This window comes from Rhodoferax sp. GW821-FHT07F03 (assembly GCF_059418745.1).
Genome location: NZ_JBWKQM010000012.1, coordinates 1 through 113,344, shown reverse-complemented (window position 1 = coordinate 113,344; position 113,344 = coordinate 1). Strand labels below are relative to the sequence as shown.

Genomic DNA, 113,344 nt, shown 5'->3' with positions numbered 1-113,344 from the left:
CCGCCGGGGCCGTGCTGGGGCAGGTGGCCCATAGCGCGCGAGGTCTTTGGCGATGCGCCCAGGGCGATCACTTCATCATCTGTCCACAGCGTGCCATCGACCAGCACGCAGTCTGCTGCCTGCATGGCCGCCCAGACATGCGGCTCCATGCAACCCAGGCCCGGGGCGTAGAACAGCTGCCTGCCGGAGCGGGTGTCGGCGATCGTGACCCCGACGTTGTCGCCCGGCTGCGGCTGGTCTCGGTGGGGCGAGTAGGGTGGCGCGTTGCTGATCAGGGGGAGCGCGCTGAAGCGCAGGCCCGGCACGCCATCCATGGCAAAGCCGCTGTGCGCCAGGGGCACGTCGTGCCAGTGCACGCCGCAATAGTGTTCCAGCACCTTGAGCAGCGGGTTGCCGGTCAACAGGTCCTCGCGCACCAGGGCGTGGCACCACAGCTCCAGCGGCTGGCGGTGTTCGCGCAGCATGTAGAGCCCGGTGGTGTGGTCGATCTGGGCGTCGATCAGAAACACGGCGCGGATGGCGGTGTCGCGCAGCTGGCGCGCCGGCTGCAGCTGCGGAAAGCTGCGTATCTGCTGGAGTATGTCTGGCGAGGCGTTGAACAGCACCCAGTTGTCTTCGTCTGCGCTGACCGCAATCGACGACTGGGTCCTTGCTACCAAGTTTGTACTGCCCTGGCGGTACGCCGCGCAGTTCGGGCAGTTGCAGTTCCATTGCGGAAAACCGCCACCGGCTGCTGAACCCAGGACATAGACTTTCAAGTGGAATCCCTCGTGAGCGCTGAGCGCCAGCCTGCCGGGTAAGCCGGCAGGCTGGCCCGGGTCAGCGGTTGGCGATGTACATCGTGATTTCAAAGCCAAAGCGCATATCGCTGGCGGTTGGTGTTTCCCATTTCATGTTCGGTCTCCTGTGTGTTTGCTCCGCACGTCGCGGAAGGAAGTACTTTCAGCCCATCTGCGAGTACCGAGGAGAAGTGTGCGCGGCCTTGTGGCATTGCGGCATCGCGCATCCATGGATTCGGCTCTCATGATTTTCATGAGCCGGGCATAAATGCTGGCACGGGCTGTGCGATCAGACCGGGCAGGCATTCCTCCCGGACAGAATTTTTTACCGAGCCGACATCCCATGAGCCTACGACTGCAACTCAATCTGATCATCACCGCCATGCTGGGCATATTTGCCTCGATGCTCATCGGCCTGCAGATCGACAACACCCGGCGCAGCGTGCATGAGGAGGTGCAGGGGGCCAACGTGGTGGCGGCCCAGCTGCTGTCGCGCATGCAGTGGGTGTATGGGGCCAGCGGCCTGGATGGAATGGCCGGCTATCTGGCGCAGGTCGGGCGCATACGGGCGAACGAGGTCGAGTTGCGGGACGACCACGACACGCTGATCTACCAGTCGCCGGCGCCCGTCTACAAGGCCGGACGCGAGTCGCCCAAGTGGTACAGCGACATCGTCGCGCCGCCGCTGCCGCAAAAGGAAATCAAGCTGCCCAATGGCCGCATCGTGCTGCGGGCCGACCCATCACGCGCGATTCTGGATGGCTGGGACGACCTGAGCCCCATGCTGTGGCTGGTGCTGGCAGGGTTTGTGCTGAGTAATGTGCTGGTATACGCCCTGGTGGGCCAGGTGCTGAAGCCTTTGCACCGGGTGGTGCAGGGCTTGCGCAGCGTCGCCGAGGGGGACTACGGCACCCGGCTGCTCGGCCTGTCGGGCCGCGAGGGGCGTTCTATCAGCCTGGCGTTCAACCATATGGCGCAGTCGGTGCAGGACAGCATCGAGGCCAAGCGGCAGGCCAGGGAGGCCACGCAGGCCTTGGCCGAGAACCGCGAACTCACCCAGACCATCCAGGCGCGGATTGAGCTGGAGCGCGGCGCCATCGCCCGCGAACTGCATGACGAGCTGGGCCAGCAGGTAACGGCGATCAAGAGCGTGGGGTTGGCGATTGCCCGCCGGGCCGCCGGCAAAGATGGTTTTACCGAGGAATCGGCGCGCCTGGTGATGGGTTGCGCCGACCAGATCCATGTCAGCGTGCACCGCCTGATCTCCACCTTGCGCCCGCTGGCGCTGGACCGCTTCGGCCTGCACGATGCGCTGCGCGACATGTTGGCCGACTTCCAGCTGCACCACCCCGAGGTGGTGTTGAACTTCGACATGTCCGATGCCCTGGACGGGCTGGACGACGCGGTCGTCACAGCGGTCTACCGCATCATCCAGGAAGCGGTGAACAACGCCTTGCGCCATGCGCAGGCGCAGCGCATCGATGTGCGCGTGCATGTGTCCGGCGAATCCCTGGGTATGGATGTTGCTGATGACGGGACAGGTCGGGTCGGTTTGTTCCAGGCGACTGGGCGCTACGGCCTGTCCGGCATGCGTGAGCGGGCGCAGGCCTTGGGTGGCAGTTTTGAACTCGACCAGATGGAGCCCGCCGGTGTGCGGGTGCGGGTGAGTTTGCCCTTGAAAAACAAGCAATAGGATTTGCGCAGCGCCCCATGTGCCGCCCTTTGGGTGGGCAAGGGTCTTGCGGAAGTCCGGAATAGGTGGACAGAGTGAAAGTCATGCTGGTCGACGATCACGCCGTGGTGCGCATGGGCTTCAAGCTCCTGCTGCAGGCGTCGGAGGACATTCGGGTGGTGGCCGAAGCCGATAGCGGCGAGGCCGCCTGCCAGGCGTACTGCGTGGCCATGCCGGACGTGGTGGTGATGGACATTGCGATGGCCGGCATGGGCGGCATAGAGGCGATCAAGCGCCTGGTCGCCAAGGACAGCCGCGTGCGGATACTCGCACTGTCCGCGCATGAGGACATCAGCCATCCGACGCGCGCGCTACAGGCCGGCGCCATGGGCTATCTGTCCAAGCGCAGCGCGCCCGAGGTGCTGATCGATGCCCTGCGGGCGGTGGCCAAGGGCCAGCGCTATGTGGATGCGCAGATTGCGCAGCGCATTGCGGTGCAGGCCATCAGCGGCGGCAAGGGGCCGATCGAGAAGCTGTCGGGCCGGGAGTTCGAGGTATTTGCGCAGCTCGCGCGCGGGCAGTCGGTGGTGCAGATATCCGAGACGCTCAGGCTGTCCAGCTCGACCGTGGGATCGCATCTGTACAACATCAAGCAAAAGCTGGGTTTGATCAACCAGGCCGAGATCACCCTGCTGGCGGTGCGGCACGGTGTGATCGACGTAACGGCCGAGTGCTAGGAGCCTAGAGCTGTGTCACTGTCCTGTTGCTTTGTAGGACAGGTGTTCAATATTGGCACAGTCTGCAAAGGACCGGTAGCCTCCTGCTCGGTGTGCAACACAGCGTTTCCCCAATGAAATCAATATTTGCAGACCGCTTGTCCGCCCTGGCACGGGACTTGTAGAGGTATGGGGGCCCGCAAGGGAAACATTCCAACCCAACTACCTTTCCAGGAGACAAACGTGCTCTACGCAAACCCAGGTACCGCCGGTGCCAAAGTCGCTTACAAAGCGCAATACGACAACTTCATTGGTGGCAAGTGGGTGGCACCCACCAAAGGTGAATACTTCAATGTCATCACCCCCGTCACGGGCAAGGCCTACACCATGGCCGCACGCTCCACCGCCGAAGACGTGGAGCTGGCGCTGGACGCCGCCCACGCCGCGGCCGACGCCTGGGGCCGCACCTCTGCGGCAGAGCGCTCGAACATCCTGCTGCAGATTGCCGACCGCCTGCAGGCCAATCTGGAAATGCTGGCCTATGCCGAGACGGTGGACAACGGCAAGCCGATTCGCGAAACGCTGAACGCGGACATTCCGCTGGCGGTGGACCATTTCCGCTACTTTGCCGGTTGCGTGCGTTCGCAGGAAGGCGGACTGAGCAATATCGACGAAAACACCGTGGCATACCACTTCCAGGAGCCTCTGGGCGTGGTCGGCCAGATCATTCCCTGGAACTTCCCGATCCTGATGGCGGCCTGGAAGCTGGCTCCCGCCATTGGCGCCGGCAACTGCGTGGTGCTCAAGCCCGCGGAGTCCACTCCGATCAGCATCTTGATCGTGGCCGAGTTGATTGCCGATTTGCTGCCACCCGGCGTGCTCAACATCGTCAATGGCTATGGCCGCGAAGCCGGCATGCCGCTGGCCACCAGCAAGCGCATCGCGAAGATCGCCTTCACCGGCTCCACCACCACCGGACGGGTGATTGCGCAGGCCGCCGCCAACAACCTGATTCCGGCCACGCTGGAACTGGGCGGCAAGTCGCCCAATGTGTTCTTTGCCGACATCATGGATAAGGACGATGGCTTCCTCGACAAAGCCATCGAGGGCCTGGTGCTGTTCGCCTTCAACCAGGGCGAAGTCTGCACCTGCCCATCGCGGGCCCTGATCCAGGAATCCATCTACGACAAGTTCATGGAGCGCGTGCTGAAGCGCGTGGCCGCCATCGTGCAAGGCAGCCCGCTGGATACCGACACCATGATGGGCGCGCAGGCTTCCAAGGAGCAGCTCACCAAGATCCTGTCCTACCTCGATCTGGGCAAGCAGGAGGGCGCGCAGGTGCTGATCGGCGGCAACCAGGCGCATTTGAGCGGCGATCTGGCCGGCGGCTACTATGTGCAGCCCACGCTGTTCAAGGGCCACAACAAGATGCGGATCTTCCAGGAGGAAATCTTCGGCCCGGTGCTGGCGGTCACTACTTTCAAGGATGAAGCGGAAGCATTGGAAATTGCAAACGACACGTTATATGGTCTGGGTGCCGGTGTGTGGAGTCGTAACGGCAATGTGGCTTACCGCATGGGTCGCGCCATCAAGGCAGGTCGTGTATGGACTAACTGTTACCACGCGTACCCTGCACATGCTGCATTCGGTGGTTACAAGGAATCGGGCATTGGCCGTGAAACCCACAAAGTGATGCTGGACCACTACCAGCAAACCAAGAACCTGCTGGTCAGCTACAGCGAACAAAAGCTCGGCTTCTTCTGATCTTCAACCCAAGGTAGCTAGACACAAGGGGCCGGCAACGGCCCCTTTATTCCATGGAGAGCGAAATGGTTGACAAAGTGATTGCCACCCCGGCCGCGCTGGAGCTGGTGGAGTTCCTGAAGAAGAAGCACGGCGCAATGATGTTCCACCAGTCGGGCGGATGCTGCGACAACAGCGCCGCCAACTGCTATCTGCCGGGTGAAATCACCATGGGCGCCGGCGATGTCTACCTGGGCGATATTGGCGGCTGCCCTTTCTACATCGGCCGCGCCCAGTATGCGTACTGGAAGCACACCCAGCTCATCATTGACGTGATCGAGGGCCACGGCGGAACCTTCTCGCTGGAAGGGCCGGAGGGCAAGGCTTTTCACACCCGCTCCAGGGTGTTTACGGAGGCTGAAATGGCCGAGCTGTTCGGATCGCCCGACGCTGCCTGAAGCCTGCTCAGGCGCCCATGGTAGAGGGGCAGAGCCGTAGAAACGCCTGCTCCAGATGGGTCGCCCCGGACTGTTCGATCAAACCCTGGGGCAGCCCGTCAAACACCACGCGGCCCTTGTCCAGCACGACGACTCGGTCGGCATTGCGCACCTCGTCCACCAGATGGGTGGCCCACAGGATGGCCACGCCTTCGGTGCGTGCCAGGCGCTCCACGGCCCATATCAGGTCCTGGCGGGATGCGGGGTCCAGCCCGACCGTGGCCTCGTCCATCAGCAGGATTCTCGGCTGGTGCAAGAGTGCGCGAATGAGTTCCACCTTGCGCCGGTTGCCCCCCGACAGCGCCCGCACCGCCAGTTTCGCCTGGGCGGCCAGCCCATGCAGTTCCAGTCCGGCAGCGATGCGCTGGCGCGCAGTCTTGCGCGCCATGCCGTGCAGGTCGGTGTGAAAGTACAGATTGGCCTGGACACTCAGATCCAGATCCAGCGACGACTGCTGAAACACCATGCCCAGGCCTGCCAGTGCCCGGCTGGCCTGTGTCTGCATGTCGTATTCCAGGATCGACAGCTGGCCGGTATCGGCAACGAACAGGCCGCTCAGGATTTGCATCAGCGTGGATTTGCCCGCGCCATTGGGTCCCAGCAGGGCCACGAACTGCCCGGGCTGCAGATGCAGGTGCACGGCCGTCAATGCGGCTTTCGCCCCATAGGACTTGCAGATGTTGCTGGCCTGCAGTACGACCAGGGCGGCGGTGTTGGGTGGGGTAGTGCTCATGCTTGTTGTTCTTGCTTTGCGGTTCAAAGCAATTGCCGTTCCTGCTTTGGGAGCAGTGGCACTTATCTTGCGGTTCTCTTCGAGCTTGCCGCATTTCGTGGCACCAACTTTGATGTACTTGGGGGCAGAGCACCCCGAGTCATGAAAGTTGTTTCACTTTTAAAAAGAGAAGCTATGCAGACACATGGTCTGATTCGATGCCGGTGGTGGCATGGCGTTTGGGCGCTGGCGCTTTTCGTCTGCCAGTCCTGCCAGTGGGCAAGCGCTGCGCCATGGACGGTCGCGCTGGTGGGCCTGGAGGACGACGCCCGCTACCAGGCACGCCAGCTGGAGCAAGCCTATCCCGGCCATCCCGCGGGCCGGCCAGGCGATGCCGCCAGCGTCGCGCTGGAGGAGTCCGCGTCGGAGCTGGAGGCTGCCGGCCACCGCTTGCAGATCAAGCCGTTCATGGCCAGCAATGCCGCGGATCTGCCGCGCGTGATGGCGCAGATCCAGGCGGCCAGAATTCCCTATGTGCTGCTGGATCTGCCCGATGCCGAGCTGCAGCACATCGCCAGCGCGGGCGTATCGGGAGCCGCTGCGTCCATACTGTTCAATATCGGCTCGGCATCGGACGAAATGCGCGGCGCGGCGTGTTCCGCCTCCATGCTGCACACTTATCCCAGCGGCCATATGTTGAACGATGCCTTGGTCCAGTACCTGGCTGCGCGGTCCTGGACGCAGGCCCTGGTGCTGTATGGCCCGCAGGCGCAGGACAAGGTGCAGTTAGACTCCTTTCTGCGGTCGGCCAAGCGCTATGGCCTGCGGGCGCAAAAGACTTCTGCGTTCAAGGTGTCCGGCGATCCGCGCGAGCGCGATCTGAGCAATACGCGCTTGCTCACCAACGACAAAGGCTATGACGTGGTGGCGGTGCTGGACAGCGAAGGTGAATTCGCCCGTGCACTGCCTTACAACACGCAGTGGCCCAGGCCGGTGGTGGGGGCGAACGGCCTGGTGGCCATGGCTTGGCATCCGCACTGGGACCGCAACGGCGCGCCGCAACTGTCGCGCCGGTTTGCCCGGGCTGCGCACCGGCCCATGACGGCGCACGACTGGGCCGCGTGGATCGCCGTGAAGGCGATTGTTGCGGTCCTGTCGGAGCAACCCAAGGCCACGCTGCCCGAGCAGCTCAGGCTGCTGCGCAGCGGCAAGATCTATGTGGACGGATTCAAGGGACAGCGCCTGTCGTTCCGTCCCTGGGACGGGCAGCTGCGTCAGCCCATATTTCTGGCCCACGCCGATGGCGTGGTGGCTGCCGCACCGATGGACGGCGTTCTGCATCCCACCGAAGTGCTGGACACCTTGGGTGTCGACGAGAAGGAAAGCACATGCAGCAAGCACCCCTGATGTCCCATCTGGCCCGCGCCCTGCGCGCGGTGGTTGGCCGGGAGCTGCTGAAGTTCATGCGCCAGCCCGCGCGCCTGGCGTCGTCGCTGGTGCGGCCGCTGCTGTGGTTTGTGGTGTTCTCCGCCGGCTTCCATAACGTGTTTGGCATTGCGATCATTCCGCCGTACGAGACCTATGTCGAATACAAGGTGTACATGCTGCCCGGCCTGCTGGGCATGATCGCGTTGTTCAATGGCATGCAGAGTTCCTTGTCTATGGTGTACGACCGCGAGATGGGCGTGATGCGCCTGCTCTTGACGGCGCCGCTGGCGCGCGGCTGGTTGCTGGCCTTCAAGCTCGGTGCCGCAACCACCTTGTCGGTTCTGCAGATGCTGGTCTTCCTCGGCATTGCCTGGGCTTTTGGCGTGGACGCGGAGGGCTGGAACTGGCTCTTCGCCGTGCCGTGGATGGCGCTGGGCGCCACCATGCTCGCCGCCTTCGGGCTGATGCTGTCGGTGTATGTGAAACAGCTGGAGAATTTTGCGGGGGCGATGAACTTTGTCATCTTTCCGATGTTCTTCATCAGCCCGGCCTTGTACCCGCTATGGAAGCTGCAGGAGTCGGGCGCGCAGTGGCTGTTTGAGCTGGCCCGTTTAAACCCGTTCACGCATGTGGTGGAGCTGATCCGCTTTGCCATGCAGGGGCAGTTCAACGCCCAATCCTGCGCCGTTGTGGCGGTAGGCGGCATCGTCTTTTTCACGCTGGCCTTGCGTGGCTACGACCCGCAGCGCGGCTGGATCCGGCAGCGCGGATAAGCGCTGTTGCAACACTGAGCCGCAGTGACATTGCTACCGAGCGGAACACTGTTGTACCAGGCAGTGGTTCATATTGGAACAGTCTTGTGTCACAGGGCTGAAAAACTGAATCGGCATCGCACACATCTGCGCATTCAAGTGGCTTTTTCCCGGGGCAGATAGCCCTGAAATACCACGCAATCGACTGGCATGCATATTGCGCAAAGCATGGTGGTTGATTGCTTTGCACCAGGCAAAGAGTGATCCGATGCCACTGCTTTTGCCAAGGCAGTGTTTTGAGCCAGCACTTAAACAGGAGACATGATTGTGAAAAGAAAAATACTCGGCTTACTCATTGCCGCGGGTACCGCGCACGTGGGGGCACAAGTGACCGATGCCATGATTGCCAACGACGCGACGGATACGGAATCCGTGCTGAGCTGGGGGCTGGGAACGCAAGGCCAGCGCTTCTCGCCGCTCACCACCATCAACACCGGCAACGTCAGCCGCCTGGTGCCGGCGTGGTCCATGTCGTTCGGCGGTGAAAAGCAGCGCGGCCAGGAATCGCAGCCGCTGGTCTACAAAGGCAAGATGTTTGTCACAGCCTCGTATTCGCGCATTTTTGCCATCGACGTCAAGACCGGCGAAAAGCTGTGGAAGTACGAGCACCGTCTGCCCGAAGGCATCATGCCCTGCTGCGACGTGGTGAACCGGGGCGCTGCGCTCTATGACAACCTGGTGATCTTCGGCACGCTGGATGCGCAGCTGGTGGCCTTGGACCAGAGCACAGGCAAGGTGGTGTGGCGCGAAAAGATCGACGATTACTCTGCCGGCTACAGCTACACCGCAGCGCCGTTGATTGCCGATGGCCTGCTGTTGACCGGCGTATCCGGCGGTGAGTTTGGCGTCGTCGGGCGGGTTGAAGCGCGTGACCCCAAGACCGGAAAAATGGTCTGGAGCCGCCCGGTGGTGGAGGGTCATATGGGCTACCTCAACGGCAAGGAAAACGGCATCAGCGGCACCACGAATGCCAGCTGGCCCGGCGAAACCTGGAAGACCGGTGGGGCAGCCACCTGGCTGGGCGGCACCTACGATGCGAAGACCGGCCTGGCTTATTTCGGTACCGGCAATCCCGGCCCGTGGAACAGCCACGTGCGCAAGGGCGACAACCTGTACTCCGCCTCCACGGTGGCGATTGATGTCAAGACCGGCAAGATCGTGTGGCACTACCAGGGCACGCCGAACGACGCCTGGGACTTCGATGGCGTGAACGAGTTCGTGACCTTCGACATGGATGGCAAACGGGTGGGCGGCAAGGCCGACCGCAATGGCTTCTTCTATGTGATAGACGCCACCGGCGGCAAGCTGCTGAATGCGTTTCCGTTTGTGAAGAAGACCACCTGGGCCAGCAGCATCGACCTGGAAACGGGCCGTCCCAATTTTGACGCGGCCAACCGCCCGGGGGACCCCAGCGCAGCGGGCGGCGACGGTAAAAAAGGTGCATCCGTCTTTTCAGCACCGGGCTTTCTCGGTGGCAAGAACCAGATGCCCATGGCCTACAGCCCGAAGACAAAACTGTTCTATGTACCCACCAACGAATGGGGCATGGAGATATGGAACGAACCCATCAGCTACAAGAAGGGCGGCGCCTATCTGGGGGCGGGCTTCACCATCAAGCCGCTGTTCGAGGACCATATCGGCTCCCTGCGCGCCATCGATCCCAAGACCGGCAACGTGGCTTGGGAGGTCAAGAACAACGCGCCTCTGTGGGGCGGCGTGCTGACCACCGCGGGTGACCTGGTGTTCTGGGGCACGCCCGAGGGCTACCTGAAAGCCGCAGACGCCAAGACCGGCAAGGTGCTGTGGCAGTTTCAAACCGGCTCCGGCGTGGTGGCTCCTCCCATCACTTGGAATGACGGCGCAGACCAGTACGTGAGCGTGGTGTCTGGCTGGGGCGGTGCCGTGCCGCTGTGGGGCGGCGAGGTGGCCAAGAAGGTCAACTTCCTGGAGCAGGGCGGTTCGGTCTGGACATTCAAGCTGGCGTCAAAGTAGGTCGGACGCTGGCTGCTATGGGATGGCTCTGGTCCGCTGGATTGGCTGCGGCCAGAGCCTATTTTTAACTTTTGCAGGACTTGCGCAAGATCTCCTGTTCGCCCAAAGGGCGGCATAGAAGGCGCTACGCAAGTCCTATTTTGAAATCGATTGATCATGCGCATCCTCCTCGCCCCCCTCTTGTTGTTATCGGGTGCGCTCCATGCGGCGCAGCCCATGAGCGCCGCCGACGTCAAGGCAGCGATGGAACTGGCAAAGAACAGCGGCTGTTTCACCTGCCATTCCGCCTCTGAGAAAATCGTGGGCCCCTCGTATGCCAGCGTTGCCGCCAAGTACAGCGCCGACAAGGACGCTGTGGCATCCCTGGTGCAATCCATTCAATACGGATCCAAGGGCAAGTGGGGACGTATTCCCATGCCGCCCCATGCCTCGCTCAGTCCGGACGAGTTGAACACGCTAGCGCGCTGGGTCATGACTATCGACAAATAGGGGACTGGCAACACAACGTCTCGCCAGATCCGCCGCGGCTGTCGCGTCAACCCCAGACGTCGTCGGGCAGCTGCGCCTTCTTGCGATAGATGGTGTTGCGGGACACGCCCAGCAGCTTCGCGGCGACCGAGACATTGCCGCCGGTAGCGCGCAGCGCCCGGGCCATGGCTTCCAGGGCCACGTCCTCCAGGCTACTGGTCTCCTTGGCCGTGGAGGGGGCGAGTACCAAGCCGGCCGGCGTTTCGACCCTGATCTGCAGTCCCGGCGCAGGGGCCTTAGGCTGTGCTGAACTCACGTAGTTCATCTCGTCCAGAAAGTCCTCCGGCAGGTGGCAGATCTCGATTTCTTCGGCGCATCCCGCCATCACCACGGCCGTGCGCAGCAGGTTGAACAGCTGGCGGAAGTTGCCGGGCCAAGGGTATTGGTGGAACATCGCCATAACTTCGCTGGAGATGCCTACGGGCACCGCCGCCTGGCACACGCTGGCCAGGATTTTGCGCGTCACCACATCCAGGTCCTGGCGCTCGCGCAAGGCCGGTAGGCGCACGACCAGTCCATTCAGGCGGTAGTACAAGTCCTCGCGGAACTCGCCCCGGGCGATCATTTCCTTGAGGTTCTTATTGGTGGCGCAGATCACGGCCACATCCACCTCCACCTCTTTGCCTGCGCCCAGCGGGCTGACCTTGCGTTCCTGGAGCACGCGCAACAGCCGCGCCTGCAGATGCTTGGGCATGTCGCCAATTTCGTCCAGAAACAGCGTTCCACCATTGGCGAACTGCACCTTGCCCATGGCGCCCTTGCGCTTGGCTCCGGTAAATGCGCCTTCCTCGTAGCCGAAGAGTTCCGACTCGATCAGGGTCTCCGGAATGGAGGCGCAATTCACCGAAACAAAATTGTTGTTGGCGCGTGGCGAGTCGTTGTGGATGGCCTGCGCAAGCAAGTCCTTTCCGGTTCCGGTTTCGCCCAGGATCATGATCGGAATGTCGCGACCGCGTACCAGCTGCAATTTTTCAATCACGGCCGCAACCTGTTGATCGCCCGTATCCAGGTAGCGCAGGCTGGACAGCGCGGCTTTTTTATGCGCTCTGCTGTCCAGATGTGGCGACTTGCCCTCACTCTTGGCCGGCATCGCGGGCGCTGCCGTGTCGCTGCCCGAGAAGTCAATGGCATCGAACGCGCGTTGGCTTTTGATTTCTGCACGGCAGCAGATGGTGACGCCGTTGTGCAGGCAGAGCGAAGCCACATGCCCTTTCGCGGCTCGGACACGATCGTGAAATTGCGATGTGGAGATGCCGAAAAGAGAATAGAAAGTGTGGGCGCTCAGGGCCGTGGCGGACATGCCAAACTGGAACTGAGCGCTGCGATTGGCGGTGATGAAGCGCCCGTCCTGGTTGAAGACCGCAATGCCCTCCATCAGCGTCCCGAGGAACTCGGCGCGGGTGTGGAAGCGCACGAGGATTTCTGTGGGAAACACATCGGCAAACATGTGGTTCTCGATCATCTGCGCGGACATGCGTGCCAGCGCCATGGTGTGCTGGTGGTAGCTGCGGTAGTCGCCCGTGACGTCCAGCGCGCCGATGACTTTTCCGTGCGGGTCGAAGATGGGCGTGCACGAACAGGTGAGAAACCGGTTGGCCTGCAGGTAGTGCTGGTCGCCATGGACCACGATGGGCTTCTCCTCAGCCAGCGCGGTGCCGATGGCATTCGTGCCTTTGCCTTTTTCCGACCAGTCCACGCCTGGCTGCAAGGCCACCTTCGAAGCCTTCTGCAAAAAGTCTGCATCGCCCAGCGAATGCAGGATCATTCCGCTGCGTGTGGTGAGCAGAATCATGCTTTGCGTATTGGCGATCTGCTCGTACAGCGTTTCCATGACGGGCGCCGCATGCTGGTACAGAAAGCGGTTCTCTTCCAGCGCCTGGTTCATCAGGCCGCGTGCCGCGGCGGAAAGATCGGGGTTATCGAACTCTTCCAGTCCATATGCCTTGGAGCGCAGCTTGGAGGAACCAATCAGCGCAGAATACTCGGCGCCGATGAGCTGCGGTCCCGTGGCGGGATTGGATGTGGCTTCACCAACGACCAAATGGCTCTGTTGAATCATGTTGTCTCCGGGCGGCTCTCCTATCCGTTCCGGCTTTCAGCCCAAGGCAACAGGGTGCAGGTTGAAGCAAAAGCGGTGAACGGACGGAAGCGCTGGTTATTGTGTGCTGGGCGCATTTTGCTCCGTTTCGATACAGCACTCAACGTACAGGGACAGGCTTGCCGCGCCTGGAGTTTGATGTGCGTCAAATTGGCACAAACGATCCGTGTTTTGTACCGTGCATCCGGCAAATTGAGCCGCGGATGCCAGTGTTTTCACTGGCCCGGTATTTGCTGCCTTGCAAGACATCATGAACACAATATTGGAGGCAAAAGTATGAAACCGTTCTTCTCACACCGCGGCACCTGGGCGGCTGCTGGTTTGGCAGCTTGCTTGTCACTGGGCAGTTTGATGGCGATGGCGCATGGCGATGTGGTTCCGCAGTCGGTGGATACCAGCACCCTGCCGCAGCTCGGCAGCAAATGGCTGGATACCAACCCTTACTCGGCAGGCGATGGCCACAAGGAAGCGCTACGCATCGGCACTTCTGCCTACAACCAGAACTGCGCGCGCTGCCACGGGCTGGAGGCGATCTCGGGCGGCATCTCGCCCGATCTGCGCAAACTGGACGCCGATTGCACGGGGCTCGGGGACGAGGCCAAGAAACTGGCTTGCTTCAAGGAAATGGATGACTACTTCATCTCCACCGTGCGGCGCGGGCGTGCGCGCGACGGCCGGGTCTACATGCCGCCGTTCGAGGGCATCCTGACCCAGGAGGCCATTTGGTCGATCAAAACCTACCTGGAAACGCGCCGCGAGCCTTGAATCGTCAGGTGCCCATACACAACCGGAGACACACTTGAGCAACAAGCCATACACGCCGGCCACCAGCCGGTTGACGCGCAGAAGAATGCTGTGGGCCATGCCGCTTCTGGCCGGAGTGGTTCCCTCCGCCTGGACGCAGGAGCGCACGCCGATGGAGAGAATCAGGGCCAGCGGAATTCTTAAGGTCGCGCTCTACAAAGACAACGCTCCGTACTCGGACGGCTCCTCGGCCGGCATGACCGGCCTGGATGTCGGCCTGGCCCAGGCTTTAGCCAGGCAGCTGCAGCTCAATCTGTCGCTGCTGCCATTTGACGCCGGTGAAAACATGAACGATGACCTGCGTAATATGGTGTGGCGTGGTCACTATCTGGGATATGGACCCGCAGACGTGATGCTGCATGTACCGCTGGACAAATACTTCATGGACGAGAACCGGCAGGTGTTCATTTTTGGCCCCTATGCGCGTGAGCACCTGGTGGTCCTGCACAACCCGCGGGCTCTGCCACAGGTCTATAACCCGGAGGACCTGGTGCAGCAGAAGATCGCGGTGGAGCAAGGCAGCGGCGCGGCCAGTGCGCTCATGGGCTACAAGGGCGGCTTGCTGCGTGAGCAGGTCGCCATTTTCAAGACCGGCGTGGATGCCGCGAAAGCCATGCTGACCCAGCGTGCCAGCGCTGCCTTCGTCACATTGGCCCAGGCCGAGGCGGCTGTTTTCGAGCTCCGCCTGGATAAAAAGGACTGGGCTTTTTCCAGGCTGATGCTGCCCGGCATTTCCCCCAATGGCTGGCCGCTGGGCATGGCCGTCAAGGCCGGCAGCAAGGAGCTGGCAACCGTGCTGGACCAGGCCTTGGATGCGCTACGCCAAGGAGGCGAACTGTTGAAGATTTTTCAGTCGCAGGGCTTGACCTTGGCCGCACCGTAAATTTGCCGGTGCGGGCCCGGCGGGCTGTGTGGCCCGCGGCTTTCAGTTGGTCAGGATGGTGTGCGGTACCCGGCCTACCGGCACCGTTTTCAGTGCCTTGCCGCTGGCAGTGTCAATGATGCTCATGTCGTCCGACATGCCATTGGCCACATACAGGCGGGCGTTGTCCTTGCTCAGCGCCAGGCCCCAGGCTCTTTTTCCTACCAGCACCAGGCGGCGCACGGTGCGCGCCGCCACGTCCACTTCCGCGACATGGTTGGCGCGGCCCAATGCCACCCATACGGTTTTGCCGTCGGCCGTCATCAGTATGCCGACCGGCGTGATGTCGGCTGCGCGTATGCCGGTCAGCTGGAAGGGCAGGGTCTGCTTTACCTTCATGCTGGCGGTATCGATGATGCTGACGCTGGCACCGAGTTCGTTGCTCACCCACAGTTCGCTGCCGTCGGGCGCCATGGCAAAGCGCCTCGGGCGCATGCCGACCCTGGCCTGGCCGCTTACCTTGCGTGTGGCCACGTCCACGGCATACACCGCATTCGCCACCTCCGAAGTTACGTAGACAAACTTCCCATCGGCCGAGGCCAGTACACCTTCGGGCTCGGCTCCGGTCTTGACGGAGAACAAGGGTTTCTTGCTGGCCACGTCGTAGGCGGCCATCTGGCTGTCGTCCTCAATCGAAACATAGGCCGACTTGCCGTCGGGCGAGAGCGCGAATATCTCCGGGCTCTCGCCGGTGGGGATGGTGTCGATCTGCTTGCCGGTCTGGATGTCCACGACGCTGAGCTGATTGCCGTCGCCGCACGCAACCAGGATGTGCTGCCCGCCATGGGTCCACGCCATATGCCGTGGGCGTTTGCAGGCGGGAATGCTTTTGATGACCTTACCGTCGCCATCCATCTGCAAAATCTGGTTGTCTTTCTCGCTGCTCACAAATACGTCGGCGTATGCCGACGCGCTGAACAGCACACACAGGGACGCCAGCGGCGTGAGCAGGAATCGGTTCGAAAGCATGGGCATGGGTTTGTCTCCAAAGAATTTTTGTGGTCTATCTACGGTGTCGCCAGGGGCTAAACAGCCTTACGCACCGGTATATCAAAGCAAGCTAAGTGCCACTTGTGCTGACTCTGGCCGCGGGCGCACGGCAAGGGCCAAACGCAGCCCGGATAATCCACCCATGTTGAAAATTGAATTCCCCGCTTCGCTACCCGTCTCAGAACGGCGCGAAGAGATCGAAGCCGCCATTGCCGCCCACCAGGTGGTCATCATCTGCGGCGAAACCGGCTCCGGCAAAACCACCCAGCTACCCAAGATCGCCCTGGCCATGGGCCGCGGCAAACTGAACTACCCCGAAGGCCAACGCGGCAAGCTGATCGGCCACACCCAGCCGCGGCGCATTGCCGCCAGCTCGGTGGCGAAACGGATTGCCGAAGAGCTGAAGACGCCGCTAGGCGATGTGGTCGGCTTCAAGGTGCGCTTCCAGGACCGCCTGGGGCGCGACGCCTCGGTGAAGCTGATGACCGACGGCATCTTGCTGGCCGAGACGCAGACCGACCCGCTGCTGAACGCCTACGACACCATCATCATCGACGAGGCGCACGAGCGCAGCCTGAACATCGACTTCTTGCTCGGCTATCTGCGCCAGATCCTGCCGCGCCGCCCGGATTTGAAGATCATCGTCACCTCGGCAACCATCGACGCCGACCGCTTCGCCAAGCATTTCGAGTCCAAGAAAGGCCCGGCCCCGGTCATCATGGTGTCCGGCCGCATGTTCCCGGTGGAGCAGCGCTACCGGCCGTTCGAGGAAAGCCGCGACTACGGACTGAACGAGGCCATCGCCGACGCGGTGGACGAGCTCTGGCGCGACCCGCACAACGCCGGCGACATCCTGATCTTCCTGCCCGGCGAGCGCGAAATCCGCGAAGCCGCCGACCATTTGCGCAAGCATGTGAGCCACCAGCCGGTGTTCCGCAGTGCCGAGGTGCTGCCGCTGTTTGCGCGCCTGAGCCCGGCCGAGCAGGACCGGATTTTCGACAACCACGCCGGCGGCCGGCGCATCGTGCTGGCTACTAACGTGGCCGAGACTTCGCTCACGGTACCAGGCATCCGGTACGTGATTGACGCAGGTACGGCGCGCGTGAAGCGCTATTCTTTCCGTAGCAAGGTGGAGCAGCTGCTGGTCGAGCCTATCAGCCAAAGCTCCGCCAACCAGCGCGCCGGCCGCTGCGGCCGGGTCGCCAACGGTATCTGCATACGCCTGTACGACGAGCAAGACTTCAACGGCCGCCCGCGCTTTACCGACCCCGAAATCCTGCGCAGCTCGCTGGCCGGCGTGATCTTGCGCATGAAGTCGCTGCACCTGGGCATCGTCGAAGACTTTCCGTTTTTAGAGAAACCCCAGGGCCGCGCGATTGCCGACGGCTACCAGCTGCTGGCCGAACTGGGCGCAGTGGACGACGCAAACGAGCTGACCGGCACCGGCAAGGAGCTCGCCAAGCTGCCACTCGACCCGCGCGTCGGCCGCATGATTCTGGAGGCCCGCGACCGCAGCGCGCTCGACGAGGTGCTGGTGATTGCATCGGCCCTGAGCGTGCAGGACGTGCGCGACCGGCCCATGGACCTGCAGACCCAGGCCGACCAGGCACATGCCAAGTTTGACGACGACCGCAGCGAGTTCAGCGGCTACCTGAACCTGTGGAAGTGGATCAACGACGCCCGCGGTGGGGAGGGCGCACACAAGCTCAGCAACCGCCAGTACGAGCAGCTGCTGCGCCAGAACTTCATCAACATCCGCCGCGTGCGCGAGTGGCGCGACATCTACAGCCAGCTGCACACCGTGGTGGCCGAGCACAAATGGCGGCTCAACGCTGCGCCAGCCAGCTACGAGCAGATCCATCTGTCGATGCTGTCCGGCCTGCTGGGCAATATCGGCTGGAAGACCGAGGGCGACGAGGTCGCGCAGACCGAATACCTGGGCGCGCGCGGCATCAAGTTCCACCGCCATCCGGGCGCGCATCTGCGCAAGAAGCCGGGCCGCTGGATCGTGGTAGCCGAGCTGGTGGAAACCACGCGCCTGTTCGGCCGCGGCATTGCCGCCATCGAGCCGCAGTGGGTCGAGCAGGTGGCCGGCCATTTGCTGAAGAAGCAGCTGCTGGACCCGCACTGGGAAAAGAAGGCCAGCGAGGTCACCGCGCTGGAGCGGGCCACGCTATACGGCATCGTCATCTACAGCGGACGCCGCGCCAATTTCGGCCGGGTCGACCCGGTGGGTGCGCGGGAAATCTTCATCCGCGAAGCGCTGGTGCAGGGCCAATGGGACTGCAAGTTCCCGTTCCTGGCGGCCAACCTCAAGCTGATCAAGCAGGTGGAAGACCTGGAGCACAAGGCGCGCCGGCAGGACGTGCTGGTGGACGACGAACTGATCTACGCCTTCTACGACCAGCAGTTGCCCGCCGACGTATATGGCGGCGCCAGCTTCGAGCGCTGGTACCGTGACGCGCAGCAGATCAACCCCAAGCTGCTGATGCTGACCCGCGAAGAGCTGATGCGCCATGAGGCCGCCGGCATCACCACCCAGTCCTTCCCCAAGACCATCCGCCTCGGCGGCGTGGACTGCCTGGCGACCTATCTGCACGAACCCGGCGACGCCAAGGACGGCCTGACCGTCACCGTGCCGCTGTTCGTTCTGAACCAGGTGAACGACGAGCGCTGCGAATGGCTGGTGCCGGGCATGCTGAAAGACAAGATCCAGGCCTTGATCAAAACCCTGCACCAGCGCCCGCGCTCCCGCCTGGTGCCGCTGCCCGACACTGCCGCCAAGATGGCCGAGACGCTGAACGCGCCCGCGCTGTTCGGCCACGGCACCCTTGTCGATGCGGTGCTGAAGCTGGTGCGCGCCGCCACTTCGCTGGACGTGGTGCGGGCCGACATCAAGGCCGACATGCTCAGCCCGCACATGTTCATGAACTTCCGCGTGGTGGATGAGCATGGCCGTCAGCTGGGCACGGGCCGCAACCTGGGCGCGTTGAAATCCGAGCTGGGGGCGCAGGCGCGCGGAGCCTTCCAGGCGCTGGCCGGTTTGAAGATGGCGAGTAACGCCGCCGCTCAACCAGTTTCTAAGGAAAATCAGCCTGCAGCGCAGACAGTACCTTCGCAAGCAGCTACAAAAACCGCAGCAAAGCCGGCCACGCCAGCGAACCAGCGCTACACCGCCTGGACCTTTGGCGAGCTGCCAGAGCTGCTGGAAATCCAGAAGGGTGGCCAGACGCTGATCGGCTACCCCGGCCTGATCGACGCGGGCGATGCGGTGACCATCGAGGTCTTCGACGAGCCCGAGGTGGCTGCCGCCAAGCACCGCGCCGGCCTGCGCCGCCTGTTCTCGCTGCAGATCAAGGACGCGCTGAAGTACCTGGAAAAGAACATCCCCGACCTGCAGAAAATGGCCGTGGTCTTCATGCAGGTCGGCAAGAACGCCGATGGCTCCGGCGGCGGCACGATAGAAGAATTGCGTGCGCAGATCATCGACGTGGCGCTGGACCGGGCCTTTCTGCTCGACCCGCTGCCCACCGACGAATTCGACTTCAAGCGCCGCATCGACGAAGGCCGGGGCCGCCTGACCCTGATCGCCAACGAGGTGGCGCGGCTGGCGCTGACCATCCTGACGGAATACGCCACGGCCGCCCGCAAGATCAAGGACACCAAGAACGCACCCGACGCCACCGCCGACGCCGCCCAGCAGCTGGCGCGTTTGATGCCCAAGCGCTTCCTGGCGAACACGCCCTGGGGCCCGCTGCAGCACTACGCCCGCTACCTGAAGGCCATCACCGCGCGGCTGGACAAGTACCGCGCCGACCCAGCCCGCGACGCCGCCCGCCTAGCCGAGCTGCGCCCGCAGGAGCAGCGCTACTGGCGCCTGGTGGCCGAGCGCAAGGGCGTGGCGGATGCGCGCATGCAGGAGTTCCGCTGGCTGCTGGAGGAGCTGCGCGTCAGCTTCTTCGCGCAAGAACTGAAGACCCCGCAGCCGGTGAGCGCCAAGCGGCTGGATAAAGCCTGGGCGCAGCTGGGGGCTTGAGAGGCCGTTTTAGTCCTGGGCCATGGCCTGCAGCGCATCGCCTGTGACGCGGCAGGTGCGCCAGTCGGGCAGCACGCTGGCACCCAGCTTTTCATAGAACTGGATGGCTGCGGTGTTCCAGTCCAGCACGCTCCATTCGAAACGTGCGCACTGGCGCTCGCAGGCCAGCTTGGCCAGGTGCTTCAGCAGGGCCTTGCCCACGCCCAGGCTGCGCGCGTCGGCCTTGACGTACAGGTCTTCCAGGTACAGACCTCGGCGCGTCAGAAAGGTGGAGTAGTTGTGGAAAAACAGGGCGTAGCCTACGGGCTGCGCGTCTACCGTGGCGACTGCGCATTCGGCGGCTGGCTGGGGGCCGAACAGGTCGTTCTTCAATTGCTCTTCAGACGCATTCAGCAGATGTGTCAGATGCTCGAATTCCGCCATCTCGTGGATCATTGCGAGGATGTGGGGAACGTCGCAGGCCTGTGCGGCTCGAATGGTCAGCTTGGAAGAGTACATGGTTTTCAGTGTGTGGCGGGTGATGGCCCAGGCGCGAGGTTCGCCTCAGATATCCCGCAGGCCAGGTGGCGAGTCTCCTGCGAGAGCGTGCCGGCAATTCCGCAGCTCGGCGGTTTGAATTCGCCGGCGGCATTACTGGGGGTGGGGGCATCAATGGTACCGTCACTGCTTTGCCTGTAGCTCCGACGGTGCTGCAGCTGCAGGCCGGGCGGATACCCCCAGGAAGTACCGCGGTGTACCGAGGGGCTCGCCAGCCAGCCCATAAATTTATGAAATTCATAGCAGACAAACCAATATCCATGAGCGCAAGAGGCCAATTTTTCTTCAAGGTTTTTGCCAGCATGCTGCTATGCCTGGTCTGTGTTGGCGTGCCGGCCTGGGCGCAGCCGGGGGCGCTGGACGACTCGCTGGACAAGCTGCGCCAGCAGATCGAGACCATGCAGAAGAATCTGCCCGATGCGGATGCCGAGACCGATCTGATGGCCTGGCGCAGCACCGCCATAGCAGCCGAGGCGCAAGCGCAAAAAGCCGCAGACGAACTGGCGCCGCAGCTGGACAGCGTGCAGGCCCGGCTGAGCGAGCTGGGCGCCGCGCCGGCCGACAAAAAAGAGGCCAGCGACATCAGCTCCATGCGTAGCGAGCTGGACAAGAGTCGCAATGCGCTGGATGCGCAGCTCAAGCTGGCGCGCCTGCTGGTGGTGGAGAGCGAGCAACTGGCGTCGCAGATTTCCGCGCAGCGGCGCGCGCAGTTCCAGGCCCAGCTGGGTCAGCGCACGGCGTCCATCCTGGCGCCGCCGTTCTGGAACGAGCTGCGTGACAACTTCGTGGCCGATGCGGGCCGCTCTGCCGACCTGGTGGGCGAACTGGTGAAGGCCTTGCGGGCTGCCACCGTGGGCGTGTGGCTGGGCATGGCAGCGGCCTTGGCCGTGCTGGCGCTGGTGCGAAATCGGCTGGAGGTAGCGGTGCTGTACCTGGTCAGCCACAAGGTGCCGGGTGGGCGCTTGCGTCGCTCGCTGTATGCCGTGCTGCGGGTGCTGCTGTCGGTGCTGTCCTGGGGGCTGGTGGCCCTGGTGGTACGCACCGGGCTGGAGTGGAATAGCGATCTGTCCGAGCTGCCCCATGCCTTGCTGGTGCGCAGCGTGGGCCTGGCCTGTTTTGGCGGCTACGTGGCAGGCCTGGGCCAGGCCTTGCTGTCGCCCAATCGGCCCACCTGGCGCTTGTCGGCCATGCCGGATACGGTGGCGGTTGGCCTGCGCCGGTTTCCGTTGGTGCTGGCGCTGGTGACCACGGCGGGCTGGCTGGCCGAGCAGCTCTACAGCCTGGTGAATGCCAGCCTGGCCACCGCCGTCGCCCTGAACTGCATTCTGGCCCTGGCCTTGGGCCTGAGCATGGTGATGGCGGTGATGCGTGGCGAGCGGCTGCGCCGCCAGCTCGAAGGACCGGGCGCCGACCAGGTGCCGGCCCGGCCGCTGTGGCTGAGCAGCTTGGCATTTCTGCTCTGGCTGGTGCTGGCGGCCAGCGTGGTGGGCTTGCTGCTGGGCTATGTGGCGCTGGGCAGCTTTGTATTGCGCCAGGTAGCCTGGTGCACCATCGTCTCGGGCACGGCCTATTTGCTGATGATGTTGGTGGACGATATGTGCATGGGCTGGCTGGCATCGGCCCCGGTGGAAACACCCGAGCCCGAAGTCTGGCGCCTGCGCGACCAGGCGGCCGTGCTGCTGTCTGGCGTGGTGCGTGCCACGGTGGCGCTGGTGGCCTTGCTGCTGGTGCTGTCGCCGTTTGGTGATGGGCCGCCCGAGTTGATGCACCGCGCCTCGGCGCTGGGCGACGGCCTGGCGATTGGTGAAATCCAGCTGCGGCCTACGGCGGTGCTGCTGGCCCTGGCGGTCGTGGTGGGCGGGCTGTTGGGCGTGCGTACGCTCAAGCGCTGGCTGAAAGACCATTTCCTGCCCACCACCACGCTGGACGCGGGCATGCAGATGTCGGCCAGCACCCTGTTTGGCTATGCCGGCAGCGTGACGGTGGTGGCCATGGCCATGTCGGCCGTGGGCATTGGCCTGGAGCGGGTGGCCTGGGTGGCCAGTGCCTTGTCGGTAGGTATCGGTTTTGGCCTGCAGGCGGTGGTGCAGAACTTTGTCTCCGGCCTGATCCTGCTGGCCGAGCGGCCGGTGAAGGTGGGTGACTGGGTGGTGCTGGGCACGGTGGAGGGCGATATCCGCCGCATCAATGTGCGCGCCACCGAGATCCAGATGAGCGACCGCTCCACGGTGATCGTGCCGAACTCGGAGTTCATCACCAAGACGGTACGCAACATCACCCACGCCAGCCCGCTGGGTCTGGTGCAGATCAAGCTGCCCATGCCGCTGGACACCGATGTGCAGCGCGTGCAGGACGTGTTGTTGGCGGCTTTCACCAACCACCCCGAGGTGCAGCCCACGCCTGCGCCCAGCGTGGCGCTGGAGGGCATAGACAGCAATGGCAAGCTGATGTTTAACGCCACAGCCTATGTGCCGTCGCCCCGGCGTTCATACAGCGTGCGCAGCGACGTGTTGCTGGTGGTGCTGAAGGAGCTGCGCGCAGCCGGGCTGCCGTTGTCCAACCCGTCGACCATGGTGTTGCGTGATGTGCCCATGCAGTCGATCCAGCCGACCCATCCGGTCGTGCCGGTTGAAAAGCCCGCGTAAGCCGGGTTTGCAATTTTTTACCCGGGTATAAATTGCCTAGGTATTCAATCCGGGTAGAATCCGCGGATTGATTAAATCCGGGTAAAAATATGGCTTGGTTGGATACTTCTTGCACCGCCTTCGAAGGCGGCAACTGCATTGCAGCGGGGGCGCTGCGCGATGTGGCCATGCGCGCCAAGATGGCGGTGGACGCCGGCGCTGACAGTGCCACCCCTGCGTCGGTTTGGGTGTTTGACGACGCCACCAGCGAAGTGCTGGAGCTGGACTGGCGTGGCACGGTGGAGGAGTTCGCGGTGCAGTTGGTGCAGCAGGCACAGGCGGTGGATGCCATGGCCGAGCCTGCGCCGCTGCCGGCGGAAGACAGTGCCTCCGGCCGGGCGCCGCGCGGGCCGGGTCGACCCAAGCTGGGCGTGGTGGCGCGCGAGGTGACCCTGCTGCCCCGCCATTGGGAATGGTTGGCTACCCAGCCCGGTGGAGCCTCGGTGGCGCTGCGCAAGCTGGTGGAAGTGGCGCGGCTTGCGTCCGAGCGCAAGGACGAGGTGACCCGCTGCAGCGCCGTGGGCTACAAGTTCATGTCCACCATCGCGGGCGATGCCCCCGGGTTTGAAGAAGCCAGTCGGGCCCTGTTCGCCGCGGACGCGCAAGCGTTTGAAGCACAGATAGCCAGCTGGCCGGCCGATGTGCAGGCCCATCTGCAAAAGATCGTGGCCAACGCCTTCGAACCCCAAGAAATCGTGAATACGTTTTAAAGGACAGATATGGATGCAAGTCGTAGTGCGGCCGTGCCTGCGGGCGTCGCCATGCCCGGGCCGCCGGCCCAGCCCAGGGTTTTGTGGCGGGTGTACCTGGCGTTTCTGGCGCCGATGATTGTCAGCAATATCCTGCAGGCGCTGTCGGGCACGGTGAACAATATCTACCTGGGCCAGATGCTGGGCGTGGGCGCGATGGCGGCGGTGTCGGCATTCTTTCCGGTGCTGTTCTTTCTGATCGCCTTCATGATTGGCCTGGGCTCGGGCGCTGCCGTGCTCATAGGCCAGGCCTGGGGCGCGAAGGAGCCCGAGCGGGTGAAGGCGATTGCCGGCACCACGCTGATGGTGGGCTTGTACGCCGGTGTGGTGGTGGCCCTGTTTGGCGGTATGTTCACCGACGGCTTGCTGCGCTCCCTGGGCACGCCGGCCGACATTCTGGGCGACGCCACGGCCTATGCGCGGGTGATGCTGGTGGCCTCGCCGGCGGTGTTTCTATTCCTGCTGGTCACCTCCATGATGCGCGGCGTGGGCGATACCAAGACGCCGCTGAAAACCCTGCTGATCTCCACCGCTGTGAGCCTGTTGGCCACGCCGGCGCTGATACGCGGCTGGGGCGGCCTGCCGCAGCTGGGCGTGGTCAGTGGCGCCTACGCGGCTGGGCTGGGTTTTGCGGTGGCCATGGCCTGGACGGCCTGGCACCTGCTGCGCGTGCGCCATGTGCTGGCACCAGACGCCACCTTCCGGCCGCATCTGCGGATAGACCGGCAGATTCTGGCCAAGGTGCTGCGCATAGGCCTGCCCACGGGCCTGTCCATGATCACCATCTCGCTGGCCGAGATCGCCGTGCTGTTCCTGGTGAACCGTTTTGGTTCGCAGGCCACAGCGGCCTATGGCGCGGTGAACCAGATCGTGTCCTATGTGCAGTTCCCGGCGTTTTCGATTGCCATCACCGCCTCCATCCTGGGTGCGCAGGCGATTGGCGCTGGGCGGGGCGACACGCTGGGCAAGATCGCCCGCACCGGCATCTGGATGAATCTGCTGCTGACCGGGGCGCTGGTGCTGCTGGCCTACCTGTTTTCGCGCCGTATCCTGGGCCTGTTCATCACCGACCCGGCGGTGGTCGAGCTGGCCCAGACCCTGCTGCACACCATGCTGTGGGGCATCATCATCATGGGCATGTCCATGGTCTTGTCGGGGCTGATGCGCGCCAGCGGCACGGTGCTGGTGCCCACGGCGCTGACCATGCTGGCGATTGGCGGGGTGGAGGTGCCGGTGGCCTGGGTGCTGAGCCAGTACTACGGCTTGAATGGTATTTGGGCCGCCTACCCGGTGGCGTTTCTGGCCATGTTGGCCATGCAAACCACTTACTACCGCCTGGTGTGGGTCAAGAAGCCGGTCCGGCGTTTATAAGCAAATAAGCCACTGGCGCAGATAGCACCTGCGCAGGCAGCTACTATTTCAATAGCGCTTCAGTGTTGCAGCCACTGCTCGGCCCATAGCGCGTCCAGGCGCGTCTGCACCATCGGCGGTGGTTCGCCCAGCTGGGTGCTGCTGCCCAGCTGGAAGACCTTGCCGTAGAGCAGGTTCTGCTGGGGAGCGTAGAGCAGGGCAGCGTTGTAGTTGGTGCAGAAATGCGGCTTGCACACCGCAATCACCACGTATTCGGTGCCGGCGATGTGCTCGCGCCGCATCGGCGGGCGCGGGCCTTCCAGCCGCGCCAGCCAGCGGTCGCGCACCAGCGGGCCCAGCGCCCGGGTGTAGGTGGCCTTGAACTGGGGGTTGAGCAGCATCTTCTCGATATCGCTCATGGGCTCGGGCAGGGTGGCCTGGCTGCCGTCATGCGTTTCGTCGGCGGCTTCCTCGCCCTTGTTGCCTGGCTTGTCGTTGCTGCAGCGGTGGTACTTGGCCGCCAGAATGGTCTTGCCCAGTGCCTGTTGTAGCTTGGGATCGGCCTGCAGCGTAATGTTGACGATGGACTTTTCTTCCAGCACCACAAAGTCCAGCTTGGCGCCAGACCGCAGCGTGCTGGTCAGCGCCACCTGGAAATGTGGCAGCTGTGCGGCGGCGCCGTAGTAACGGGTATCGGCCTGCACATTGCGGCCCACGATGCGCTTGTCGCCGTGCTCTACCACCAGCGCATCCCAGGCCACGCGCAGCCTGGGGCCGCTGGGGTTGCCGCAGCTGCTGGCGTACACGCCGCCAAAATTGCGCATGACATCCGACTTGAAGCGTGCCTGCGACCAGGCGGGGGCCGCCGCCCACAGGCAAAGGCCGAGCAGGGTCAGACCCTGCATATAACTTTGGGTCCGAGGCTTATGAGATGAATAAGTAATAAACAACTGAGAATTCATTCGTTCCAGTTTTTACGTGCCGCTTCCAGAATCCATCCATCGCAATCTTTATGGACTCCGTGGAAGCTTTATGACTACTCGCCGCCAATTCTCGCAATCCTTCGTGGCCCTGGCTTTGTCTGCAGCCGGCTTGGCCGCACATGCCCAGGCGCCGATTACGTTGCTAAATGTATCTTACGACCCCACCCGTGAGTTCTACAAAGACTTCAACGCCGCATTCGCCAAGGACTGGAAGGCCAAGACTGGCCAGGATGTGACCATCAGCCAGTCACACGGCGGCTCGGGCAAACAGGCCCGCTCCATCATTGACGGGCTGGAAGCCGACGTGGCCACGCTGGCCCTGGGCTACGACGTGGACGCATTGCATGAATACGGCAAGCTGATCCCTGCCGACTGGCAAAAGCGTTTGCCCAACAACGCATCGCCCTATACCTCGACCATTGTGTTCCTGGTGCGCAAGGGCAACCCCAAGAAGATCACCGACTGGTCGGACCTGGTGCGTCCCGGCGTTGCCGTGGTCACGCCCAACCCCAAGACTTCCGGCGGCGCCCGCTGGAACTACCTGGCCGCCTGGGGCTACGCGGTGAAGAAGAACAACGCCACCGACGCCCAGGCGCGTGACTTCGTGGCCGGCATTTACAAGAACGCGGTGGTGCTGGACTCCGGCGCCCGCGGCTCCACCATCAGCTTTGCCGAGCGCGGCCAGGGTGATGTGCTGATCGCCTGGGAAAACGAGGCCTACCTGGTGCTGGGCGAGTTCGGCAAGGACAAGTTCGAGATCGTCACCCCCAGCCTGTCCATCCTGGCCGAGCCACCTGTCAGCGTGGTCGACAAGGTGGTGGACAAGCGCGGCACCCGCAAGGTGGCCGAGGCCTACTTGCAATACCTGTACAGCCCCGTGGGCCAGGACCTGGCCGGCAAGAACTACTACCGTCCCCGCGACAAGACCGCCGCCGCCAAGTACGCCAAGCAGTTTGGCAACGTGAATCTGTTCACCATCGACGACCTGTTCGGCGGCTGGCAAAAAGCCCAGAAGACGCACTTCGCCGATGGCGGTGTGTTCGACCAGTTCTACGGAAAAAAGTAAGCCTGTCCACGCTTAAGCGCACGCCAACCTGGGAGTCCACCACATGTCCGTTTTATTGATTGCCGGCAGCCCCTCGGAGCGGTCCCGCTCCGCCGTCCTGCTGGACGCCGTGCAGCAGCGCCTGCAGCTGCATGGTGCGCAGGTGGACCGGGTGCAGATCCGAGACCTGTCGCCCCAGGCCCTGTTGCTGGCCAACGTGGCCCACCCCAGCATCGCCCAGGCAATTGCCCAGGTGGCGCGGGCCACGGCGGTGGTGGTGGCCACGCCCATCTACAAGGCCGCGTACAGCGGTGTGCTGAAGCTGTTCCTGGACCTGCTACCGCAGACCGCCTTCAAGGGCAAGACCGTGCTGCCGGTGGCCACCGGTGGCAGCCCGCACCACATGCTGGCGCTGGACTACGCGCTGCGCCCGGTGCTGCAGTCGCTGTCGGCCGAGCACATCCTGCCAGGCGTGTTCGCCATTGACGCCCAGGTGGTGTTGTTGCCGCAAGAAGGCCAGCAGATCGACGTAGAACTTGCGCGCCGGTTGGAAGGCGTGGTGGACCTGCTGCCCTTCACCGGCAAGCGCAGGCCCGTGGTGCAGCCGCACTACGCCCCGGTGCATTTTGCCGACGTGCGCTGTAGCGTTTAAACCGCTCCACCCCTTCTTTCACCGTTTGACTTTTTTGACCGCTGCGCAGCGGCAGGGCAGAGCTTTGCCTGCGCATACCCAAGACACCAGAGCACACCATGAGCACATCCAACTTTGAACAACGCCGCCGCCTGCTGATCGCCGGCGCATCCGCCGCCAGCCTGGCATTGCCAGCCTTCAACGCCCTGGCCCAAACGCCCGTGACCCGCACCCTGCGCATCGGCAACCAGAAAGGCGTGCTGAGCTTCTTGAAGGCCCGTGGCACGCTGGAAAAGCGACTGGCCCCGCTGGGCGTCAACGTCACCTGGACCGAATTTAACGCCGGCCCGGTGCAGCTGGAGGCGCTGAACGTGGGCTCCATCGACTTCGGCGATGTGGGCGAAGCACCGCCCATCTTCGCCCAGGCCGCTGGCGCACCCCTGGTCTACGCGGCGGCCACCGTGCCACGCCCCACCAGCGAGGCGATTGTGGTGCCCAAGGCCTCGGCCATCCAGAAGGTGACGGACCTCAAGGGCAAGAAGATTGCCTACAACAAGGGCTCCAACGTGCAGTTCTTCCTGGCCAAACTGCTGGAAAAGAACGGCCTGGCCTACGCCGATGTGCAGCACGTGCACCTGGCGCCCGCCGACGCACGCGCCGCCTTTGTGCAGGGCTCGGTGGACGCCTGGGTGATCTGGGACCCGTTCCTGGCCGCTGCGCAAAAGAGTGCCGATGCCCGCCTGCTGGCCGACGCCACCGGCGTGGTCAACAACCGCGGCTATTACTTCACCTCGCGCAGCTTTGCAGAGAAGAATGCCGACATCCTGCGCATCGCGGTGGAGGAGGTGGGCGCCATCGAGAAATGGGCCGGCAGCCAGCGCTCTGACGCGGCCACCGAATACGCTGCCGTGCTGGGCCTGGACCGGGGCGTGGTCGAGGTGGCAGTGAACCGCACGCCCTACGGCACGGTTGCCATCACCAAGGCCATCCTGGCCGAGCAGCAGCAAATCGCCGACACCTTCTGGGAGCTGAAGCTGCTGCCCAAAAAGATCAGCATTCTGGAAGCCGCCCAGGCCGGCGTGGCCTGAGGTGCTGGCCATGGCGACCCGCAGCCCCACCACAGACACGCAGCAACGCACGCAGCAGAACGTGCAACAGAACGCGCTGCGCCTGCTGGTGACCACGGCAGTGAGTTGGGGGCTTTTTAGCCCTCCAGCGCAGGGACTACCTGCGCTGGTAGCTACTAAATTGGTAGCGAATGGCCTGTTCCGTCCCTGGGGCGTGGTACCGGTTCGCTATCTGCGCTGCGTGTCCAGCCGTGGCAACCACCGGGTCGATGCCCGCCGTTAACTTTCACGTTCGCGATTTTTGGAGTTGTTTGCAATGCAAGTCTTCTGGTTCATCCCCACCCACGGCGACAGCCGCTACCTTGGCACCAGTGAAGGTGCGCGTGAGGTCAATTTCGACTACCTGAAGCAGGTAGCCCAGGCCGCCGACAGCGTGGGCTATGAAGGCGTGCTGATCCCCACCGGCCGCTCCTGCGAAGACCCCTGGGTGGTGGCCTCGGCGCTGTTGCCGGTGACCAAGCGCCTGAAGTTCCTGGTCGCTGTGCGCCCCGGCCTGCACCAGCCGGCCCTGGCCGCACGCATGGCGGCCACCTTTGACCGCTTGTCCGGCGGCCGCCTGCTGATCAACCTGGTGACCGGCGGCGACCAGATCGAGCTGGAAGGCGACGGCGTGTATCTGGACCACGCCCAGCGCTACGAACAATCGGCCGAATTCATCCGCATCTGGCGCAACATCCTGGCACGCAGCCACGACGGCGAAAGCTATGACTTCGAGGGCAAGCACCTGAGCGTGAAGGGCGCCAAGCTGCTCTACCCGCCACTGCAGGAACCGCACCCGCCGGTGTACTTCGGCGGCTCGTCCGACGCCGCGCACGACCTGGCCGCCGAGCAGGTTGAGACCTACCTCACCTGGGGCGAGCCACCCGCAGAGGTCGCCAAAAAGGTGGCCGACGTACGCGCCCGTGCCGCCAAGCAGAACCGCACCGTCAAGTTCGGTATCCGCCTGCATGTCATCGTGCGTGAGACGGACGACGAGGCCTGGAAGGCCGCCGAAAGCCTTATCAGCCGGCTGGACGACGATACCGTCATCCGCGCCCAGGCCGCCTTTGCCCGCATGGACTCCACCGGCCAGCGCCGCATGGCCGCCCTGCACGCTGGTGGTAAGAAGCGCACCCGTGCCGACCTGGAAATCAGCCCCAACCTCTGGGCCGGTGTGGGCTTGGTACGCGGCGGAGCCGGCACCGCGCTGGTGGGCGACCCCAAGACCGTGGCCGCGCGCCTGCAGGAATACGCCGACCTGGGCTTGGACACCTTTGTGCTGTCTGGCTACCCGCACTTGGAAGAGGCTTACCGCTTCGCCGAACTGGTGTTTCCGCTGCTGCCGCTGTCGCTGCGCAACAAGCTGCCCGGCCAAACCTTGACCGGCCCGTTTGGCGAGGTGATTGGCAACAACTTTGTACCCCAGGCATCGCAAAGCTGACAACCCCTTCAAGAAGAGCGCCGCCATGAACATCCACTCCATCCACCACGCGCAGCTGGGCTTTCGGGCCGGTGACGAGGCGCAGATACGCCGCTTCTATAACCAGCTGATCGGCCTGACCGAATTCAAGGTGGGCCAGCAGCCAACCGAAGGCGCGCCGTTGCGCTTCGTGGCCGGCCACCAGCGCGTGGACCTGGTGCCCACCGAGAACTGGCAGCCCAGCCCCGTGCCCGCGCACTTGGCTTTTGAGGTGCAGGACCTGCCCAGCCTGCGCCGGCGCCTGCTGTCGGCCGATGTGGTGCTGGAGGAAACCCAGCCGCTGGTCGGCCACCTGCGCTTTTACGTGAAAGACCCGGCGGGCAACCGCCTGGAGTTTCTGGAGCCCGATGCATCCCAAGCGAGTACGGTATGAGCAGCACTGTTTCCCACAACATCCACCCCCAGGCCACCCGTTCCCTGCCGCAAGAGAGCGAGCTACAGGTCACGCCGTTTCCGCATGCTTTTGCAGAAGCGCTGGAGGCCCCGGACGCCCCCACACCTTCGCGCAACTTTGCCCAGCTGAAGGTATTCGCCGCCAGCGTAGGGCAGGGCTTGTTGCCCTGGTTGGTGCCCATCACCTTGATCGTGGTCTGGCAGGTCGCGTCGTCCCTGGGCTGGTTGTCCACCCGAGTGCTGCCCGCGCCAGTGGACGTGGTCAAGGCGGCTTGGACGCTGACCTTGTCCGGCGAGCTGTTCACCCACGTCAAGGTGAGCGCTGGCCGCGCCCTGACCGGCCTGGCCATCGGCGGCGGCCTGGGTCTGCTGCTGGGTTTGCTGACCGGCTCGGTGAAGTTTTTTGAAACCCTGCTGGACTCCAGCATCCAGATGGTGCGCAACATCCCGGCGCTGGCGCTGATACCGCTGGTGATTTTGTGGTTCGGCATTGACGAAATGGCCAAGCTGTTTTTGATCGCGGTGTCGGTGTTCTTCCCGATCTACCTCAACACCTTCCACGGCATCCGCAATGTAGACCCGCAGCTGATCGAGATGGGCCGCACCTACGGCCTGTCGCGCTGGCAGCTGTACCGCGACGTGGTGCTGCCGGGCGCGCTGTCCAGCATCCTGGTGGGGCTGCGCTTTTCGCTGGGGCTGATGTGGGTGATTTTGATTGTGGCCGAGACCATCTCCGCCCAGTCCGGCATCGGCTACCTGACCATGAATGCCCGTGAATTCCTGCAGACCGACATCGTGCTGGTGGGCATCTTGTTGTACGCCTTGCTGGGCAAGCTGGCTGACCTTTTCGCCCGAGGGCTAGAACGCTGGTGGCTACGTTGGCACCCTGGTTATCAATGAACCGGCTGCGGATTGCCTAAGACCATGAACTTTTCTATCCATCGACGCGGCGTATTGGCTTCTATCGCCGCCCTGGCGGCTGGCCCGGTGCTGGCGCAAACTGCAGCACCTTTCACGGTGCGCATCGGCTACCAAAAGTCGTCCACCCTGGTGGTGGTGCTGAAGACCCAGGGCCTGCTGGAAAAGCAGCTAGCGGCGCTGGGTGCCAAGGTGAGCTGGCATGAATTCACCAGCGGCCTGCCGCTGCTGGAGGCATTGAATCTGGGCAACGTAGACATCAGCGCCGACGTGGCCGATACCGTGCCCGTGTTCGCGCAGGCGGCAGGGGCCAAGCTGACCTTTGTGGCCCAGGAGGCACCTTCGCCCGCGGCCCAGGCCATCGTGGTGCGCGCTGATTCGCCCATCAAGACCTTGGCCGACCTGAAGGGCAAGAAGATCGGTTTTGCTAAGGCCGCTGGCGTGCACTACCTGCTGCTGGCCGCGCTGGAGAAGGCCGGCCTGTCGTTCAAGGACATCGAGCCCGCCTACCTGACGCCGGCTGACGGCCGCGCGGCCTTTGAGCGTGGCGCCATCGACGCCTGGGTGGTGTGGGACCCGTTCCTGTCCGCCGCGCAGCGCCAGTCCAGCCTGCGCGTGCTGGCCGATGGCACCGGCATCGCCTCGTACCAGCGCTACTACCTGGCGGGTACGCCGTTTGCCCAGGCCCACCCCGAGGTGCTGCAACTGCTCTATACCGAGCTGCAAAAAGCCGGTGTCTGGGTCAAGCAAAAACCGCAGGACGCGGCTGCGCTGCTGGCACCCGTCTGGGGGCTGGACGCCGCCACCGTCGAGCAGGCCAACAGCCGCCGCAGCTACGCCGTGCGGCCCGTGGTGGCCAACGTGCTGGGTGAGCAACAGCGCATTGCAGACGCCTTCTTTTCTGAAAAGCTGCTGCCGCGCAAAGTCAACGCGCTGGACGCCGCCCTGTTTCAACCTGGAACCTGAATATATGAGCAACACCACCAAGGGCGGCGTCAAGCTGGAAGCCCGCAGCCTCACCAAGAAATATGGCGACCGCGAGGTGCTGCGCAAGGCGCAGCTGACGGTGGAGCCCGGCCAGTTCATCGCCATCGTGGGCCGCAGCGGCTGCGGCAAAAGCACCTTGCTGCGCCTGGTTGCCGGGCTGGAAGCCGCCAGTAGCGGCGCACTGTCCATAGACGACAAGGCCGTGCACGGCCTGCACGACGACACCCGCATCATGTTCCAGGAGTCGCGTCTGCTGCCCTGGCGCCGCGTGCTGGACAACGTGGTGCTGGGCCTGCCGCCCGAGGCGCGCGCCCGTGGTGAAGAGGTGCTGGCCCAGGTCGGCCTGGCCGACCGCAAGAACGAATGGCCGTCGCGCCTGTCCGGCGGGCAGCGCCAGCGCGTGGCCCTGGCCCGTGCTTTGGTACGCCAGCCGCGCCTGCTGCTGCTGGACGAGCCCCTGGGCGCGCTGGACGCTTTGACCCGCATCGAGATGCACCGCCTGATCGAAAGCCTGTGGCAGCAGCACCGCTTCACCGCGCTGCTGGTGACCCACGACGTGCAGGAGGCGGTGGCCCTGGCCGACCGCGTGATCCTGATCGAAGACGGCCGCATTGCGCTGGACGAAACCATTGCCCTGGCCCGGCCTCGCTCGCAAGGCGACGCCGAGTTTGCCCGCATCGAGAAACGCATCCTGGATCGCGTGCTGCAAAAACCAGAGCAGCCTGCGCACGTTCCACCTGCGCGGGGCGGCGATTTGACACCCATCTTCGGTCTCAATTGGGCAATTTGATTTTCACCACAACCTTCGGGAGACAGCATGGCAAGAGACAGCAGCAACTGGAAGTTTGAAACCAAGTCGGTCCACGCCGGCTATTCGCCGGACCCGACAACGCGCGCCGTTGCGCCGCCGATCTACCAGACCGTGGCCTATGCTTTTGACAGCGCGCAGCACGGCGCCGACCTGTTCGACCTGAAGGTGCCGGGCAATATCTACACCCGGATCATGAATCCGACGCAGGACATCCTGGAGCAGCGCGTGGCGGCCCTGGAAGGTGGCATTGCCGCGCTGGCCCTGGCCTCCGGCCAGGCGGCGGTGACCTACGCCATCCAGACGATTGCCGAGGCCGGCGACAACATCATCAGCAGCACCGCGTTGTACGGCGGCACCTACAACCTGTTCGCCCACACGTTGCCGCAATTTGGCATCACCACCCGCTTTGCCGACCACCGCGACCCGAAAAGCTTTGAAGGCCTGTTCGACGACAAGACCAAGGCGGTGTTCGTCGAGTCGCTGGGCAACCCCGCCGGCAACGTGACCGACATCGCCGCCATTGCCGAGATCGCGCATCGCCACGGCGTGCCGCTGATCGTGGACAACACCGTGCCCAGCCCCTACCTGAGCCGGCCCATCGAGCATGGCGCCGACATCGTGGTGCATTCGCTGACCAAATACCTGGGCGGCCACGGCACCAGCATTGGCGGAGCCATCGTCGATTCCGGCAAGTTCCCCTGGGCAGAGCACAAGGCGCGTTTCAAGCGACTCAACGAGCCCGACCCCAGCTACCACGGCGTGGTCTACACCGAGGCCCTGGGTGCCGCGGCCTATATCGGCCGGGCGCGCGTGGTGCCGCTCCGCAATACCGGTGCGGCCATTTCGCCGTTCAACGCGTTCCTGATCCTGCAAGGCATCGAGACCCTGGCTCTGCGCATGGACCGTATTAACAGCAACACCTTGGCGATTGCCCAGCACCTGCAAAAGTCGGCCAAGGTGAAGTGGGTCAACTACGCCGGCCTGGAAGACCATGCCGACTACCCGCTGGCCAAGAAGTATTTGCACGGCAAGGCCTCGGGCATTCTGACCTTCGGCGTGAAAAGTGAAGGTGTGGGCGGACGCGAGGCCGGCGCCCGCTTCCTGGATGCGCTGCAGCTGTTCACCCGCCTGGTCAACATCGGCGATGTGCGCTCGCTGGCCACGCACCCGGCGTCCACCACGCACCGCCAGCTCAACCCGGACGAGCTGGCCAAGGCGGGCGTGGGCGAAGACACGGTGCGCCTGTCGGTCGGCATCGAGCATATCGACGACCTGCTGGCCGATCTGGACCAGGCGCTGGCGGCTGTGTAAGCCACTTCAGATTTATATAAAAAAGGCCTCTGGTGCAGGTATTAACTGCGCTGGTAGCTACGTAATTAATAGCAAACCGATTTTTTAACCAGGAGTAAACCCATGTCTATCCAAGCCATCAACGTACGCAACCAATTCCGCGGCAAGATCAAGGAAATCATCCGTGGCGATGTCGTTTCTGAAATCGACGTCGAAACCCCCTGGGGCATCGTCACCTCGGTCATCACCACCCGCTCGGTCAACGACCTGCAACTGGTGGTGGGCAGCGAAGTCGTGGCCCTGGTGAAGTCCACTGAAGTGTCGATCGCCAAGCTCTGAGGACCGGCATTGCCACCACATGATTGAGCTGCACAACATCCACCAGACTTACCCCGGCCCACAAGGCCCGGTGCAAGCATTGCGGGGCATAGACCTGCACATCCAGGCGGGTGAAATTTTCGGGGTGATAGGGCGCAGCGGCGCGGGCAAGAGCTCGCTGGTGCGCACCATCAACCTGCTGAACCGGCCCTCGCAAGGCCAGGTCCGCGTCGACGGGCAGGACCTGACGGCGCTGGACGCCACCGCGCTGCGTGCCGCCCGGCACCAGATCGGCATGGTGTTCCAGCACTTCAACCTGCTGTCCTCACGGACGATTTTTGACAATGTGGCGCTGCCGCTGGAGCTGGTGGGCACGCGCCCGGCGCTGATCAAGGACCGGGTCGATGGCCTGCTGGACCTGGTCGGCCTGTCGGCGCTGCGCGACCGCTACCCGGCGCAAATCAGCGGCGGGCAAAAGCAGCGCGTGGGCATTGCCCGGGCACTGGCGAGCAACCCCAAGGTTTTGCTCTCGGACGAGGCCACCTCGGCGCTCGACCCGGAAACCACACGTTCCATTCTGGGCCTGCTGCGCCAGATCAACCGCGATTTCGGTTTGACCATTGTGCTGATCACGCACCAGATGCAGGTGGTCAAGCAGGTGGCCGACCGGGTGGCGGTGATAGACGCCGGCCGCATCGTGGAGCAGGGCGCGGTGATGGACGTGTTCACCCGCCCGCAACACGCCACCACCCGCAGCCTGATCGACGAGATCTTGCCGCAGGACCTGCCGCAGAGCGTGCTGGCGCGCATCCGCAAGCTGATGGCCACCGAGCCGGCCCAGCAAGGCCAGCTGTTGCGGCTGGCGTTTGCGGGCGACGATTCGGACCAGCCGCTGCTGTCGGACGTGATCCGCCGCTTCGGGCTGGACCTGAACATCCTGCATGGCCAGGTGGACGAGATCCAGGGCCGGCCTTTCGGCGCGCTGGCGATACATGTGCGCGGTGCGCGCGAGCAACTGGTCGCCGCTGTGGCCCATTTACGCGGCGCTGGCGTACTGGTGCAGGAGGTGGCCCATGTTTGAGACTTTCACCCCGCAATTGCTGGAGCTGTTTGCGTCCTCGTTCTGGGAGACGCTGGTGATGGTCGGCATCTCCGGCCTGGCCGGCGCCGTGATCGGCGTGCCGCTGGGTGTCTTTCTGCGGCTGACCGACCAGGGCGGCGTGCTGCACAAGCCAGCGCTGAACCGCGTGGTCGGCACGCTGGTGAACGCTGTGCGCTCCACGCCTTTCATCATCCTGCTGGTGGCCATCATCCCGTTCACGCGGCTGCTGACCGGTTCGTCCATTGGCACGGCTGCGGCGGTGGTACCGCTGACGATTGCTTCCGCACCCTTCATCGCCCGGCTGGTGGAAACCGCGCTGCGCGAGGTGGATGCCGGCCTGGTGGAGGCGGCCCAGGCTATGGGTGCCAGCACTTTGCAAATCGTCTTCAAAGTGCTGCTGCCCGAGGCGCTGCCTGGCATCGTGGCGGCGGTAACCATCACCCTGGTGAGCCTGACCGGCTATTCGGCCATGGCCGGCGCCATCGGTGGCGGTGGCCTGGGCGACCTGGGCATCCGCTACGGCTACCAGCGCTTTCTGCCCGAGGTGATGCTGGCCGTGGTGCTGGTGCTGATCGTCTTCGTGCAGGCGCTGCAAAGCCTGGGCGACTGGCTGGTCCACCGGATAAGTCACAAGTAAATATTTTTAGGGAGTTAGCCATGTACAAAAGAACATTCATCCAGTCCGCTGTCGTGTTGGCCACCAGCCTGTTGCTGGCCGGCGGCGCGCTGGCGCAGGACAAACCGCTGAAGGTCGGCGTTACCGCCGGGCCGCACGCGCAGATCTTTGAGCAGGTCAAAAAGATCGCCGAGAAGGATGGGCTGAAGATCCAGATCGTCGAATTCAGCGACTACATCCAGCCCAATGCCGCCCTGGCTTCAGGTGATCTGGACCTGAACAGCTACCAGCACAAGCCCTTCCTGGACCAGCAGGTCAAGGACCGGGGCTACAAGATCGTGGCGGTGGGCAATACGGTCAATTTTCCGATTGGCATCTATTCCAAGAAGGTGAAGAGCCTGGCGGACCTGAAGGAGGGCGCCAAGGTCGGCATTCCGAACGACCCCACCAATGGCGGCCGGGTGCTGCTGGTGCTGCAAGACAAGGGCCTGGTCAAGCTCAAACCCGAGGCCGGCCTGAAGGCCACGCCGCTGGACGTGGTGGACAACCCCAAGAAGATCCGCTTCGTGGAGCTGGACGCTGCCCAGCTGCCGCGCTCGCTGGACGACCTGGACGCGGCGGCCATCAACACCAACTTCGCGCTGCAAGCCGGCTTGAACCCGGCCAAGGACGCGATTGCCCAGGAAAGCGCCAAGAGCCCGTACGTCAACCTGCTGGCCGTGCGCGAGCAAGATAAGGACAAGCCCTGGGTGGCCAAACTGGTCAAGGCCTACCACTCGGAGGAGATCCGCCAGTACGTGCAAACCGAGTTCAAGGGAGCGGTGTTGAGCGGCTTTTAACCCGGCTTTCCGCACTATAAAAACAGGAGCTGCCAGCGCAGGTATTTACTGCGCTGGCAGCTCTTTTTTATATGTGAATTTGTAGCGTTTCTTCAGACAATTTGGTTCTAAGCTCATGCGCATAAACAAACAGCAATTCAGTCGTTGGAGTTTGGCTCCGGCCTGCCCACAATCCGGGCCATGACGCAAACCAGAATTCTCATCGTGCCCGGCTGGCGCAATTCCGGCCCCGGGCATTGGCAGACCTTGTGGTCCGAGAGCGTGGCCGGCGTGGAGCGCGTGGACCAGGACGACTGGGTCACGCCCACCCGTGCGGCCTGGGTGGCCTCCATTACCCGGGCGATACTGGCCAGGCCTGGCCCCGTGGTGGTGGTGGCCCACAGCCTGGGCTGCATCGCCACCACCCATTTGCCGCCCGAAGCGGTGGAGCGCATCCAGGGCGCGCTGCTGGTGGCCCCGGCCGACCCCGAGCGTCGCGCCATCCTGAACGACTTTGCGCCCGTGCCCTATGCCCGCCTGCCGTACCGTAGCGTGCTGGTGGCCAGTAGCAACGATCCGTACTGCCCGGTGCGCCTGGCCGGTGCCTATGCGCGTGCCTGGGGCAGCGAGATGGTGCGCCTGCAGGACGCGGGGCATATCAATATCGCCTCCGGCCATGGCGACTGGCCGCTGGGTCTGGCCCTGTTGCAGTCTCTGACCGGCGGGCTGTTGCAGCCGGCCGGGGGAGAGGTGCTATCGGCGGTTTCTGCGGTTTAATCTGGGGCTTATTTGCCCCCGATTTCGCCAAGGAACCCCATGCTGCTCGACGCCCCAGAATCCCAACTCGTCCTGGTTGACTACCAGGAGCGCCTGCTCCCCGCCATTTTTGAAAACACCGCTGTGCTGGCCAACGCCATGCGCCTGGCCCAGGCCGCCCAGTTGCTGGAAGTGCCGGTCTGGGGTACCGAGCAAAACCCGTCCAAGTTGGGCCAAAACCCAGCCGAGATGCGCGCCCTGTGCCGCGACACCCTGAGCAAAATGCATTTCAGCGGCATGGAAGAGGGCTTGGGCGAGTGGCTGAGGCCACCCGCCAAGCCGGTGCAAGGCAATGCCCGCAGCCTGCCCAAACATCTGCAGAAGCCGCAAAACGCCGCGCCCGAGCGCAACACCGTCGTCATTGCCGGGCTGGAAGCCCACATCTGCCTGCTGCAAACCGCGCTGGACCTGCTGGAAGACGAGTTCGACGTCTGGGTGGTCACCGACGCCTGCAGCTCGCGCACCGAACGCAACCGCGACGCCGCCTTTGACCGCCTGGCCGGCGCCGGCGCCGAGCTGGTCACCACCGAGATGGTGCTGTTCGAATGGCTGCGCACCGCCGAGCACGCGGACTTCAAAGCGGTGCAGGCCTTGGTAAAGTAATGTTTCTCCCGCACCACATCCGGTTTTAAATAAAAAATGAGGCCAGCGCATATACGGCGTGCGCTGGCAGCTATAAATACCATAGCGGGTGCCTGTTCTACCCCCGTAACTCGGCACCACACGCCCCATATTGGGTAGATAATCCCGCCCGTACTAGGCCCTTCCTGCCACAGTCGCATCCGCCAATCGGTCCAGCCGTGTCGCGGAAGGTTAATTAAACCCAGCTTTAACCAGCTAATGTTTCCTGCAGGGAAACGGAGGTCAGCGGAATATGAGTGAACCAGTCTCTTCGGTGTACCAAGCCTACCAAGGCAACACCTATCTCTTCGGTGGCAATGCCCCCTATGTAGAAGAACTCTACGAAAACTACCTTGCAAACCCCGGTAGCGTGCCCGACAACTGGCGCGATTACTTTGACGCGCTGCAAAACGTGCCTGCCGTAGACGGCAGCGATGCCAAGGACGTGCCCCACCTGCCCGTGGTGAACGCCTTCGCAGAACGCGCCAAGCAAGGTGGCACCAAGGTGGTCATGGCGACTGGCGCCGACTCCGAAATGGGCCGCAAGCGTACCGCCGTGCAGCAGCTGATCGCTGCGTACCGCAACGTGGGCGTACGTTGGGCCGACCTGGACCCGCTGAAGCGGACCGAGCGCGACAAGATTCCCGAGCTGGACCCATCCTTCTACGGCTTCACCGACGCCGACCAGGAAACCGTCTACAACACCAGCAACACCTTCTTCGGCAAAGAGACCATGTCTCTGCGCGACCTGATGAATGCGCTGCGTGAAACGTATTGCGGCACCATCGGCGCCGAATACATGTACACCACCGACCAGAATAAAAAGCGCTGGTGGCAACAAAAGCTGGAAGGCATCCGTAGCAAGCCCAGCCTGTCCCGAGAGAAAAAGCTGCACATCCTGGACCGCCTGACAGCGGCCGAAGGCCTGGAGCGCTTCCTGCACACCAAGTATGTGGGCCAAAAGCGTTTCTCCCTGGAAGGTGGTGAAAGCTTCATCGCCGCCATGGACGAGCTGATCCAGATGGGTGGCACCAAGGGCGTGCAAGAAATCGTCATCGCCATGGCCCACCGCGGCCGCCTGAACGTGCTGGTGAACTCGCTGGGCAAGGTGCCCGCCGACCTGTTCGCCGAGTTCGACCACACCGCCCCTGAAGACCTGCCTTCCGGCGACGTGAAGTACCACCAAGGCTTCAGCTCCGACGTGTCCACCCCTGGCGGCCCAGTGCATTTGACGCTGGCCTTCAACCCTTCCCATCTGGAAATCGTGAACCCGGTGGTTGAAGGTTCGGTGCGCGCCCGTATGGACCGCCGTGCCGACCCCGAAGGCAAGCAAGTGCTGCCTGTGCTGGTACACGGCGATGCGGCTTTTGCCGGCCAAGGCGTGGTCATGGAAACCCTGGCGCTGGCCGAAACCCGTGGTTATTTCACGGGCGGCACGGTGCATATCGTGATCAACAACCAGATCGGTTTCACCACCAGCGACCCACGCGACAGCCGCTCCACGCTGTACTGCTCGGACGTGGTCAAGATGATCGAAGCGCCTGTGCTGCACGTCAACGGTGACGATCCTGAAGCCGTGGTGCTGGCAACCCAAATCGCGCTGGACTACCGCATGGAGTTCCAACGCGACGTGGTGGTCGACATCATCTGCTTCCGCAAACTGGGGCACAACGAGCAAGATACGCCCGCGCTGACCCAGCCACTGATGTACAAGAAGATCGCCAAGCACCCCGGCACGCGCAAGCTGTACGCCGACAAGCTGGCCGCCCAAGGCTTCGGCGAAACGCTGGGTGACGACATGGTCAAGGCCATGCGCGCCGCACTCGACGCAGGCAAGAACACCTTCGACCCGGTGCTGACCAACTTCAAGAGCAAGTACGCAGTGGATTGGTCCCCATACCTGAACCGCAAGTGGACCGACGCTGGCGACACCGCCATTCCGCTGTCCGAGTGGAAGCGCCTGGCTGAAAAGCTGACCACGCTGCCTGCCAGCATCACCCCGCACGCTCTGGTGAAGAAGGTTTATGACGATCGCGCCGCCATGGGCCGTGGTGACATTCCGGTGGACTGGGGCATGGGCGAGCACATGGCGTTCGCCTCCCTGGTGGCCAGTGGCTACCCCGTGCGCCTGAGCGGTGAAGACTGCGGCCGCGGTACCTTTACCCACCGCCACGCGGTGATCCATGACCAGAACCGTGAAAAGTTCGACGAAGGCACCTACACGCCTCTGCAAAACGTTGCCGACAACCAGGCTCCGTTCGTCGTCATCGACTCCATCCTGTCCGAAGAAGCGGTGCTGGCATTCGAATACGGCTATGCCTCGAACGACCCCAACACCCTGGTGATCTGGGAAGCCCAGTTCGGCGACTTCGCCAACGGCGCCCAGGTGGTGATCGACCAGTTCATCGCCTCCGGTGAAGTGAAGTGGGGCCGTGTCAACGGCATCACCTTGATGCTGCCGCACGGCTACGAAGGCCAAGGCCCCGAGCACAGCTCGGCCCGCCTGGAGCGCTTCATGCAGCTGAGCGCCGACACGAACATGCAAGTCGTGCAGCCCACCACCGCCAGCCAGATCTTCCACCTGTTGCGCCGCCAGATGGTGCGCAACCTGCGCAAGCCGCTGGTCATCATGACGCCCAAGTCCCTCTTGCGCGCCAAGGATGCAGCGTCTCCGCTGAGCGAGTTCACCAAGGGTGGTTTCCAGACCATCATTCCGGAGAACAAGGACGTTAAGGCCGACAAGATCAAGCGCGTCATCGCCTGCTCGGGCAAGGTCTACTACGACCTGGCCAAGAAGCGCGAAGAAAAGGGCGCAGACGACGTCGTGATCCTGCGTGTGGAACAGCTCTATCCGTTCCCGCACAAGGCTTTTGCTGCGGAACTGAAGAAGTACCCCAACGTCACGGAACTCGTGTGGTGCCAGGACGAGCCGCAAAACCAGGGCGCCTGGTTCTTCGTGCAGCACTATCTGCACGAGAACATGGCCGATGGCCAGAAGCTGGGTTACTCGGGCCGCGCGGCCTCGGCGTCTCCTGCAGCCGGCTATTCGCACCTGCACCAAGAGCAGCAAAAGGCTCTGGTCGACGGCGCGTTCGGCAAGCTCAAAGGCTTTGTCTTAACCAAATAAGCACCCCGCGTTGTGCCTCCGGGCCAACGCTGTGCCGGCTGGAGCGGTGTGCTCCGGCTCGCACGCCCCACATATAAAAATCTGGAGTTTTTGAAATGTCTATCGTTGAAGTGAAGGTTCCACAACTGTCCGAGTCCGTGGCCGAAGCCACCTTGTTGCAGTGGAAGAAGAAGGTTGGCGACGCTGTTGCCGTGGATGAAATCCTCATCGAAGTGGAAACCGACAAAGTCGTGCTGGAAGTGCCCGCACCTTCCGCCGGCGTGATCGTCGAGCTGGTCATGGGCGACGGCAGCACCGTGGCCGCCGAGCAGCTGATTGCCCGCATCGACACCGAAGGCAAGGCCGGCGCCGTGGCTGCTGCACCTGCCGCTGCAGCACCCGCTGTGGCCGCTGCTGCGCCTGCAGCCGCCGCTACCAGCACCTCCATGGCCGGCGTGCCCATGCCAGCTGCTGCCAAGCTGATGGCCGACAACGCTCTGGCCGCAGGTTCCGTGGCCGGTACCGGCAAAGACGGCCGCGTCACCAAGGGTGATGTACTGGCTGCCGTGGCCAATCCTCCTGCTGCCAAGGTAGCTGCTGCCGTGATCCCCACCGGCGTGCCTACCAAGTCCCTGCCACAGGTTTCCACCATGGCGCCTGACCTGGGCGACCGCCCTGAGCAGCGCGTGCCCATGAGCCGCCTGCGTGCCCGCGTGGCCGAGCGTCTGCTGCAATCGCAATCGACCAACGCCATCCTCACCACCTTCAACGAAATCAACATGGCTCCGGTCATGGACATGCGCAAGCGCATGCAAGAGCGTTTCGAAAAGGAACACGGCTGCAAGCTGGGTTTCATGAGCTTCTTCGTCAAGGCGGCAGTGCACGCCCTGAAGAAGTTCCCCGTGCTGAACGCCAGCGTGGACGGCAACGACATCGTCTACCACGGCTACTTCGACATCGGTATCGCCGTGGGTTCGCCACGCGGTCTGGTGGTGCCAATTTTGCGCAACGCCGACCAGATGAGCTTTGCCGACATCGAGAAGAAGATCGCCGAATACGGCCAAAAGGCACGTGACGGCAAGCTGGGCATTGAAGACATGACCGGCGGCACCTTCTCCATCTCGAACGGCGGTACCTTCGGTTCCATGTTGTCCACCCCCATCATCAACCCACCGCAATCCGCCATCCTGGGCATCCATGCCACCAAGGACCGCGCTGTGGTGGAAAACGGCCAAGTGGTGGTGCGCCCCATGAACTACTTCGCCATGTCCTACGACCACCGCATCATCGACGGCCGCGAAGCCGTGCTGGGCCTGGTCGCCATGAAGGAAGCGCTGGAAGACCCAGCCCGCCTGTTGTTTGACATTTAAGACGGTTTCAAGGGCAGCCCAGGCTGCCCTTGTTCCATGGGTCTTTACGTAATCAGATTGGAAGTTTTCATGAGTAAGAATTTTGACGTGATCGTCATCGGCGGCGGCCCCGGTGGCTATGTGGCCGCCATCCGTGCAGCCCAACTGGGCTTTAACGTGGCCTGTATCGATGAGTGGAAAAACGCCAAGGGCGGCCCCGCTTTGGGCGGCACCTGCACCAACGTGGGCTGCATTCCCTCCAAGGCGCTGCTGCAGTCCAGCGAGCACTTTGACCAGGCCAGCCACCACTTTGCCGACCACGGTATTTCCGTCTCCGGCCTGGAGATGGATGTGGCCAAGATGATCGCCCGCAAGGACATCGTCGTGAAGCAGAACAACGACGGCATTCAGTACCTGTTCAAAAAGAACAAGATCACCTTCTTCCACGGCCGTGGCACTTTCGCTGCAGCCAAGGACGGCGGCTACGAGATCACCGTGGGCGAAGAGTCCCTGGTCGGCAAGCACATCATCATCGCCACTGGCTCCAATGCCCGTGCCTTGCCCGGCACGCCGTTTGACGAAGAACTGGTGCTGTCCAACGACGGCGCGTTGCGCGTCGGCGCTGTGCCGAAGAAGCTGGGCCTGATCGGCTCCGGCGTGATCGGTCTGGAAATGGGTTCGGTCTGGCGCCGTCTGGGTGCCGAAGTCACCATCCTCGAAGGTCTGCCAACTTTCCTGGGCGCGGTGGACGAGCAGATCGCCAAGGAAGCCAAAAAGGCTTTCGACAAGCAAGGCCTGAAGATCAACCTCGGCGTGAAGGTCGGCGAGATCAAGACCAGCAAGAAGGGCGTGAACATCGCCTACACCGATGCCAAGGGCGAAGCCCAGACGCTGGACGTGGACAAGCTGATCGTCTCCATCGGCCGCGTGCCCAACACCATCGGCCTGGGTGCCGAAGTGGTTGGCCTGGCCCTGGACGAGCGCGGCGCGATTACGGTAGACGGCGACTGCAAGACCAACCTGCCCAATGTCTGGGCGGTGGGTGACGTGGTGCGCGGCCCCATGCTGGCGCACAAGGCCGAGGAAGAAGGCGTGGCGGTTGCCGAGCGCATCGCCGGCCAGCACGGCCATGTGAACTTCAACACCGTGCCTTGGGTGATTTACACGAACCCCGAAATCGCCTGGGTCGGCCAGACTGAGCAGCAGCTCAAGGGCGCAGGCCGTGCCTACAAGGCCGGTACCTTCCCCTTCCTGGCGAACGGCCGCGCACGTGCGCTGGGCGATACCACCGGCATGGTGAAGATGTTGGCCGACGCGACCACGGACGAAATCCTGGGCGTGCACATCGTCGGCCCACAGGCCAGCGAGCTGATCGCCGAGTGCGTGATGGCCATGGAATTCCGCGCCAGCGCAGAAGACATCGCCCGCATCTGCCACGCCCACCCCAGCTTGAGCGAGTCCACCAAGGAAGCCGCTCTGGCCGTGGACAAGCGCACGCTGAACTTCTAATCCCGTTTTAGAAGAAAAAGGCTGCCAGCGCAGAATATATCTGCGCTGGCAGCTATTTAATTTGTAGCAACCGGAGTTTTTCTCTTTGAGCGTCAAACAGGCCTACGAGGCAGAACTGGCCCAGCGTGGCTACACCGCCGATCCGGCGCAGTTGCGCGCCGTGGAAGCACTGGAGCGTTGTGCTTCCGAGTGGGCAGCGTACAAAGAGAAGCGTTCCAACGCACTCAAGAAACTCATCAACCGCCCGGAGATTCCGCGCGGCGTCTACATGTACGGCGGGGTGGGACGTGGCAAAAGCTTTCTGATGGATTGCTTCTATAACGCCGTGCCGTTGCGGCGCAAAACCCGGCTGCACTTTCATGAATTCATGCGCGAGGTGCACCGCGAGCTGCAGGAGCTGCAGGGCACGGTGAACCCGCTGGACGAGCTGGGCAAACGCATGGCCAAGCGCTACCGCTTGATCTGCTTTGATGAATTCCACGTAGCCGACATCACCGACGCGATGATCCTGCACCGGCTGCTGGCAGCGTTGTTCGCCAATGGCGTGGGCTTTGTCACCACCTCCAACTTCAAGCCCGACGACTTGTACCCGAACGGCCTGCACCGCGACCGTATCCTGCCTGCGATCGCCTTGCTGAATGAGAAGCTGGAAGTGCTGAGCGTGGACAACGGCACCGATTACCGCCGCCGCACGCTGGAGCAGGTCAAGCTCTACCATACCCCGCTGGGCCCTGAAGCGGACCAGGAGATGACCAATGCCTTCAACCGCCTGGCCGAGACGCAGGATGAAGACCCCATACTGCACATCGAAGCCCGCGAGATACGGGCCCGGCGCAAGGCCGGTGGTGTGGTGTGGTTCGACTTCCGCGAGCTGTGCGGCGGGCCGCGTTCGCAAAACGATTATCTGGAAATCGCCAGCCAGTTCCATACCGTGCTGCTCAGCGATGTGCCGTACATGCCCGTGAACATGGCGTCGCCGGCGCGGCGCTTTACCTGGTTGGTGGACGTGCTGTACGACCGCCGCTGCAAGCTGATCATGTCGGCCGCCGTGGCTCCCGAGGCGTTGTACACAGACGGCCCGCTGGCCCACGAGTTCCCGCGTACCGTGTCACGCCTGACCGAGATGCAGTCCACCGAATTCCTGGCGCTGGAGCGCCGTATCGTCGATACGCACATCACATGAAAAAGCCTCTGATTCTTTGCCTCTGCCTGCTGGGGGTGAGCCTTGCCCAGGCGCAGACCGATACCTCGGCCGACACCGAGCAGGCCGAACGCAACCGCATCCAGTCTGAACGCGCGCAGATACAGCAGCGTTTCGACCAGGAAGAGGTCCACTGCTACCAGAAGTTTGCCGTGAACGATTGCAAGGATGCAAACCGTGCCCAGCGGCGTGACCAGATGGCCGACCTTCGCCGCCAGGAGATTTTGCTCAACGATGCCGCACGCAAGCGCAAGGGTGCCGAGCAGCTGCAGCGCATGGAGCAAAAGGCTGCCGAAGAAAGCCCGCCGGCCAGTGCAACGCCAGCCGAGAAGAGCGTGGGTACGGTGCGTACACCGACCCCTTCCACGCCACGCCAACCCCATACCGCCGCTCAGGCCGCACAAGAAAAAGCCGCCCGCAAAGCCACGCTGGACAGCAAGCAAAAGGCTTTTGAAGAAGCCCAGGCAGCCCGCGCGCGCAAGGCTGCGACGGCCGGGGAAGAGCGTGCACGCTATCTGCGTAAGCAGCAGGACGCTGCCGAGCACGCCGAGCAGACGCGCAAGCGCAACGCCGAAAACACCAAGACACCGGCGGCTCCGCTGCCGCCCTGAGGCTTACGAGCTGCCCTGTAAGGTCAGGGTAGCTTTTCCATCCGCACCGTAGGTTCGGCAGTGACGCGTGACAAATCGCGCAAGCCATCCAGCAGGTGGTTGGCGAAATAACTGTTCTGCGTGTCCGGCTCCATGGCCGCCAGCACCAGATTGCCCATGGGTTGGCTTAGCGGCACATAAAAGCTGTTTTGCGGCGCATCCACCACGCCCGGCACCAGCGTGACCTTGGTCTGGACGATGGGCGCGCCGTCCTGGATAGCGCCGCGCACGTCTTGCCGGCTGCCTTCGCTGCGGCTGCTTTCTAGATAGGCCTCGCCCAGCAGCGAACCGGGTTCCGTGACCCGCATCACCTGCACCCCCAGCATCTGCAAACGGTCCACGGCCACGGTCGAGGTGGCCGACAGCCAGTAGCCGCAGGGGCGGCTGCGGGTTTTGGTGTTTTGCAGCTCCAGGGCGGAATTCCAGTCCACCGTGACCTTGCGGTCAGCGCCCGTGTTCGGGTCCAGCAGGGTCAGGGTGTACTGGGCGCTGGTGGGGCCGGCTTCCACCACGGCTTTGCCACGGCAGGCCTGGCTGGCCACGTCACGCTCCATATAGGGCCGTAGTTGGTTCAGCTCGTCGCTGCGGCTGGCCGTGCTTTGCAGCATGCTGACCATGGCCGTGACCTGGGTGTGGACGCGGCGCTGGATGTGCTGGCGGCCGATGCCCACGCCCCGGGTTTCGACCAGCATGCTGACCGTGTTTTTCAGGCCGTTGACGTTGCGCCCGGTATCGGGCTGCGTGCCGCCCATGGACACCAGCAGGTCGTCCGCCGTGTTGCTGGTGGTGTAGTACCACTCGCTGCTGAGCTTCTGGTTCTTCAGGGCGGCCAGCAGGGGGCGGCGAAACCATTCCTCAGAGGCGCGGGTCAGAAACTCGGGCAGGTTGGCCGTCATGGCGTACTGCAGCAGCGCGTCGTATTTCTGGACGCCACCAAACTTTTGCAGATAGCGGCCCGCCACCGTGTACTCGTGCGCGTCCACCACCACCATGGGCTGGTAGTTGCGCTCCAGCTGAGCCAGTGCGCGGGCTTCCGGCGTATTCAGCAGCAGGTGGTCGCGGTTCATGTCGATGCCGTTGGCGGTAGCGCGCTGGTTGGCGGCCGCTCCATCGGGGTTAGCGCGTGGCACCACGATGACATTGATCTTGTCCAGCATGGGCTCCAGCAGGCCCTGGCTGAGTTCGCGGGCCACCACCAGCAGCGCCTCGCTGCCGGCGGGTTCATTGCCATGTTGCTGCCCCACCAGTAGCACGGTGGGGCGTCCGGTGGCCAGCACCGTGGGGGCGTCGGGGCTGGACGCCCGGGTCAGCAACAGGGCGACCAGGGGCGAGCCTTGCTGCGATTGGCCCATGGACAGCACCGTGGCCTTGACGCCCGGGCTGGGGTGGGCGGCCAGCTCGTTGAGCCAGTCGATGATTTCCGGGTTTGTGGTGAAGTTGCTGCGTCCGCTCTGCAGACCGGGCGTGCTGTAGGCCAGCGGCGGTGCCGGGAAGCGCGCAGCCACTGCCGGGCTTTCCGTGGCATCGGCACCGGTATCGCTCAGTGCGACGGCCTGTGGGGGATTGACCGGGCTGGCCACGGCCGCCGGAGGGGCTGCCGCTGGCTTGCTTGGTGCGGGGGGCGACGTGGGTGCAATGCGCGTGGGTGCTGTCGTGTCGGCGGACGTGGGCCAGGGCGGCAGCGGCGTGGATGAGCAAGCGACTTGCAGCAGCACCAGCGCGGCTAGGCAGGCTGCATAGACCGGGCGGGTGGCAGGGAGCACGGGAGAGGCGGTGCGCATACGAGGGGTCATGGTGGCCAAACTGCTCTGCTATGGAATGTGGCATGTTAACGGAAGGTATCTCCGTTGTTCAGCCTGCTGGCAGCAACTGGACAGCCTTCTTTGCCCCCAAGCCCTGCAACCCTAATGTCGTAGGGCCACTTGTTTCTGTGTGAGATGCTTGCGCTGCATAAAGCAGGTGAATGCAAGCCGTTTTGCCGCCGGTGGTTGACCGCGCCGTGCACTTTTACGGTTTCTGCGCGTACGCCATTCACCCCAATTGTTTAAATGAGCTTATTGCAGTTCGGCAGCAGGTTGCCCCGGTTCTCCGCCTGGTCCAGGTGGGTGTAATGCAGTGGTAGGTCTGCGCAAAGTGGCGCACGGCGGCCAGAAAGAGCGCGATGCGCTGCTTGCTGGACCAGATATGGGTGGATTCTTCGGCCATCTCGGCCATCCACACCACATCCTGTGCAGGGTTGACGACGTCGACGGCCGAAGAGTTCAGGTTCAGCTGGTCGCCCGGCACGAGCACCAAGTGCCTAATTTTTTTGCCTTACGACAAGCGCCGGAGCAGTACTTCACCTCGTCCCAGGTCTTGGCCCAGCGTTTACGCCAGGTCATGGTCCGGCCACAGGCCGCGCAGAGTTTGCTGGGCAGGGACTGCTTGTTGCCCTTGAACGAGGCCGGCGACATGGACCGGAATTAACCCTTCTTGGCCCAGGCGCTGCACCAGCCCTTGGCCGAGACAACCTTGCCGGCGAACAGGGGGCAGGCACCGGTGGCATCGCCGGCCTTGCCTTGGTATAGGGCGCAGCTACCGCAGTTTTGGCCGGCAGCGTACTTGGGGTATTTTTTAACGTCGGCCTTGGTGCCGTCGGTCACATAGCCGAGGGCAGCAGCTTGGGGGTCTTTGTCATCGACTTTGGCCTGAGCGCGTGCCATCGTGCTCAGTGCGGCACCGCCAGCGGCGACTGCCATCAAAAATACGCGTCGTTGGGTCTTCATGGGGTTTCCTTATGAGCGCCCGCTTAAAACTGCGGACGGCTGCCGTCAATAGCAACGGCAGTCGCAGCATACGCATAGTTCACAAGGTTTGTCTTGCGCCAAGTCAAGACACAACGGGGTAGTCTGCTACTGCTCAGTCATTTTGCGACCCGCGGTGCGCCCAGCCGGTCGTGTGCTTTTCCACGTAGCTGAACAGCTCGTACATGGCCATGGCCATCGCGCCCACCACCATCAGGCCGGCAAATGCCAGGCCCATCTGCATCGACGATCCCGCCGAGATCAGCAGGTAGCCAATGCCCTCGTTGGCGGCCGTCATCTCCGACACCGTGGTGCCCACGAAGGCCAGCGTGATCGCCACCTTCAGCGAGCCGAAGAAGTAGGGCATGGAGCGCGGCAGGCCGACCTTGACCAACACGTCCCAGCGCTTGGCGCCCAGCACCCGCAGCACGTCTTCCAGCTCGGGCTCCAGGGTCGCCAGGCCGGTGGCGATGTTCACCATGATGGGGAAGAAGCTGATCAGGAACGCGGTCAATATCGCCGGCCCGGTGCCGATGCCGAACCACACCACCAGGATGGGCACGAATGCCGCCTTGGGCAGGGCGTTGAAGGCCGTCATCAGCGGGTAGATGGCCGCATAGGCCAGGCGCGAGCTACCGACCACAAAGCCCAGCAGCACGCCGACCACGATCGCCAGGCCAAAGCCGGCCATGGTCACCCAGTAGGTGCGCCAGGCGTGGAGGGCGATGGGGCCCTTGAATTCGACCAGTTGGGTGGCGATGCGCCAGGGGCTGGGGAAGATGAATTCCGACACGTCGAAGGCGCTGCAGACGCCTTGCCACAGCAGCACGATGGCGACCAGCAGCACCCAGGGCGACCAGCGTTCCAGGGTCTTGGCGTTCATGGCGTGGTCTTTCGTATCGATCCGATGTGGCCGCGCAGCTCGTGCACGATGTCAGTGAATGCGGGCGTGTAGGTCAGCTCCAGTTCGCGCGGGCGCGGCAAGTTGATCTGTTTCTTGACGATGAAGCGGCCCGGGCTCATGCCCATGACGTAGACCGTGTCGGCCAGGAACACGCTCTCGCGCAGGTCGTGGGTGACCAGGATCACGTTGAAGCGCTGCTCGGTCCACAGGTCGCGTAGGATGCACCACAGCTCCTCGCGGGTGAAGGCGTCGAGCGCGCCGAAGGGTTCGTCCAGCAGCAGCATCTTGGGCTCGTGGATCAGCGCGCGGCAGATGCTGGCGCGCTGCTGCATGCCGCCCGACAGCTGCCAGGGGAATTTGTCCTCATAGCCGGCCAGGCCGACCTTTTGCAGCAGCTGGCGCGCACGCTGTTCGAACTCCTTGCGTTTGGCCTTGAACTGGCTGCGGTAGGGTTCGACGATTTCCAGCGGCAGCAGCACGTTGTCCACCGTGGTTCGCCAGGGCAGCAGCGACGGCGCCTGGAAGGCCATGCCGGAGATCTTCAACGGCCCGGTGACCGGCTGGCCGTCGATGCGGATGCTGCCCTTGGACGGCATCTTCAGCCCGGTGGCCAGCTTCATGAAGGTGGACTTGCCGCAGCCCGAGGGGCCGACGATGGCGATGAACTCGCCTTGCTGCACCTGCAGGTCGATGGCTTCGACGGCAAACTGGTTTTGCGCCCGCAACGTGTCGTTGTAGGCCAGCCAGACGTCGCGGAAGTCGACAAACGCGGGGGTATTCACAAATTTATAAGAAATAGGCCTCTGGCGCAGCTAGTACCTGCGCGAGCAGCTATAAAAAGAATAGTGTTTACTTCTTGGCGGGCAAGACGTTCAGCTCGGCAGCGCTGGGCAGGAAGCTGCCGTTCCACACCGCGTCCGGGTTCACGCGGGTCTTGGTGGCGAAGGCATCGGATACTTGGGATGCCATCAGCGACAGGCGCGGCGGCGTGGTTTTGCCAAAGCCTTCGGCATGCGCATTGGGTGTGTTGATGGCAGTGTCGATGGCCATGTTCAGGCGGCGCAGCTCCAGCGCCGTGTTGATGATGCCGTCGCGGGCTTTCACGTCTTCGACGGCGGCGGCGGGCTTTGCGATCACGTCCTTCATGCCCTTGGCAAAGGCCTGCAAAAAGGCTTTTACGGCAGCCGGGTTCTCCTTGATCAGCTTGGGCGAGGCGATGATGGCGTTGCCATACAGCTTGACGCCGAACTGCGGGTAGGGCAACACCACTACGTCTTCAGCCTTGGTGCCGCGTGCCTCCAGGTTCAGCAGCGAGGTGAAGGTGAAGCCGGTGATGGCGTCCACGTCACCACGTACCAGCATGGTTTCGCGCAGTGGCGGGTCCATGCTGGTCCACTGCACGCCGGTGATATTGTTGGCTTTGGCGAAGATGGGGAAGGCGCGGCGGCCGGCGTCGAACACCGGCGCGCCCAGCTTCTTGCCGCTGAGGTCGGCCGGGGTTTTGATGCCGGACTTCTTCAACACCATCACCGAGGCTGGGGTGTCGGCGTAGACCATCATCACGGCGACGGGTTTGTTGGGGGCGTCGGGGTTGTTGGCGTGGAACTCCATCAGTGCCGCCATATCGGCAAAGCCCATGTCATACGCGCCGGATGCCACGCGGGTGACGGCCCCACCCGAACCGTTGCCCGCATCAATGGTGACATCCAGCTTGGCGTCTTTGAAATAGCCCTTGGCTGCGGGGGTAAGGAAGAGGGCGGCAGGGCCTTCAAAGCGCCAGTCCAGCTGAAATTTGATGGGTGTGGTTTGGGCAAATGCCGGTACGGTGGCCAGCAGGGCGGCGCAGGCCAGGGCAGACTGCAAAAAGACGCGTTTGGTCATGGAGTTTCCAGAAAGAGTTAGCTGCATTAGAGCAAAAAAGGTGCCCATGCCCATAAAAAAACGCACCGTGCAGGTGCGTTCTTTGTGGCCCTCAGTTGCCCGAGGGGGCTGGTACTTATTTGTGCACGGTAGCGGCGTTGGCCACGGCCAGCGCAGTCATGTTGACCACACGGCGCACGGTGGCCGATGGGGTCAGAATGTGTGCAGAAGCAGCCGCACCCAGCAGGATCGGGCCCACGGTCACGCCCTGGCCGCCGGTCATCTTCAGCACGTTGAACAAGATGTTGGCCGCGTCCAGGTTGGGGCAGACCAGCAGATTGGCTTCGCCGTGCAGATTGGTCTCGGCGTCCATCAGCGAGGCTTCGCGCATGGGTTGCGACAGGGCCGCATCGCCTTGTAGTTCGCCATCGGATTCGATGTCGGGCGCCATGGCCTTGAACAGCTCGTGGGCCGCGCGCATCTTGCGGGCCGATGGGCGGTCCGACGAGCCGTAGTTGGAGTGCGACAGGAAGGCCACCTTGGGTGGCAGGCCGAAGCGGCTGACTTCGTCGGCAGCCATGACGGCGATGCTGGCCAGTTGTTCGGCAGTCGGATCTTCATTCACAAAGGCGTCGGTGATGAACAAGGTGTGCTTTTCCAGCATTAGCGCGTTGAGCGCGGCAAAGCCGGAGGCGCCTTTCTTTAGGCCGATGATGTCGCGCACGTGTTGCAGATGGCCTTCGTAGCGGCCCAGCAAGCCGCACAGCATGGCGTCGGCATCGCCCAGGCGCACCATCAGTGCGGCGATGGTGGTGTTGGAGCGGCGCACGGCGGCCTTGGCCACGTCTTGCGACACGCCACGGCGGCCCATCAGGCGGTGGTAGGTTTCCCAGTACTGGCGGAAGCGGGAGTCGTCTTCGGGGTTCACCACTTCCACGTCGGTGCCGATGCGGATGCGCAGGCCGGCCTTGAGGATGCGGGCCTCGATCACGGCGGGGCGGCCGATCAGGATGGGGTGGGCCAGGTTCTCGTCCACGGCCAACTGGGCGGCGCGCAGCGTGCGTTCGTCTTCACCTTCGGCATAGGCAACGCGCTTGGCGTTGGCGGGCACGGCCTTGGCGGCACTGAACACCGGGCGCATGAACATACCGGTTTGGTAGACGAAGCGCGACAGGCTTTGGCGGTAGGCCTCCATGTCCTTGATGGGGCGGGTGGCCACACCGGACTCTTCCGCGGCCTTGGCCACGGCGGGGGCGATGCGCAGGATCAGGCGCGAATCGAAGGGGGTGGGGATCAGGTAGTCGCTGCCGAACACCAGTTCCTTGCCAGCGTAGGCGGCGGCCACTTCTTCGCTGATGTCGGCCTTTGCCAGGTCGGCGATCTGGCGCACGCAGGCCAGCTTCATGGCTTCGGTGATCTTGGTGGCACCGCAGTCCAGCGCGCCACGGAAGATGTAGGGGAAGCACAGGACGTTGTTGACCTGGTTCGGGTAGTCGGAGCGGCCGGTGGCGATGATGCAGTCCGGGCGCACGGCTTTGGCCAGCTCGGGACGGATCTCGGGTTCGGGGTTGGCCAGCGCCAGGATGATGGGCTTGGCGGCCATGGTCTTGACCATCTCGGCCGTCAGCACGCCGGCGGCGGAGCAACCCAGGAATACGTCGGCTTCATTGACCGCATCGGCCAGCGTACGGGCCGAGGTGTCTTGGGCGTAGCGTTCCTTGGAGGCGTCGAAGCCGCCCGCGCGGCCGTGGTAGATCACACCCTTGGAGTCGCACACAAACACGTTCTTGCGCTGCACGCCCAGGCCGACCATCACGTCCAGGCAGGCAATGGCAGCTGCGCCGGCGCCGGACACGGCCACCTTCACGTCTTCAATTTTCTTGCCGACCAGTTCCAGGCCGTTCAGCAGGGCGGCGGAGGAGATGATGGCAGTGCCGTGCTGGTCGTCGTGGAACACCGGGATGTTCATGCGCTCGCGCAGTTTTTGCTCGATGTAGAAGCACTCTGGCGCCTTGATGTCTTCGAGGTTGATGCCACCCAGCGTGGGCTCCATGGCGGCGATGATGTCCACCAGCTTGTCGGGGTCGTTCTCGGCCAGTTCGATGTCGAACACGTCGATGCCGGCGAACTTCTTGAACAGGCAGCCCTTGCCTTCCATCACTGGCTTGGAGGCCAGCGGGCCGATATTGCCCAGGCCCAGCACAGCCGTGCCATTGGTGATCACGCCGACCAGGTTGCCGCGCGAGGTGTATTCGGCGGCCAGGGAGGGGTCACGTTCAATGTCCAGACAGGGGTAGGCCACACCTGGCGAGTAGGCCAGCGATAGGTCGCGCTGGTTGGACAGCGGCTTGGTCGGGGTGACGGAAATCTTGCCCTTGCTGGGGGTGCTGTGGTATTCCCGTGCGGCGTCGCGCAGAGCCATTTCGGCAGGGGAAATTTCTTTGGCCATTGAGTGTGTCCTCGAAGAATTTTTATGAAAGGTAAGCCTAACGCAAGCCACAGGCGATAAACATTGTGGAGCCTACTTACGTCGTGAAAAGTTATGCGAAGGATGTATGGCGTTATGCGATTAATGCAAGCTGGTCCGTCAGCGTGCGGGCCATGATCTTGGTAGCGTGGCGCAGGTCTTCCAGGTTCGGCCGTTCGTCGATGCACTTGGGGTGTACTTCAGTCTACAGATCCACGTGCAGCCCGGTTTCATGCTCTGGTGCTGTTCCGCAGGTGACATTGACAGCCCTTATAGACGCTTTGTTGGACATCTTCGTTGGTACAGTGTTATGTCGCGGACATAAACCAGACACATTTGTTAACAAACTTGGAGACACGATGAAAAACCACGATCTCAAACATCTATCGGCGCTCATCGCCGCGCTCTTTGCAGGTAGCGCCGGCGCGTCGGGCTTTCAACTGCTGGAGCAAAATGCCAGCGGCATTGGCAATGCCTTTGCCGGCTCTGCGGCGGTGGCCGAGAACGCCAGCACCATCTACTTCAATCCGGCCGGTATGACCGAGCTCAAAGACCGCGAGTTTTCGATTGGCGCGACCGCTATCAAGCCCGGCTTCAAGTTCCAGAACCAGGGCTCTTCGGTCGGCACGCTGGCCACCGCAGGCTCAGGCGGCGACGCCGGAAACTGGGGTGTGGTACCTAACGGCTACCTGTCGTGGAAGCTGCAGGACGGGTTGTACGCCGGTATCGGCTTCGGCGCGCCGTTTGGCTCCAAGACAGACTATGAAGCGCCCTGGACCGGCAGCGCGCAATCGAATCAGTTCGATGTCAAGACCTACAACATCAACCCATCGATTGCCTGGAAGGCCAACGACGTGGTTTCGTGGGGCTTTGGTCTGAACTGGCAGCGCCTTACGGCAGACTACTCGCGCCAACTTGCGGTGGTGCCAACCGTACCGCCAGGCCTGCCAGGCGCCACGCCGCTGGCACTGAGTATTGACGACAATGCCTGGGGCTGGAACGTGGGTGCGCTTATCAAGCTCGCACCAGCAACCAAGGTTGGTGTGTCGTATCGCTCCAAGATCAAGTACGACCTCACTGGCTCACTGACGGGTGGCAGCCCGTCGGCCGCAGTGAACGCAGCGATTGGCGCCAACGTCAAGGCCAGCGTGACTTTGCCTGACACCTTCATCGCCAGCGTGACGCACCAGCTCAACCCGAGCTGGGAGTTGCTGGGTGACCTGTCCTGGACCGGCTGGAGCAGCATTCCCAAGATCGACATCGTGCGCACTTCGGGCGCAGCTGCAGGTACCGTGGCGCAGACCCTGGACACCGAGTTCCGCGACACCTGGCGTGTGGCCGTGGGCGCCAACTACAAGTACAACGATGCCTGGAAGTTCAAGTACGGCGTAGCCTATGACCAGACTCCAGTGAAGGGCGCCACCACGCGCCTGGCCTCGTTGCCGGACAATAACCGCATCTGGCTCTCTACCGGTGCGCAGTGGAAGCTCTCGCAAGCCTCCACGCTGGACTTCGGTTTGGCCTATCTGTACTTGAAGGACGCACAGATCCAGAACAACCAGGCCGCTGCTGGTCGGGGGGCTTTGAACGGCACCTACAAGGACAGTGGTTGGGTCATGGGCCTGCAGTACTCGCAGAGCTTCTGATCGTTTGATCCACCGCGCGGCTGCCCGCGCTTTGACGAGAAAAGGCCCTGAATCGCGCAATGCGGTTCAGGGCCTTTTTTATGCAGTGAGTGACTACGCCAGCAAGTCGCGTAGCGTGCGCGCAATCACCTTGGTGGCGCGGCGCAGGTCTTCCAGGTCCAGCCTTTCGTCGGCACGCTTGGCGTGCGATTCCAGCACGGTGCGCGGGCCGGCGCCGTAGATCACGCCAGGGATGCCGGCCTCCGCATACAGCCGCACGTCGGTGTACAGCGGTGTGCCCATGGCCGGAATGGCCTCGCCAAACACTTCCAAGCCGTGCTTCTGTATGGCCTCGACCAGCGGCGCATTGCCGGGCAGGGGCTGCATGGAGTGGGCCAGCAGCAGGCGCTTGATGTCCACCGTGACGCCGGGTTGGCTGGCGGCCGCGTCTGCAATGATTTTGCGGATGTTGGCTTCGACTTCGACCGGGTTCTCTTCGGGAATCACACGGCGATCGAGTTTGAACGTGACCTTGCCAGGCACCACATTGGTATTGGTGCCGCCTTCGATCACGCCCACATTCAGGTAGGGGTGGGTGATGCCTTCAACCTGGGATGTGACTTGCTGGTACAGCGTGTTTTGCGCGTACAGGGCGTTCAGGATGTGGACTGCGCCCTGCAGCGCGTCTACGCCGCTGGTGGGGATGGCGGCGTGGGCCATCTTGCCGTGCACTGTGACTTCCATTTGCAGGCAGCCGTTGTGGGCTGTGACGACCTGGTAAGAGAAGCCAGCGGCAATCATCAGGTCGGGCCGGGTGATTTTGTTTTTTAGCAGCCAGCCCGGGCCGAGTTCGCCGCCGAATTCCTCGTCGTAGGTGAAGTGCAGCTCGACAGCACCCTTGAGCGGCAGGCCCAGGGATTCCAGCGCCCGCACCGCGAAGGTGAAGCTGGCGAAGTCGCCTTTGCTGACGGCCGTGGCTCGACCGTACATCTTGCCGTCAGCGATTTCAGCACCATACGGGTCATGTGTCCAACCGTCGCCAGGTGGCACCACGTCGCCGTGGGCATTCAAGGCAATGGTTTTGCCCGGGCCGTAGGCGCGGCGGACCACCAGATTTGTGATGGACTGCATGCCGGCGGCCTGTACCTCGGCGGCGGGCACGGCATGTTTCTCTGCTTCAAAGCCAAAGGCCTGCAGCAGCTCGGCCGTGCGCTCGGCGTGCGGTGCGTTGTTACCGGGCGGAGTGTCGGTGGAGACCTGGATCAGGGCTTGCAGGAATTGGACTTCGGCGTCGAAATGGTTGTCAATCCAGTCGTCTAGGCGGGCGTAATCTGTCATGGGGATTCGTTTGCGAGTTGGGTCAAAAGCTGGGAGAAGGCATCCACTGCCAGCTGCATATCGTTGTTGGTGCTGCTTTCCAGCGGGTTGTGGCTGATGCCGGAGTTCTGGCCGCGTACGAAGAGCATGGCCTGGGGCATGATTTCATGGAGCTTCATGGCGTCGTGGCCGGCGCCACTGGGCATGCGGTACAGGGGTACGCCCAGGCCGTCCACCGCACCTTCCCAGCGCTTCTGCCAGGCTGGTGCGCTGGGGGCGGCGGCGGCGCGCATGGCCTCGACCAGCGTGTAGCGCAGGCTGCGGCGTTCGCAGATGGTTTGCAGTGCGGCCACTACGTCGTCAGCCAGGGCGTCGCGCTGCGCATTGTTCGGCGCGCGCAGGTCCAGGCTGAACTGGCACAGGCCAGGCACCACGTTGATGGAGCCGTTGGGCACCTGCAGCATGCCCACGGTGCCGACCGAGTCACCATCGCGCGCGGCACGTTGCTCCACAAACAGCGCCAGCTCGGCCACGGCGGTGGCGGCGTCGCGGCGCCGGTCCATCGGGGTAGTGCCTGCATGGCAGGCCACGCCCTGAACCTCGCCGGTATAGCGCACGCTGCCGTTGATGGAGGTGACGATGCCCAGCGGAATATCCAGCTCGTTGAGCACCGGGCCCTGTTCTATATGGACCTCGACAAAGCCTAGGTAATTGGCGGCCTGGCGTTGCAGGGCCGGGATGTCTTCTATCCGCAAGCCTGCATGCTGCATGGCGGAGCGCATGCTGATGCCGTCGACGTCGGTCTGGTCCAGCCAGCTGGGGTTGAAGTCGCCAATCAGTGCGCCCGAACCCAGGAAGGTGGCTTTGTAGCGCTGGCCTTCTTCTTCTGCGAAGCCAACCACCTCCAGGTGGAAGGGCAGTCGCTTGCCTTGGCGCGCCAGTTCGCGCACACAGGCCAGGGGCACGTAAATGCCCAGGCGGCCGTCGTATTTGCCGCCGTTGCGCACCGTATCAAAGTGGCTGCCGGTGAGCAAGGTCTTGGCATCTGGCGTAGCAGCGTGGTAGCGGCCCACCACATTGCCCACGGCATCGATAGACACTTCGTCAAATCCGCAGTCGCGCATGGTGTCCACGATCTGCTGGGCGCAGGCGCGGTGCGCGTCGGTCAGGTAGGTGACGGTGAGCTGGCCCTTTTCGGCGTAGCCAGGGTCGGTGTGGATGCTGAGTGCTTCCTGCCAGTCCCAGACCAGATTGCCCAGCAAGGGCGCGCTGCCAAAGGCGTCGTCCAGCCGGATTTCCACGATGCGGTGGATGTTGCGCAGTGCTTCGGCCTGTTCAAAGTCTGCCGAGTTGCGCAGGCGGCGCTGGAAGGTGTCGATGATTTCTTGCTTGCTCAGGCCGGTGCCGCGCGGGCCGCGCACGGCCAGGATGAAAGGGAAGCCGTTGTGCGCACGGTAGTTGGCGTTGAGCTGCTGCAGCAGGGCCAGCTCTTCGGGCGTGCAGCGGGTCAGGCCGGCCTGGTTTTGCTCGTGGGTGGACTCGGCCGTCAGGCTGTTGGCCTCCATGGCCTTGCCTGCCAAGTCCGGGTGGGCGCGTATCAGGTCCAGCTGGGCCTGCTTGCCGGCCGCGGCCAGCACCTGCACCATGGCGTATTTAAATTGTGCGAGAGAGCGGAACGGGCGCTGCTGTAGCGCCTGCTCGGCGATCCAGGGCGAGTGTTCGTACAGGCCAGGCAACTGCTGCAACACGGTCGCCAGCGGAGCCGTGTTGAGGAAATCTAGCGTCAGTGCCATGCGAGGCTCAGCCTTTGAAAGGGTGGGTTTCGTGCCAGTGGCGCGCTATATCGATGCGCCGGCAGATCCACACGCGCTCATGGCTTTGCACGTAGTCCAGGAATTTCTGCAGTGCGCCGAAGCGGCCAGGCCGTCCGAGCACGCGGCAGTGCATGCCAATGCTCATCATCTTCGGGGCTTCATCGCCCTCGGCGTACAGCACGTCGAAGCTGTCCTTCAGGTACTGCAGAAAGTGGTCACCTGTGTTGAAGCCTTGCACCTGCACGCAGCGCATGTCGTTGGTGTCCAGCGAGTAGGGCACGACCAGGCGCGGCTCTATTGTGCCGTCGCCCTTGGTGGTGGGCATCCAGAAGGGCAGGTCGTCGCCGTAGTAGTCACTGTCGTAGCTGAAGCCGCCCTGGTCGGCCAGCAGGCGGCGGGTGTTGGGGCTGTCGCGGCCGGTGTACCAGCCTTGGGGCCACTGGCCGCCGGTTAGCTTGCGGATGATTTCCGTGCCCACAGCCATGTGCTCGCGCTCGGTGGCTTCGGGCAGGTTTTGGTAGTGGATCCAGCGCCAGCCGTGGCAGGCGATTTCATGGCCCAGGTCGATGAAGGCCTGGGTCAGCTCGGGGTGGCGTTCCAGCGCCATGGAGACACCGAATATGGTCAGCGGCAAGCCGCGTTTTTCAAACTCGCGCAGGATGCGCCAGGCACCTACGCGTGAACCGTACTCGTACATGGACTCGATGGTCATGTGGCGGTCTGGGAAGGGCTGGGCAGTGATCAGCTCGGACAGAAATGTCTCCGATGCGGCGTCGCCATGCAGCACATTGTTTTCGCCGCCTTCTTCGTAGTTCAAAACAAACTGCACAGCGATCTTGGCCTGGTTGGGCCACTGCGCGTGGGGTACCTTGCGGCCATAGCCGACGAGGTCACGGGGATAGTGGGGGTGGGGGGCGGATGTCTCGGTCATAGGGCTCCTCAAGCACAAGTCAGGCCAGTGCCATTGCGATGTCGTTACTGGGAATTTTGCGGTCGAAGGCCAGACTGGCCTCCACGTGTTGCAGGTGTTCGTCCATCAGGCGCACGGCCAGGTCTTCGTCCTGTGCGGCGAGTGCTTGTATCAATGCGTCGTGTTCTTCGCTGGAGTGTTCGGCTGCGCTGTCGGGCTGGTACATCAGGGTGATCAGCGAGCAGCGAGACAGCAGTTCCACCATCATTTGCACCAGCACATCGTTGCCCAGCAGCTCGGTCATGCGGATGTGGAAGTCGCCCAGCAGCTCGGCGCGGTTGCTGTTGTCCTGGGTTTTGAGGGCGGATTTCTCCAGGGCCGAATGGTCGGTCAAGACCTTGAGTTTGGCTGGCGTCATGCTGCGGGCCAGGGAGCGGGTGATTTCCGCCTCCAGCATGCGGCGCACGGCAAATACCTGGCGTGCCTCTGCCACCGAAGGCGCGGCTACGAAGGCGCCACGGGCCGGCTCCAGGCGGATCAGGCCGTTTTGCGATAGCTGGAACAGGGCTTGCCTTACCAGGGTGCGCGAGACGCCGAAATGGTCGGCCAGCTTCTGCTCGGCCAGCTTGGTACCTGGGTGCAGCCGGTGCTCCACAATGGCCTTGGTCAGCGCTTCGACGATCGTATGGGTGTTGGTGGTGCTTGCTTCCATGCATCCATAATAGCGGAATTACTGAACTGTATACACATCTGTTTTACGTTTTGAAACCGTTTATGTGGAGATACCTATGGGACTGAGCACACACGTTTTGGACACCATGCACGGCTGTCCGGCCGCCGGCATGGCGGTGGATTTGTATGCCACCCAGGGCGACAGCAGCACCTTGCTGCAGCGCCATGTGCTGAACCACGACGGCCGCACGAATGCGCCGCTGTTTGACAACAACGCACTGCAGGTAGGCACCTATCGGCTGGTGTTTGATGTGGCGGCCTATTTTGCGGCGCGCGGCGTGGCGTTGCCGGAGCCGCAGTTTTTGAACAAGGTGAGCCTGGATTTCGGCGTGGCCGACACGACGCAGCACTACCACGTGCCGCTGCTGGTCAGCCCCTGGAGCTATTCGACCTACCGGGGGAGCTGATAGGTTCTTAAGGGAAATAGGCCGCTGGCGCAGGATTTACCTGCGCTGACAGCTATATTTTTTGTAGTGAACTTAGAGCTGGCCTTCGGTCAGCGTGTCCAGTTGGAACTGGCCGCTCTTGTCCCACAGCCAGGTATCGGTGTAGGTGACCTTGCCCATGCGGGAGGGAGGAGGGAAGGGGGCGGCAGCGCGCACGGTGCGCTCGATCTCGTCAATCACCTCTGGGGCATGTCTCGGCGCACGCATCCAGTGCAGGCCGGTCACCATGCCGTTGCGGTCCAGGTGCACTTCCAGCACGCCGATCGCGTACAGATTGGCTTGCAACTTGCCTTGGAAGATGCGTTCCGCATTGCGGTCATACAGGTGGCGGGCGGCATCGCGCCGGTAGTCGCGCGGGTTGGTGGCAACGGATATCTTGGGCGGCGCAGGCTGGGCCGGGCGAGGGCTGCTGGGCGCAGCGGTGTTGGGGGGCGACGGCGGGGTTGGCGTACCGGCTGGCTGCGGAGCTGGCGTGGAGTTGCAACCCGCGACCAAGGCCGCGGCGGCTGCGGACAGGCCGGCTAGTTTCAAACGCAGGTATTTGAGTTGTTTTTTCATTATTTTGAAGGCTTGGGGCAGCGCGTTCAGCCGTGCATACTGCACTCTTGGCCGGATTGCTTGCTGTGATACATATTGACGTTTTACTCCACCACTTGCAGTCCAAGGCTGCGGTGCTTATCTATGTAGAGTCTACCCAAGGCTCGGTGCCCCGTGAGTCCGGGACCTGGATGGCGGTGTTTGCCGACCATCTGGTGGGTACGATCGGTGGTGGCAATCTGGAGTTCCAGGCCATCGCTGAAGCCCGGGCGCGCTTGCAGGCCGGCGATGTTGCCGCAAAGACTTTGCGCTACCCCCTGGGCCCCAGCCTGGGCCAGTGCTGTGGTGGCGTGGTTTACCTTCGTTTTGAGTCCATTACGGCGGCGGATGCACCGCGTCTGCGTCAGCAGTGCGCCCAACCGCTCCGGCCGGTGGCCTTGTTTGGCGGCGGCCATGTGGGCCATGCCTTGGTACAGGTGTTGTCTCGCCTGCCATTCCAGCTGAGCTGGATAGATAGCCGCGACGGCATTTTCCCTGCCGATCTGCCGGCCCATGTGCATTGTGAACACTCCGACCCGGTGCAAAAAGCCGTGCCCGACCTGCGACCTGGCAGCCAGGTGCTGATCATGAGCTTCAGCCATGCCGAAGACCTGGATATCGTGGCGGCTTGCCTGCAGCGCCAGCGCAGCCAAGGTGACCTGCCTTTTATCGGCCTGATCGGCAGTCGTACCAAATGGGCCAGCTTTCGCCAGCGGCTGCAGGCCCGTGGTTTTAGCGAGGCCGAACTGGCCCGGGTGACCTGCCCGATCGGTGTGCCGGGCATTGCGGGTAAGGAGCCTGAGGTGATCGCGGTTGCGGTTGCGGCACAGTTGTTGCAAAGCATTACTCCATAGAATCACAGGTTCAGGTCGCAGCGGTGCAAGGCTTTCTCTCACAGCTTTTGTTCGCGATCTCTTTTTGCCTACAGTGCCCGCAGTGGTAGGCAGAGAAACTACTGGCGCCCCGTGCGGGTGCCGTCAAGTGTGAGAGTGCATATGGAAAGTTATTACCTCGACTGGGCCAACCTGCTGCTGCGCTGGGTCCACGTCATCACCGCCATCGCCTGGATTGGCTCTTCCTTTTACTTTGTGTTTCTCGACAGCAGCCTGACGCCGCCGGTCGATGAAGACCTTAAAAAACAGGGCGTCAGTGGCGAGCTGTGGGCCGTGCACGGCGGCGGTTTCTACCATCCGGTGAAGTTCGCCGGGGCGCCGCCGCACCTGCCCAAGCATCTGCACTGGTTTTACTGGGAAAGTTATTCCACCTGGCTGACCGGCTTTTCGCTGTTCACCGTGTCCTATCTGTGGAATGCCAGTACCTACCTGATCGACAAGTCGCTGATGAACTGGTCGCCTGGCGCGGCGATCGGTGTCGCGCTATCGTTCCTGGTGGTGTTTTGGATGTTCTATGACAGCATCTGCCAGCTGTTTGGCAAGCGCAAGCATGGCGACGCTATCGTTGGTGCGCTGGTGGCGGTGTTGGTCTGCGTGGCGGCCTGGTTGGCCTGCCATTGGTTTGCCGGGCGGGCGGCCTTTCTGCTGGTGGGCGCGATGATTGCCACCACCATGAGCGCGAATGTGTTCTTCTGGATCATCCCCGGCCAGCGCACCGTGGTGGCGGCCATCAAGGCCGGCCAGCCGGTGGACCCGATCCACGGCCAGCGTGGCAAGCAACGCAGCGTGCACAACACTTATTTCACGTTGCCGGTGCTGTTTGCCATGCTGAGCAACCACTACAGCTTTACCTACAGCCACCCACAGAACTGGCTGGTGCTGGTGCTGATGATGTTCGCGGGCGCGGCCATCCGCCAGTTCTTCGTGATGCGCCACGGCTATCTGCTGGGCCGCAACCGCCATCCCATAGCGTATGCCCTGGTCGGCCTGGCGGTGATCGTGGGGGCGATTGCGTGGATGCGGCCTGCACCCGTGGATGCTATAAGTTCCGTAGCTGCTCCCGCAGGTAATACAAGCGCTGTAGCTACATTTACTTATGAAAAGATACAGCCCGTGCTGGCGCAGCGCTGCTATATGTGCCACGGCCCCCAGGTGCAGATGAAGAATGTGCGTCTGGACTCACCGGCCGCCCTGCAGCAGCACGCACAGGCGGTGTACCAACAGGCGGTGGTGACGAAAATCATGCCGATGAACAACGCCACCGGCATCACCGATGCCGAGCGCGCAATGATTAAACAGTGGTTCGAATCGGGCGCCTCAACCCAGTAGTTCAGTACAGCAATCGGTGGAGGAGCTGGCTGCCAGCTTATTCCACCGGCGTGTAGTGCAGGTGCATGACTTGCCAGTCCTGCGCCTGCTTGCGCCAGAGTTCGCTGAAGTACACGCTACCCAGACGTTCTTCGTCGATCAGCGTATGGCTTTGGCCGGATACCACGACGAATTCCCCATGGTTTTGCAGCGACAGGCTGGCATCCTGCTTGCAGGCATTGCTGGGAAACCAACGGTCAGCCTGCACCGCACGGGAGATACCGTGCAATTGTTCCCATTTGGATTGCACTCCGGACGCATGCACCACGCAGAAGGAGTCGGCCTCCACACTGGCCATGAAGTCGGTGTCTCCTGCAAAGAAGGCCGCGTACCAGTTTTCACGTGTGTTGAGTAGGTCGATGTTGTCCATAGTTTCTTTTTGTGGGAGCCAGCGTTTCGAAAAAGGGGCTGATTATGCTGTGCTCGCAGCAGGCCCCGATGGGGCGACTTTGAAAAGGGCTTTGCAGTGCCTTCGCGCGGCGCTATTGCCTGCCCTGCTACCATTCTTGTATGTTAATGAAAACACCTGATGCTATGAATCCCACTGCGCTGGCTGATGCCCGAGACGGGGAAGGCACACCTGTATCCGTGAAAATTCGCGAACGGCTAAAGGCCGCGCGCAAGCGTTTCAACGCCAACGACAATATTTCCGAGTTCATCCAGCCGGGTGAGTTGGATGCCTTGCTGGATGAGGTCACCGTGCAAATGCAGGGTGTGCTGAATAGCATGGTGATCGATACCGAACACGACCACAATACCGAGAACACTGCCCGTCGTGTGGCAAAGATGTACCTGAAAGAGGTATTCAAGGGTCGTTATGTGGCGGCCCCCACCATCACCGAATTCCCCAACGCCGAGCATTTAAACGAGCTGATGATCGTCGGCCCGATCACCGTGCGCAGCGCCTGCTCGCACCATCTGTGCCCAGTCATGGGCCAGATCTGGATCGGCGTGCTGCCCAACGAGCACACCAATGTGATCGGTTTGTCGAAATATGCGCGCCTGGCCGAGTGGATCATGGGCCGCCCCCAGATCCAGGAAGAAGCGGTGGTGCAACTGGCCGACCTGATCCAGGAGAAGACCCAGCCGGACGGCCTGGCCATCGTGATGGAGGCCAGCCATTTCTGCATGGGCTGGCGCGGCGTGAAAGATGTGGACAGTAAGATGATCAACTCGGTCATGCGCGGTGCTTTCCTGAAGGACTCCAGCCTGCGCCGTGAATTCCTGTCTCTCCTCCCCAGAAAGGGCTAACACCATGCTTGTACGCTTGCTCTACGCCAGCCGCGCCCTGGATACCAGCCCTGCTGCGATTGAGGCCATCCTTGCGCAGTCGCGTCAATACAACCCGACCTGCGGCATCACCGGCATTCTTTGCTATGGCGGCGGTATCTTCCTGCAGGCCATTGAAGGCGGGCGCATGCCGGTCAATGAGCTGTACGGCCATATCCAGCGTGATGCGCGGCACAAAGACGTGGCGCTGCTGCATTTTGAAGAGATTTCCGAGCGCCGCTTTGGTGGCTGGACCATGGGCCAGGTGAATATCCAGCGGTTGAACCAGTCCATTCTCTTGAAATACGCAGAAAAGCCAGAGCTGGACCCGTATTCCGTGTCGGGCAAAGTCTCGTTGGCCCTGCTGGAAGAGCTGATGGCCACCGCATCGATTGTGGGCCGCGTCTAGACGTCTTCTAGTACTTGCTGCAGCTTGGGGCATGGGCTCTCCTGCGCTGCTGGGCTGTGACTTTTCCAGTAGTCCGACCCGGCATAAAAATATTGTGCTGGCCTGGGGCCACCATGCAGATGGATGCGTGGTGTTGACCCGGCTGGAGCGTTTATCTTCCCTGTCTGATTTTGCCGCCGTACTGGCCCAGCCCCAGGCCTGGGTCGGTGCATTCGATTTACCCTTTGGCCTGCCCCGCGAGCTGGTTGAAACCCTGGGTTGGCCGCTGCGCTGGCTGGACTGCATACGCCATTTTTCCGGCCTGGACCGGGCCCAGGTCCGGTCGCAGTTTGCGGCTTTTTGCGATGCCCGCCCGGCAGGCAGTAAGTTCGCCCACCGCGGCTGTGATTTTGCGGCTGGCTCCAGTCCGTCAATGAAGTGGGTGAACCCACCGGTTGCCTATATGTTGCATACGGGCGTTCCCTTGTTGCTGGATGCAGGGGTGGATTTCCCAGGTCTGTATTCTGGTGACCCCCGGCGCGCGGCCTTGGAGGCCTACCCCGGTTTGCTGGCGCGCCGGGTGCTGGACGGCTGGCAGCCGGGTGCCCTTGGCGTTGGACGGCGCAGTTATAAAAGCGATGACAAAGCCAAGCAAACGCCAGAGCGTCTGCAGGCGCGCCAAGACCTGGTGCAGGCTCTGGAATCGGGGCAGGGCGCCCATGGTGCGGTAGGTCTGGGGTTGCGTTTGGGTATCAATGCCGACCAGCGCAAAAGCCTGGTGGACGATGCCAGTGGCGATGCCCTGGATGCCGTGCTGTGCATGCTGCAGGCCGGGTGGGCCGCTGAGCAGCATGCAGCAGGTGTTGCCCGCTACGGCTTGCCCATTGACATGGACCCGCTGGAGGGGTGGATCATCACGGCCTGAGACGCTGCGTGCTCAAGCCTTGCTGAATTCCGTGGGGCTGATCACCGTTTCATCAAGCTTGCGTGCCAATTCGGACATCGCCAGCGCAGCGGGGCAACCCGGCGTGTTGACCAGCAGCAGCTGGCGTCGCATCACGGCTTCACGCACCGCCAGGTCGGCGGGAATGTCGCCTACGTGGATCAAGCGTACCGAGCGACCGGTGCCGGTGGTTACAAAGCGGTCCAGCACCTGCTGCAGCTGGGTGGTGATGGCTCGGCCATCGCCGGCACGCGCCGTCTGGTTGATGATCATGCGCACATGCTGGCGCTTTTGCTGGGTGGCCAGCACCTTGATGGCTGCATATGCGTCGGTAAGCGACGTGGGTTCGGGAGTGGCCACCACCAGTACTTCGGACGCCAGGGAGACCGAGAACAGCACCACATCCGAGATGCCTGCGCCGGTGTCCAGCAGCAGCACGTCATAACGCGGCACCAGGCTGCGCACTACCTGCAGGAATTCGTCGCGGACCTCTGGCGTCAGGCGTGAATACTCCACCATGCCTGAGCCGGCCAGCAGTACCGAGAAGCCGCCTGGTGCCTTGATGATGGCCTCGTCCAGCGTCGCCTTGCCGGTAAACACGTCATGCAGCGTGATCTTGGGGTGCAGGTTCAGCACCACATCCAGATTGGCCAAGCCCAGATCTGCATCCAGCACCAGCACGCGGTGGCCGCGCTTGGCCAATGCTGCAGCCAGATTGGCCGAGACAAAGGTTTTCCCTACACCGCCTTTTCCACTGGTGATGGCCAATACCTTGGCGCCGGCGCCCGCCGGAGTGGTCGAGGTTGTTGTATTGTTGTTACTCACGGCTTACCTTTGTGTAGCGCCATCAGAGGTGGCGCTAGACGACATTTCAACCCATGCCGGCTCGATGGCAGACAGGTGACCAAACAACAGATTTTTTTCTTCCGCGCTGACATTGCTTTCCGGTGGGGGCTCCAGGCATAGGCGGTTACGCCCGGTAGTTTTGGCTAAATAAAGTTGCTGGTCCGCCCGCTCCGTCCAGAGTTCGCTGGTAGACCGTATCCATTGCAGTGCAAATGCGCCACCGATGCTGATCGTAACCTTCAGATCGAGTCCGGGGGAGATTGGTATCACGGTATTTTCCACAGCCCTGCGTATGCGTTCGGCCACTACGTGGCCAAAGCTTGGTTGGCAAGATGGCAATATGACCACGAACTCTTCACCGCCAAAGCGTGCCAGCGTGTCCATGGGGCGCACACAGGTCTGCAAGGTCTTGGCAATCACCCGCAGGACTTCATCGCCAGCGGCGTGGCCATAGGTATCGTTCACCTTTTTGAAATGGTCAATGTCAATCATCAACAGCAGAGCTTCTTCGCCTGAGCGCGCCACACGGTCCACCTCGGAGGCCAGCACGGCATTAAAGTGGCGGCGGTTGGACAGGCCTGTGAGCGGGTCGCGCAGGGATAGATCGCACAAGCTGTCCAGGATATTTTGCAGGTACGCTGTGGGGTCGGCCACATCGGGTGCAGGCAGCTCTATCTGGAGCAGGGCGCAGGCCGGCTCCAGATGCAAACCGTGCAAATCGATGGAAAGTGAGGTTGCCGGTGCAGACACAAAAGTACCAATCAGTAGTGCAGAAAGTTTAACAGTAAGGTCATAAAAAGCGGTACTTGTGCAAGCAGCCCTTGATTGCGGTGCTACCCGGTGTCAGATCACGAAGTCTTGCAGCTCCTTTTGCAAAGCGATGAGCGCATCTTGGTCGGTGCGGTGTAGTTGTAACAGCTCCGGTGTGGATGTTACAGGGGGGAGCTCTCCGGCACGACGTAAAACTTGTTCGACCGGTAATTTCATTCCGCTTATGTGCAAGGTGATGCCTCGTTGCGCCAGGGACTGGCGCAGCTTGCCAAAGGTTTCCACGCCTGTGGCATCGATGCGGTTGATGGGTTGTGCAAACAGGCAGACCTGGCGTGTTCCGGGATGTTGCGCCAGATGTTCCATCAGCGTGCGCTCCAACGCACTGGCGGACGCGAAGTCGAGCTCGGCATCCATGCGCAGTGCATAGGTATCGGGTGCCAGCATCGGTAGTTGCCACAAGTGGCGATCCCGCAGGCTGCCATCCGGGTGCAGCCCGATCTCGATGATGCGAGGGTGCAGCCGGTGGTACAGAAAATGGGACAAGCCTATCAGCAGCCCGGCCAGCACACCCCAGTACAGCCGGGGCGCGGTTGTCAGGGTCAGCACAAAGGTGGTGGCGCAGGTCAGGGCTTCCACCGGTGCTGCGCGCCAAATGCGGCGCAGTTCAGCCGGCTGCAGCAGGCTGGACACGGCGGCCACCACCACGGCTGCCAACACGGCCTGGGGCACGTGGTAGAGCAAGGGTGTTAGCCACAACAGCACCAGCAGCACCAGGAGTACCGAGAAAATCGTTGCCCAGCCGGTCTTGGCGCCGGCATAGAGGTTGATGGCCGAGCGCGAAAACGAGGAGCTGGTGGGAAACGCACCGCACAGGCCCGATGCGATTTTGGCCATACCCTGGCCGATCAAATCCTGGTTCTCGTTCCAGCGCTTGCCGCTGCGCTGGCTGTCCACCTTGGCGCTAGAGGCGGTTTCCAGAAAACTTATCAACGTCAGCACCAGAGTAGGGAGGGTCAGACTGCCCAGCTCGGACCAGCCCAGCATGGCGGGCCATTGCAAGGAGGGCAGGCCTGCGGGCAGGTGGCCAACGACCGCGCCGCCATGGTCGGCAAAACCCAGCTGGGCACTCAGCGCAGCACTGGCGACGACCAGCAGCATCAAGGTGGGAAACTTGGGCAGCCAGCGCTTGCCCATGGCTAGAACTGCCCAGGCACCGAGGCCAAAGGCTGCAGCCTGCAGGTCCATCGCGGGCTGTTGCAACAAGCTGGACAGAGAGCCGCGCATGCCCAACAACGCAGGCAATTGAGACAGCAGAATCAGTACGGCTGCAGCCTGGGTGAAACCTGTCAAGACCGGTGCGCTGACCAGGTTCAGCAGCCAACCAAAGCGTCCCAGACCTAGCAATACTTGCAGAAGGCCGCATAGCAGAGCCAGCCAGACGGCCAATTTCACCCATTGGGCGCTGCCCGGCTCGGCCATGCCTAGCAGCGCGCTGCCCACCAGCAGTGCACTCAGGGCCGTAGGACCTACGGACAAGCGGGTCGATGAACTCCACAGCACGGCAACCAAAGCCGGCAGCATGGAGGCGTAAATGCCGGTGACCAGCGGCATACCTGCCAGCGCGGCATAGGCGACGCCCTGGGGGATGAGCATCATGCCTACGGTCAAGCCCGCCCAGAGTTCGCCCACCAGCGTGCTGCGATCAGGTCGGGGCCAGGCCAGGAAGGGAAACCAACGCTGTAGTCGTGCCGCAGTATTCATTGGCAATGTGGGGCGAAGATGTGGAACTTTTTTAGCGCTCTCCGCATATATTGCCTGGGCTTCTAGCTATGAAAATAGGAGTATACGGGTCAGGATGTATGCCGCTGACCGCAGACGCTGCAGCCTGGGTCACGGGGAATGCGAATTTCATTCCAGGCCATGCTGCGGGCATCCAGCATTTGCAGCCGACCGGCCAGGGAGCTGCCTGCGCCGCTCAGCAGTTTGATGGCCTCGGTGGCCTGCATGGCACCAACGATGCCGACCAGTGGTGCCAGCACACCCATGACTGCGCACCGGGTTTCCTCGAAATCCTCACTGGGTGGGAAGACACAGGCATAGCAAGGCGATAGCGGCGAGCGTGGGTCGAATACGCTGATTTGTCCGTCCATGCGGATGGCGGCGCCTGACACCAGTGGTTTGCCGTGGCGCACGCAGGCTGCGTTGATGGCGTGCCGGGTGGCAAAGTTGTCGCAGCAGTCCACCACCACATCCGCATCTGCCACCAGGCGGTCCAGCAGCTCGGCATCGGCACGGGCCTGGATGGGGTTGATCTGGATTTCAGGATTGATGGCTTCCATGGACTGGCGGGCCGAGTCCACCTTGGCGCTGCCGACACGCTCGAGCGTATGGGCGATTTGCCGCTGCAGATTGGTCAGGTCTACCGTGTCGTGGTCCACCAGACTGATCTGGCCCACGCCCGCAGTCGCCAGGTAGAGGGCAACGGGTGAGCCCAGTCCGCCCGCGCCAATCACCAGCGCCCGGGACGCCAGCAGGCGCTCCTGGCCTTCAATCCCGATGTCGTCCAGTAGGATGTGGCGTGAATAGCGTAGAAGTTGCTCGTCGTTCATGCGGCAATTGTCGTGGACAAAGAAAAATGCCCCGTAAGCCGGGGCATTGTGTAGGGGCAAAGGCGCTTAATTCTCTTTTTTCTCTTCTGCGCGTTCTGTTTGTGTCTTGCTGACCAGCACTGGCCGGCCTTTCAGCTGATTGATGGCCTGGATCAGCTGGAAGTCCTTGTCGCTGCCGAACTCGGGAGCTGGCTTGCGCTCGGGAATCGGCTTGAGTGCCTCGGCTTCCAGTCGCTTGCGGGCTTCCTCGCGGGCTTTTTCACGGGTTTCGTCTTTCTTCTCTTCACCTTGACCGCTGTTCAGGTGCTTGTCCAAATCGGCTTCGCGCATGCGCAGAGCCGCGTAGGGGCTGCCTTCTTCGGAGTCGTCCACCATCACGTCCGGCACGATGCCTTTGGCCTGGATGGATTTGCCGCTAGGTGTGTAGTAGCGCGCGGTAGTCAGCTTCAGGCCGGTGTCCGGTCCCAGGGGGCGCACGGTTTGCACCGAGCCTTTGCCAAAGGTCTGGCTGCCCATCAGGGTGCCGCGCTTGTAGTCCTGCAGGGCGCCGGCCACGATTTCGCTGGCCGAAGCCGAGCCTTCGTTTACCAGCACCACCAGCGGCACGGTCTTCAGGGCTGCGGGCAGGTGGGCGAGGGGGTCGGTGCCACGGCGCTGGTAAAACTCGGGCGAGGCCTTGTAGGTGAACTTGCTGTCTGCCAACTGGCCGTTGGTGGACACCACGGTCACGTTTTCAGGCAAGAAGGCGGCCGACACGGCGACCGCGGCATCCAGCAGGCCACCGGGGTCGTTGCGCAAATCCAGTACCAGGCCCTTGAGCTTGGGTTCCTGTTTGTAGATGTCTTCGATCTTGCGGGCGAAGTCTTCTACCGTACGGTCTTGGAACTGGCTTAGGCGGATCCAGGCATAGCCGGGCTCGACCACCTTGGCACGTACCGATTGGGTGCGGATTTCTTCGCGGGTGATGGTGACCGGGAAGCTGCGGTTTTCATCCTTGCGGAAGATCGTCAAGCTGACCTTGGTATTGGGCTCACCGCGCATGCGCTTGACGGCTTCGTTCAATGCCAGGCCTTTGACCGCCGTGTCGTCGATCTTGGTGATCAGGTCATTGGGCTTCAGGCCGGCACGGAAGGCCGGGGAGCCTTCGATGGGTGAAACCACCTTGACCAAGCCGTCTTCCTGGGTGATTTCGATGCCCACACCGACAAAGCGGCCGGTTGTGCCTTCGCGGAATTCCTTGAAAGACTTTTTGTCAAAGTACTGCGAATGGGGGTCCAGGCTGGCAACCATGCCGGAGATGGCATCGCTGATCAGCTTTTTCTCGTCCACCGGCTCCACATAGTCTGTTTTGACCATGCCGAAGACCGCAGCCAGTTGTTGCAGCTCTTCCAGCGGCAGTGGCGCCATCGCGCCCCGCGCAACAGTTTGCAGCGAGACCGTGGTTAAGGCCCCGGCGATAGCACCGGCGGCAACCCAGCCGGTAATTTTGAGTTTCTGGCCCATAAGCATCTTTCAAGTCGCTGTCAATATACACGTTGATATCCGTTTGTACGGATACGTTCCATGTAAACCTTTTTGAAGCCTATTTCTTTTGGCCTTGGGCGGCAACTGCAGCCGCTGCCTTGGCTGCAGCTTCGGCATCGCCCAGGTAGTAGTGGCGAATGGGTTTCAGGTCGGCGTCCAGTTCGTACACCAGGGGGATGCCGTTGGGGATGTTCAGGCCCACGATATCGTCGTCGGAGATGTTGTCCAGGTACTTGATCAGCGCACGGATGGAGTTGCCATGCGCGGCCAGTACCACGCGTTTGCCCGCCTTGATGGCTGGGGCCATGGATTCGTTCCAGAAGGGTAGCACGCGGGCGACCGTATCTTTCAGGCACTCGGTCAGCGGGATTTGCTCAGGTGACTGTTTGGCGTAGCGGATGTCGCCGCGCTCGCTGCGTGGATCGGTGGCTTCCAGGGCCGGTGGCGGCGTGTCGTAGCTGCGGCGCCAGACCAGCACCTGGTCATCGCCGTACTGCTTGGCGGTTTCGGCCTTGTTCAGGCCTTGCAGTGCGCCGTAGTGGCGTTCGTTCAGGCGCCAGCTGTGCACCACGGGTAGCCAGGTGCGGTCCATCTGGTCCAGGCAGTGCCACAGGGTGTGGGTGGCGCGCTTGAGCACGCTGGTGTAGGCCACGTCGAACTCGTAGCCATCGGCCTTTAGCAGGCGGCCGGATTGCTTGGCTTGCTCGATGCCGGTTTCGGTCAGGGGCACATCGGTCCAGCCCGTGAAGCGGTTTTCAAGATTCCAGGTGGATTCGCCGTGGCGGATCAGAACGAGTTTGTACATGTGGCGTGTAGGCAGGTTGAATTTAAATAGCGTCCCAAGCGAGCGCTACCCCGCCATTCTAAAATCGCCGGTTCGGGCAAGTCCCGGTTAACCCCAAATAAAGGTGCAAAGTGAAGTTTTTACTGGATAACTGGATGTTGATAGCGGTGGCGGTGGCCTCCGGTGCGGGCTTGTTGTGGCCGGTCCTGGCCAATGGCGCCAAAGCTGGAACCCTGACGGCCAACGGTGCTGTGCAGCGCATCAACCGCGAAAAAGCCGTGGTGGTGGACGTGAGCGAAGCCGAAGAGTTCGCTGTCGGCCATGTGGGTGGTGCCAAGAACGTTCCTTTGGCCCAGCTGGAAGACAAGCTCACCAGCACGGTGAAGAACAAGAGCCTGCCCTTGATCCTGGTATGCGCCACAGGCGCGCGTGCCAACCGCGCCTTGGCTGTGGCCAAAAAGCTGGGCTACGAGCAGGCCGAAGTGCTCAGCGGCGGCCTGAAGGCCTGGAAAGAAGCCAATCTGCCGATTGAAAAGTCCTGATACGGCCTTAAATAAAGTTTTGTGTTTTTGCCGAAAGTAACTGCCCATGCAAGTTGTGAAGATGTACACCACCGCTGTTTGCCCGTATTGCATACGCGCCAAGCAAATCCTTAAGAGCAAGGGTGTGGAGTCGATTGACGAGATCCGCATAGACCAACTGCCGGATGCGCGGGCGACCATGATGGAAATCACCGGCCGCCGCACCGTGCCGCAAATCTTTATCGGTGATACCCATGTGGGTGGTTGTGATGACCTGGTGGCGCTGGATGGCCGGGGTGGTTTGCTGCCCTTGCTGAACGCGGCGTGAAGCGTCATCCCGATCGGCAATAATCCGTCTGCTTTTTAGCCCGCCGAGCTGTTTTGGCGGGCTTTGTTTTTGATTCGAATTGAAAGAATTACATGTCCGAGCAACAAGATCCCGTATTCCAAATCCAGCGCGTTTACCTGAAAGAGGCTTCGCTGGAGCAGCCCAATTCCCCCGGCATACTGCTGGACCCGGCCCAGCCTTCGGTGGAAATCCAACTCGGTGTGGAAGCCAACCCTGTGGCCGACGGCATTTTTGAAGTGGCGGTGACCGCCACCGTACAAACCAAGATTGCTGAAAAAACCGTGTTCCTGGTGGAAGCTAAGCAAGCCGGTATTTTTGAAATCCGCAATATGTCGCAAGAGCAGATGGGCCCGATCATCGGTATTGCCTGCCCGCAAATCGTCTACCCCTACCTGCGCGGCAACGTGGCCGACCTGGTGCAGCGCGCGGGCTTCCCGCAAGTGCATCTGGCGGAAATCAACTTCCAGGCTATGTACGAACAGCAGCAAGCCAACGCAGCTGCCGCTTCGGCTGAAGCGCCCACTGCCACGCTGCAGTAAGCCCATAGCCCAGCCTGCCATGAAAATTGTCGTGCTGGGCGCGGGTGCGTGGGGTACGGCGCTGGCCATCAGCGCCGCCCAAAACCCGTCTGCGCACCACGCCGTCACGCTGTGGGCGCGCGATCCGCAACAGGCGACAGCCATGCAGGCCGATCGCTGCAATGCCCGGTATCTGCCGGGCATTCGCTTTCCGGATGCGTTGCAACTCTGCTCCTCCACCGTAGAAGACCTGGCCAGCCTGCTTGCCGGGCACGACCTGGTGATCGTCGGCACGCCCATGTCGGGCCTGCGTTCCATGCTGGGCTTGGTGGCCGCGTGCGCTGCGCCGGTCGCCTGGCTGTGCAAGGGTTTCGAGCCACCGGGTTCCAAGTCTTTTGGGCTGCTAGCGCACGAAATACGTGCGCAGGTAGCTACTGAATTAATAGCAAAAAATCCGCAATGGCAGGACGCCGGCTACGGCGTTCTGAGCGGCCCCAGCTTTGCCCAGGAAGTGGCGCGGGGCCAGCCCACGGCGCTGGTGGCTGCCAGCCACCAGGCCCACGTGCGCGATGCCTTGGTGACGGCATTCCATAGCCCGGCGCTGCGCGTATACGCCAGCGACGATGTGGCCGGTGTGGAGGTTGGCGGCGCGGTGAAGAACGTGCTGGCGATTGCCACCGGCTTGTGTGATGGCCTGCACCTGGGCCTGAATGCGCGGGCCGCCCTGGTCACACGGGGCCTGGCCGAGATGACGCGCCTGGGCTTGGCCTTGGGTGCCAAGGCCGAGACCTTTATGGGTTTGTCCGGCCTGGGCGATCTGGTACTCACCGCTACAGGAGACCTTAGCCGCAACCGCCAAGTGGGTTTGCTGTTGGCCCAGGGCCACAGTCTGGAGCAGGCAGTGGCTTCTTTGGGCCACGTGGCCGAGGGCGTGTACAGCGCCCGCACGGTGCTGCAACGCGCCCAGGCCCTGGGTGTGGATATGCCGATTACCGAGGGCGTGGTGGCCTTGCTGGACGGACGTATGCGCCCGGCTGACGTGGTCTCCGCTCTGATGGGGCGGGACCCGGTCGCGGAACTGCCCTGAGCGGGCTGACAAGCGTGTAAGAAAAAACCTTACACGCGCCCTTGAAAGCCTGACATGCGGGATGGCTCTACCCCGACTTAATTTTTGATTGGGGGGTATTCACAATCCATTTCAACGGATCGGGAAGAAGCAATTTGCGACAAGCAATATGCGGCCTGAACTGGGCTTGAACGGGGTCAGCCCCAAAGGACATCACCATGAACAGCGAACAGATCATTGCCGAAATCCGCGAGGCCAATCTGACGTACCTCATGCTGGCGCAAAGCCTGATTCGGCAGGACAAGGCCGAGGCCTTGTTCCGCTTGGGCATCAATGAAGAAGCAGCCGACATCCTCGGCGCATTGTCGGCAGCACAAATTTTGAAACTGGCCTCGGGCAATATGCTGCTGTGCCACTTCCGCGTGGAAGACAGCCTGGTGTGGAGCTTGTTGACCAACCACGACATCAAGAAGGTGGGCAACTCGGCCACCAACATCTTGCACGCCAACATCCTGATGGCTGGCCGCGTGGCCGAAGTCCTGTAAGGAGCGCACCATGGCAACCAAACCCGTCAAGAGCGTGCTGCAGGATTCCCAGCAAATTGAACGTGCCGCGATGCTGATCCGCATGGGCGCACGCATGCAGGTGCTGGAGTCGGAGACCGACCTGTCCTACGAGCGCCTGCTGCGCCTGTACAAGGAAGTGTCGGGCAAGTCGCCAAGCAAAGGCCAATTGCCGTTCTCCACCGACTGGTTTTTGTCGTGGCAAGAAAACATCCATTCGTCGCTGTTTCTCAACATCTACGAATATTTGTCCAAGAGCGTGGACCTGGACTCGATCGACACGTTGACCAAGGCCTACCGCTTGTACAGCGAGCAGATCCTGGCCGCCGAGATCGACCCGCTGCTGTCCTTTACCCGCGCCTGGCGCCTGGTGAAGTTTGTCGATGCGAACATGCTGAACATGACGCAGTGCAGCGGTTGCGGTGGCAAGTTCGTCACCGAGCTGTATGAGAACCCCCGCCAGTATGTGTGCGGCCTGTGCAGCCCACCGGCACGTGCCGGCAAGTGCAAGGGTGAACGCACACTGATGCTGCACTAAGGCAACAGGCCCTTAGCAGCTGCTTCTTACTTCGTCAGCGCGTCCAGCTGGCGCAGGCTGGTCACCGTGCGCAGGCAGGCCTGGGCCACTTCCACACCCTTGTGTACGAAGTGGTCGCTGAAGAACTGCTGGTGCTCGGCACCGGCATGGAAGTGGTGCGGTGTCAGCACGGCAGAGAACACTGGCACACCGGTTTCCAACTGCACCGACATCAGGCCCTGGATCACCGCAGTGGCCACGAATTCATGGCGGTAAATACCGCCGTCCACGACCAGCGCGCCGGCCACGATGGCATCGAACTGGCCAGACTGGGCCAGCTTCTTGGCGTGCAGCGGAATCTCGAAAGCACCGGGCAGTTCAATCACGGTAATGGATTCACGGGCAACGCCGTGGCGGGCCATTTCAGCCAGAAAGCCGTCGCGCGCCTGGTTGACGATGTCGGCGTGCCAGGTGGCTTGGACGAAGGCAACGCGGATGTTGCCGGAGAATTTTGCGGTCGTGGTCATAGGGCTTCAACACATTAAAAGTTTCCAAACCCAGGACGCACGCGCACCCGCCCAGCCAAGCGCCGCGCACGGCACAAGGCTGCAAGGGACGCGTTCTCTTGCATCCGGACTATGACCGTCGGCTTCGGAATCAAACCGAAATCTGCTGACCCTGCGGATGTTTGCCATCTGCAGGCGCTCGCGGGCTTGTGCATTGCTGCCATTACCGCCGGTGGGGAATTTCACCCCGCCCTGAGAACGCTGCTGCGCACCAACAAGTGCGCACCCTGTAAGTGTAAATGCAGATGCATATACCTTTCCCGCATCTGGATATATGAAAAACAAGGCTGTAGCGCTGGTAGTACCTGCGCAAGATGCTCTCAAAAAGAGAGCACTGGCGGCAGGCTTGTCACACCGTGCTGGGCAGGTCGGCGCAGCTGATGCGGTTGCGTCCCGCGTGTTTGGACTGGTACAGGCCGGTGTCGGCGCGGGCCAGCAGGCTGTCCAGCGTGTCTTCGGGCTGCAGAGTGGCCACGCCGAAGCTGGCTGTGACGGTCAGGCTTGCGCCGTGGGCCAGGGCCAGGGCCATGGGCAGGGTGACCAGAGCTACGCGCAAGCGCTCGGCCAGGGCCACGGCGTTCTGTGGATCGGTGTTGGGCATGAGGATGGCGAATTCTTCGCCACCCAGCCGGCCCACCACATCCTGTTGACGCACCAGGTTGCGGCAGGTGGTGCCCAGTCCGCGTAGCACCTGGTCGCCCACGGCATGGCCGTGGCGGTCGTTGATTTGCTTGAAGTGGTCCACGTCCAGCATCACTATGGACAGCGGGTGTTCGTAGCGGCGGGCCCGGGCCAGCTCGGCCTCGGTGCTTTCCATGAAGTAGCTGCGGCTGGCCATGCCGGTCAGGCTGTCGGTGGAGGCAATTTGGCGCAGGGTGGTTTCCATGGACTTGCGCTCGGTGATGTCGATCACGGTCGATAGCACGCAGGCGTGGCCATCGTAGGTAATGGGCACCATGGACACCAGGGCCCAGACCTCTGGGTTCTCGGGCGAGCCCAGGCAGACTTCAAAGTCGCGCAGCGCACCATCGCGCTGGTACTGGGCCAGCATCCGCACGCGGTCTTCAGGGTTGCGGTACAGGCTGTAAGGCGCATGACCCATCAGGGCGTCTGCCGGCATGCCGGCCAGCTCGGCCGCGCGCTCGTTGACATAGACAAATACGTTGTCCGACAGGCGGGTCACCGTCATGGGTAGCGGGGCATTGCGCAGAATGCTCAGGGTGCGGGCCTCGCTCTCGCGCAGCGCACGGGTGCGCTCGGCTACGCGTTGCTCCAGCGTGTCGGCCAGGCCACGCAGCTCGGCCACAAGGCGGGCGTTGTCGATGGCGTTGACCACATTGCCCGAGAGCAGCTCCAGAAACTGTATGCGCTCTGGCGAGAAGGCACCGCTGACTGCAGCATTTTCCAGATACAGCGCACCCATGGTCTTACCCTGGCGCAGCAGTGGCATGCATAGCACCGAGTGCGCCAGGTGGCTGCTGAAATACGGCAGGCGTTGCCAGGCCGGGGTACTACTGGCGTCGTGCACCACCACGGGCTGGCCGGTGCTGAGTACGGTGCGCAATATTTCCAGGGGCAGGCGGTGGCCGGCGTCTTCCAGTGCCAGGTCTTCCAGCACGCTGGCGCTGCCGGCGGCACTGCTGTCGGTTTGCAGCTGCCAGCGGCGGTGGTCGCCGAGCACGATGGCGGCGCGGCTGGCGCCGGCATTTTCACGCAGCACATGGACCAGGCGCGTGAGCAGTTCGTCCAGGGCGCTTTCAGCGGTGATGGCTTGTACGCTTTTCATCAGCGTGGACAGGTCCAGCGCGCTGGCGGGCACCGCCAGCACGGTATCGGTGGCATCGTGCACCGGTGGGGCGATGGGTGCCGGCTGTGGGTGGGCTCGGTCCAGTTGCTCTACCAGGGCATGTGCGCCCCAACGTAAAAATATGGCGCGCGCCTCGGCCCGGGCGGCCTGGGCCTGCAGCGATTGGCCGGCGCGGGCCAGGGCCCGGCTGTGGTAACTGTGGACCAGGCCCAGCAGGAACAGGTTGTGGAGCTGCTGCGCCGCTTGCAGGGCGGCTTGGAATTCGGCCTCCTGGGCGGGTAGGCCCGCATCTTCAGGCTGCAGATGGGCTTGCAGCAGATGCTGCAGCGGCCGCACATCGGTGCAGGTCTGCGCCCACAGGCTGAGCCGGGCTAGTGCTGCCTGGCAGCGCGCGGACGTGGCTTCGTCGGCTGCAGCGCAGTCCAGGGCGGCCATGGCGCTGAAGAAGACGCAGAACGGCACCACCACCATGCCGCGCCCGGCGGGGAACAGCTTTTGGGCCGCGTCGCCAGCGGCCAGCGCGGCTTCGGGTTGGCCGGCCAGCGCATGCAGCATGCAGCGCCAGGCCTGTAGGAACATGGCGCCGGTCTGGTCGGCGCGCGCGGTGTAAGTCTGCTCCAGTTGCTGGGCAGAAAACTGCGGTGTTTCCAGCGGCTGCTCGGCGAAGCGGGGCTGGTGCAGGGCCTGCAGGGTGGCGCGCAGCGCGGCCAGGTAGTCGTGCGCTACCGGCTGGCGGATGCGGCGCAGCGTGGCGGCATGCTGTTCCTGCTCGGTGCTCAGGTCGGCCAGTGGCATACCGGACAGGAAGGCGTGGTAGTCGTGCACATACATGGACAGGCCCGCATGGCGCAGGCTGCCGGTTTCCAGGCCGTCGCGGTGTACCTCCATCAGGGCCGGCAGGCCGCTGGAAATGCCCTCTATCCAATGGCGCAAAAAGGAGTTGAAGGAGAAGCCCGCATGCGCATGCACGTGGCGCCAGCCGTGCTGCTCCAGCAGCTCCATGGAGACGCGGCCCAACTGGTAGCCAAAGCGGTAGTCCTGCAGAAATTCAGCCACCATCAGGCCCATGACCGAATAGGCCGACATTGCGCCGGGTGCATGGCCGTGGGCCACCATCAGGCGCACCTGCAGCACAGTCAGCAGCGGCAGCAGTGCGGGCCGGGCGATGTAGGCGGCGGCGGTCATCTTGGCGATCACGCTGAGTTGTTGCAGGTACAGCGGTTCGGTCATGGCGGGGCGGGCGGCCAGGGCCTCGAAGCCCAGGGCCTGGATGGTGTCGCGCATGGCGGCCACCAGCGCCATGGCTTCTGCTGGTGTGGCGGCCGCGGGTGGCTCGGTACCCAGCAGGCGTAGCACGGCCAGGCCCAGCTCCAGGGTTTCGTCCAGCCGGCCGGAGGCGTAAAAGGATTCGATGCGTACGTCCAGCAGGCTGGCGTGGTCGCTGGGCGCCGTGGTGTGCGCCAGGCCGGCGTTGATCCAGCGGTCCATGGCCTCGCTGTCGCCCTTCAGCGCGGCCATGCGGGCGGCGTGCACATGCAGGGCCAGGGTGGTGACCGGGTCTTGCTGCCAATGTGCGTCACCATACAGCGCAATGGCCTGGGCGGCATAGTCGGCGGCCAGGTCGAAGGAGGCGGCGTCGCGGGCCAGGTGGCTGGCGCGGGCATTGAAGCCTGCCAGCTGCAGGCGCTCGGCGGCGTTGTGCAGCAGGGCCTGGCCCTGGTTGAGATGGTTGACGACGGCAAAGTCGGGTTGCTGGCGCTGGCTGCCGTCACGCAGCAGGCGGCCTATGCGCAGGTGCAGCGCAGGGCGCTGGTCGGCACTGGTCAGCAGATAAGCGGCTTCCTGCACCCGGTCATGCACGAAGGACAGCTCTACATGCACGCCCTGGCTCTCGTGGGCTTGCAGCATGCTGATCCATTTGTAGCGCGCGTCCTGCGGCACCAGCAGCCCGGCATGCAAGGCCGGAGCCAGGGCGCGCAGCACGGCGTGTTCGTTGCTTTCGCAGGCCTGGCTCAGCGTGTTTAGCGCAAACCGGCTGCCCAGGCAGGCGGCGGTGGTCAGCAGGGTGCCAGTGTCGGGTGGCAGGCGGCGCAACTGCTCCAGCATCAGTCCGACCACGTTGTCGGCAATGCGTTCGCCCTGGATGTGTTCTTCGGACCAGCGCCAGCAGGGGCCGCTGCGGTCCAGCCAGATGAGGCGGCGGCGGTACAGGTCTTCCAGGAAGCGCGCCAGGAAGAACGGGTTGCCCCCGGTTTTGGCCATGCACAGGCTGGCCAGTGCCTGTACTTGCGCCACGGGCTGGTGCAGGCTGTCGGCCAGCAACTGGGCAACGTCATCCACCTGCAGCGGGCCCACGGCCAGCGCGGTGTGGCGGCCGCCGTTGTCTGCCAGGGCAGCCAGGTCTTGCAGTAGCGGGTGGCCGGCGGGCACTTCGTCGGCGCGGTAGGCGCCTATCAGCAGCAGGTGCTGCAGGCCTTCGTCCAGCGCTAGCTCACGCAGCAGGCGGCGGGACACGCGGTCGGCCCACTGCAGGTCGTCAATGAACACTACCAGAGGGGCATCGGCGCGGGCCAGGGCGGCAAAGCACAGCTGCATGCTGCGCAGAAAGCGGTTTTCTGCCTCGGTGGGGCCCAGCGGTACCGGGGGCAGCAGATCATCGCCCAGCAGCAGGCCTAGCTCCGGCAGGGCTGCGTGGGCGACAGCTGTGTTTGGGCCCAATTGCTGCAGCAGGGCGTTGCGCCACAGGCTTTGCTCCGCCGCTGGCAGGGCCAGCACCTGGCGCACGCGCTGCTCCAGCGCTTGCAGAAATGCCGCGCAGGGCGTGTGCTGGCTGAACTGGTTGAATTTGCCGCTGACCATATGGCCACGGTGGCCCAGCAGGCTGCGCTGTACCTCGTGCACCAGGGCGGTCTTGCCTATGCCGGACACACCGGCGACGGTGATGACCTGGGCACTGCCGCTGGCCGCTGCTTCGAAGGCAGCCAGCATGCGCTGTACGTCTTGCGCGCGACCATACAGCCGACCGGAAACCTGGAAGCGCTCGGATAAATCGCCCTGCGCCAGCACCAGGGAGTCGCGCAAGTGCGGGGTCTGCAGGTACTGCAATATGTGTTGCAGGTCGCGTCGCAGCACCGGGTGGCTTTGGAAGCGGGCCTCGGGTTCCTTTGCCAGCAGACGCTCCAGCAGGGCTGCCAATACCGGGGGCGCGTCGGGCCGCAACGACAGCAACGGGGGCGGGGTGCGCGCCAGGTGGGCGTGCACGGCCTCTACTGGGTCGGCGGTGTGGCCAAACGGCGGGGTGCCGGTGAGCAGCTCGAACAGCGTGGCACCCAGGGCGTAGAAGTCGGCGCGGTAGTCCAGGTCGCGGTTCATGCGGCCGGTCTGCTCGGGCGCCATATAGGCCAGCGTGCCCTCCAGCTCGCGCAGGCTGGCGGTTTGGGTGCGTTCCACCGACATGTCGGCGGCAATGCCGAAGTCGATCAGCTTTACCGTGGCTTGGCCGGGCGCGCTGCCCAGCCTGGCGATGATGTTGCCCGGGCCTATGTCCTTGTGCAGTATGTCGCGCACATGGATGGCCTCCAGCGCGTCCACTACTGCCAGGGCGATGTGCAGCGCGTCTGCCACCGGCAGAGTGCCTTGCTGCAGCAGGCTGCGCAGGGAGACGGCATTGTCATCGGCCATGGCGAGAAAGAGCATGCCGCCATGGCTGTCCAACGTCTCGGCGCTGACCACATGCGGGTGCGTGACACGGCGCGACAGCTCGAATTCACGGCGAAAGCGGGCTACGTCGCCTGGCTCCAGCCGGGCCTGGCGCAAAAACTTGACGACTTTGGGCTGGCCAGCCTGCAAGCAACGCAGCACCAGGGAGCGCCGGCCTTGGTACATCGTTTCCAGCACGGTGTAGCTACCGAAGCTGGCACCTGGCTGGGCGAAGGCGGGCATGGGCTGATCGTCATGAGCTCCGTCTGAGGTGGTGTCCTGAAGCGAATGGGCGGGCATACAAGGCGTGGTCATCGCTTTACATGATAGTGGTTCGCAAAGTGCCTGACATTACGCCAGAGGGGTTAATTTTCTATAGAGAAATCAGTTTTTGCGCAGTTTTTATATGCCTGGGTAGCTACTTATTTGATAGCGCAAGTGACGTGTTGTTTGTGCTGAAGTGTTGTGTGTTTGGCAATTTGTATGAAACTGGCCTCTGGCGCAGATAAATCCTGCGCTAGCAGCTATGAAAACCATAGTGATCAGTGCAGGGCGTTCAGCCAGGCTGCGTGGTAGCCCTGCAGTTCGTCCAGCGCATTCGGCGCATTCAGCGCGTATCGGGGCGCGGCTTGCAGGCTGTGCGCCGTGGCAGGCGCGGGCCAGCGGCTCAGCATCCAGGTGCCGCGTGCAGTGCCTTCCATGGCATCGATGCTGGCCTGGCACTGGTGGCCGGGCAGCAAGACCTGCAGCAGGCCCAGGTACAGGGCGTTGTGCGCCAGCGGGCCTTCCACGACTACCGTGGCAGCGGCGCTGGCCGGGCGTAGCTGCAACACCAGCCAGGCGGTGATCTGGGCACAGTACAGGGCCGCAAGGGCCGAACGTTGGCTTGGGGGCAGCACTTGCAAGGCGATAGTCTTGCCGCCCCGCAGTACTTGTCCTGCGCGGTGCATGAACGGGCCGCCCTGCGGCGCAAAGCTGGGCAGGGCGACGGTGTGGCTGCGTAGCAGCTGCTGCACGTCTTCCAGCGTGCCCAGGTCGGGCGGCGCGCCGTCCAGGATGGCGGCGAACTCGCGGCCACCCATGAAGCGGGCGGTGGGCGTGGCCTGGCCCAGCACGTTGACGTTGCACAGCATGTCGCACTCGGCGCGTAACGTGGCCGTGGGGGCGTCGGGTGCCATCAGCACCGTCCAGGTGCCGGACGACACCACGGTCAGGTCCTGCATGCTGGACAGGTAGCGCGCCAGGCAGGCATTGCTGTCGTGCACACCTGCGTGGACTTCGCAGGCCAGGGGCAAGCCCAATGCCTCAGCCAGGGCCGGGCGCACCGTGCCCAATACCTGCCAGGCCGGGGCCAGCGGGGCGAACAGCGCGGCCCAGCCCTGCGATTGGGCCAGGGCGGAATAGCCTTGCTGGTCGGGCGCCCACAGCTGGGTGTGGCAGCCCAGGGACGACACCTCGCTGGCGGCCACGCCGCAGAGCCACCAGGCCCAGTACTGCGGGTAGGGCAGCAGGCTGCGGGTGCGGGCCCAGGCGTCCGGGTGCGTGTGCTGCAGCCAGTAGAGCTGGCGGGCCGCGTTCAGGCCCATGGGCAGGTCGGGCGACAGCGTGGCCTCGAAGGCATCGCGCTGGCTTTGGTAGGCCTGGTGTAGCGGGCTGGTCTGGCCCGCGTAGCCGTCGAATTCATAGTCCAGTGCGGGCCAGGCCAGGCCGCTGTCGTCCAGTGCGACAAACGCTGCGCCGTGGGTGCAGGGAATCACGCGTGCGCAGCGCCGGGTCAGTGGTGACGCGGCCAGGGTGGAGCACATCCAGTCGGTCAGGCCGTCAATGTCCAGCGCGGTATAGCCCAGAGCCGTCATTACCGGCGCGTTCTTGCGGCCATGCTGCTCCAGCACTTCGCCGTTGTCGTTGACCAGCAGCAGCTTGGCGTGGCTTTTGCCTATGTCTATGACCAGGGTCAGGTCCAGAGTCGTGTCCTGCATGGGCATCAGTCCAGGTGGAACATGCAGGGCAGGGGCTCGGCCACTGGCGAACCGTCAGGGTTGGCGCGCATCAGGTCGGCCATGTACGCCCACCAGCGCTGCATGACCGGGTGCTGGGGCAGGGCGTCCATGGTGTGGCCGGCCTTGCGGCGCAGCACGGCGAATAGCACATGGTGTTCCTCATCGAGATAGATGCTGTAGTCGCTCACGCCAGCTGTTTTCAGCAGGTCCACCAGCTCGGGCCAGATCTCATCGTGGCGCTTTTTGTATTCCGCCACGCAGCCCGGGTGCAGAAACATGCGGAAGGCATATTTTTCACCGCTAATTTCAACGCTTATGCCAGCAGCCTCCGTCATGCCAACAGCCTCCGGCCGGGGCGCTTGAACATGCGCGGCAAGACCATGGAGACGATCAGCAGCGCGCCAATCACCATGCTCATCACAATGCCGGTCACGTTCGCCATGCCCATGGCAAAGGTGAACAGGCCCAGCAGCAGCACGGCCAGCATGGTGCCCACGATGCTGCCGCGCCCGCCTTCAATTGCCACGCCGCCCAGGATCACCATGGTGATGGCGTCCAGCTCCCAGCCCATGGCGATGTTGGGGCGGGTGCTGCCGATGCGGCCGGTCAGCATGATGGCTGCCAGCGCCGCCATCAGGCCGGCAAACACAAACAGGCCCATGCGGTAACGGTCGGCCGCAATGCCCGAGAAGCGGGCTGCCACCGGATTCGCGCCCACGGCATACAGCCGACGGCCCAGCACGGTGCGGTGCAGTACTACGCCCACCGCCACGGCGCACAGCAGCAGGATGGCGAATTCAATCGGCAGCACCAGCCAGCGCACGCCAATCAGCTCGCCCACATAAGCGTTACCCAGGGTGGAGAAGGCCTCGGGGTAGCCAGAGATAGCTTTGTCACCCAGTGCCACCAGGGCTAGGCCGCGGTACAGGGACAAGGTGCCAATCGTCACCACGATGGAGGGCAGCTTGTAGCGCGTCACCAGCCAGCCGTTCAGCCCGCCGGCAACGGCACCGGTGGCAAATGCCGCCAGCGTGATGCCCAGCGGACCGGCCCCCGCCCGCATGGAAAAGCCCATGGCTAGCGAACAAAGCGCCAGCGTGGCGGCGATGGACAGGTCAATCTCGCCTGTGATGATGAGCAAGGCCAGGGCCAGCGCCAGAATGCCTTTCTCGCTGAAATTGAAGGTACTGTCGGCCAGCGTGTCGGGCGACATGAAGCCCGGTTGTGTGACGCCAAACACCACCAACAGCAGCACCAGCAGGGCCAGCAGCACCCGTTCCCATGTGTTCCAGGCCTTCATGCCAGACTCCCTTTACGTTCCAGAATTTGGCGCCCAGCGCGCCGCTCGGCACGGGCATTCACCGCCACCGAAACCAAGATCACCGCCCCCGCAATCGCCTGCTGCCAGAAGGGCGACACCTGTATCACCGGCAAGGCACCGTTAACCACGCCGATGAACAGCACGCCCAGCGCAGCACCCAGCACGCTGCCCACACCGCCGCCAATGCTCACGCCGCCGATCACACAGGCCGCCACCACGGTCAGCTCATAGCCTGCGGCCAGCTCGGTATAGGCAATCGAATAGCGCCCCACCCACAGCAGCCCGGACAGCCCGGCCAGCATGCCGGACAGGGTGTAAACCATCATCAGTCGCTTATTGGCCGAGATGCCCACATAGGCCGCCGCATGCGGGTTGCCGCCCAGGGCGTAGATCTCGCGGCCTTCACGGCGCAGCTTCAAAAACACGGCACTGGCGGCCAGCACGGCCAGCGCAAACCACACCAGGGCGGGCAGGCCCAGCCAGACCTCGCGCGGCAGGCCCTTGATGGCGGGGTGGATGTCCTGGTCGGAAATCCAGGCGCCCTTGCTGGCCACAAAGATCGCGCCCCGGTAGGCCGACAGCGTGCCCAGCGTCACCACGATGGGTGGCAGCGCAAAGCGGGTAATCAGCCAGCCGTTGACGCTGCCCAGCAGCGCACCTACTACCAGCGACACCAATATCAGCAGCACGATGGGCGCTTCGGGCCAGGCCCGGCCCAGCAGCGCGCAGACCATGCCGGTCAGCGCCAGGTTGGATGCCACCGACAGGTCGATGCCGCGGGTCAGCAGCACCAGCATTTGGCCCATGACCAGGATGCTCAGGATGGCCGAGTCGTTGGCGATGTCCATGCCGTTGCGCCAGCTGAGGAACACGGGAGCCCGTGCGCCCACGGCCAGGGCAATCACTACGATGATGGCCAGGAGCAGCCATTCCCTGCGAATCACGTTAAATTTTTTCATGCTGCAAATGCCTCTCGCAATACCGGGGTGGGCCGCGCCGCAGGCTGCGGGCTGCTGGCCGCAGTGGCGCCGGATGCCGCCGCCACAATGGCTTCCGCATGCGCGTCAGCACGGGCAAATTCGGCCACCTGCACGCCACGGCGCATGACGATGGTGCGGTGGGCCAGGTTCATCACCTCGGGCAGTTCGCTGGACACCAGAATCACTGCCAGGCCTTGTTCCACCATTTCCGCGATCAGCTGGTACACGGCCTGCTTGGCACCCACGTCGATGCCCTTGGTGGGTTCGTCCAGGATCACGATGCTCGGCTCCAGGCCCAGCCACTTGGCGATCACTACCTTTTGCTGGTTGCCGCCCGACAGGCCGGACAGCAGCGTGTCGGGTGAGTGGGTCTTGATGCGCAGGCGCTCGATCATGCGTTGGCACAGTGCTGATTCGCGCACTTGCGATAGCCAGGGCCCGCGTGCAAAGCGGCTCAGGCCCGCCAGGCTGATGTTGTGCTGCACCGAAAGGCTCAGAATGCCACCCTGGCGCTGGCGCTCTTCGGGCACATAGGCGATGCCGGCGTTGATGGCATCCGCCGGGTCTTTGGGTGAAAAAGGCTGTCCACTCACCGTGAATGTGCCGTGGGCTGCGGGGTTCAGCCCCATCAGCGCCATCATGGATTCGCTGCGGCCAGAGCCGACCAGGCCGTAAAAGCCCAGGATTTCACCTTTGCGTAGCGTGAAGTTCAGCTTGTCAAATTCGGTGGGGTGGGACAGGTCTTGCACCGTCAACACCACCTCGCCCGGCACCGAGGTGATGGCGGGGTAGATCTGGTCGATGGCGCGGCCGGCCATCAGCTTCACCAGGTCTTGCTCGGTGGCCTCGGCAATGCGGCCGCTGCCCACGGTGGTGCCGTCGCGCAGCACCACATACTGGTCGGCCACGGCAAATATTTCGTCGAACTTGTGGGTGATGAAGATTACACCCACGCCTTGGGAACGCAGCTTGCGCACGATGCCGTAGAAGTCGCGGATTTCCTGCTGTGACAAGGCCGCCGTGGGCTCGTCCAGAATCACGACCTGGGCTTTTTGCGACAGGGCACGGGCGATCTCCACCAGGTGCCGCTCGGCCAGGCTCAGGTCTTTCACCATGGTGCTGGCCTGGAAGCGCGCACCGATCTGCTCCAGCACCTGCTGGGCCTGGGTGTTCATGCTCTTCCAGTCGATGAAGGGGCCACGCATCAGGTGGCGGCCCACGTAAATGTTTTCGGCCACGCTGAGTTCTTCGAACATTACCGTCTCCTGGTGCACGGCCAGAATGCCGGCGGCCTGCGAGGCCTGGGCGTTGGCAAACTTGTGTGCCACGCCGCGCAAGGAGATGCTGCCTTCATCCACCGGAATCACGCCGGTAAGCAGCTTGACCAAAGTGGACTTGCCGGCGCCGTTTTCGCCCACCAGGGCCAGCACTTCTCCGGCCTGCAAATCCAGGTCCACGCCGCGCAGCGCATGGGTAGCGCCAAAGCGTTTGTGGATGCCGCGCAGGCTAAGCAATACGTCACTCATTTAGAAATCCAGCTTTGCAAAAAAAAAGGGGCACCCACCCTGACAGAGATGCCCCACGAACTTGTTGGCTACCGACAGCAGTACTGTCAGCCAGAACGCACGTCGACCAGAGATACCGCAGAACCGGCTATGCCGGGCTGCTGGTATCGCCCCCTGCAAGGGGGTTGGCGAAAAGTGCGCAGCACTGCAGCCTGGGGGTGTTAGAAGAACTTCGCGAATTTCTCGACGTTGGTGGCATCGTAGGTGAAGGGTTCCGACATGGCGGCTTCGCTGTTCGCATCCAGCGTCACGGTGCCCACACGGCCCAGAGACACTTTTTCACCCGGCTTGCCAGTGACCTTGCCAGAGATGAACTGGCTGGCCGCGTAGACAGACGAGTAGCCCAGGTCGATAGGGTTCCAGATGGCGAAGGACTTGACCGCGCCGCTCTTCACATGGCCGGCCATTTCAGATGGCAGGCCCAGGCCCGTTACGAATACGCTGCCGACTTTCTTCTCATCCTGCACAGCCTTGGCGGCTGCCGCTACACCCACGGTGGTGGGGGCGATGATGGCCTTCAGGTTGGGGTAGCTCTTGAACAGGCCTTGGGCTTCGCGGTAGCTCTTGTCGGTCTGGTCGTCGCCGTAGACCACGCTAACCAACTTCAGACCCTTGTAGGCGGGCTGGGCCAGTACTTTCTTGGCTTCGTCGATCCAGATGTTCTGGTTGGTGGCCTGTGCGGTAGCGGACAGGATGGCCACTTCACCGGTGGAGCCTACGGCGTCGGCCGTCATCTTCACCAGTTTTTCGCCGATCAGCGGGTTGCTGGAAGGGCTCAGGTGCATCATGCGGCCGTCTTTGCGCACGCCGGAGTCGAACGAGATGACCTTGATGCCGCGGTCCATGGCGCGCTTGAGCACTGGTGCCAGGGCGTCGGGGTCGTTCGCCGAGATGACGATGGCCGAGACCTTTTGCGCGATCAACGAGTTGACGATTTCGATCTGGCCTTCGGCCGTGGCCTTGGCCGGGCCGGTGTAGATGATTTCCACATTTTTCAGCTCTTTGGCTGCTTCCTGCGCACCCTGGTTGGCCGCGTCAAAGAAGCCGTTGCCCAGGCTCTTCACCACCAGGGCGATCTTGTCCGCAGCAAATGCCGGACTGGCCAAGGCCGCGCTCAATGCCACGGTCAGCAGGGTTGCGATTTGTTTCTTCATGCTTGTCTCCTGGATGTCTTTGTTGGTATCAAAAATTGGCCTTAACAATGGAGTTATGGCCGGTGTCGCTACCGGCGCTACAGCTGGGGAGCTGCGCGCCGGTCTCGATGGGGTGGCGCTGTGCTGGGGGCACAGCTACCTTAAACAATGCCGCTGCTGGGGCCGCTGGCGGGGCGAATAGTTGCCATGTCAGTGCGGTAGCCCGAAGTTCTGTAAGTTGCCACGGGGTCGGCGGCGCCGCCGGCTTCGATGCGGATCTTTTGCAGCAGCGGGGTCACGTCGGTGTGGAAGGCGGCCTTCAAGGTCTGCGCCGCCATCAGCACGTCGTTGCCGTCCTGGTAACCGGTGAGGGCCGTGCGGTCGACCAGCAGGGCCTGGGCGTAGCAGCGCTGCACGGTCACGGCGCTGGTCATCAGGCTCTCTATCGGGTCGGTCACGTTGTGCGACTGGTCCAGCATGTAGGCGGGGTTGAAGTTGGGCGCCTTGCTTTGCGCCGCGTCGACCAGTTCGTTGAACACCAGGAACAGCTGGAAGGGGTTGATGCTGCCGCTGTCCAGGTCGTCGTCGCCGTACTTGCTGTCGTTGAAGTGGAAGCCGGCCAGCTTTTGCGCATGCACCAGTCGCGCCACGATCATTTCGATATTGGTGTTCGGCGCGTGATGGCCCAGGTCCACCAGGCAGCGGGCTTTCTCGCCCAGGCTTTGCGCGGCCAGCAGGCTGCTGCCCCAGTCCTGGATCACGGTGGCGTAGAAGGCGGGTTCGAACATCTTGTGTTCCAGGAACATGTTCCAGTCGACTGGCAGGGCCGCGTAGATCTGGCGGTTGCTGTCCAGGTAGCGCTCAAACTGGCGGCGGAAGTGGCTTTGGCCGGGGAAGTTGGAGCCGTCGCCGATCCATACCGTCAGCGCCTTGCTGCCGATCTGCTTGCCGATTTCGATGCATTCAAGGTTGTGCGCCACGGCCTGGGCGCGTACGCCGGCGTCGGCATGGGTCAGGCTGCCGAATTTGTACGACAGCGGCTGGTCCTTCTGGTCGGAGAAGGTATTGGAGTTGACTGCGTCAAAGCCCAGGCCGAAGGACTCGGCATGCTGGCGCAGTTCCTTGTAGTCGCTGACCTTGTCCCAGGGGAAATGCGGCGACACGGTGGGGGTGCAGCGCACCAGCTGCTGGATCACGCCGCAGTCCTGCAGCTTGTCGAACACATTGCGTGGCTCGCCCTTGCCGGGGAAGCGGGCGAAGCGGGTGCCGCCGGTGCCCACGCCCCAGCTGGGCACGGCCACGGCGAACTTCGCTACCTCGGCTTTCAGCGTGTCGATGTTGACACCGCGGCGGGCCAGCTGCTCGCCCAGATGTTTGTAGTCAGAATCGACTCTGGCACCGGCACTATGTGCGTGGTCAGCTATTAATTCAGGAGCAATTTTGGTCGTGGTCATGGTTGTCTCTTGTGTTTTTTGCTGCGGGTATCAGTGTGGCATTAGCGCGGGAAAGCGGCCAGATTACCCGCGTCCACATTGATGATGTTGCCGGTCGATTTGGCGGCCAGATCGCTGGCCAGGAAGTAGGTGGCTTCGGCAATGTCTTCGGGGAAGACGCTGCGCTTCAGCATGGAGCGGTCGCGGTAGAAGGCTTCGAGTTCTTCCTCGCTGATCTTGTTGGCGGCGGCGCGCTCCTGGCTCCAGGCACCGGTCCAGATCTTGCTGCCGCGGATCACCGCGTCGGGATTGACCACGTTGGAGCGGATGCCCAGCGGTGCGCCTTCCAAAGCAAAGCTGCGCGACAACTGGATCTCGGCCGCCTTGGCCGCGCAGTAGGCGCTAGCCTGGGCGCTGGCCACCATGCCGTTCTTGCTGGCGATGTAAACCATGGCGCCGCCGATGGCCTGGGCCTTCATCAGGCGGAAGGCTTCGCGGCCCACCAAAAAGTAGCCGGTGGCCAGGATGTTCTGGTTGCGCATCCACAATGCCAGGCTGGTGTCTTCGATCGGTGCTGCCGAGGCGATGCCGGCGTTGGACACCAGGATGTCCACGCCGCCAAACTCCAGCGTGGCCTGCACATAGGCGTTGATGACGGAGTCTTCGGACGTCACGTCGCAGACCATGCTGCGCACCACGTCCTTACCAAAACGCTTGGCCAGCTCGGCGCGGGTGGATTCCAGTGCTTCTACGTCGATGTCCAGCAGCGCCACGCAGCCACCTTCATTCAAAAAGCGCTCGACGATGGCGCGGCCGATGCCGCCGGCACCGCCGGTGACCACCGCCACCTTGCCGACCAAGGGCTTGGCCTTGGGCATGCGTTGCAGCTTGGCTTCTTCGAGCAGCCAGTATTCGATGTCAAACGCCTCTTGCTCGGGCAGGCCCACGTAGGTGTCGATGGCGTTGGCGTCGCGCATCACGTTGATGGCGTTCACATAGAACTCGCCAGCGATGCGCGCCGTGGCCTTGTCCTTGGCAATCGACACCATGCCGATGCCGGGCAGCAGGATGATGACCGGATTCGCATCGCGCAGGGCCGGGCTGTCGGCGCGCTTGCAGCGCTCGTAGTAGGCGGCGTAGTCGGCGCGGTAGGCGACGAGCTTTTCCTCCAGCGCGGCGGCCAGGGCAGCGCCTTCTAAGTTGTAGACAGCTGCTTCCAGGATCAGCGGGCGGATCTTGGTGCGCAGGAAATGGTCGGGGCAGGAGGTGCCCATGGCGGCCAGCGGCGCCAGATCCCGGCTGTTGACGAACTCCATCACCGTGGGTTGGCGGTCTACGTGCAGCAGCTTGTGGCCGCTTTTCGAAGCCAGGCCGCGCAGCACCGGCAGTACGCGGGCCAGCGTCGCATCTTGTTCGGCAGTGGGCAGCGATTCCTGCGCCACGCCACCAAAGCTCACCGCCTTGCGGGCCACGCGTTCGCGGCCCAGCCAGTTTTGCGCATGGGCGATCACGCCCACGGTGTTTTCATAGCAGATCTTGGCCGTGTCGCCCCAGGTGAACAGGCCGTGGCCAGCCAGCACCAGGCCGCGCTGGTCGGGGTGGGCGGCTTGGTAGCGCTGCAGCATCAGGCCGAGCTCGAAGCCGGGCTTGCGCCAGGGCAACCAGCCGACCGTGCCTTCAAAAATCTTCGCCGTCAGTGCTTCGCTATTGGCCATGGCGGCAATGGCGATCACCGCGTCGGGGTGCATGTGGTCCACATGGGCGAACGGCAGGTAGGCGTGCAGGGGCGTGTCGATGCTGGCGGCGCGCGGGTTCAGGTTGAAGGTGCAGTGCGGCAGGTAGGCGACCATCTCGTCTTCGAACTGCGGGCCGCGGTACAGCGCCTGCAGCGCGTTCAGCTTGTCCATGTACAGGGTGCTGAAGCCGTCGAGCTTCATCGAACCCACGTCGCCGCCTGAGCCCTTGACCCACAGCACGGTGGTGTCCTGGCCGCTCAGCGGGTCTTTTTGCACCAGCTTGGCCGAGGTGTTGCCGCCGCCGTAGTTGGTGATGCGCAGGTCGGAGCCCAGCAGGTTCGAGCGGTACAGCAGCAGGCCGGACGCATCCAGCGTGGCGGCGTGGGCGTCGTTCCAGGAGGGGAAGGGGGCGATGGTGGTGTTGGACATGGGGCAGGTGGTGTGCGAAAGGGCAAAAGGGGTTGCAATGGCCGCAAGTCTAGGTATGCCTATGTATATCCACAACACATGTATTTTTATGTTTTGGCAAAGTTTTACTTATACTCTGGGCCTACTCCAGCGTGGGTCGGTACGCCATGCGGATAGGGTTGGAATTGCTGCGTCGCAGCTAAGGGAAACTACCCGCCAGATCCCGATGTGAACGCCCGTTCTATTACCTGTTGGATGCCTGATTTCAGGGTGAAACCCTGTACCGATTGCTATGAAAAACGCCACCCTGCGCCAGCTGCGGATTTTTGAAGCCGTTGCTACCTCCCTCAGCTATTCGCGCGCCGCCGAACAGCTGCACCTGACCCAGCCCGCCGTGTCCATGCAGATCAGCCAGCTGCAGGAGGATGTGGGCCAGCCGCTGTTCGTCAAAACCGGCAAGCGCCTGGTGCTCAACCCGCCCGGCGAAGCCTTGCTGCGCCACACCCGCCGCATCCTGGACCAGGTGCGCATCGCAGACGAGGCGATGGCCGCCAGCCGCAGCGGTGAGGGCGGCCTGCTGCACCTGGGCGTAGTGCCGACTGCACACTACTTTGCGCCGGCGCTGCTGATGGCCTTCAAGGCGCGGCACCCCGGCATCCGCTTCAAGCTCACGGTGGAGCGGCGCGAGAAGATCCTGGCCATGCTACAAGAGCACCAACTGGACGTGGCCATCGGCGGCTACCCCCCCAGCGAGGCCGATGTGGAGGCTGAAACCTTTGCCCGCAACCCGCACTGCATCGTCGTCCCGCCCAACCACCCGTTGGCCGCGCGCCGCAAGCTGACCTGGGCCGATCTGCGCACCGAGGATTTCATCTTCCGCGAGCCCGGCTCGGCCACCCGGCAGTTTCTGGAGCACCTGCTGCAATCGCAGTCGCTGCAGGTGAATGTGTCGATGGAGCTGTCCGGCAACGAGACCATCAAGCAGGCCGTGATGGTCGGCATGGGCATTAGCTTCTTATCCGCCCACGTGTTCCAGGTCGAACTGGCCGCCGGCATGCTGGCGGTATTGGATCTGCAGGACATGCCGAAGATGCTGGACTGGTGTCTGCTGCACCGGCGCGATGCCGTGCCGTCGGATCTGGGGGCGGCGTTTCGGGACTTTGTGCTGGCGGACGGGGCGGGGTTTGCGGCTTGCAGGATTTAGCAAACTGGTCGCGCATTCCCGGGCCCGTGGTAGACGCAATTCGTAACAAACGATTGTTCGGCTTAGGGGCTGTACTGCCATAAGTGGCATGTACCATCCGTGCCGATCTTTACTCAGTCCCTACTTATGAACCGCTCTGCTCCCGCGCTTATCGCCGTCACAGTGGCCATGGTCTTGCTTGCTGCTTGCAATAAGCCTTCGGGTATTGAAACCGGCAATGCCGGTGGCTTGGCGACAGGCGCCGCTGGGCAAAAGCAGTCCACGGGCGAAACACGCAAGATTGAAAAGTGCGATGCTCCGTTGGCCACGCTCGGCGTGATCGAAAACCCCAACGGCTACACCTATACCAGCAGCGCGGGCGGGTTGCCCAACTCGCCTGTGCCTTTGGTGAGATTGATGCTGCAGCAAAGCGGCTGCTTTCGCGTGGTGGACCGTAATTTGGGGCTCAAGGGCACCAAGCAGGAAATGGACTTGCAGGAGTCGGGTTTGACCCGCAAGGACAGCACGGTGAACCCGCGCGGCCATGTGCTGGAAGCCCAATACGTGCTGACACCCACCTTGGTGTTTTCGGAGCAGAACGCTGGCGGTGGGCTGGAAGGCATCCTGGCGCGTATTCCGTACATTGGGCAGTTCGCGGGTCTGGCCGAGAAGGTGAAGTTCAAGGAGGCCCAAGTGGTGCTGACCCTGACCGACTCGCAAACAACCGAGCAATTGGTGAGCGCCGAGGGCTCGGCGCGCGCCACGGATTTGGGAACTGCGGGCCTGATGATCGGCGCTGCCGGTGGTGGTGGCGCGGCCGGTTGGACCAATACCAATGAAGGCAAAGTGATATCGGCCGCGTTCCTGGATTCGGTCAACAAAATGATCCCCCATGTGCGGGAGTTGGTCGCCAAGTCCATGCCCGACCGCGTGGCGACAAAGAAATAATGCGCCGTAGCTAGGGCCGTCTTCGTGGCTGCCCTCGCGGTCACTCAGTACTGTTTGTGCTGGGTGAAGGAACTTGGTAGCGCAGCTCCGCAAAGCCCGGGCCGATCTGCTTGACTGAAACCAGCTTCAGCGAAGGACTGGTCAGTCGGCGGGGAAACAGCGGTTTGCCTTTGCCAAGAGTGACGGAGCCTATTTGAACGATCACCTCGTCGAGCAGGCCGGCGTCGTGAAATTGGCCTGCCAAGTCGCCGCCGCCGACAACCCAGATATTCTTGCTTCCAGCGGCTTCGCGCATGGCGGCGTGCACGGAGCGCACATCGCCACATGCGAAGTGCAGTTTGGCTCCCGGAACTGGCGGCAACACCCTGTGGGTGAAGACCCAGGTCGGTTGCACGTATGGCCAGGAAGCACCTGTTTCGGTTTCAACAGTCTGCGCGTGGCGCAGCATCCATTCATAGGTGGCCGAGCCCATGGCCAACGCGCCAACTTCAGCGATGAAAGCCGGGTAGCCCGTTTCGTTGATATCACCCAGCGGGAATAGCCAGTCGAGGGAATCATCTTCGGTGGCGATAAATCCGTCGAGGCTCGTCGCCGTGTAGTACTGGGTCTTCATGGAATTGCCTTTGATAGCGTTAGGATTTTTGACGCCGAACGTGAGCTAAACGGAAAACCCTGGCCAATACATCCGGCGTATGAATTTACATCGAGGGAGAAGGGTGCACGCACCATAGCCTCCAGATCCTAAAACCATGTTTCGGAATTCATGCAGCTGACCTCATATTCGCGGGCCTATGCATTGACGAGCCCAGCGTGCGGGGCCACTATGGCGCATTGTCACCATTTAGGTACTTGCTAGGAGGCTCTATGGCTGAAAGCGACAAGGTATTCGCGGGCTCTATCCCGAAGTTCTACGATACGCTGATGGTGCCCCTGATTTTCGGGGGCTATGCTGCCGATACAGCGGAGCTTGTCGCCGGCTTTTCGCCCGGCGCGGTGCTGGAGACGGCTGCCGGCAGTGGCGTGGTAACGCGGGCGTTGGCGCCCCAGCTGCGTGCCGACGCGCACTATGTGGTGACCGACCTGAACCAGCCCATGCTCGACTATGCTGCCGCCCGGCAGGGGGCCGACAGCCGCATCGCATGGCAACAGGCTGACGCGCTGGCTCTGCCGTTCGACGATGCCGCGTTTGATGTGGTTTGCTGCCAGTTCGGTGCGATGTTTTTCCCGAACCGGGTCGCCGGCTACGCCGAGGCACGTCGCGTGCTGAAGCCCGGCGGGCGCTTCGTCTTCAGCGTCTGGGACCGTATCGAAGAGAACGCCTTTGCCGACGACGTCACCAGGGCCGTCGCCACGGTGTTTCCGCATGACCCACCACGCTTTCTTGTCCGCACGCCGCACGGTTACCACGACGTCGCATTGATCCGCGAGGAATTGAGTCGTGCAGGGTTTATCGATATCGAGATAAAGACCCGCGAGAAGCTGAGCCACGCACCCTCGGCCCGCGACGCTGCCACAGCCTATTGCCAGGGGACGCCGCTGCGCAATGAAATCGAGGTGCGTGATGCCAGCCTGCTGCAGCTGGCCTCCGACCGTGCGACTGAGGCGATTGTCAGCCGCCACGGGGTAGGTCCGGTAGCCGGGAAAATCCAGGCGCATGTGATCGTGGCGGCGGGATAGTGAAGTCTCGGCACAAGTCCCTTGCCAGTCCGACCAGCCTTTGCAACGAAGGCCGGTATTTGAACTGCGCTGCTCTAGCGCTTACCACTTTCCCCCAAAACCCTAAACCCCCGGGGGCATCGCACAGCCGTTAACCTGCCATCTATTCTGTTTTGATCCACACCATTTCAAAGAAACCGCATGACCGATACCAATGCCTACATGCCACCCAAAGTCTGGACCTGGGACAAGGAAAACGGTGGCGAGTTTGCCAGTATCAACCGTCCGATCTCCGGTTCCACCCACTACAAGGAACTGCCAGTTGGAAAACACCCGCTGCAGCTGTACTCGCTGGCCACGCCGAACGGTATCAAGGTGACGGTGATGCTGGAGGAACTGCTCGCCTTGGGCCACACCGGTGCTGAATACGACGCCTGGCTGATCCGCATCACCGAAGGCCAGCAGTTTGGCAGCGGTTTTGTCGAGGTCAACCCTAACTCCAAGATACCGGCGTTGCTGGACCGCAGTGGCGCCGAGCCCGTGCGCGTCTTTGAGTCGGGCGCCATCCTTCAGTACCTGGCGGAGAAGTTCGGTGCTTTTCTGCCTGCCAGCGGTGCGGTGCGGGCCGAGTGCCTGTCGTGGCTGTTCTGGCAGATGGGCAGTGCGCCGTTTCTGGGCGGCGGTTTTGGCCATTTTTACGCCTACGCGCCGGCCAAGTTCGAGTACCCGATCAACCGCTATGCGATGGAGGTCAAGCGCCAGCTCGACGTGCTGGACCACCGCCTGGCCGAGCACGGCTACCTGGCGGGTGACGACTACAGCATTGCCGACATTGCGGTGTGGCCTTGGTACGGCGGCCTGGTGTTGGGACAGTTGTACGGTGCGGCCGAGTTTTTGAGCGTGCACGAATACACCCACGTTGTGCGCTGGGCCCGGCAGATCGCCGCGCGTCCGGCGGTGCAGCGCGGGCGTATGGTGAACCGCGCCTGGGGCGAGCCGTCCGAGCAGCTGCACGAGCGCCATGCGGCCAGTGATTTCGACACGCAGACGCAGGACAAGCTGGCCGCCAAGGGCTGACTAGCTTACCTCGCAGATATGCAGGGATCCATAGCGCCAGTAGTTTGTAATTCAAAGGGTGAATGGGGGCTGGCGACGTGTAGGCCGTTGTCGTTTCTATTCGGACGCGATTTCGAGATTAATATGGGCCAATGAAGCAAATCGCAATAGTAGGGGCAGGGTTCAGCGGCGTAGCTGTGGCATGGAATTTATTGCAGCGTTTAACGGGCCCGGCGCGCGTCGTCTTGATTGACAGAGAGACTGGGGTTGGCCGTGGTCTGGCTTTTGGCTCGCCATCTCCGCATCATTTGCTCAATGTACCCGCAGGTCGCATGGGCTTGAATCCGGGTGATGAAGGCGGATTTTTACGCTACTTGCAACAGATTGGCCTTCCTTTTCTGTCGGGTGATTTTGCACCGCGTAGCCTTTATGGTTCTTACTTGGAGCACAGCCTGGGTGAGCAGCGCGCTGCCGCAGCGGATCATGGAGTGGAGTTGCATATACAGCGTGGTGTGGTTGAGGGTATCGAGCCGATGGGGGCTGGTCGGCACATGCTGCGGCTCTCGGACGGGCAGCATTTCGAAGTGGACGCGGTGGTTTTGGCTTTGGGCAACTTTTCTCCCCGTCCGCCTGAAATTGACAATGATCCCAATTGGGAGGCCCCCGGGTTGTATGCAACGCCCTGGAGTCTGAGGGGCCTCAATTCGCTGCCTCCACGCGCCCCTGTGCTGTTGATTGGTAGCGGGCTCACTGCGTTTGATGTAGTCCTTCAGCTGAGACACGAAGGTCACCGGGGTGTTGTCACGATGCTGTCGCGTAGGGGGTTGTTGGCGCAGTCGCACCGACGGCTGGAATCTGCACCTGCACAGGGCCTGGTACCGCGTGATTTTCTGAATGGAGTGCAAACTGTCTCGGCCATGTTGAGGGAGACGAGGCAACTGATCCGGCAAGCGCGAGCTGTTGGGCACGATTGGCGGGATGTGGTGGGTGGGCTACGCCAAATCACCGTTCGCTTATGGCAGCAGTTGCCGACACCGGAGCGGCAACGGTTTTTGCGCCATCTCTTGCCGTATTGGGATACCCATCGTCACCGTGCCGCCGTTCCTATTGCGAGCGCCATCAGCCATGAAATTGAGGCCCAGATGCTTCAACCAATGGCCGGGCGATTGGAGCGGTTGGTGGCCGATGGGACAGCGTGGGAGGCGAGTATCCAATTGCGAGGCACGGTAAAAACGCATACTTGGAAAGGCAGCGCCGTCATCAACTGTTCAGGACCTTCGTCGAGTTTGCGTGCGGCCAAGCACGATCATTTGATTCAGAGCTTGTTGGTCAAAGGGCAAATTCTGCCGGACACCCTATCGCTCGGGGTATTGGTCGATACGCAGTACCGTTTGTTAGATGGGCAGGGAGGGACGCAAGACGGTCTCTTTTACCTGGGGCCCATGCTGAAAGCTCAATTTTGGGAGGCGACTGCGGTGCCGGAGTTGCGTTCGCACGCACAGGGTGTCAGTGATGCTGTGGCCAGATATTGCGAGGCTCTGCGCTCGGCATAAGTCCTGCTGCGGCCCAAGTTTTGGCTGCCTTGATCGGATCGCCTCATGCGCGGGCGTTTTGAGCCTGTAATATGTCCTTAGAACGTCATCTATTAAAACGACCTCCAGCGCATGTCTTACCTGCGCTAGCAGCTATCTAAAAGATAGTAAAACAGCGTTTTTCGGCTGGCTGGCAATGGCTTATTGAAGAGCCGCATGCAAGTTTGCGTAACCAAGCTGCACAAAGCTTGCTTACACACATACACTGGCATTTAGCTGGGCGAAACAGGCAGATAAGAGCTGAAGAACCTGGTAGCGCCCCGGGATCGCCGCACGGCAATGCGGCTTGGTACCAAGAAAGGGGGAATATCTTGGACATTATGGACAGACGTAACGGCGGCCGTGCTGCCGGTGGGCAAGGGCTTCATCGCCGGGTGAGCGACCGACATGGCGATGCATCCGTACAAGCGCTGCCCATTCACATCACTGACGAGCATGGCGATATGCACCACGCCATGTACACCATGCACCTCAGCCAGCAAGAGCTGGAGCGCCAGAACCAGGAGCTGCTGCACAGCCAGGCCCTGACAGATGCTTCGCGCACGCATTACCTGGATTTGTTTGACCAGGCGCCTGTGGGCTATTTCAGCCTGAATGAGCACGGGGTGGTGCACGACGCGAATATTGCGGCAGCCTTGCTGCTGGGGCTGGCACGTAAAAACCTGGTGGGCCAGCGCATGCACCGCTTTGTGGAGGTGGCGCAGCAGGATGCTTTCCATGCCTATCGTAGGCGCCTGGTTGATACCGGTGTGCCTCAGACCTGCGATCTGCAGATGACCAAGGCAGACGGCGGCCGCTTGTGGGTGCACGTGGTGGGCGTGGTGGCCCGCGATGCCGCGGGCCAGTCGGTGCAGCGCCTGGTGCTGACCGATGTGACGGTGGAGCATGCCGCTCTGGCCGCACTACGCGCCAGCGAGGCGCGCTACCAGGCGCTGGTGGAGTGGTCGCCAGATGCGATATGCGTGTACCGCGCTGGCAAGATCATTTTTGCCAATGCGGCTGCTGCTGCCTTGCTGGGAGCTACGGATGCCCGCGCGCTGCTGGGGCAGTCACGCCTGGAGCGACTGCACCCTGATTACCACGCCGCTGCCATGGTGCGTTTGGCGCAGGCCAACCAGGTCCATGTACCCTCGGCTCCGTTCGAGGAGGTGCTGCTCCGCCTGGACGGAAGCGCCGTGCCGGTGCAGGTGCAAAGCATCACCACGGTGTACGACGGCGCGCCCGCGGTGCAAGTCAGCATGCGCGCAATTGCGGTTGCCAAACCCGCGCACTAGCGGGCTGCGGGAAGCTTAGCGGGCGCTGGCATGCGTAAGCAATGCCGCGCACAACGCATCCACCAGGGCAAAAGCACCATGGTTGGCCGGCGACTCGGCTGCACCGGGGACGTTCAGACTGAGGTCTTGCGCGTCCGCAGATGGTGCCGCACCGGTTTGCATGCGGATCCACCTCAGCTTTGCGTTGCCACGCCGCTGTGGCATGGCGCGAGGCCTGTGCGCGTGTTCAGCCAAACATACTTCCAGCACCACGGATTGCGCGGGTGCGCAAGCCATCAGGGGTGCCAACTGCTCCGGTCCGGCCAATGCCGTGCGCGTCTTCAGCGCCGCCAGTCGGCTGGTGAGGTAGCTTGCCACGGCCAAGTCGCCCGGCCGTGCCGGACATACTGCGATCTGGGGCGCTGCGTACAGGGCCAGTACAACCTGCAGGAAGAAGGCATGTTCCACCATGGCGCGTACGGCGTGCATGTGCCGTGCCCAGCGGTCTAGCTCTGCCAGTGCTACGCTGGCTTCGGGGCTGGCTGCTTCAGCGTTCGGCAAGAAGGCCAGCTTCAGATCGTGGAAGCCGATGAATCCGTAGCGCTTGGCCACACGCACGATGGTGGCCGGAATCGTATGGGCTTGCAGTGCCAGTGTCTTGATGCGCTGCTGGTGCAAGCTGCTGCTTTGGTGAAGCAGGTGCTCGGCCACGTTGCGCATCTTGGGGCTGAGCCGGGGTAGGTCCTGGCGGATGCGAGCGATCAGCGCGTCGCCGAAGATGTCTGGCCCCTGGTGTTTGGGTGGGCGGTGCAGAGGTGCTTCTAATGGCTGTGTTTCCGCCCTGCCTGCAGCAGGCAGCACCTGAAGAAAGGCCACCTTCAGGTCACTGAAACCGTTGAAGCCGTAGCGCTTGGCCAGGCGGACGATGGTGGCTGGCGCGGTATGGGTTTGCTGGGCCAGGTTCTGTATGCCTTGCATGTGTAGGCAGGCGCTGTGCTGTAGCAGGTGTTCTGCCACTTTGCGCATTTTGGGCTTGAGCAGGGGGATGTCGTTCTGTATCCACTCCTCCAATTCGCGGCCCAGTGCCACGGGCTCGATTTTGCTTGGGCGTGGCGTGGGGCGGCTGATGTCGTGCAGGCCGCACAGGCCGCGTGCCATTTGCTCCAATGCGTTGTTGGCATGCGCCACAGGTTGTGTTGGCGCAAGGCCCGGGACCTGGTAGTCCGGCGGTATCTCCAAGGGGGGCTTTGCTAAACTGCCCAGGCCCAGCCCCAGAACCCGAGTGCCCATGTCCTCCGCTCCTGCAGATAAACCGCCCAAGAAAGTGACCGCAAGCGACGTGGCCAACCGGGCAGGCGTGTCCAAATGGACGGTGTCGCGCGCATTTACCGATGGCGCGTCGGTGGCGCCCAAGGTGCGAGAAAGCATCCTAGCGGTCGCCAAAGAGCTGGGCTACACGCCCAATTTGCTGGCCCGCAGCTTGTCCACACGGCGCTCCAACTTGGTTGCCCTGGTGGTGGACGAGCTGGCCAATCCGAACCTGCTTAAGCTGCTGAATGAAGCCACCCGGCAATTGCAGGCGCGGGGCTATAGCTCCATGCTGCTCAATATCAGCCAGGAATACGGGCCAGAAGAGGCCTTGCGTCTGGCAGACCAGTTCCAGGTGGACGGCATCATGTTTCTGGGTACCACGCTCAAGAGCGAGCTGGTCCATCTGGCGCAGAACATCAAGCACATTCCTCTGGTGGTATTGATGCGCAATACCGGGCAGGCCGGTATTCCGTTTGTCAGCACCGATGGCTTTTCTGCCGGGGTGGAAATCGCCGAACTGTTTCTGGACCAAGGCCAGCAGCGCATTGCCTACATGGCGGGTCCCATGTCCGAGCGCACCGAGTTGCGCCGCCAGGAAGGCTTCAAGCACGGGCTGCACAGCCGCGGGGTGGATTTGTGTGCTGTGTTGGAAACGGCGCACTACAGCCGCCAGGAGGGCATGCAGTCCCTGCTGCGCTATATGGAGTCCACGCCACGCAGCGAGCGCATGGAGGCCCTTTTTTGCGAGAACGACATCCTGGCCATCGGTGCGATGGACGCCCTGGTGACGGCCAATGCGGTACGCAAGATCGCCATCGTTGGGTTCGATGACATCGAATTGGCCGGCTCCCCCAGCTACGAGCTGACCACCTTTCGGCAGCCCGTGGACCATCTGGTATCCGAAGGCATTCGCCGCATGTTCCCAGATGAAAAAACGCCCCAGGGCTCGGTGCTGGCCCCTGGGGCGCTGGTGCTGCGTGCTTCGCATCGGCGGCAGGCTTAGCGTGGGTGTTTAGCCTGCGTACCGCGATCAGGCGGATACGGGACGGCCGTTCTTGAGTTGCACGGTCTTGCCCAGGCGGGCGGACAGCGTGGCAGCCTCTGCCACGGCCAGTGCATTCACGCCGTCTTGCAGGCTCACGGGCAGGGCCGATTCGGTGCTGATGGCCTGCACAAAAGCGCGCCATTCGGCTTCGTACGAGCGCATATAACGTTCCAGGAAGAAGTACTCTGGCTTGGCACCAATGGCACCCTGCACGGTGGTCTTGGTGATGCTGCTCTCCAGCATATTGCCGGCTTGCAGCAGGCCGTCGGAGCCCAGCAACTCGATGCGCTGGTCATAGCCATAGACGGCGCGGCGGCTGTTCTTGATGACCGCGATACGGCCATCAGCAAAGTGCAGGGTGATGACGGCAGTGTCCACGTCACCGGCTTCGCCGATCGCCGGGTCCACGATGCTGCTGCCCACGGCGGTCACGGCTACGGGTGCTGCGCCAAAGATCCAGCAAGCCATGTCAAAGTCGTGGATGGCCATGTCGCGGAACAGGCCGCCCGACACCTTGATGTAGCTGACCGGCGGTGGGGCCGGGTCGAACGAGGTGATGGACAGCAGCTCGCCCTTGCCGATTTCGCCCGCGTCGAATGACTTTTTGAGGGCGGCGAAGTTGGGGTCGAAGCGGCGGTTGAAGCCAATCATCACCGGGCGGTGGTGCTTGGCTGTGGCGGCCTGGCAGGCCAGTGCGCGTTCCAGGTCCAGGTCCACCGGCTTTTCACACAGCACGGCTTTGCCGGCGGCGGTGGCGGCTTCGATCAGGTTGGAATGCGTGTCGGTGGAGGTGGCGATCAGCACCGCATCGATGCTGGGGTCGGCAATGATCTCTTCGGTACTGCGTGCCTTGGCGCCGTAGGCGGCGGCCAGGGTTTCTGCGGCTGCGGGGTGGAAGTCCGAGATGGCGACCAACTGGCTTTGCGCGTTGGCGGCAATGCTTTTGGCGTGTACGTTTCCGATGCGGCCTGCGCCCAGAAGTCCGACTTTGATCATAGAGTTCTCCAAAAAGTAGATGCAGATCCGGCGTTCAAGCCGGTTGCGAGGGGGTTAAAAATGAAAGGGGAAAGGTGTGGGGTTCAGAGCGTGAAGGCGCTGCGGAAGGCTTCCAGCGCGGCTTCCGGGTTGCCGCTGGCAAAAGCCTCCATGCCCACCGGGCCGCGGTAGCCCATGGCAAACAGGGCGCGCGCCACACCGGCGTAGTTGATTTCGCCCGTGCCGGGCTCCTTGCGGCCTGGCACATCGGCCACCTGCACCTCGCCAATCCAGGGCAGGCAGGCGCGGCACAACTCAATCAGATTGCCCTCGCCGATTTGTGCGTGGTAGAGGTCCAGGTTCAGGCGCAGCCGTGGATGGTTCACGGACGACACGAGCGCCAGCGTATCCTCAGCGCGGCCAAAGGGCACGCCGGGGTGGTCCAGCGGCAGGTTCAGGTTCTCCAGCGTGAAAACCACGCCTTCTTTGTCGGCCATGTCGGCAATACGGCACAGCGTGTCGCGGGCCTTGAGCCACATCGGGCCAGTGACCGTTGTGCAGGGGGTGACCGGCAGGCCGCGATCGCCCAGGCCGGTGCCGTGCAGGTTCAGGCGCGCTACGCCCAGGCGTTTGCCTACTTGGGCGGTCTCGCGCGCGGTGCGCAGTAGCTCGTCCGCGCCCTCGTCGTCAGTCAGGCGGCCACGCAGGTAGCCATTCATGATGGAGAAGGTGGCACCTGATTTTTCCAGCATGGCCAGATCATGTTCAGGCCAGTTCCACAGGCCGACCTGGAAGCCCAACTCGGTCAGGCGTTTGACACGCCATTCCATGGGTTTGTCGCGCCACAGCATTTCTGCGCAGGCGGCGAGGGTGAAGGTGTGTGTCATGTTCAATGTCAGTCAGGGTCAGGTTTAAGGTAAAAGTTAGAGGTGGCTTTCGATTTCTGCTTCCAGCGAGGCCATGGACTCGCCGCCGGCCATCAGGTCGGTCACTTCTTCCCGGGTTTTTTCGCCCTTGCGGAAGTCGGCCGCCTTGGCGCCCCGGATCAGCACCGCAAAGTGGTCACCCACGGTCAGCGCGTGCATCACCTGGTGCGTGATGAAGATGACGGCAATGCCTTTGCTGCGGGCTTGCAGAACAATGCGCAGCACGTGTGCGGCTTCCTTCACGCCCAGGGCGGCGGTGGGCTCGTCCAGAATCAGTACGCTGGCGCCGAAGTGCACGGCACGGGCAATCGCTAGCGCCTGCCGTTCGCCGCCAGACAGGCCGCCCACCAGGCGGTCACCGTCCGTGATGCGGGTGATGCCCAGCTCGCGCATTTCGCGTACGGCAATCTCGTTGGCCCGCTTGCGGTCGAACACTTCGAACGGCCCCCACTGCTTGGTGGGTTCCGCGCCGACGAAGAACGAGCGGCCAATGCTCATCAGTGGGAAGGTGCCACCGAACTGGTGCACGGTGGCAATGCCGTGGTCGCTGGCATCGCGTGGGGTGTTGAAGGCCACGGGTTTGCCATTCATCAGCATCTCGCCTGAGGTGGGCTTGTGTACGCCGGACAGCAGGCGGATCAGTGTGGACTTGCCGGCGCCGTTGTCGCCCAGCAGGCAGAGTACTTCACCGGCTTTGACGTCCAGGGAAATGTCGTGCAGTACATCTACCGGGCCAAAGGATTTGTAGACGTTTTTGAGCTGTAGCAGAGGTGCGGTAGTCATTTGCTGGCCTTTGGTTTGGCACGTGGTGCGGAGTGGCTCAGCGCCATGGTGCGGAAGGTGTTGTTTAGAAGTACGGCGGCCAGCAGCAGCACGCCGATGATCAGGCTGGCCCAGTTGGCGTCAAAGCCGGTGTAGTAAATGCCTTGGTTGACGATGGCGAAGGTCATGGTGCCCAGCACAATGCCCATCACCGAGCCATAGCCGCCGGTCAAGATCACGCCGCCGATCACCACTGCGATGATGGAATTGAAGATGAACGATTGGCCAGCCGATACCTGCGCACTGTTGTACAGAATGGCCTGGCACATGCCCACGAAGGCGGCACACAGCCCGCTGGCCATGTATAGCGCGATGTTCAATTTGTTGGTGGGGATGCCAGCGTTGCGGGCGCTGACCTTGTCGCCGCCCAGGGCCAGAATCCAGTTGCCGTACTTGGAGTGGCTGAGGATGTAGCTCACAAACAGCATGGCCGCCACCCACCACAGCAGGATGACTTCAAACTTGCCGTCGATGAAGTTGCCAAACAGCATCTTGGTGATGGGGTCGCTGTTCAGCGCCACGCTGGTGCTGCCTGCCACGATGACCGACAGACCCAGCGTCAACCCGGCCACCGCAAATAAGGTGGCCAGCGTGACCACGAAGGACGGCAGCTCGGTGCGCACGATCAAGTAGCCGTTGAGCCAGCCAATTGCAAGGCCCAAGCCCAGCGCCGCAGCAATGCCCACCGGCATGGGCAGGCCATAGTGGCCGCTGACGATGGCAATGGTCATCGAACTGGCCGGAATGGTGCTGCCAATCGACAGGTCCAGGTGGCCGGCGATCATCAGCAAGCCCACTGGCAGGGCGATGATGCCCAGCTCGGCGGCGATGTTCAGCCAGCTGGCCGCGCCGCTGGCCGACAGAAAGGTCTCGCCACCGAAGATGGCAAAAAACACGAAGACTAAGACAAGACCGATGAAGGAGCCGGTTTCCGGCCGCCGCAGCAGGTTGCCCAGGGAGAACCCCGGCTGGGCACTGCTTGCTTCGGCTTGGACCCCGATCGGCGGGGGAGGAATGGTTTTCGAGTTCATGGTGTCAGTCGTTCGTGCATTGCAAAAAAGTAATCAGCGGGCAGGGGGCCTCGCGGTGGAATAAGCCGGCCCAGGCGGCTGCCCGGGCCGTTTTCGGTCAGGCTTAACGCGCGCCTGCCGCTGCACCGGCCAAGGTGGCATCGACGTTGGATGCGTCCACAATGCCGGGGCCGGTCAGGATGGGTGCGGTGGGCACTTTCAGGCCGTATTGCACGTAAGCGTTCAGCATGGAAACCGCCAAATAGCCTTGCAGATAGGGTTGCTGGTCGATGCAGAACAGCTGCGTGCCTTCTTTGAGACGCTGCAGGTTGGTCGGGTCGATGTCAAAAGTGCCCAGCTTGACCTGCTTCACCAGACCTGCCTGACTGATGCCGGTGGCCGCGCTGGTAGCGTCACCGGCGGCGATGGTGATCAGGCCGTCCACCGTCTTGTCCTTTTGCAGCGCGGCCTTCACGGCCTGGGCCACGGCGGTCGGGTTGCCGAAGGCCGACGAGGGCAGTGGCAGCTGCGTACCCTTGCCGCCGTTCTTGGCCATGCCATCGGCCATGCCCTTGCAGCGCGCTTCCTGGTTGGTGGAGCCGGGTTGGGTGTTCACGCACAGCACGTTCTTGACACCGTGCTTGGCAAAGTATTCGCCACCGCCAAAGCCTGCCACGTACTCTTCGCTGCCCACATAGTTCTGTGCGCCCAGGCGCTTGGCGGCATCCATGCCACCCGAGTTGTAGATGATCAGCGGCACGCCAGCGGCGACCACTTCCTTGAAGGCCGCGTCCATGGCTTCGGGAACCCAGTCGGGGCCGACGATGGCGTCCGGCTTCTGGCTCAGCGCGGTGCGGATCAGCTTGGCGGCATCGGGGCCCAGGTTGTCATAAGTCTGCGGGCCCAGCCAGGTGACGCTGCCACCCGCGGCCTTGACCACCAGGGCGGCGTCGTCCGCGCCCTTTTTGACGCGGGACCAGAACGGATCATCGGCCTTGCCGCCAATGACAAATATCTTGGCGCCGGCGGCCATGGCCGTGCTGGCAGTGCAGGCCACCAGGGCGGCTACGGCGATTGTTTTCAACATGTTTTTAACTGTTTTCATCTTGTGCTCCTCTTTCTCTGTTTAGGTGGGCGGGGCACGGAGTGCGTGCACCGTGTAAGGCGTGGTTTATTCGGTCGGGGACGGTTGTGCCTCCTTTCGGGCATTCATCTTTGCCAGCTTCTTCTGGTAGCGCTCCTGCATGCGCAGCTCGCCTTCCTTGGAGCCGTCGTGCCAGGTGCCGTACCATTGGTCCAGGGGGACGAGGCCGTCGCCGCCAAAGTTCACGTCGAAGTACTTGTGGTGCAGGTAGTGCGTATAGGCATGGCTGTCCATGGCGCTGTCTTCGCCCAGCTTCAGCTTGTCGAAGCCCAGGTGGCCGTTGATGGCACCAAAGCCGGCCATGTGCAGCTGGAACATCGCCACGATGGGGTTGGACGGAATCACCAGATGCCACAGGGCAACCGCGTGGTAAAGAAAACCTTCGACCGGGTGCATGCTCAGCGACGACCAGGGGCTGGGGTTCACCGAGTTGTGGTGTATGGCGTGTACCCATTTGTAGACGCGTGGGGAGTGCATGGCACGGTGGATCACGAAGAAGTGCACTTCGTGGATAGCCGGTGCTATGAACATCAGCAGCGCTAGGTAATACGGGTTGTCGGTCCACTGCACCCAGGGCACCAGCCCATTGGCAAAGCACCACACGAAGATGATTTCCACCACCGTCCACAGCGGAATGGTGATCAGAAAGCTGCGCAAGAAGTTGTCGATGTTCTGGCTTTTGAACCAGAACACATCGGACGGTTGCTCCTTGGGGAACTTGTGGTGATACTTGAAGCTTTTGCCCTGCACCTGCCGGCTGTAGTAGCGCCACTCAAAGAATCCATAGAACACCAGGCCGGCTGCCAGGTTGACCGCCAGCAGGTACAGCGTCCAGCCCCAGGAGATGGTCTTCATGGTCTGCACATCGGGCAGCACGTAGTACCACCACACCAGCGCCGTGGCGATGTGGAACAAATTCCATGGCCACACATAGCCGGGCAGCCATTTCAGTACCTTCAGCAGGTTCGGCGGCCAGGACCAGAACGGTGCAATGCCCGGATGCTGGTTGGGTGCCCAGTCGCCCCGCTTGTTGCGTTTACCGAAAAGAAGATCGTCCATGGCCATACGTGATTCATTCCTAAGCAAGTGTTTCGGGTAGTTATGCTGTTGTTTTGCACCCGGTTGCATTGCAATGTAATACTGAAATGAAATTTGTTTTCTAGGTGTTTTCCCGTGTGGAAAATTTATTGCATTTGCCAGGGCCAAAGCTGGCAAAGAGCTGTCTGGTTTTCCCTCCTCCATTGGAGCGGCGCAGGTATACGCGGGGTGGTCGTCAGCCTAAAGGTGCTGCAGCAGGACCGCGAAGATGGCAGGGGTTAGACCAGATGTGTTTCACCGTGTGGGAGTCAGTCATATGGGTTTTGACTGGTTTGTGGGATGGACGTGCAATCGGGTGCATTGCGTCTTGTCACCCATCGACACCGGCAAGCGCAGTGCATTTACATAAGAAAATAGCCGCTTGCGCAAGATTTACCTGCGCAAGCAGCTATGAAATAAATAGCAATATGCGGAGCCTGCAGGGTCGGTGCCACCCTGGGCATTCAATGGCCCGCAGGCCGCACCCGCTGCTATGCCAGCAGCGCGGCAATCGCCATGCCCATCTCGGTGGTGGACGCGCTGCCCCCCAGGTCGGCGGTGCGCGGGCCGTGGGCCAACACTTGTTCTATGGCCTGCAGGATGGCGTCGTGCGCCTCGCGGTGGCCCAGAAAGTCCAGCATCAGCGCGCCCGACCAGACCATGGCCACCGGGTTGGCGATGTTCTTGCCCGCAATGTCTGGCGCCGAGCCGTGCACCGGCTCGAACAGCGAGGGAAAGCTGCGCTCCGGGTTCAGGTTGGCCGACGGCGCAATGCCTATGGTGCCGGTGCAGGCCGGGCCCAGGTCAGACAAGATGTCGCCAAACAGGTTGCTGGCCACCACCACGTCGAAGCGGTCTGACTGCAGCACAAAGCGCGCGCTGAGGATGTCGATGTGCTGCTTGTCCACGGCCACCTGCGGGTAGTGCTGGTGCATGGCGTCGGCCCGGCCGTCCCACCAGGGCATGCTGATGGCGATGCCGTTGGACTTGGTGGCCACGGTGAGCTTGTGGCGCGGGCGGCTTTGCGCCAGCTCAAACGCGTACTTTAGCACCCGGTCCGCGCCGAAGCGCGAGTACACCGACTCCTGGATGACGATCTCGCGGTCTGTGCCTGCATACATCACACCGCCCAGGTTGGTGTACTCGCCTTCGGTGTTTTCGCGCACCACGAAGAAGTCGATGTCGCCCGGCTTGCGCCCGGCCAAAGGGCAGGGCACTCCCTCAAACAGGCGCACCGGGCGCAAGTTGATGTACTGGTCGAACTCGCGGCGGAACTTGAGCAGCGAACCCCATAGGGACACGTGGTCGGGCACGGTGTCTGGCCAGCCCACGGCGCCGAAGTAGATGGCGTCCATTCCCTGCAACTGGGCCTTCCAGTCGTCGGGCATCATCTGGCCGGTTTGGGCGTAGTAGCCGCAATGCGCCCAATCGAAATGCTGGAACTGCAGCGCAATACCAAAGCGTTGGGCGGCAGCCTGCAGCACGCGCAGGCCTTCGGGCATGACTTCCTGGCCAATGCCGTCTCCGGCGATGACGGCGATCTTCAAGGGCTGGGGCATGGTGTTCTTTCTGTGTAGCGTGTAGAAGGTGGCTGGATTTTTAATTGGCCACGATAAATTTACAATCCGCAAGGCGTGAACCCACTATCAACACTTCGTGCATAAAACACTGAACAACGACGACCTGCGCGTTTTCACCGTGGTGGCGCGCAAGGCCAGTTTTGCGGCCGCGGCGGACGAGCTGGGCACCTCCGTGGCCTACATCAGCAAACGCATCCGCCTGCTGGAAGAAGCTCTGGCCGTGAAGCTGCTGCAGCGCACCACCCGCCGCGTGGTGGTGACTGAGGAGGGCGAGCGCGTCTTCCACTGGGCCGGGCAGATCCTGGACGGGGTGGAGCAACTGGTGCAAGAGGTAGGCCTTACCAAAGGCAGTCCGCGTGGCACTTTGCGTATCAGCACCAGCTTTGGTTTTGGCCGTAACGTGGTGGCGCCCATGCTGTCGCGCATGCACGAGCAGTACCCCGAGTTGCAGCTACGCCTGGAGGTACTGGACCGCCTGGTAGACGTGGCAGCCGAGGGCTTCGACCTGGACGTACGGGTGGGCGACGAGATTGCCCCGCACCTGATCGCCCGCCGCCTGGGCAGCAACCGCCGCGTGCTGTGCGCCGCCCCGGTCTACCTGGCGCGGCGCGGCACACCGCGCACCCTGGCCGATCTGGCTGGGCACGACTGCCTAGTGATCAAGGAGCGCGACCACCCCTTTGGCGTGTGGCGGCTGCGCACCGGCGCCCAACAGCAACTGGCCAAGGTCACCGGCCCGCTGTCCACCAACCACGGCGAGATCGCGGTGCAGTGGGCGGTGGACGGGCGCGGCATCGTGCTGCGTTCGCTGTGGGACGTGGCGCTGCTGCTGCAGTCGGGCGCGCTGGTGCAAGTGCTGCCCACCTACGACCAGCAGGCCGACGTGTGGGCCGTATACCCGGCCCGCCTGACCACATCCGCCAAGGTGCGGGTCTGCGTGGAGTATCTGCAGAGCTGTTTCGATGCCTTGCCCCAGAGTGCGGGTGCTGCGTAATTGATAGCTGCTGGCGCAGGTTTTATCTGCGCTGGGGGCTTGTTTCTTGTGGGACTCTTTTGGCGGCGCGCGTATCGCGGACATCATGGGGTGTCACTCCGGCCATCGGTGAGCATTTCACTGAAGCTGGCTGTTTGAATGTCGGCTTAGGAGATGAGCGAACGTCGCTTCAGGGCCGAGGCTGTGTGAAAACAGCTAAACAATCCTCTCGCGATTCGGCCCAGACATCGTAAACCCGGTTTCTTTCTCACAATCCCACAAAGCGCGCCAAGTGCGTCTGGTGCACCTGGTGTGGCTTGCAGGGGCCAAGAATCGCGTTTTTGATGGCGTATAAAGCCCGCAAGGCCTCATGCCCCCGCCAGCTTCATCGCCTTCATCATTCCTTCCATGCCCAGGATGCTCAGCACCCGCTTGAAGTTATAAGCCACCACATGCAGGCTCATCTCTGTACTCACATGCTTGATGGTCCTCGTCAGGAAGTGCGTCCAGCCCATCCAGTGCTTCAGTGTGCCGAAGACATGTTCCACTGTGCTCCGGCGTAGTGTCATCGCGTCGGGGTTGCGGTCCAATCGCTGCTGCATTCGTTCCAAGACGTCTTCGTGTTCCCAGCGGCGTACTCGGCGAAAGCTGCTGGTGGTGCATTGCTCTTTGAGCGGGCAGTTGGGACAGGCGCTCGGCCAGTACAGATGGACATTGAGTGCCTTCTCGACACTGGTGAAGCGGTAGATCGCCTGTTCACCCGCCGGGCAACGGTACGCGTCCTGCTTGGCGATGTAGACGAAGTCTGTTTTATCAAAACGTCCTTCAGCCTTGGCGTTTGAGGTCATTGGTTTGGGCACGAAGGCCGCGATATTGTCGTCCTCGCATGCTTTGATTTGCAGCCCATTGAAGTAGCCTCGGTCAGCCAACGCTTTGAGTTTTTTCTTACCCATCGCCTCTTTCGCGGCCTGGGCCATCGTGTG

103 protein-coding genes and 1 riboswitch (1 of these 104 cut by a window edge) are annotated in these 113,344 nt (G+C 62.7%); of the genes, 56 read left to right on the top strand and 47 right to left on the bottom strand.

Going from position 1 to position 113,344, the window contains the following annotated elements; translation table 11 throughout:
* Both pqqB and pqqA read right to left on the bottom strand, forming a co-directional pair.
* Positions 1-758, bottom strand: partial view of a pyrroloquinoline quinone biosynthesis protein PqqB gene (pqqB, locus tag AC07R0_RS19220; protein WP_495106027.1) — the 5' portion only. Its footprint begins 160 nt before the window's first position; only the first 758 of its 918 coding nucleotides appear in the window; the start codon lies at positions 756-758; its stop codon lies beyond the left edge, outside the window.
* Positions 759-819: 61 nt separating this feature from the next.
* Positions 820-894 carry a pyrroloquinoline quinone precursor peptide PqqA gene (gene pqqA / locus AC07R0_RS19215; RefSeq protein ID WP_315186447.1) on the bottom strand — a complete coding sequence of 25 codons (75 nt, stop codon included), beginning with the start codon at positions 892-894 and terminating at the stop codon, positions 820-822.
* 228 nt (positions 895-1,122) lie between these two features.
* Between pqqA and AC07R0_RS19210 the strand changes: the two genes are divergently transcribed.
* From AC07R0_RS19210 to AC07R0_RS19195, 4 genes are all read left to right on the top strand, one after another.
* Positions 1,123-2,472: an ATP-binding protein gene (locus AC07R0_RS19210; protein WP_495106026.1), complete on the top strand. Its 1,350-nt coding sequence runs from the start codon at positions 1,123-1,125 to the stop codon at positions 2,470-2,472.
* Positions 2,473-2,555: 83 nt separating this feature from the next.
* Positions 2,556-3,188 (top strand): response regulator, encoded by a 633-nt coding sequence (locus AC07R0_RS19205; RefSeq protein WP_495106025.1) that lies wholly within the window; start codon positions 2,556-2,558, stop codon positions 3,186-3,188.
* A 222-nt stretch (positions 3,189-3,410) separates the two neighbouring features.
* The gene (gene exaC, locus AC07R0_RS19200; protein ID WP_495106024.1) at positions 3,411-4,931 is read left to right on the top strand and encodes an acetaldehyde dehydrogenase ExaC; all 1,521 of its coding nucleotides are present in this window, start codon (positions 3,411-3,413) and stop codon (positions 4,929-4,931) included.
* A gap of 65 nt (positions 4,932-4,996) precedes the next feature.
* Entirely contained in the window at positions 4,997-5,368 is a 372-nt protein-coding gene (locus AC07R0_RS19195; protein WP_495106023.1) for a DUF779 domain-containing protein, read from the top strand.
* 7 nt (positions 5,369-5,375) lie between these two features.
* Here AC07R0_RS19195 and AC07R0_RS19190 read toward each other — a convergent pair whose 3' ends face one another.
* A complete protein-coding gene (locus AC07R0_RS19190) occupies positions 5,376-6,140 on the bottom strand; it encodes an ATP-binding cassette domain-containing protein (RefSeq protein WP_495106022.1) in 765 nt (254 codons plus the stop codon).
* Positions 6,141-6,314: 174 nt separating this feature from the next.
* Between AC07R0_RS19190 and AC07R0_RS19185 the strand changes: the two genes are divergently transcribed.
* The 4 genes from AC07R0_RS19185 to AC07R0_RS19170 all read left to right on the top strand — a co-directional run bounded on the left by AC07R0_RS19185 (position 6,315) and on the right by AC07R0_RS19170 (position 10,840).
* Positions 6,315-7,526: a type 1 periplasmic-binding domain-containing protein gene (locus AC07R0_RS19185; RefSeq protein WP_495106021.1), complete on the top strand. Its 1,212-nt coding sequence runs from the start codon at positions 6,315-6,317 to the stop codon at positions 7,524-7,526.
* Entirely contained in the window at positions 7,508-8,320 is an 813-nt protein-coding gene (locus tag AC07R0_RS19180) for an ABC transporter permease (RefSeq protein WP_495106020.1), read from the top strand. Before AC07R0_RS19185 ends, AC07R0_RS19180 begins: the two co-directional genes overlap by 19 nt.
* A 300-nt stretch (positions 8,321-8,620) precedes the next feature.
* Positions 8,621-10,351, top strand: coding sequence for a PQQ-dependent methanol/ethanol family dehydrogenase (locus tag AC07R0_RS19175; protein WP_495106019.1), 1,731 nt, complete (start codon positions 8,621-8,623; stop codon positions 10,349-10,351).
* Between the two features lie 156 nt (positions 10,352-10,507).
* Positions 10,508-10,840: a c-type cytochrome gene (locus AC07R0_RS19170; protein WP_495106018.1), complete on the top strand. Its 333-nt coding sequence runs from the start codon at positions 10,508-10,510 to the stop codon at positions 10,838-10,840.
* Between the two features lie 46 nt (positions 10,841-10,886).
* Here AC07R0_RS19170 and AC07R0_RS19165 read toward each other — a convergent pair whose 3' ends face one another.
* Positions 10,887-12,938: a sigma-54-dependent Fis family transcriptional regulator gene (locus AC07R0_RS19165; RefSeq protein WP_495106017.1), complete on the bottom strand. Its 2,052-nt coding sequence runs from the start codon at positions 12,936-12,938 to the stop codon at positions 10,887-10,889.
* 315 nt (positions 12,939-13,253) lie between these two features.
* Between AC07R0_RS19165 and pedF the strand changes: the two genes are divergently transcribed.
* Together pedF and AC07R0_RS19155 are read left to right on the top strand one after the other, a co-directional pair.
* On the top strand, positions 13,254-13,742 hold the full coding sequence (pedF, locus tag AC07R0_RS19160; RefSeq protein WP_495106016.1) for a cytochrome c-550 PedF: 489 nt from the start codon (positions 13,254-13,256) through the stop codon (positions 13,740-13,742).
* Between the two features lie 34 nt (positions 13,743-13,776).
* Positions 13,777-14,664 (top strand): substrate-binding periplasmic protein, encoded by an 888-nt coding sequence (locus AC07R0_RS19155; protein WP_495106015.1) that lies wholly within the window; start codon positions 13,777-13,779, stop codon positions 14,662-14,664.
* Positions 14,665-14,706: 42 nt separating this feature from the next.
* Here AC07R0_RS19155 and AC07R0_RS19150 read toward each other — a convergent pair whose 3' ends face one another.
* Positions 14,707-15,678, bottom strand: coding sequence for a PQQ-dependent catabolism-associated beta-propeller protein (locus AC07R0_RS19150; RefSeq protein ID WP_495106014.1), 972 nt, complete (start codon positions 15,676-15,678; stop codon positions 14,707-14,709).
* Between AC07R0_RS19150 and hrpA the strand changes: the two genes are divergently transcribed.
* Positions 15,677-19,729 carry an ATP-dependent RNA helicase HrpA gene (gene hrpA / locus AC07R0_RS19145; RefSeq protein ID WP_495106013.1) on the top strand — a complete coding sequence of 1,351 codons (4,053 nt, stop codon included), beginning with the start codon at positions 15,677-15,679 and terminating at the stop codon, positions 19,727-19,729. The genes AC07R0_RS19150 and hrpA overlap by 2 nt on opposite strands.
* 9 nt (positions 19,730-19,738) lie before the next feature.
* On the opposite strand, the gene AC07R0_RS19140 is transcribed toward hrpA, so the two are convergent.
* Entirely contained in the window at positions 19,739-20,227 is a 489-nt protein-coding gene (locus AC07R0_RS19140; protein ID WP_495106012.1) for a GNAT family N-acetyltransferase, read from the bottom strand.
* 299 nt (positions 20,228-20,526) lie between these two features.
* Here AC07R0_RS19140 and AC07R0_RS19135 point away from each other — a divergent pair, with 299 nt between their 5' ends.
* From AC07R0_RS19135 to AC07R0_RS19125, 3 genes are all read left to right on the top strand, one after another.
* Positions 20,527-22,911 (top strand): DUF3772 domain-containing protein, encoded by a 2,385-nt coding sequence (locus AC07R0_RS19135; protein ID WP_495106011.1) that lies wholly within the window; start codon positions 20,527-20,529, stop codon positions 22,909-22,911.
* 89 nt (positions 22,912-23,000) lie between these two features.
* The gene (locus AC07R0_RS19130; RefSeq protein ID WP_495074610.1) at positions 23,001-23,660 is read left to right on the top strand and encodes a DUF2239 family protein; all 660 of its coding nucleotides are present in this window, start codon (positions 23,001-23,003) and stop codon (positions 23,658-23,660) included.
* 51 nt (positions 23,661-23,711) lie between these two features.
* The gene (locus AC07R0_RS19125) at positions 23,712-25,070 is read left to right on the top strand and encodes an MATE family efflux transporter (RefSeq protein WP_495106110.1); all 1,359 of its coding nucleotides are present in this window, start codon (positions 23,712-23,714) and stop codon (positions 25,068-25,070) included.
* A 59-nt stretch (positions 25,071-25,129) separates the two neighbouring features.
* Here the strand turns inward: AC07R0_RS19125 and AC07R0_RS19120 are convergent, their stop codons facing one another.
* The gene (locus AC07R0_RS19120) at positions 25,130-25,954 is read right to left on the bottom strand and encodes an Ivy family c-type lysozyme inhibitor (RefSeq protein WP_495096519.1); all 825 of its coding nucleotides are present in this window, start codon (positions 25,952-25,954) and stop codon (positions 25,130-25,132) included.
* A gap of 127 nt (positions 25,955-26,081) precedes the next feature.
* Between AC07R0_RS19120 and AC07R0_RS19115 the strand changes: the two genes are divergently transcribed.
* From AC07R0_RS19115 to AC07R0_RS19015, 21 genes are all read left to right on the top strand, one after another.
* Entirely contained in the window at positions 26,082-27,098 is a 1,017-nt protein-coding gene (locus AC07R0_RS19115) for a sulfate ABC transporter substrate-binding protein (protein ID WP_495074608.1), read from the top strand.
* Between the two features lie 43 nt (positions 27,099-27,141).
* Positions 27,142-27,729 (top strand): NADPH-dependent FMN reductase, encoded by a 588-nt coding sequence (gene ssuE, locus AC07R0_RS19110; protein WP_495074607.1) that lies wholly within the window; start codon positions 27,142-27,144, stop codon positions 27,727-27,729.
* A 98-nt stretch (positions 27,730-27,827) separates the two neighbouring features.
* Entirely contained in the window at positions 27,828-28,796 is a 969-nt protein-coding gene (locus AC07R0_RS19105) for a sulfonate ABC transporter substrate-binding protein (protein WP_495106010.1), read from the top strand.
* A gap of 10 nt (positions 28,797-28,806) precedes the next feature.
* On the top strand, positions 28,807-29,058 hold the full coding sequence (locus AC07R0_RS19100) for a hypothetical protein (RefSeq protein WP_495106009.1): 252 nt from the start codon (positions 28,807-28,809) through the stop codon (positions 29,056-29,058).
* Positions 29,059-29,091: 33 nt separating this feature from the next.
* Positions 29,092-30,255, top strand: coding sequence for an FMNH2-dependent alkanesulfonate monooxygenase (gene ssuD / locus AC07R0_RS19095; protein ID WP_495074604.1), 1,164 nt, complete (start codon positions 29,092-29,094; stop codon positions 30,253-30,255).
* Between the two features lie 25 nt (positions 30,256-30,280).
* On the top strand, positions 30,281-30,667 hold the full coding sequence (locus AC07R0_RS19090) for a VOC family protein (protein ID WP_495074603.1): 387 nt from the start codon (positions 30,281-30,283) through the stop codon (positions 30,665-30,667).
* Positions 30,664-31,587: an aliphatic sulfonate ABC transporter permease SsuC gene (gene ssuC / locus AC07R0_RS19085; protein ID WP_495106008.1), complete on the top strand. Its 924-nt coding sequence runs from the start codon at positions 30,664-30,666 to the stop codon at positions 31,585-31,587. Before AC07R0_RS19090 ends, ssuC begins: the two co-directional genes overlap by 4 nt.
* 24 nt (positions 31,588-31,611) lie before the next feature.
* A complete protein-coding gene (locus AC07R0_RS19080; RefSeq protein WP_495106007.1) occupies positions 31,612-32,571 on the top strand; it encodes an aliphatic sulfonate ABC transporter substrate-binding protein in 960 nt (319 codons plus the stop codon).
* A gap of 4 nt (positions 32,572-32,575) precedes the next feature.
* Positions 32,576-33,382 (top strand): ATP-binding cassette domain-containing protein, encoded by an 807-nt coding sequence (locus AC07R0_RS19075; protein ID WP_495106006.1) that lies wholly within the window; start codon positions 32,576-32,578, stop codon positions 33,380-33,382.
* Between the two features lie 27 nt (positions 33,383-33,409).
* Positions 33,410-34,714 (top strand): O-acetylhomoserine aminocarboxypropyltransferase/cysteine synthase family protein, encoded by a 1,305-nt coding sequence (locus AC07R0_RS19070; protein ID WP_495106005.1) that lies wholly within the window; start codon positions 33,410-33,412, stop codon positions 34,712-34,714.
* Positions 34,715-34,816: 102 nt separating this feature from the next.
* Complete coding sequence (locus AC07R0_RS19065; protein ID WP_490593073.1) at positions 34,817-35,032, top strand: TOBE domain-containing protein; 216 nt, start codon at positions 34,817-34,819, stop codon at positions 35,030-35,032.
* Between the two features lie 19 nt (positions 35,033-35,051).
* Entirely contained in the window at positions 35,052-36,092 is a 1,041-nt protein-coding gene (locus AC07R0_RS19060) for a methionine ABC transporter ATP-binding protein (protein ID WP_495106004.1), read from the top strand.
* Positions 36,085-36,750 carry a methionine ABC transporter permease gene (locus AC07R0_RS19055; protein WP_495106003.1) on the top strand — a complete coding sequence of 222 codons (666 nt, stop codon included), beginning with the start codon at positions 36,085-36,087 and terminating at the stop codon, positions 36,748-36,750. Before AC07R0_RS19060 ends, AC07R0_RS19055 begins: the two co-directional genes overlap by 8 nt.
* 20 nt (positions 36,751-36,770) lie before the next feature.
* Positions 36,771-37,568: a MetQ/NlpA family ABC transporter substrate-binding protein gene (locus tag AC07R0_RS19050; protein WP_495074596.1), complete on the top strand. Its 798-nt coding sequence runs from the start codon at positions 36,771-36,773 to the stop codon at positions 37,566-37,568.
* 180 nt (positions 37,569-37,748) lie between these two features.
* On the top strand, positions 37,749-38,324 hold the full coding sequence (locus tag AC07R0_RS19045) for an RBBP9/YdeN family alpha/beta hydrolase (RefSeq protein ID WP_495074595.1): 576 nt from the start codon (positions 37,749-37,751) through the stop codon (positions 38,322-38,324).
* Between the two features lie 39 nt (positions 38,325-38,363).
* Positions 38,364-38,966 (top strand): isochorismatase family protein, encoded by a 603-nt coding sequence (locus tag AC07R0_RS19040; RefSeq protein WP_495106002.1) that lies wholly within the window; start codon positions 38,364-38,366, stop codon positions 38,964-38,966.
* Positions 38,967-39,237: 271 nt separating this feature from the next.
* Positions 39,238-42,111, top strand: a complete 2,874-nt coding sequence (locus AC07R0_RS19035; protein WP_495074593.1) for a 2-oxoglutarate dehydrogenase E1 component — start codon at positions 39,238-39,240, stop codon at positions 42,109-42,111.
* Positions 42,112-42,206: 95 nt separating this feature from the next.
* Complete coding sequence (gene odhB / locus AC07R0_RS19030; protein WP_495106001.1) at positions 42,207-43,460, top strand: 2-oxoglutarate dehydrogenase complex dihydrolipoyllysine-residue succinyltransferase; 1,254 nt, start codon at positions 42,207-42,209, stop codon at positions 43,458-43,460.
* Between the two features lie 69 nt (positions 43,461-43,529).
* Entirely contained in the window at positions 43,530-44,948 is a 1,419-nt protein-coding gene (lpdA, locus tag AC07R0_RS19025; RefSeq protein WP_495106000.1) for a dihydrolipoyl dehydrogenase, read from the top strand.
* Between the two features lie 85 nt (positions 44,949-45,033).
* Positions 45,034-46,131 (top strand): cell division protein ZapE, encoded by a 1,098-nt coding sequence (gene zapE / locus AC07R0_RS19020; protein ID WP_495074589.1) that lies wholly within the window; start codon positions 45,034-45,036, stop codon positions 46,129-46,131.
* Positions 46,128-46,760: a hypothetical protein gene (locus tag AC07R0_RS19015; protein ID WP_495105999.1), complete on the top strand. Its 633-nt coding sequence runs from the start codon at positions 46,128-46,130 to the stop codon at positions 46,758-46,760. Before zapE ends, AC07R0_RS19015 begins: the two co-directional genes overlap by 4 nt.
* Positions 46,761-46,783: 23 nt before the next feature.
* On the opposite strand, the gene AC07R0_RS19010 is transcribed toward AC07R0_RS19015, so the two are convergent.
* The 8 genes from AC07R0_RS19010 to AC07R0_RS18975 all read right to left on the bottom strand — a co-directional run bounded on the left by AC07R0_RS19010 (position 46,784) and on the right by AC07R0_RS18975 (position 54,795).
* Positions 46,784-48,592, bottom strand: coding sequence for a M14 family metallopeptidase (locus AC07R0_RS19010; RefSeq protein ID WP_495105998.1), 1,809 nt, complete (start codon positions 48,590-48,592; stop codon positions 46,784-46,786).
* A gap of 238 nt (positions 48,593-48,830) precedes the next feature.
* A complete protein-coding gene (locus tag AC07R0_RS19005; protein ID WP_495106109.1) occupies positions 48,831-49,091 on the bottom strand; it encodes a cryptochrome/photolyase family protein in 261 nt (86 codons plus the stop codon).
* The gene (locus tag AC07R0_RS19000) at positions 49,067-49,252 is read right to left on the bottom strand and encodes a DUF2256 domain-containing protein (protein ID WP_495105997.1); all 186 of its coding nucleotides are present in this window, start codon (positions 49,250-49,252) and stop codon (positions 49,067-49,069) included. The genes AC07R0_RS19005 and AC07R0_RS19000 overlap by 25 nt, the downstream gene beginning before the upstream one ends.
* Positions 49,253-49,261: 9 nt before the next feature.
* On the bottom strand, positions 49,262-49,564 hold the full coding sequence (locus AC07R0_RS18995; RefSeq protein ID WP_495105996.1) for a high-potential iron-sulfur protein: 303 nt from the start codon (positions 49,562-49,564) through the stop codon (positions 49,262-49,264).
* 133 nt (positions 49,565-49,697) lie between these two features.
* Positions 49,698-50,465 carry an ABC transporter permease gene (locus tag AC07R0_RS18990; RefSeq protein WP_495105995.1) on the bottom strand — a complete coding sequence of 256 codons (768 nt, stop codon included), beginning with the start codon at positions 50,463-50,465 and terminating at the stop codon, positions 49,698-49,700.
* Positions 50,462-51,268, bottom strand: coding sequence for an ABC transporter ATP-binding protein (locus AC07R0_RS18985; protein ID WP_495105994.1), 807 nt, complete (start codon positions 51,266-51,268; stop codon positions 50,462-50,464). The genes AC07R0_RS18990 and AC07R0_RS18985 overlap by 4 nt, the downstream gene beginning before the upstream one ends.
* 67 nt (positions 51,269-51,335) lie before the next feature.
* Entirely contained in the window at positions 51,336-52,367 is a 1,032-nt protein-coding gene (locus AC07R0_RS18980) for an ABC transporter substrate-binding protein (protein ID WP_495105993.1), read from the bottom strand.
* A 115-nt stretch (positions 52,368-52,482) separates the two neighbouring features.
* Entirely contained in the window at positions 52,483-54,795 is a 2,313-nt protein-coding gene (locus tag AC07R0_RS18975) for an NADP-dependent malic enzyme (RefSeq protein WP_495074583.1), read from the bottom strand.
* 377 nt (positions 54,796-55,172) lie between these two features.
* Between AC07R0_RS18975 and AC07R0_RS18970 the strand changes: the two genes are divergently transcribed.
* Positions 55,173-56,459 (top strand): OmpP1/FadL family transporter, encoded by a 1,287-nt coding sequence (locus AC07R0_RS18970; protein ID WP_495105992.1) that lies wholly within the window; start codon positions 55,173-55,175, stop codon positions 56,457-56,459.
* Positions 56,460-56,552: 93 nt separating this feature from the next.
* On the opposite strand, the gene AC07R0_RS18965 is transcribed toward AC07R0_RS18970, so the two are convergent.
* Genes AC07R0_RS18965 through AC07R0_RS18950 form a run of 4 tightly spaced genes read right to left on the bottom strand, consistent with a single transcriptional unit; the run spans position 56,553 to position 61,191 of the window.
* On the bottom strand, positions 56,553-57,776 hold the full coding sequence (locus tag AC07R0_RS18965; protein WP_495105991.1) for a M20 family metallopeptidase: 1,224 nt from the start codon (positions 57,774-57,776) through the stop codon (positions 56,553-56,555).
* Positions 57,773-59,548: a 2-oxo-4-hydroxy-4-carboxy-5-ureidoimidazoline decarboxylase gene (gene uraD, locus AC07R0_RS18960; protein WP_495105990.1), complete on the bottom strand. Its 1,776-nt coding sequence runs from the start codon at positions 59,546-59,548 to the stop codon at positions 57,773-57,775. Before uraD ends, AC07R0_RS18965 begins: the two co-directional genes overlap by 4 nt.
* A gap of 7 nt (positions 59,549-59,555) precedes the next feature.
* Complete coding sequence (puuE, locus tag AC07R0_RS18955; protein ID WP_495105989.1) at positions 59,556-60,500, bottom strand: allantoinase PuuE; 945 nt, start codon at positions 60,498-60,500, stop codon at positions 59,556-59,558.
* A 19-nt stretch (positions 60,501-60,519) separates the two neighbouring features.
* On the bottom strand, positions 60,520-61,191 hold the full coding sequence (locus AC07R0_RS18950; RefSeq protein ID WP_495074578.1) for a GntR family transcriptional regulator: 672 nt from the start codon (positions 61,189-61,191) through the stop codon (positions 60,520-60,522).
* Between the two features lie 76 nt (positions 61,192-61,267).
* Between AC07R0_RS18950 and uraH the strand changes: the two genes are divergently transcribed.
* Entirely contained in the window at positions 61,268-61,618 is a 351-nt protein-coding gene (gene uraH / locus AC07R0_RS18945; RefSeq protein ID WP_495105988.1) for a hydroxyisourate hydrolase, read from the top strand.
* A gap of 72 nt (positions 61,619-61,690) precedes the next feature.
* Here uraH and AC07R0_RS18940 read toward each other — a convergent pair whose 3' ends face one another.
* Positions 61,691-62,215 (bottom strand): hypothetical protein, encoded by a 525-nt coding sequence (locus AC07R0_RS18940; RefSeq protein WP_495105987.1) that lies wholly within the window; start codon positions 62,213-62,215, stop codon positions 61,691-61,693.
* Between the two features lie 65 nt (positions 62,216-62,280).
* Here AC07R0_RS18940 and xdhC point away from each other — a divergent pair, with 65 nt between their 5' ends.
* Together xdhC and AC07R0_RS18930 are read left to right on the top strand one after the other, a co-directional pair.
* Positions 62,281-63,087: a xanthine dehydrogenase accessory protein XdhC gene (gene xdhC, locus AC07R0_RS18935; RefSeq protein WP_495105986.1), complete on the top strand. Its 807-nt coding sequence runs from the start codon at positions 62,281-62,283 to the stop codon at positions 63,085-63,087.
* 141 nt (positions 63,088-63,228) lie between these two features.
* Positions 63,229-64,455 carry a urate hydroxylase PuuD gene (locus AC07R0_RS18930; RefSeq protein ID WP_495105985.1) on the top strand — a complete coding sequence of 409 codons (1,227 nt, stop codon included), beginning with the start codon at positions 63,229-63,231 and terminating at the stop codon, positions 64,453-64,455.
* 37 nt (positions 64,456-64,492) lie between these two features.
* On the opposite strand, the gene AC07R0_RS18925 is transcribed toward AC07R0_RS18930, so the two are convergent.
* Positions 64,493-64,864 (bottom strand): nuclear transport factor 2 family protein, encoded by a 372-nt coding sequence (locus AC07R0_RS18925; protein ID WP_495074573.1) that lies wholly within the window; start codon positions 64,862-64,864, stop codon positions 64,493-64,495.
* Between the two features lie 140 nt (positions 64,865-65,004).
* Here AC07R0_RS18925 and folE point away from each other — a divergent pair, with 140 nt between their 5' ends.
* The 3 genes from folE to AC07R0_RS18910 are packed head-to-tail and all read left to right on the top strand — an operon-like array spanning position 65,005 to position 67,076.
* Positions 65,005-65,745, top strand: coding sequence for a GTP cyclohydrolase I (gene folE, locus AC07R0_RS18920; protein WP_495074572.1), 741 nt, complete (start codon positions 65,005-65,007; stop codon positions 65,743-65,745).
* 4 nt (positions 65,746-65,749) lie between these two features.
* Complete coding sequence (locus AC07R0_RS18915) at positions 65,750-66,172, top strand: BLUF domain-containing protein (RefSeq protein ID WP_490593039.1); 423 nt, start codon at positions 65,750-65,752, stop codon at positions 66,170-66,172.
* 31 nt (positions 66,173-66,203) lie between these two features.
* The gene (locus AC07R0_RS18910) at positions 66,204-67,076 is read left to right on the top strand and encodes a DUF429 domain-containing protein (protein ID WP_495105984.1); all 873 of its coding nucleotides are present in this window, start codon (positions 66,204-66,206) and stop codon (positions 67,074-67,076) included.
* 12 nt (positions 67,077-67,088) lie between these two features.
* Here AC07R0_RS18910 and AC07R0_RS18905 read toward each other — a convergent pair whose 3' ends face one another.
* From AC07R0_RS18905 to gpmA, 6 genes are all read right to left on the bottom strand, one after another.
* Positions 67,089-67,919, bottom strand: a complete 831-nt coding sequence (locus tag AC07R0_RS18905; protein WP_495074570.1) for a MinD/ParA family protein — start codon at positions 67,917-67,919, stop codon at positions 67,089-67,091.
* A 3-nt stretch (positions 67,920-67,922) separates the two neighbouring features.
* The gene (locus tag AC07R0_RS18900) at positions 67,923-68,690 is read right to left on the bottom strand and encodes a GGDEF domain-containing protein (RefSeq protein WP_495074569.1); all 768 of its coding nucleotides are present in this window, start codon (positions 68,688-68,690) and stop codon (positions 67,923-67,925) included.
* Positions 68,691-68,783: 93 nt separating this feature from the next.
* The gene (locus AC07R0_RS18895; protein ID WP_495105983.1) at positions 68,784-70,472 is read right to left on the bottom strand and encodes a SulP family inorganic anion transporter; all 1,689 of its coding nucleotides are present in this window, start codon (positions 70,470-70,472) and stop codon (positions 68,784-68,786) included.
* Between the two features lie 89 nt (positions 70,473-70,561).
* Complete coding sequence (locus AC07R0_RS18890; protein ID WP_495105982.1) at positions 70,562-71,320, bottom strand: HesA/MoeB/ThiF family protein; 759 nt, start codon at positions 71,318-71,320, stop codon at positions 70,562-70,564.
* A 66-nt stretch (positions 71,321-71,386) separates the two neighbouring features.
* Entirely contained in the window at positions 71,387-72,823 is a 1,437-nt protein-coding gene (locus AC07R0_RS18885) for a S41 family peptidase (protein ID WP_495105981.1), read from the bottom strand.
* A 79-nt stretch (positions 72,824-72,902) separates the two neighbouring features.
* Positions 72,903-73,649 carry a 2,3-diphosphoglycerate-dependent phosphoglycerate mutase gene (gene gpmA, locus AC07R0_RS18880; RefSeq protein WP_495074565.1) on the bottom strand — a complete coding sequence of 249 codons (747 nt, stop codon included), beginning with the start codon at positions 73,647-73,649 and terminating at the stop codon, positions 72,903-72,905.
* Positions 73,650-73,759: 110 nt separating this feature from the next.
* Between gpmA and AC07R0_RS18875 the strand changes: the two genes are divergently transcribed.
* The 6 genes from AC07R0_RS18875 to flhC all read left to right on the top strand — a co-directional run bounded on the left by AC07R0_RS18875 (position 73,760) and on the right by flhC (position 77,183).
* Positions 73,760-74,170: a rhodanese-like domain-containing protein gene (locus AC07R0_RS18875; protein ID WP_495105980.1), complete on the top strand. Its 411-nt coding sequence runs from the start codon at positions 73,760-73,762 to the stop codon at positions 74,168-74,170.
* Positions 74,171-74,216: 46 nt separating this feature from the next.
* A complete protein-coding gene (gene grxC, locus AC07R0_RS18870) occupies positions 74,217-74,477 on the top strand; it encodes a glutaredoxin 3 (RefSeq protein ID WP_495074563.1) in 261 nt (86 codons plus the stop codon).
* A 92-nt stretch (positions 74,478-74,569) separates the two neighbouring features.
* Complete coding sequence (gene secB / locus AC07R0_RS18865; protein ID WP_495074562.1) at positions 74,570-75,037, top strand: protein-export chaperone SecB; 468 nt, start codon at positions 74,570-74,572, stop codon at positions 75,035-75,037.
* Between the two features lie 19 nt (positions 75,038-75,056).
* Positions 75,057-76,103 carry an NAD(P)H-dependent glycerol-3-phosphate dehydrogenase gene (locus tag AC07R0_RS18860; RefSeq protein ID WP_495105979.1) on the top strand — a complete coding sequence of 349 codons (1,047 nt, stop codon included), beginning with the start codon at positions 75,057-75,059 and terminating at the stop codon, positions 76,101-76,103.
* Between the two features lie 197 nt (positions 76,104-76,300).
* Positions 76,301-76,627 carry a flagellar transcriptional regulator FlhD gene (gene flhD / locus AC07R0_RS18855; protein WP_490593027.1) on the top strand — a complete coding sequence of 109 codons (327 nt, stop codon included), beginning with the start codon at positions 76,301-76,303 and terminating at the stop codon, positions 76,625-76,627.
* A 10-nt stretch (positions 76,628-76,637) separates the two neighbouring features.
* The gene (flhC, locus tag AC07R0_RS18850; protein ID WP_490593026.1) at positions 76,638-77,183 is read left to right on the top strand and encodes a flagellar transcriptional regulator FlhC; all 546 of its coding nucleotides are present in this window, start codon (positions 76,638-76,640) and stop codon (positions 77,181-77,183) included.
* A 26-nt stretch (positions 77,184-77,209) separates the two neighbouring features.
* Here flhC and AC07R0_RS18845 read toward each other — a convergent pair whose 3' ends face one another.
* From AC07R0_RS18845 to AC07R0_RS18800, 10 genes are all read right to left on the bottom strand, one after another.
* Positions 77,210-77,689: a 6,7-dimethyl-8-ribityllumazine synthase gene (locus tag AC07R0_RS18845; protein ID WP_495105978.1), complete on the bottom strand. Its 480-nt coding sequence runs from the start codon at positions 77,687-77,689 to the stop codon at positions 77,210-77,212.
* Between the two features lie 88 nt (positions 77,690-77,777).
* Positions 77,778-77,932: riboswitch (FMN riboswitch) on the bottom strand.
* Positions 77,933-78,077: 145 nt separating this feature from the next.
* Positions 78,078-83,477 (bottom strand): diguanylate cyclase, encoded by a 5,400-nt coding sequence (locus tag AC07R0_RS18840; RefSeq protein ID WP_495105977.1) that lies wholly within the window; start codon positions 83,475-83,477, stop codon positions 78,078-78,080.
* 299 nt (positions 83,478-83,776) lie between these two features.
* On the bottom strand, positions 83,777-85,213 hold the full coding sequence (locus AC07R0_RS18835; protein WP_495105976.1) for an FGGY-family carbohydrate kinase: 1,437 nt from the start codon (positions 85,211-85,213) through the stop codon (positions 83,777-83,779).
* Positions 85,214-85,218: 5 nt separating this feature from the next.
* The gene (rhaM, locus tag AC07R0_RS18830; protein ID WP_495096482.1) at positions 85,219-85,569 is read right to left on the bottom strand and encodes an L-rhamnose mutarotase; all 351 of its coding nucleotides are present in this window, start codon (positions 85,567-85,569) and stop codon (positions 85,219-85,221) included.
* Positions 85,566-86,534, bottom strand: coding sequence for an ABC transporter permease (locus AC07R0_RS18825; RefSeq protein WP_495105975.1), 969 nt, complete (start codon positions 86,532-86,534; stop codon positions 85,566-85,568). Before AC07R0_RS18825 ends, rhaM begins: the two co-directional genes overlap by 4 nt.
* Positions 86,531-87,514, bottom strand: coding sequence for an ABC transporter permease (locus AC07R0_RS18820; protein ID WP_495105974.1), 984 nt, complete (start codon positions 87,512-87,514; stop codon positions 86,531-86,533). The genes AC07R0_RS18825 and AC07R0_RS18820 overlap by 4 nt, the downstream gene beginning before the upstream one ends.
* A complete protein-coding gene (locus tag AC07R0_RS18815) occupies positions 87,511-89,061 on the bottom strand; it encodes a sugar ABC transporter ATP-binding protein (RefSeq protein WP_495105973.1) in 1,551 nt (516 codons plus the stop codon). The genes AC07R0_RS18820 and AC07R0_RS18815 overlap by 4 nt, the downstream gene beginning before the upstream one ends.
* A 200-nt stretch (positions 89,062-89,261) precedes the next feature.
* Positions 89,262-90,254 carry a rhamnose ABC transporter substrate-binding protein gene (rhaS, locus tag AC07R0_RS18810; protein ID WP_495105972.1) on the bottom strand — a complete coding sequence of 331 codons (993 nt, stop codon included), beginning with the start codon at positions 90,252-90,254 and terminating at the stop codon, positions 89,262-89,264.
* Between the two features lie 140 nt (positions 90,255-90,394).
* Complete coding sequence (gene rhaI / locus AC07R0_RS18805) at positions 90,395-91,687, bottom strand: L-rhamnose catabolism isomerase (RefSeq protein ID WP_495105971.1); 1,293 nt, start codon at positions 91,685-91,687, stop codon at positions 90,395-90,397.
* 41 nt (positions 91,688-91,728) lie between these two features.
* Complete coding sequence (locus AC07R0_RS18800) at positions 91,729-93,831, bottom strand: bifunctional rhamnulose-1-phosphate aldolase/short-chain dehydrogenase (RefSeq protein ID WP_495105970.1); 2,103 nt, start codon at positions 93,829-93,831, stop codon at positions 91,729-91,731.
* 271 nt (positions 93,832-94,102) lie between these two features.
* On the opposite strand from AC07R0_RS18800, the gene AC07R0_RS18795 reads away from it, so the two are divergent.
* Entirely contained in the window at positions 94,103-95,014 is a 912-nt protein-coding gene (locus tag AC07R0_RS18795) for a LysR family transcriptional regulator (RefSeq protein ID WP_495105969.1), read from the top strand.
* Between the two features lie 126 nt (positions 95,015-95,140).
* Positions 95,141-95,941: a CsgG/HfaB family protein gene (locus tag AC07R0_RS18790; RefSeq protein ID WP_495105968.1), complete on the top strand. Its 801-nt coding sequence runs from the start codon at positions 95,141-95,143 to the stop codon at positions 95,939-95,941.
* Between the two features lie 40 nt (positions 95,942-95,981).
* Here the strand turns inward: AC07R0_RS18790 and AC07R0_RS18785 are convergent, their stop codons facing one another.
* Positions 95,982-96,554, bottom strand: a complete 573-nt coding sequence (locus AC07R0_RS18785; protein WP_495105967.1) for a dihydrofolate reductase family protein — start codon at positions 96,552-96,554, stop codon at positions 95,982-95,984.
* A 251-nt stretch (positions 96,555-96,805) separates the two neighbouring features.
* Here AC07R0_RS18785 and AC07R0_RS18780 point away from each other — a divergent pair, with 251 nt between their 5' ends.
* The 4 genes from AC07R0_RS18780 (at position 96,806) to AC07R0_RS18765 (ending at position 101,519) form a co-directional block, all read left to right on the top strand.
* Positions 96,806-97,618 (top strand): class I SAM-dependent methyltransferase, encoded by an 813-nt coding sequence (locus AC07R0_RS18780; RefSeq protein ID WP_495105966.1) that lies wholly within the window; start codon positions 96,806-96,808, stop codon positions 97,616-97,618.
* Between the two features lie 180 nt (positions 97,619-97,798).
* A complete protein-coding gene (gene yghU / locus AC07R0_RS18775) occupies positions 97,799-98,674 on the top strand; it encodes a glutathione-dependent disulfide-bond oxidoreductase (RefSeq protein WP_495105965.1) in 876 nt (291 codons plus the stop codon).
* A gap of 131 nt (positions 98,675-98,805) precedes the next feature.
* On the top strand, positions 98,806-100,206 hold the full coding sequence (locus AC07R0_RS18770; RefSeq protein WP_495105964.1) for an FAD/NAD(P)-binding protein: 1,401 nt from the start codon (positions 98,806-98,808) through the stop codon (positions 100,204-100,206).
* 359 nt (positions 100,207-100,565) lie between these two features.
* Positions 100,566-101,519, top strand: a complete 954-nt coding sequence (locus AC07R0_RS18765; protein WP_495105963.1) for a PAS domain-containing protein — start codon at positions 100,566-100,568, stop codon at positions 101,517-101,519.
* Between the two features lie 15 nt (positions 101,520-101,534).
* Here AC07R0_RS18765 and AC07R0_RS18760 read toward each other — a convergent pair whose 3' ends face one another.
* Positions 101,535-102,788: a MurR/RpiR family transcriptional regulator gene (locus AC07R0_RS18760; RefSeq protein WP_495105962.1), complete on the bottom strand. Its 1,254-nt coding sequence runs from the start codon at positions 102,786-102,788 to the stop codon at positions 101,535-101,537.
* Between AC07R0_RS18760 and AC07R0_RS18755 the strand changes: the two genes are divergently transcribed.
* Entirely contained in the window at positions 102,787-103,812 is a 1,026-nt protein-coding gene (locus AC07R0_RS18755) for a LacI family DNA-binding transcriptional regulator (RefSeq protein WP_495074543.1), read from the top strand. The two genes, AC07R0_RS18760 and AC07R0_RS18755, sit on opposite strands and share 2 nt — an antisense overlap.
* A 27-nt stretch (positions 103,813-103,839) precedes the next feature.
* Here the strand turns inward: AC07R0_RS18755 and iolG are convergent, their stop codons facing one another.
* From iolG to AC07R0_RS18720, 7 genes are all read right to left on the bottom strand, one after another.
* The gene (gene iolG, locus AC07R0_RS18750; RefSeq protein ID WP_495105961.1) at positions 103,840-104,850 is read right to left on the bottom strand and encodes an inositol 2-dehydrogenase; all 1,011 of its coding nucleotides are present in this window, start codon (positions 104,848-104,850) and stop codon (positions 103,840-103,842) included.
* A gap of 83 nt (positions 104,851-104,933) precedes the next feature.
* A complete protein-coding gene (locus AC07R0_RS18745; RefSeq protein ID WP_495105960.1) occupies positions 104,934-105,716 on the bottom strand; it encodes a TIM barrel protein in 783 nt (260 codons plus the stop codon).
* 36 nt (positions 105,717-105,752) lie between these two features.
* Entirely contained in the window at positions 105,753-106,538 is a 786-nt protein-coding gene (locus tag AC07R0_RS18740; RefSeq protein WP_495074540.1) for an ATP-binding cassette domain-containing protein, read from the bottom strand.
* Positions 106,535-107,608 carry an ABC transporter permease gene (locus AC07R0_RS18735; protein ID WP_495074539.1) on the bottom strand — a complete coding sequence of 358 codons (1,074 nt, stop codon included), beginning with the start codon at positions 107,606-107,608 and terminating at the stop codon, positions 106,535-106,537. The genes AC07R0_RS18740 and AC07R0_RS18735 overlap by 4 nt, the downstream gene beginning before the upstream one ends.
* 103 nt (positions 107,609-107,711) lie before the next feature.
* Positions 107,712-108,692: a sugar ABC transporter substrate-binding protein gene (locus AC07R0_RS18730; protein ID WP_495074538.1), complete on the bottom strand. Its 981-nt coding sequence runs from the start codon at positions 108,690-108,692 to the stop codon at positions 107,712-107,714.
* Positions 108,693-108,758: 66 nt separating this feature from the next.
* Complete coding sequence (locus AC07R0_RS18725; protein WP_495105959.1) at positions 108,759-109,790, bottom strand: sterol desaturase family protein; 1,032 nt, start codon at positions 109,788-109,790, stop codon at positions 108,759-108,761.
* A gap of 509 nt (positions 109,791-110,299) precedes the next feature.
* Entirely contained in the window at positions 110,300-111,367 is a 1,068-nt protein-coding gene (locus AC07R0_RS18720) for a tartrate dehydrogenase (protein ID WP_495105958.1), read from the bottom strand.
* Between the two features lie 97 nt (positions 111,368-111,464).
* Here AC07R0_RS18720 and AC07R0_RS18715 point away from each other — a divergent pair, with 97 nt between their 5' ends.
* Positions 111,465-112,382 (top strand): LysR family transcriptional regulator, encoded by a 918-nt coding sequence (locus tag AC07R0_RS18715; RefSeq protein WP_495105957.1) that lies wholly within the window; start codon positions 111,465-111,467, stop codon positions 112,380-112,382.
* 347 nt (positions 112,383-112,729) lie between these two features.
* On the opposite strand, the gene AC07R0_RS18710 is transcribed toward AC07R0_RS18715, so the two are convergent.
* The coding region (locus AC07R0_RS18710) for a transposase (RefSeq protein ID WP_495105956.1) at positions 112,730-113,344 on the bottom strand (615 nt) is incomplete at its 5' end.

Bases quoted from the DNA above. Each gene is read 5' to 3' on its own strand.
- AC07R0_RS19205 (WP_495106025.1), top strand. From the start codon at position 2,556: ATGCTGGTCGACGATCACGCCGTGGTGCGCATGGGCTTCAAGCTCCTG.
- AC07R0_RS18820 (WP_495105974.1), bottom strand. From the start codon at position 87,514: ATGAAAAAATTTAACGTGATTCGCAGGGAATGGCTGCTCCTGGCCATC.
- AC07R0_RS18885 (WP_495105981.1), bottom strand. From the start codon at position 72,823: ATGGGCCAGAAACTCAAAATTACCGGCTGGGTTGCCGCCGGTGCTATC.
- AC07R0_RS19090 (WP_495074603.1), top strand. From the start codon at position 30,281: ATGAACATCCACTCCATCCACCACGCGCAGCTGGGCTTTCGGGCCGGT.
- folE (WP_495074572.1), top strand. From the start codon at position 65,005: ATGTTAATGAAAACACCTGATGCTATGAATCCCACTGCGCTGGCTGAT.
- AC07R0_RS18930 (WP_495105985.1), top strand. From the start codon at position 63,229: ATGGAAAGTTATTACCTCGACTGGGCCAACCTGCTGCTGCGCTGGGTC.
- AC07R0_RS19120 (WP_495096519.1), bottom strand. From the start codon at position 25,954: ATGCAGGGTCTGACCCTGCTCGGCCTTTGCCTGTGGGCGGCGGCCCCC.
- AC07R0_RS18720 (WP_495105958.1), bottom strand. From the start codon at position 111,367: ATGCCCCAGCCCTTGAAGATCGCCGTCATCGCCGGAGACGGCATTGGC.
- lpdA (WP_495106000.1), top strand. From the start codon at position 43,530: ATGAGTAAGAATTTTGACGTGATCGTCATCGGCGGCGGCCCCGGTGGC.
- AC07R0_RS19150 (WP_495106014.1), bottom strand. From the start codon at position 15,678: ATGCCCATGCTTTCGAACCGATTCCTGCTCACGCCGCTGGCGTCCCTG.
- AC07R0_RS19165 (WP_495106017.1), bottom strand. From the start codon at position 12,938: ATGATTCAACAGAGCCATTTGGTCGTTGGTGAAGCCACATCCAATCCC.
- AC07R0_RS19100 (WP_495106009.1), top strand. From the start codon at position 28,807: ATGGCGACCCGCAGCCCCACCACAGACACGCAGCAACGCACGCAGCAG.
- AC07R0_RS19035 (WP_495074593.1), top strand. From the start codon at position 39,238: ATGAGTGAACCAGTCTCTTCGGTGTACCAAGCCTACCAAGGCAACACC.
- AC07R0_RS18785 (WP_495105967.1), bottom strand. From the start codon at position 96,554: ATGAAGACCCAGTACTACACGGCGACGAGCCTCGACGGATTTATCGCC.
- AC07R0_RS19105 (WP_495106010.1), top strand. From the start codon at position 27,828: ATGAGCACATCCAACTTTGAACAACGCCGCCGCCTGCTGATCGCCGGC.
- AC07R0_RS19210 (WP_495106026.1), top strand. From the start codon at position 1,123: ATGAGCCTACGACTGCAACTCAATCTGATCATCACCGCCATGCTGGGC.
- AC07R0_RS18760 (WP_495105962.1), bottom strand. From the start codon at position 102,788: ATGGGCACTCGGGTTCTGGGGCTGGGCCTGGGCAGTTTAGCAAAGCCC.
- iolG (WP_495105961.1), bottom strand. From the start codon at position 104,850: ATGATCAAAGTCGGACTTCTGGGCGCAGGCCGCATCGGAAACGTACAC.
- AC07R0_RS19075 (WP_495106006.1), top strand. From the start codon at position 32,576: ATGAGCAACACCACCAAGGGCGGCGTCAAGCTGGAAGCCCGCAGCCTC.
- AC07R0_RS19010 (WP_495105998.1), bottom strand. From the start codon at position 48,592: ATGACCCCTCGTATGCGCACCGCCTCTCCCGTGCTCCCTGCCACCCGC.
- AC07R0_RS19000 (WP_495105997.1), bottom strand. From the start codon at position 49,252: ATGTCGCCGGCCTCGTTCAAGGGCAACAAGCAGTCCCTGCCCAGCAAA.
- AC07R0_RS19130 (WP_495074610.1), top strand. From the start codon at position 23,001: ATGGCTTGGTTGGATACTTCTTGCACCGCCTTCGAAGGCGGCAACTGC.
- AC07R0_RS19125 (WP_495106110.1), top strand. From the start codon at position 23,712: ATGCCCGGGCCGCCGGCCCAGCCCAGGGTTTTGTGGCGGGTGTACCTG.
- AC07R0_RS18735 (WP_495074539.1), bottom strand. From the start codon at position 107,608: ATGAACTCGAAAACCATTCCTCCCCCGCCGATCGGGGTCCAAGCCGAA.
- odhB (WP_495106001.1), top strand. From the start codon at position 42,207: ATGTCTATCGTTGAAGTGAAGGTTCCACAACTGTCCGAGTCCGTGGCC.
- AC07R0_RS18910 (WP_495105984.1), top strand. From the start codon at position 66,204: ATGGGCTCTCCTGCGCTGCTGGGCTGTGACTTTTCCAGTAGTCCGACC.
- flhD (WP_490593027.1), top strand. From the start codon at position 76,301: ATGAACAGCGAACAGATCATTGCCGAAATCCGCGAGGCCAATCTGACG.
- AC07R0_RS19015 (WP_495105999.1), top strand. From the start codon at position 46,128: ATGAAAAAGCCTCTGATTCTTTGCCTCTGCCTGCTGGGGGTGAGCCTT.
- gpmA (WP_495074565.1), bottom strand. From the start codon at position 73,649: ATGTACAAACTCGTTCTGATCCGCCACGGCGAATCCACCTGGAATCTT.
- ssuC (WP_495106008.1), top strand. From the start codon at position 30,664: ATGAGCAGCACTGTTTCCCACAACATCCACCCCCAGGCCACCCGTTCC.
- AC07R0_RS19080 (WP_495106007.1), top strand. From the start codon at position 31,612: ATGAACTTTTCTATCCATCGACGCGGCGTATTGGCTTCTATCGCCGCC.
- AC07R0_RS18740 (WP_495074540.1), bottom strand. From the start codon at position 106,538: ATGACTACCGCACCTCTGCTACAGCTCAAAAACGTCTACAAATCCTTT.
- AC07R0_RS19065 (WP_490593073.1), top strand. From the start codon at position 34,817: ATGTCTATCCAAGCCATCAACGTACGCAACCAATTCCGCGGCAAGATC.
- grxC (WP_495074563.1), top strand. From the start codon at position 74,217: ATGCAAGTTGTGAAGATGTACACCACCGCTGTTTGCCCGTATTGCATA.
- AC07R0_RS18765 (WP_495105963.1), top strand. From the start codon at position 100,566: ATGGACAGACGTAACGGCGGCCGTGCTGCCGGTGGGCAAGGGCTTCAT.
- AC07R0_RS18770 (WP_495105964.1), top strand. From the start codon at position 98,806: ATGAAGCAAATCGCAATAGTAGGGGCAGGGTTCAGCGGCGTAGCTGTG.
- AC07R0_RS18780 (WP_495105966.1), top strand. From the start codon at position 96,806: ATGGCTGAAAGCGACAAGGTATTCGCGGGCTCTATCCCGAAGTTCTAC.
- puuE (WP_495105989.1), bottom strand. From the start codon at position 60,500: ATGACCGAGACATCCGCCCCCCACCCCCACTATCCCCGTGACCTCGTC.
- AC07R0_RS19040 (WP_495106002.1), top strand. From the start codon at position 38,364: ATGCTGCTCGACGCCCCAGAATCCCAACTCGTCCTGGTTGACTACCAG.
- AC07R0_RS18815 (WP_495105973.1), bottom strand. From the start codon at position 89,061: ATGAGTGACGTATTGCTTAGCCTGCGCGGCATCCACAAACGCTTTGGC.
- rhaM (WP_495096482.1), bottom strand. From the start codon at position 85,569: ATGACGGAGGCTGCTGGCATAAGCGTTGAAATTAGCGGTGAAAAATAT.
- AC07R0_RS18970 (WP_495105992.1), top strand. From the start codon at position 55,173: ATGAAAAACCACGATCTCAAACATCTATCGGCGCTCATCGCCGCGCTC.
- AC07R0_RS19045 (WP_495074595.1), top strand. From the start codon at position 37,749: ATGACGCAAACCAGAATTCTCATCGTGCCCGGCTGGCGCAATTCCGGC.
- AC07R0_RS19175 (WP_495106019.1), top strand. From the start codon at position 8,621: ATGATTGTGAAAAGAAAAATACTCGGCTTACTCATTGCCGCGGGTACC.
- AC07R0_RS18790 (WP_495105968.1), top strand. From the start codon at position 95,141: ATGAACCGCTCTGCTCCCGCGCTTATCGCCGTCACAGTGGCCATGGTC.
- AC07R0_RS18795 (WP_495105969.1), top strand. From the start codon at position 94,103: ATGAAAAACGCCACCCTGCGCCAGCTGCGGATTTTTGAAGCCGTTGCT.
- AC07R0_RS19170 (WP_495106018.1), top strand. From the start codon at position 10,508: ATGCGCATCCTCCTCGCCCCCCTCTTGTTGTTATCGGGTGCGCTCCAT.
- AC07R0_RS19185 (WP_495106021.1), top strand. From the start codon at position 6,315: ATGCAGACACATGGTCTGATTCGATGCCGGTGGTGGCATGGCGTTTGG.
- AC07R0_RS18745 (WP_495105960.1), bottom strand. From the start codon at position 105,716: ATGACACACACCTTCACCCTCGCCGCCTGCGCAGAAATGCTGTGGCGC.
- rhaS (WP_495105972.1), bottom strand. From the start codon at position 90,254: ATGAAGAAACAAATCGCAACCCTGCTGACCGTGGCATTGAGCGCGGCC.
- flhC (WP_490593026.1), top strand. From the start codon at position 76,638: ATGGCAACCAAACCCGTCAAGAGCGTGCTGCAGGATTCCCAGCAAATT.
- AC07R0_RS18825 (WP_495105975.1), bottom strand. From the start codon at position 86,534: ATGAAGGCCTGGAACACATGGGAACGGGTGCTGCTGGCCCTGCTGGTG.
- AC07R0_RS18725 (WP_495105959.1), bottom strand. From the start codon at position 109,790: ATGGACGATCTTCTTTTCGGTAAACGCAACAAGCGGGGCGACTGGGCA.
- AC07R0_RS19060 (WP_495106004.1), top strand. From the start codon at position 35,052: ATGATTGAGCTGCACAACATCCACCAGACTTACCCCGGCCCACAAGGC.
- uraH (WP_495105988.1), top strand. From the start codon at position 61,268: ATGGGACTGAGCACACACGTTTTGGACACCATGCACGGCTGTCCGGCC.
- AC07R0_RS19050 (WP_495074596.1), top strand. From the start codon at position 36,771: ATGTACAAAAGAACATTCATCCAGTCCGCTGTCGTGTTGGCCACCAGC.
- AC07R0_RS19055 (WP_495106003.1), top strand. From the start codon at position 36,085: ATGTTTGAGACTTTCACCCCGCAATTGCTGGAGCTGTTTGCGTCCTCG.
- AC07R0_RS18975 (WP_495074583.1), bottom strand. From the start codon at position 54,795: ATGGCCAAAGAAATTTCCCCTGCCGAAATGGCTCTGCGCGACGCCGCA.
- AC07R0_RS18730 (WP_495074538.1), bottom strand. From the start codon at position 108,692: ATGAAAACAGTTAAAAACATGTTGAAAACAATCGCCGTAGCCGCCCTG.
- AC07R0_RS19140 (WP_495106012.1), bottom strand. From the start codon at position 20,227: ATGTACTCTTCCAAGCTGACCATTCGAGCCGCACAGGCCTGCGACGTT.
- AC07R0_RS19135 (WP_495106011.1), top strand. From the start codon at position 20,527: ATGAGCGCAAGAGGCCAATTTTTCTTCAAGGTTTTTGCCAGCATGCTG.
- AC07R0_RS18995 (WP_495105996.1), bottom strand. From the start codon at position 49,564: ATGAAGACCCAACGACGCGTATTTTTGATGGCAGTCGCCGCTGGCGGT.
- AC07R0_RS18845 (WP_495105978.1), bottom strand. From the start codon at position 77,689: ATGACCACGACCGCAAAATTCTCCGGCAACATCCGCGTTGCCTTCGTC.
- AC07R0_RS18890 (WP_495105982.1), bottom strand. From the start codon at position 71,320: ATGAACGACGAGCAACTTCTACGCTATTCACGCCACATCCTACTGGAC.
- rhaI (WP_495105971.1), bottom strand. From the start codon at position 91,687: ATGACCACGACCAAAATTGCTCCTGAATTAATAGCTGACCACGCACAT.
- ssuD (WP_495074604.1), top strand. From the start codon at position 29,092: ATGCAAGTCTTCTGGTTCATCCCCACCCACGGCGACAGCCGCTACCTT.
- AC07R0_RS18895 (WP_495105983.1), bottom strand. From the start codon at position 70,472: ATGAATACTGCGGCACGACTACAGCGTTGGTTTCCCTTCCTGGCCTGG.
- pedF (WP_495106016.1), top strand. From the start codon at position 13,254: ATGAAACCGTTCTTCTCACACCGCGGCACCTGGGCGGCTGCTGGTTTG.
- ssuE (WP_495074607.1), top strand. From the start codon at position 27,142: ATGTCCGTTTTATTGATTGCCGGCAGCCCCTCGGAGCGGTCCCGCTCC.
- AC07R0_RS18990 (WP_495105995.1), bottom strand. From the start codon at position 50,465: ATGAACGCCAAGACCCTGGAACGCTGGTCGCCCTGGGTGCTGCTGGTC.
- AC07R0_RS19195 (WP_495106023.1), top strand. From the start codon at position 4,997: ATGGTTGACAAAGTGATTGCCACCCCGGCCGCGCTGGAGCTGGTGGAG.
- AC07R0_RS18980 (WP_495105993.1), bottom strand. From the start codon at position 52,367: ATGACCAAACGCGTCTTTTTGCAGTCTGCCCTGGCCTGCGCCGCCCTG.
- AC07R0_RS19115 (WP_495074608.1), top strand. From the start codon at position 26,082: ATGACTACTCGCCGCCAATTCTCGCAATCCTTCGTGGCCCTGGCTTTG.
- AC07R0_RS18950 (WP_495074578.1), bottom strand. From the start codon at position 61,191: ATGGAAGCAAGCACCACCAACACCCATACGATCGTCGAAGCGCTGACC.
- AC07R0_RS18800 (WP_495105970.1), bottom strand. From the start codon at position 93,831: ATGTCCAACACCACCATCGCCCCCTTCCCCTCCTGGAACGACGCCCAC.
- AC07R0_RS19180 (WP_495106020.1), top strand. From the start codon at position 7,508: ATGCAGCAAGCACCCCTGATGTCCCATCTGGCCCGCGCCCTGCGCGCG.
- AC07R0_RS18840 (WP_495105977.1), bottom strand. From the start codon at position 83,477: ATGCCCGCCTTCGCCCAGCCAGGTGCCAGCTTCGGTAGCTACACCGTG.
- AC07R0_RS18925 (WP_495074573.1), bottom strand. From the start codon at position 64,864: ATGGACAACATCGACCTACTCAACACACGTGAAAACTGGTACGCGGCC.
- uraD (WP_495105990.1), bottom strand. From the start codon at position 59,548: ATGGCACTGACGCTAGATTTCCTCAACACGGCTCCGCTGGCGACCGTG.
- AC07R0_RS19190 (WP_495106022.1), bottom strand. From the start codon at position 6,140: ATGAGCACTACCCCACCCAACACCGCCGCCCTGGTCGTACTGCAGGCC.
- hrpA (WP_495106013.1), top strand. From the start codon at position 15,677: ATGGGTTTGTCTCCAAAGAATTTTTGTGGTCTATCTACGGTGTCGCCA.
- AC07R0_RS19070 (WP_495106005.1), top strand. From the start codon at position 33,410: ATGGCAAGAGACAGCAGCAACTGGAAGTTTGAAACCAAGTCGGTCCAC.
- AC07R0_RS18965 (WP_495105991.1), bottom strand. From the start codon at position 57,776: ATGACAGATTACGCCCGCCTAGACGACTGGATTGACAACCATTTCGAC.
- AC07R0_RS18835 (WP_495105976.1), bottom strand. From the start codon at position 85,213: ATGCAGGACACGACTCTGGACCTGACCCTGGTCATAGACATAGGCAAA.
- secB (WP_495074562.1), top strand. From the start codon at position 74,570: ATGTCCGAGCAACAAGATCCCGTATTCCAAATCCAGCGCGTTTACCTG.
- yghU (WP_495105965.1), top strand. From the start codon at position 97,799: ATGACCGATACCAATGCCTACATGCCACCCAAAGTCTGGACCTGGGAC.
- AC07R0_RS18940 (WP_495105987.1), bottom strand. From the start codon at position 62,215: ATGAAAAAACAACTCAAATACCTGCGTTTGAAACTAGCCGGCCTGTCC.
- AC07R0_RS18860 (WP_495105979.1), top strand. From the start codon at position 75,057: ATGAAAATTGTCGTGCTGGGCGCGGGTGCGTGGGGTACGGCGCTGGCC.
- AC07R0_RS18755 (WP_495074543.1), top strand. From the start codon at position 102,787: ATGTCCTCCGCTCCTGCAGATAAACCGCCCAAGAAAGTGACCGCAAGC.
- AC07R0_RS18915 (WP_490593039.1), top strand. From the start codon at position 65,750: ATGCTTGTACGCTTGCTCTACGCCAGCCGCGCCCTGGATACCAGCCCT.